104 protein-coding genes, 4 tRNA genes and 4 pseudogenes (2 of these 112 only partly in view) are annotated in these 113,376 nt (G+C 60.2%); 77 read left to right on the forward strand and 35 right to left on the reverse strand.

Annotated features, from left to right (window positions below; translation table 11 throughout):
• The 4 genes from J4E63_RS17485 to J4E63_RS17500 form a co-directional block, all read left to right on the forward strand.
• On the forward strand, window positions 1-226 hold the 3' portion of the coding sequence (locus J4E63_RS17485; RefSeq protein ID WP_207282779.1) for an SDR family oxidoreductase. Its footprint begins 548 nt before the window's first position; the window shows 226 of its 774 coding nt (coding positions 549-774); its start codon lies off the left edge, out of view; it ends in the stop codon at window positions 224-226.
• A 103-nt stretch (window positions 227-329) separates the two neighbouring features.
• A tRNA-Val gene (locus J4E63_RS17490) sits at window positions 330-405 on the forward strand.
• A 69-nt stretch (window positions 406-474) separates the two neighbouring features.
• Window positions 475-551: transfer RNA gene (locus tag J4E63_RS17495), tRNA-Asp, on the forward strand.
• A gap of 89 nt (window positions 552-640) precedes the next feature.
• Window positions 641-717 (forward strand) — tRNA-Asp (locus tag J4E63_RS17500).
• 206 nt (window positions 718-923) lie between these two features.
• Here the strand turns inward: J4E63_RS17500 and J4E63_RS17505 are convergent.
• Complete coding sequence (locus J4E63_RS17505) at window positions 924-2,207, reverse strand: FAD-binding oxidoreductase (protein ID WP_207282780.1); 1,284 nt, start codon at window positions 2,205-2,207, stop codon at window positions 924-926.
• A gap of 184 nt (window positions 2,208-2,391) precedes the next feature.
• Here J4E63_RS17505 and J4E63_RS17510 point away from each other — a divergent pair.
• The 4 genes from J4E63_RS17510 (at window position 2,392) to J4E63_RS17525 (ending at window position 4,651) form a co-directional block, all read left to right on the forward strand.
• Window positions 2,392-2,468 (forward strand) — tRNA-Val (locus J4E63_RS17510).
• 82 nt (window positions 2,469-2,550) lie between these two features.
• The gene (locus J4E63_RS17515; protein ID WP_207282781.1) at window positions 2,551-3,195 is read left to right on the forward strand and encodes a hypothetical protein; all 645 of its coding nucleotides are present in this window, start codon (window positions 2,551-2,553) and stop codon (window positions 3,193-3,195) included.
• 226 nt (window positions 3,196-3,421) lie between these two features.
• A complete protein-coding gene (locus J4E63_RS17520; RefSeq protein WP_207282782.1) occupies window positions 3,422-3,628 on the forward strand; it encodes a hypothetical protein in 207 nt (68 codons plus the stop codon).
• A 744-nt stretch (window positions 3,629-4,372) separates the two neighbouring features.
• Window positions 4,373-4,651 (forward strand): hypothetical protein, encoded by a 279-nt coding sequence (locus tag J4E63_RS17525; RefSeq protein WP_207282783.1) that lies wholly within the window; start codon window positions 4,373-4,375, stop codon window positions 4,649-4,651.
• Window positions 4,652-4,666: 15 nt separating this feature from the next.
• Here J4E63_RS17525 and J4E63_RS17530 read toward each other — a convergent pair whose 3' ends face one another.
• From J4E63_RS17530 to J4E63_RS17545, 4 genes and pseudogenes are all read right to left on the reverse strand, one after another.
• On the reverse strand, window positions 4,667-4,837 hold the full coding sequence (locus J4E63_RS17530; protein ID WP_207282784.1) for a hypothetical protein: 171 nt from the start codon (window positions 4,835-4,837) through the stop codon (window positions 4,667-4,669).
• A 391-nt stretch (window positions 4,838-5,228) separates the two neighbouring features.
• A complete protein-coding gene (locus tag J4E63_RS17535) occupies window positions 5,229-5,546 on the reverse strand; it encodes a type II toxin-antitoxin system RelE/ParE family toxin (RefSeq protein WP_060741452.1) in 318 nt (105 codons plus the stop codon).
• Window positions 5,536-5,823 carry a type II toxin-antitoxin system Phd/YefM family antitoxin gene (locus J4E63_RS17540; protein ID WP_207282785.1) on the reverse strand — a complete coding sequence of 96 codons (288 nt, stop codon included), beginning with the start codon at window positions 5,821-5,823 and terminating at the stop codon, window positions 5,536-5,538. Before J4E63_RS17540 ends, J4E63_RS17535 begins: the two co-directional genes overlap by 11 nt.
• Window positions 5,824-6,081: 258 nt before the next feature.
• Window positions 6,082-7,466, reverse strand: a pseudogene (locus tag J4E63_RS17545) (IS4 family transposase).
• Window positions 7,467-8,028: 562 nt separating this feature from the next.
• Between J4E63_RS17545 and J4E63_RS17550 the strand changes: the two are divergent.
• Window positions 8,029-8,258: pseudogene (locus J4E63_RS17550) on the forward strand (hypothetical protein).
• 236 nt (window positions 8,259-8,494) lie between these two features.
• Here J4E63_RS17550 and J4E63_RS17555 read toward each other — a convergent pair.
• Both J4E63_RS17555 and J4E63_RS17560 read right to left on the reverse strand, forming a co-directional pair.
• On the reverse strand, window positions 8,495-9,364 hold the full coding sequence (locus tag J4E63_RS17555; RefSeq protein WP_207282786.1) for a D-glucuronyl C5-epimerase family protein: 870 nt from the start codon (window positions 9,362-9,364) through the stop codon (window positions 8,495-8,497).
• Between the two features lie 129 nt (window positions 9,365-9,493).
• Window positions 9,494-9,631: a hypothetical protein gene (locus J4E63_RS17560; RefSeq protein WP_207282787.1), complete on the reverse strand. Its 138-nt coding sequence runs from the start codon at window positions 9,629-9,631 to the stop codon at window positions 9,494-9,496.
• A 441-nt stretch (window positions 9,632-10,072) separates the two neighbouring features.
• On the opposite strand from J4E63_RS17560, the gene J4E63_RS17565 reads away from it, so the two are divergent.
• Both J4E63_RS17565 and J4E63_RS17570 read left to right on the forward strand, forming a co-directional pair.
• Entirely contained in the window at window positions 10,073-10,597 is a 525-nt protein-coding gene (locus tag J4E63_RS17565) for a hypothetical protein (protein WP_207282788.1), read from the forward strand.
• Between the two features lie 917 nt (window positions 10,598-11,514).
• Window positions 11,515-12,348: a hypothetical protein gene (locus tag J4E63_RS17570; RefSeq protein ID WP_207282789.1), complete on the forward strand. Its 834-nt coding sequence runs from the start codon at window positions 11,515-11,517 to the stop codon at window positions 12,346-12,348.
• A gap of 506 nt (window positions 12,349-12,854) precedes the next feature.
• Here J4E63_RS17570 and J4E63_RS17575 read toward each other — a convergent pair.
• On the reverse strand, window positions 12,855-13,193 hold the full coding sequence (locus J4E63_RS17575) for a YceK/YidQ family lipoprotein (protein WP_207282790.1): 339 nt from the start codon (window positions 13,191-13,193) through the stop codon (window positions 12,855-12,857).
• A 52-nt stretch (window positions 13,194-13,245) separates the two neighbouring features.
• Here J4E63_RS17575 and J4E63_RS30915 point away from each other — a divergent pair.
• The 3 genes and pseudogenes from J4E63_RS30915 to J4E63_RS17585 all read left to right on the forward strand — a co-directional run.
• A pseudogene (locus J4E63_RS30915) lies at window positions 13,246-13,452 on the forward strand (hypothetical protein); the annotation flags it as partial.
• 175 nt (window positions 13,453-13,627) lie between these two features.
• Complete coding sequence (locus J4E63_RS17580) at window positions 13,628-13,828, forward strand: hypothetical protein (protein WP_207282791.1); 201 nt, start codon at window positions 13,628-13,630, stop codon at window positions 13,826-13,828.
• A 208-nt stretch (window positions 13,829-14,036) separates the two neighbouring features.
• Entirely contained in the window at window positions 14,037-14,249 is a 213-nt protein-coding gene (locus J4E63_RS17585) for a hypothetical protein (protein WP_207282792.1), read from the forward strand.
• A 230-nt stretch (window positions 14,250-14,479) separates the two neighbouring features.
• Here J4E63_RS17585 and J4E63_RS17590 read toward each other — a convergent pair whose 3' ends face one another.
• Both J4E63_RS17590 and J4E63_RS17595 read right to left on the reverse strand, forming a co-directional pair.
• Window positions 14,480-16,426, reverse strand: coding sequence for an acyltransferase family protein (locus J4E63_RS17590; RefSeq protein WP_207282793.1), 1,947 nt, complete (start codon window positions 16,424-16,426; stop codon window positions 14,480-14,482).
• 250 nt (window positions 16,427-16,676) lie between these two features.
• Window positions 16,677-17,561 (reverse strand): LysR substrate-binding domain-containing protein, encoded by an 885-nt coding sequence (locus J4E63_RS17595; protein WP_207282794.1) that lies wholly within the window; start codon window positions 17,559-17,561, stop codon window positions 16,677-16,679.
• 105 nt (window positions 17,562-17,666) lie between these two features.
• Between J4E63_RS17595 and J4E63_RS17600 the strand changes: the two genes are divergently transcribed.
• Entirely contained in the window at window positions 17,667-18,116 is a 450-nt protein-coding gene (locus J4E63_RS17600; protein ID WP_207282795.1) for a PACE efflux transporter, read from the forward strand.
• Window positions 18,117-18,486: 370 nt separating this feature from the next.
• Window positions 18,487-19,842 carry a D-glucuronyl C5-epimerase family protein gene (locus J4E63_RS17605; protein WP_207282796.1) on the forward strand — a complete coding sequence of 452 codons (1,356 nt, stop codon included), beginning with the start codon at window positions 18,487-18,489 and terminating at the stop codon, window positions 19,840-19,842.
• An 87-nt stretch (window positions 19,843-19,929) separates the two neighbouring features.
• Here the strand turns inward: J4E63_RS17605 and J4E63_RS17610 are convergent, their stop codons facing one another.
• Window positions 19,930-20,358, reverse strand: coding sequence for a DUF2628 domain-containing protein (locus J4E63_RS17610; protein ID WP_207282797.1), 429 nt, complete (start codon window positions 20,356-20,358; stop codon window positions 19,930-19,932).
• Window positions 20,359-20,701: 343 nt separating this feature from the next.
• Between J4E63_RS17610 and J4E63_RS17615 the strand changes: the two genes are divergently transcribed.
• Complete coding sequence (locus tag J4E63_RS17615) at window positions 20,702-21,412, forward strand: AzlC family ABC transporter permease (protein WP_207282798.1); 711 nt, start codon at window positions 20,702-20,704, stop codon at window positions 21,410-21,412.
• Window positions 21,409-21,717: an AzlD family protein gene (locus J4E63_RS17620; protein WP_207282799.1), complete on the forward strand. Its 309-nt coding sequence runs from the start codon at window positions 21,409-21,411 to the stop codon at window positions 21,715-21,717. The genes J4E63_RS17615 and J4E63_RS17620 overlap by 4 nt, the downstream gene beginning before the upstream one ends.
• Before the next feature lie 53 nt (window positions 21,718-21,770).
• Here the strand turns inward: J4E63_RS17620 and J4E63_RS17625 are convergent, their stop codons facing one another.
• Both J4E63_RS17625 and J4E63_RS17630 read right to left on the reverse strand, forming a co-directional pair.
• Window positions 21,771-21,977: a hypothetical protein gene (locus J4E63_RS17625; protein ID WP_192260888.1), complete on the reverse strand. Its 207-nt coding sequence runs from the start codon at window positions 21,975-21,977 to the stop codon at window positions 21,771-21,773.
• A 233-nt stretch (window positions 21,978-22,210) separates the two neighbouring features.
• Complete coding sequence (locus J4E63_RS17630; RefSeq protein WP_207282800.1) at window positions 22,211-23,422, reverse strand: MFS transporter; 1,212 nt, start codon at window positions 23,420-23,422, stop codon at window positions 22,211-22,213.
• 128 nt (window positions 23,423-23,550) lie between these two features.
• Between J4E63_RS17630 and J4E63_RS17635 the strand changes: the two genes are divergently transcribed.
• A complete protein-coding gene (locus J4E63_RS17635; protein WP_192260890.1) occupies window positions 23,551-24,057 on the forward strand; it encodes an anti-virulence regulator CigR family protein in 507 nt (168 codons plus the stop codon).
• A 193-nt stretch (window positions 24,058-24,250) separates the two neighbouring features.
• Here the strand turns inward: J4E63_RS17635 and J4E63_RS17640 are convergent, their stop codons facing one another.
• Window positions 24,251-26,095, reverse strand: coding sequence for a sigma-54-dependent Fis family transcriptional regulator (locus J4E63_RS17640; protein ID WP_207282801.1), 1,845 nt, complete (start codon window positions 26,093-26,095; stop codon window positions 24,251-24,253).
• 423 nt (window positions 26,096-26,518) lie between these two features.
• On the opposite strand from J4E63_RS17640, the gene J4E63_RS17645 reads away from it, so the two are divergent.
• Genes J4E63_RS17645 through J4E63_RS17670 form a run of 6 tightly spaced genes read left to right on the forward strand, consistent with a single transcriptional unit; the run spans window position 26,519 to window position 32,470 of the window.
• Complete coding sequence (locus tag J4E63_RS17645; RefSeq protein ID WP_060741471.1) at window positions 26,519-27,613, forward strand: ABC transporter ATP-binding protein; 1,095 nt, start codon at window positions 26,519-26,521, stop codon at window positions 27,611-27,613.
• Complete coding sequence (locus tag J4E63_RS17650; protein WP_192260892.1) at window positions 27,613-28,722, forward strand: ABC transporter ATP-binding protein; 1,110 nt, start codon at window positions 27,613-27,615, stop codon at window positions 28,720-28,722. Before J4E63_RS17645 ends, J4E63_RS17650 begins: the two co-directional genes overlap by 1 nt.
• Window positions 28,719-29,585 (forward strand): carbohydrate ABC transporter permease, encoded by an 867-nt coding sequence (locus J4E63_RS17655; protein WP_030142069.1) that lies wholly within the window; start codon window positions 28,719-28,721, stop codon window positions 29,583-29,585. Before J4E63_RS17650 ends, J4E63_RS17655 begins: the two co-directional genes overlap by 4 nt.
• Before the next feature lie 10 nt (window positions 29,586-29,595).
• Window positions 29,596-30,396: a carbohydrate ABC transporter permease gene (locus J4E63_RS17660; RefSeq protein ID WP_092203748.1), complete on the forward strand. Its 801-nt coding sequence runs from the start codon at window positions 29,596-29,598 to the stop codon at window positions 30,394-30,396.
• A 10-nt stretch (window positions 30,397-30,406) separates the two neighbouring features.
• Window positions 30,407-30,679, forward strand: coding sequence for a DUF2160 domain-containing protein (locus J4E63_RS17665; RefSeq protein ID WP_024776455.1), 273 nt, complete (start codon window positions 30,407-30,409; stop codon window positions 30,677-30,679).
• A gap of 48 nt (window positions 30,680-30,727) precedes the next feature.
• Window positions 30,728-32,470, forward strand: coding sequence for an ABC transporter substrate-binding protein (locus J4E63_RS17670; RefSeq protein ID WP_207282802.1), 1,743 nt, complete (start codon window positions 30,728-30,730; stop codon window positions 32,468-32,470).
• A gap of 368 nt (window positions 32,471-32,838) precedes the next feature.
• Here the strand turns inward: J4E63_RS17670 and J4E63_RS17675 are convergent, their stop codons facing one another.
• The 3 genes from J4E63_RS17675 to J4E63_RS17685 are packed head-to-tail and all read right to left on the reverse strand — an operon-like array spanning window position 32,839 to window position 35,431.
• Window positions 32,839-34,020 carry an acetyl-CoA C-acetyltransferase gene (locus J4E63_RS17675; RefSeq protein ID WP_060741475.1) on the reverse strand — a complete coding sequence of 394 codons (1,182 nt, stop codon included), beginning with the start codon at window positions 34,018-34,020 and terminating at the stop codon, window positions 32,839-32,841.
• 11 nt (window positions 34,021-34,031) lie between these two features.
• On the reverse strand, window positions 34,032-34,697 hold the full coding sequence (locus J4E63_RS17680) for a CoA transferase subunit B (RefSeq protein ID WP_003180355.1): 666 nt from the start codon (window positions 34,695-34,697) through the stop codon (window positions 34,032-34,034).
• A 35-nt stretch (window positions 34,698-34,732) separates the two neighbouring features.
• Window positions 34,733-35,431: a CoA transferase subunit A gene (locus tag J4E63_RS17685; RefSeq protein WP_060741476.1), complete on the reverse strand. Its 699-nt coding sequence runs from the start codon at window positions 35,429-35,431 to the stop codon at window positions 34,733-34,735.
• Window positions 35,432-35,561: 130 nt separating this feature from the next.
• Here J4E63_RS17685 and J4E63_RS17690 point away from each other — a divergent pair, with 130 nt between their 5' ends.
• Entirely contained in the window at window positions 35,562-36,467 is a 906-nt protein-coding gene (locus J4E63_RS17690) for a LysR family transcriptional regulator (protein WP_207282803.1), read from the forward strand.
• A gap of 126 nt (window positions 36,468-36,593) precedes the next feature.
• Here J4E63_RS17690 and J4E63_RS17695 read toward each other — a convergent pair whose 3' ends face one another.
• Window positions 36,594-37,433 (reverse strand): NAD-dependent protein deacetylase, encoded by an 840-nt coding sequence (locus tag J4E63_RS17695; protein ID WP_192260895.1) that lies wholly within the window; start codon window positions 37,431-37,433, stop codon window positions 36,594-36,596.
• A gap of 229 nt (window positions 37,434-37,662) precedes the next feature.
• Here J4E63_RS17695 and J4E63_RS17700 point away from each other — a divergent pair, with 229 nt between their 5' ends.
• From J4E63_RS17700 to J4E63_RS17715, 5 genes are all read left to right on the forward strand, one after another.
• Window positions 37,663-37,920, forward strand: a complete 258-nt coding sequence (locus tag J4E63_RS17700; RefSeq protein ID WP_060741479.1) for a hypothetical protein — start codon at window positions 37,663-37,665, stop codon at window positions 37,918-37,920.
• A 423-nt stretch (window positions 37,921-38,343) separates the two neighbouring features.
• A complete protein-coding gene (locus tag J4E63_RS17705; protein ID WP_060741480.1) occupies window positions 38,344-38,721 on the forward strand; it encodes a general stress protein in 378 nt (125 codons plus the stop codon).
• Window positions 38,722-38,892: 171 nt separating this feature from the next.
• The gene (locus tag J4E63_RS30920; protein ID WP_259334042.1) at window positions 38,893-39,018 is read left to right on the forward strand and encodes a hypothetical protein; all 126 of its coding nucleotides are present in this window, start codon (window positions 38,893-38,895) and stop codon (window positions 39,016-39,018) included.
• 133 nt (window positions 39,019-39,151) lie between these two features.
• Window positions 39,152-40,081 carry a ZIP family metal transporter gene (locus J4E63_RS17710; protein WP_207282804.1) on the forward strand — a complete coding sequence of 310 codons (930 nt, stop codon included), beginning with the start codon at window positions 39,152-39,154 and terminating at the stop codon, window positions 40,079-40,081.
• A 187-nt stretch (window positions 40,082-40,268) separates the two neighbouring features.
• Complete coding sequence (locus tag J4E63_RS17715; RefSeq protein WP_207282805.1) at window positions 40,269-41,288, forward strand: hypothetical protein; 1,020 nt, start codon at window positions 40,269-40,271, stop codon at window positions 41,286-41,288.
• 9 nt (window positions 41,289-41,297) lie between these two features.
• Here J4E63_RS17715 and J4E63_RS17720 read toward each other — a convergent pair whose 3' ends face one another.
• A complete protein-coding gene (locus J4E63_RS17720; protein ID WP_053123348.1) occupies window positions 41,298-41,492 on the reverse strand; it encodes a hypothetical protein in 195 nt (64 codons plus the stop codon).
• Window positions 41,493-41,824: 332 nt separating this feature from the next.
• Here J4E63_RS17720 and glsB point away from each other — a divergent pair, with 332 nt between their 5' ends.
• Window positions 41,825-42,733 (forward strand): glutaminase B, encoded by a 909-nt coding sequence (gene glsB, locus J4E63_RS17725; protein ID WP_060741483.1) that lies wholly within the window; start codon window positions 41,825-41,827, stop codon window positions 42,731-42,733.
• Between the two features lie 63 nt (window positions 42,734-42,796).
• Here the strand turns inward: glsB and J4E63_RS17730 are convergent, their stop codons facing one another.
• Both J4E63_RS17730 and J4E63_RS17735 read right to left on the reverse strand, forming a co-directional pair.
• Window positions 42,797-43,126 carry a hypothetical protein gene (locus J4E63_RS17730; protein WP_207282806.1) on the reverse strand — a complete coding sequence of 110 codons (330 nt, stop codon included), beginning with the start codon at window positions 43,124-43,126 and terminating at the stop codon, window positions 42,797-42,799.
• Window positions 43,127-43,740: 614 nt separating this feature from the next.
• The gene (locus J4E63_RS17735; RefSeq protein ID WP_207282807.1) at window positions 43,741-45,687 is read right to left on the reverse strand and encodes a DNA topoisomerase III; all 1,947 of its coding nucleotides are present in this window, start codon (window positions 45,685-45,687) and stop codon (window positions 43,741-43,743) included.
• A 241-nt stretch (window positions 45,688-45,928) separates the two neighbouring features.
• Between J4E63_RS17735 and J4E63_RS17740 the strand changes: the two genes are divergently transcribed.
• From J4E63_RS17740 to J4E63_RS17755, 4 genes are all read left to right on the forward strand, one after another.
• A complete protein-coding gene (locus J4E63_RS17740) occupies window positions 45,929-46,336 on the forward strand; it encodes a response regulator (protein WP_072406937.1) in 408 nt (135 codons plus the stop codon).
• A 102-nt stretch (window positions 46,337-46,438) separates the two neighbouring features.
• Window positions 46,439-46,960: a sigma-70 family RNA polymerase sigma factor gene (locus J4E63_RS17745; RefSeq protein WP_060741487.1), complete on the forward strand. Its 522-nt coding sequence runs from the start codon at window positions 46,439-46,441 to the stop codon at window positions 46,958-46,960.
• Window positions 46,957-47,916 carry a FecR domain-containing protein gene (locus J4E63_RS17750; protein ID WP_207282808.1) on the forward strand — a complete coding sequence of 320 codons (960 nt, stop codon included), beginning with the start codon at window positions 46,957-46,959 and terminating at the stop codon, window positions 47,914-47,916. The genes J4E63_RS17745 and J4E63_RS17750 overlap by 4 nt, the downstream gene beginning before the upstream one ends.
• Window positions 47,917-48,012: 96 nt before the next feature.
• Window positions 48,013-50,490 carry a TonB-dependent receptor gene (locus J4E63_RS17755; RefSeq protein ID WP_207282809.1) on the forward strand — a complete coding sequence of 826 codons (2,478 nt, stop codon included), beginning with the start codon at window positions 48,013-48,015 and terminating at the stop codon, window positions 50,488-50,490.
• A gap of 42 nt (window positions 50,491-50,532) precedes the next feature.
• On the opposite strand, the gene J4E63_RS17760 is transcribed toward J4E63_RS17755, so the two are convergent.
• Together J4E63_RS17760 and J4E63_RS17765 are read right to left on the reverse strand one after the other, a co-directional pair.
• Entirely contained in the window at window positions 50,533-52,155 is a 1,623-nt protein-coding gene (locus J4E63_RS17760) for an MFS transporter (protein ID WP_060741490.1), read from the reverse strand.
• A 204-nt stretch (window positions 52,156-52,359) separates the two neighbouring features.
• Window positions 52,360-54,003, reverse strand: coding sequence for a GMC family oxidoreductase (locus tag J4E63_RS17765; RefSeq protein ID WP_207282810.1), 1,644 nt, complete (start codon window positions 54,001-54,003; stop codon window positions 52,360-52,362).
• 130 nt (window positions 54,004-54,133) lie between these two features.
• Between J4E63_RS17765 and J4E63_RS17770 the strand changes: the two genes are divergently transcribed.
• The 3 genes from J4E63_RS17770 (at window position 54,134) to J4E63_RS17780 (ending at window position 57,100) form a co-directional block, all read left to right on the forward strand.
• A complete protein-coding gene (locus tag J4E63_RS17770) occupies window positions 54,134-55,018 on the forward strand; it encodes a LysR family transcriptional regulator (RefSeq protein ID WP_207282811.1) in 885 nt (294 codons plus the stop codon).
• Window positions 55,019-55,314: 296 nt separating this feature from the next.
• Entirely contained in the window at window positions 55,315-55,686 is a 372-nt protein-coding gene (locus J4E63_RS17775) for a cytochrome c5 family protein (protein WP_207282812.1), read from the forward strand.
• Window positions 55,687-55,801: 115 nt separating this feature from the next.
• Window positions 55,802-57,100: a D-arabinono-1,4-lactone oxidase gene (locus J4E63_RS17780; RefSeq protein WP_207283227.1), complete on the forward strand. Its 1,299-nt coding sequence runs from the start codon at window positions 55,802-55,804 to the stop codon at window positions 57,098-57,100.
• A gap of 182 nt (window positions 57,101-57,282) precedes the next feature.
• On the opposite strand, the gene J4E63_RS17785 is transcribed toward J4E63_RS17780, so the two are convergent.
• Window positions 57,283-58,227 (reverse strand): transporter, encoded by a 945-nt coding sequence (locus tag J4E63_RS17785; protein WP_060741494.1) that lies wholly within the window; start codon window positions 58,225-58,227, stop codon window positions 57,283-57,285.
• Window positions 58,228-58,433: 206 nt separating this feature from the next.
• Between J4E63_RS17785 and J4E63_RS17790 the strand changes: the two genes are divergently transcribed.
• From J4E63_RS17790 to J4E63_RS17860, 15 genes are all read left to right on the forward strand, one after another.
• Window positions 58,434-59,471 (forward strand): AraC family transcriptional regulator, encoded by a 1,038-nt coding sequence (locus J4E63_RS17790; protein ID WP_207282813.1) that lies wholly within the window; start codon window positions 58,434-58,436, stop codon window positions 59,469-59,471.
• Window positions 59,472-59,555: 84 nt separating this feature from the next.
• On the forward strand, window positions 59,556-60,314 hold the full coding sequence (locus J4E63_RS17795) for a GntR family transcriptional regulator (RefSeq protein ID WP_207282814.1): 759 nt from the start codon (window positions 59,556-59,558) through the stop codon (window positions 60,312-60,314).
• Window positions 60,307-62,037 (forward strand): fumarate reductase/succinate dehydrogenase flavoprotein subunit, encoded by a 1,731-nt coding sequence (locus J4E63_RS17800; protein ID WP_207282815.1) that lies wholly within the window; start codon window positions 60,307-60,309, stop codon window positions 62,035-62,037. The genes J4E63_RS17795 and J4E63_RS17800 overlap by 8 nt, the downstream gene beginning before the upstream one ends.
• A 24-nt stretch (window positions 62,038-62,061) precedes the next feature.
• A complete protein-coding gene (locus J4E63_RS17805; protein ID WP_003180418.1) occupies window positions 62,062-62,307 on the forward strand; it encodes a ferredoxin family protein in 246 nt (81 codons plus the stop codon).
• Window positions 62,308-62,541: 234 nt separating this feature from the next.
• Complete coding sequence (locus tag J4E63_RS17810) at window positions 62,542-63,948, forward strand: ABC transporter substrate-binding protein (protein WP_207282816.1); 1,407 nt, start codon at window positions 62,542-62,544, stop codon at window positions 63,946-63,948.
• A gap of 128 nt (window positions 63,949-64,076) precedes the next feature.
• On the forward strand, window positions 64,077-64,859 hold the full coding sequence (locus J4E63_RS17815) for an ABC transporter permease subunit (protein ID WP_207282817.1): 783 nt from the start codon (window positions 64,077-64,079) through the stop codon (window positions 64,857-64,859).
• Entirely contained in the window at window positions 64,859-65,707 is an 849-nt protein-coding gene (locus J4E63_RS17820; protein WP_207282818.1) for an ABC transporter ATP-binding protein, read from the forward strand. Before J4E63_RS17815 ends, J4E63_RS17820 begins: the two co-directional genes overlap by 1 nt.
• A complete protein-coding gene (locus tag J4E63_RS17825) occupies window positions 65,704-66,666 on the forward strand; it encodes a HEAT repeat domain-containing protein (protein ID WP_207282819.1) in 963 nt (320 codons plus the stop codon). The genes J4E63_RS17820 and J4E63_RS17825 overlap by 4 nt, the downstream gene beginning before the upstream one ends.
• Window positions 66,663-66,944, forward strand: coding sequence for a DUF971 domain-containing protein (locus J4E63_RS17830; RefSeq protein WP_207282820.1), 282 nt, complete (start codon window positions 66,663-66,665; stop codon window positions 66,942-66,944). The genes J4E63_RS17825 and J4E63_RS17830 overlap by 4 nt, the downstream gene beginning before the upstream one ends.
• Window positions 66,945-67,049: 105 nt before the next feature.
• On the forward strand, window positions 67,050-67,667 hold the full coding sequence (lexA, locus tag J4E63_RS17835) for a transcriptional repressor LexA (protein WP_207282821.1): 618 nt from the start codon (window positions 67,050-67,052) through the stop codon (window positions 67,665-67,667).
• Window positions 67,667-68,299, forward strand: coding sequence for a translesion DNA synthesis-associated protein ImuA (imuA, locus tag J4E63_RS17840; protein ID WP_207282822.1), 633 nt, complete (start codon window positions 67,667-67,669; stop codon window positions 68,297-68,299). The genes lexA and imuA overlap by 1 nt, the downstream gene beginning before the upstream one ends.
• A gap of 7 nt (window positions 68,300-68,306) precedes the next feature.
• The gene (locus J4E63_RS17845; RefSeq protein WP_207282823.1) at window positions 68,307-69,728 is read left to right on the forward strand and encodes a DNA polymerase Y family protein; all 1,422 of its coding nucleotides are present in this window, start codon (window positions 68,307-68,309) and stop codon (window positions 69,726-69,728) included.
• Window positions 69,704-72,802, forward strand: coding sequence for an error-prone DNA polymerase (locus J4E63_RS17850; protein ID WP_207282824.1), 3,099 nt, complete (start codon window positions 69,704-69,706; stop codon window positions 72,800-72,802). The genes J4E63_RS17845 and J4E63_RS17850 overlap by 25 nt, the downstream gene beginning before the upstream one ends.
• A 276-nt stretch (window positions 72,803-73,078) precedes the next feature.
• A complete protein-coding gene (locus J4E63_RS17855; protein ID WP_207282825.1) occupies window positions 73,079-75,190 on the forward strand; it encodes a PAS domain-containing sensor histidine kinase in 2,112 nt (703 codons plus the stop codon).
• A 96-nt stretch (window positions 75,191-75,286) separates the two neighbouring features.
• Window positions 75,287-75,568 carry a hypothetical protein gene (locus tag J4E63_RS17860; RefSeq protein ID WP_259333934.1) on the forward strand — a complete coding sequence of 94 codons (282 nt, stop codon included), beginning with the start codon at window positions 75,287-75,289 and terminating at the stop codon, window positions 75,566-75,568.
• 97 nt (window positions 75,569-75,665) lie between these two features.
• On the opposite strand, the gene J4E63_RS17865 is transcribed toward J4E63_RS17860, so the two are convergent.
• Together J4E63_RS17865 and J4E63_RS17870 are read right to left on the reverse strand one after the other, a co-directional pair.
• Window positions 75,666-76,049, reverse strand: coding sequence for a VOC family protein (locus J4E63_RS17865; protein ID WP_207282827.1), 384 nt, complete (start codon window positions 76,047-76,049; stop codon window positions 75,666-75,668).
• A 268-nt stretch (window positions 76,050-76,317) separates the two neighbouring features.
• Window positions 76,318-78,354, reverse strand: a complete 2,037-nt coding sequence (locus J4E63_RS17870; RefSeq protein ID WP_207282828.1) for an NADH:flavin oxidoreductase — start codon at window positions 78,352-78,354, stop codon at window positions 76,318-76,320.
• Between the two features lie 223 nt (window positions 78,355-78,577).
• Here J4E63_RS17870 and J4E63_RS17875 point away from each other — a divergent pair, with 223 nt between their 5' ends.
• The 12 genes from J4E63_RS17875 (at window position 78,578) to J4E63_RS17930 (ending at window position 90,003) form a co-directional block, all read left to right on the forward strand.
• Complete coding sequence (locus J4E63_RS17875) at window positions 78,578-79,327, forward strand: electron transfer flavoprotein subunit beta/FixA family protein (RefSeq protein ID WP_207282829.1); 750 nt, start codon at window positions 78,578-78,580, stop codon at window positions 79,325-79,327.
• Window positions 79,327-80,262, forward strand: a complete 936-nt coding sequence (locus tag J4E63_RS17880) for an electron transfer flavoprotein subunit alpha/FixB family protein (RefSeq protein WP_207282830.1) — start codon at window positions 79,327-79,329, stop codon at window positions 80,260-80,262. The genes J4E63_RS17875 and J4E63_RS17880 overlap by 1 nt, the downstream gene beginning before the upstream one ends.
• Window positions 80,263-80,463: 201 nt before the next feature.
• Window positions 80,464-81,363, forward strand: a complete 900-nt coding sequence (locus J4E63_RS17885; RefSeq protein ID WP_207282831.1) for a glycine betaine ABC transporter substrate-binding protein — start codon at window positions 80,464-80,466, stop codon at window positions 81,361-81,363.
• A gap of 172 nt (window positions 81,364-81,535) precedes the next feature.
• The gene (locus tag J4E63_RS17890; RefSeq protein WP_207282832.1) at window positions 81,536-82,195 is read left to right on the forward strand and encodes a dimethylsulfonioproprionate lyase family protein; all 660 of its coding nucleotides are present in this window, start codon (window positions 81,536-81,538) and stop codon (window positions 82,193-82,195) included.
• Window positions 82,196-82,209: 14 nt separating this feature from the next.
• Window positions 82,210-83,076, forward strand: a complete 867-nt coding sequence (locus J4E63_RS17895; protein WP_207283228.1) for a DMT family transporter — start codon at window positions 82,210-82,212, stop codon at window positions 83,074-83,076.
• A 473-nt stretch (window positions 83,077-83,549) separates the two neighbouring features.
• Window positions 83,550-84,494, forward strand: coding sequence for a fatty acid desaturase (locus J4E63_RS17900; RefSeq protein ID WP_207282833.1), 945 nt, complete (start codon window positions 83,550-83,552; stop codon window positions 84,492-84,494).
• 30 nt (window positions 84,495-84,524) lie between these two features.
• Window positions 84,525-85,556 (forward strand): ABC transporter ATP-binding protein, encoded by a 1,032-nt coding sequence (locus J4E63_RS17905; protein WP_063320446.1) that lies wholly within the window; start codon window positions 84,525-84,527, stop codon window positions 85,554-85,556.
• Entirely contained in the window at window positions 85,553-86,182 is a 630-nt protein-coding gene (locus J4E63_RS17910; RefSeq protein ID WP_063320447.1) for an ABC transporter permease, read from the forward strand. Before J4E63_RS17905 ends, J4E63_RS17910 begins: the two co-directional genes overlap by 4 nt.
• Window positions 86,182-86,865, forward strand: coding sequence for an ABC transporter permease (locus J4E63_RS17915; RefSeq protein WP_207282834.1), 684 nt, complete (start codon window positions 86,182-86,184; stop codon window positions 86,863-86,865). The genes J4E63_RS17910 and J4E63_RS17915 overlap by 1 nt, the downstream gene beginning before the upstream one ends.
• 16 nt (window positions 86,866-86,881) lie before the next feature.
• Entirely contained in the window at window positions 86,882-87,820 is a 939-nt protein-coding gene (locus J4E63_RS17920; RefSeq protein ID WP_310650715.1) for an ABC transporter substrate-binding protein, read from the forward strand.
• Window positions 87,821-87,856: 36 nt separating this feature from the next.
• Window positions 87,857-89,185: an LLM class flavin-dependent oxidoreductase gene (locus J4E63_RS17925; protein WP_207282835.1), complete on the forward strand. Its 1,329-nt coding sequence runs from the start codon at window positions 87,857-87,859 to the stop codon at window positions 89,183-89,185.
• Window positions 89,186-89,220: 35 nt separating this feature from the next.
• Window positions 89,221-90,003 (forward strand): phosphate/phosphite/phosphonate ABC transporter substrate-binding protein, encoded by a 783-nt coding sequence (locus J4E63_RS17930; protein WP_207282836.1) that lies wholly within the window; start codon window positions 89,221-89,223, stop codon window positions 90,001-90,003.
• A gap of 36 nt (window positions 90,004-90,039) precedes the next feature.
• On the opposite strand, the gene J4E63_RS31300 is transcribed toward J4E63_RS17930, so the two are convergent.
• Window positions 90,040-90,894: a methyl-accepting chemotaxis protein gene (locus J4E63_RS31300; RefSeq protein WP_404943340.1), complete on the reverse strand. Its 855-nt coding sequence runs from the start codon at window positions 90,892-90,894 to the stop codon at window positions 90,040-90,042.
• A gap of 6 nt (window positions 90,895-90,900) precedes the next feature.
• Window positions 90,901-91,983, reverse strand: a pseudogene (locus J4E63_RS31305) (cache domain-containing protein); the annotation flags it as partial.
• A 292-nt stretch (window positions 91,984-92,275) separates the two neighbouring features.
• On the opposite strand from J4E63_RS31305, the gene J4E63_RS17940 reads away from it, so the two are divergent.
• A complete protein-coding gene (locus J4E63_RS17940; RefSeq protein ID WP_207282838.1) occupies window positions 92,276-93,319 on the forward strand; it encodes a GlxA family transcriptional regulator in 1,044 nt (347 codons plus the stop codon).
• A 27-nt stretch (window positions 93,320-93,346) separates the two neighbouring features.
• On the opposite strand, the gene J4E63_RS17945 is transcribed toward J4E63_RS17940, so the two are convergent.
• Window positions 93,347-94,549: a YbfB/YjiJ family MFS transporter gene (locus J4E63_RS17945; RefSeq protein ID WP_207282839.1), complete on the reverse strand. Its 1,203-nt coding sequence runs from the start codon at window positions 94,547-94,549 to the stop codon at window positions 93,347-93,349.
• 110 nt (window positions 94,550-94,659) lie between these two features.
• Between J4E63_RS17945 and J4E63_RS17950 the strand changes: the two genes are divergently transcribed.
• The gene (locus J4E63_RS17950) at window positions 94,660-95,535 is read left to right on the forward strand and encodes a LysR family transcriptional regulator (protein ID WP_207282840.1); all 876 of its coding nucleotides are present in this window, start codon (window positions 94,660-94,662) and stop codon (window positions 95,533-95,535) included.
• Window positions 95,536-95,739: 204 nt separating this feature from the next.
• Here the strand turns inward: J4E63_RS17950 and J4E63_RS17955 are convergent, their stop codons facing one another.
• Window positions 95,740-96,462 (reverse strand): pirin family protein, encoded by a 723-nt coding sequence (locus J4E63_RS17955; RefSeq protein ID WP_207282841.1) that lies wholly within the window; start codon window positions 96,460-96,462, stop codon window positions 95,740-95,742.
• 310 nt (window positions 96,463-96,772) lie between these two features.
• Between J4E63_RS17955 and J4E63_RS17960 the strand changes: the two genes are divergently transcribed.
• Window positions 96,773-97,723, forward strand: a complete 951-nt coding sequence (locus tag J4E63_RS17960) for a GlxA family transcriptional regulator (RefSeq protein ID WP_207282842.1) — start codon at window positions 96,773-96,775, stop codon at window positions 97,721-97,723.
• A gap of 184 nt (window positions 97,724-97,907) precedes the next feature.
• Complete coding sequence (locus J4E63_RS17965) at window positions 97,908-99,398, forward strand: winged helix-turn-helix domain-containing protein (RefSeq protein WP_207282843.1); 1,491 nt, start codon at window positions 97,908-97,910, stop codon at window positions 99,396-99,398.
• Here J4E63_RS17965 and J4E63_RS17970 read toward each other — a convergent pair.
• Window positions 99,345-102,149 carry a winged helix-turn-helix domain-containing protein gene (locus J4E63_RS17970; protein ID WP_207282844.1) on the reverse strand — a complete coding sequence of 935 codons (2,805 nt, stop codon included), beginning with the start codon at window positions 102,147-102,149 and terminating at the stop codon, window positions 99,345-99,347. The two genes, J4E63_RS17965 and J4E63_RS17970, sit on opposite strands and share 54 nt — an antisense overlap.
• Window positions 102,150-102,507: 358 nt before the next feature.
• On the opposite strand from J4E63_RS17970, the gene J4E63_RS17975 reads away from it, so the two are divergent.
• From J4E63_RS17975 to J4E63_RS18005, 7 genes are all read left to right on the forward strand, one after another.
• Complete coding sequence (locus tag J4E63_RS17975; RefSeq protein ID WP_092197022.1) at window positions 102,508-103,329, forward strand: alpha/beta fold hydrolase; 822 nt, start codon at window positions 102,508-102,510, stop codon at window positions 103,327-103,329.
• Between the two features lie 146 nt (window positions 103,330-103,475).
• Window positions 103,476-104,423: a LysR substrate-binding domain-containing protein gene (locus tag J4E63_RS17980; RefSeq protein ID WP_207282845.1), complete on the forward strand. Its 948-nt coding sequence runs from the start codon at window positions 103,476-103,478 to the stop codon at window positions 104,421-104,423.
• Window positions 104,420-104,833 carry a DoxX family protein gene (locus J4E63_RS17985; protein WP_060741536.1) on the forward strand — a complete coding sequence of 138 codons (414 nt, stop codon included), beginning with the start codon at window positions 104,420-104,422 and terminating at the stop codon, window positions 104,831-104,833. The genes J4E63_RS17980 and J4E63_RS17985 overlap by 4 nt, the downstream gene beginning before the upstream one ends.
• Complete coding sequence (locus tag J4E63_RS17990) at window positions 104,826-105,461, forward strand: antibiotic biosynthesis monooxygenase (RefSeq protein ID WP_060741537.1); 636 nt, start codon at window positions 104,826-104,828, stop codon at window positions 105,459-105,461. Before J4E63_RS17985 ends, J4E63_RS17990 begins: the two co-directional genes overlap by 8 nt.
• Window positions 105,462-105,579: 118 nt before the next feature.
• Window positions 105,580-107,418 (forward strand): amidohydrolase, encoded by a 1,839-nt coding sequence (locus J4E63_RS17995; protein WP_024617381.1) that lies wholly within the window; start codon window positions 105,580-105,582, stop codon window positions 107,416-107,418.
• 154 nt (window positions 107,419-107,572) lie between these two features.
• A complete protein-coding gene (ycaC, locus tag J4E63_RS18000; RefSeq protein WP_014337664.1) occupies window positions 107,573-108,202 on the forward strand; it encodes an isochorismate family cysteine hydrolase YcaC in 630 nt (209 codons plus the stop codon).
• Between the two features lie 260 nt (window positions 108,203-108,462).
• Window positions 108,463-109,341: a LysR family transcriptional regulator gene (locus J4E63_RS18005; RefSeq protein WP_207282846.1), complete on the forward strand. Its 879-nt coding sequence runs from the start codon at window positions 108,463-108,465 to the stop codon at window positions 109,339-109,341.
• 52 nt (window positions 109,342-109,393) lie between these two features.
• On the opposite strand, the gene J4E63_RS18010 is transcribed toward J4E63_RS18005, so the two are convergent.
• The 4 genes from J4E63_RS18010 to nuoL all read right to left on the reverse strand — a co-directional run.
• Window positions 109,394-109,870, reverse strand: a complete 477-nt coding sequence (locus J4E63_RS18010; protein ID WP_207282847.1) for a hemerythrin domain-containing protein — start codon at window positions 109,868-109,870, stop codon at window positions 109,394-109,396.
• 281 nt (window positions 109,871-110,151) lie between these two features.
• Window positions 110,152-111,615, reverse strand: a complete 1,464-nt coding sequence (gene nuoN, locus J4E63_RS18015) for an NADH-quinone oxidoreductase subunit NuoN (RefSeq protein ID WP_207282848.1) — start codon at window positions 111,613-111,615, stop codon at window positions 110,152-110,154.
• A 7-nt stretch (window positions 111,616-111,622) separates the two neighbouring features.
• On the reverse strand, window positions 111,623-113,155 hold the full coding sequence (nuoM, locus tag J4E63_RS18020) for an NADH-quinone oxidoreductase subunit M (protein ID WP_060741543.1): 1,533 nt from the start codon (window positions 113,153-113,155) through the stop codon (window positions 111,623-111,625).
• Between the two features lie 39 nt (window positions 113,156-113,194).
• A protein-coding gene (gene nuoL / locus J4E63_RS18025) for an NADH-quinone oxidoreductase subunit L (protein ID WP_060741544.1) crosses the window boundary here: on the reverse strand, window positions 113,195-113,376 show its 3' end. The gene runs 1,672 nt beyond the window's last position; 182 of the gene's 1,854 nt are visible here — the last part of the coding sequence; its start codon lies off the right edge, out of view — the gene reads right to left on this strand; it ends in the stop codon at window positions 113,195-113,197.

Consider the following 113,376-nt stretch of genomic DNA (forward strand, 5'->3'; position numbering starts at 1 on the left):
GGTCAACGCCGTCAGCCCTGGCTGGATCGACGCGCGCGATCCCTCCCAGCGTCGCACACAGCCGCTGACCGACGCCGATCACGCCCAGCATCCCGCGGGCCGGGTCGGCACGGTAGAGGATGTGGCGGCGATGGTGGCGTGGCTGTTGTCGCGCAATGCCGGTTTTGTCACGGGGCAGGAGTTCGTAGTGGACGGTGGCATGACCAAGAAAATGATTTATGAGTGAGGGCGGTTGCAGGTGCCGTTTGAAACTGTTTTGAAAAAACTTCAACCCTGCTATTGACTTAGCTTCGGTACCTGCGTAAATTTCGCGGCCTCAACGAAGCAAAGGGTGATTAGCTCAGCTGGGAGAGCGTCTGCCTTACAAGCAGAATGTCGGCGGTTCGATCCCGTCATCACCCACCATGTTTTACGAGAGTTTTACGAGAGTTTTGCGAAAGCAAAACGGAAGCTGTCAAAAGCCTCCACCGACGCGCAGCGGTAGTTCAGTCGGTTAGAATACCGGCCTGTCACGCCGGGGGTCGCGGGTTCGAGTCCCGTCCGCTGCGCCATATTTTCCGAAGCAGGTTCGCCTGGTTCGAGATTGAAGCCCAAGGGTTTTGATCAGACGAGTTAACTGGACGCAAGTCCATAGCGATACGCAGCGGTAGTTCAGTCGGTTAGAATACCGGCCTGTCACGCCGGGGGTCGCGGGTTCGAGTCCCGTCCGCTGCGCCATATCTGCTTCGAGGCCCACTGAACGCCTTGAAGCTAAGAAGGAAGCTGCAAAGCTACTTCTAGTCGATAGCAAAGACCCTGGTCGAAAGACCGGGGTTTTTTGTTTTTGGCGAAATGATATTGGGCCAAGCCCGTGGCGAGGGAGCTTGCTGTGGCGAAGGATTTATCCCTGCAGGGCTGCGAAGCAGCCCTTATGGTTGGCAGCTTCAGAACCCCAATTTATCCCGTAACCCGTAATACCAGGCACCCATCGCCGCAAACGGCGTACGCAACAACTGGCCGCCGGGGAAGGGGTAGTGCGGCAGGTCGGCAAACGCATCAAAACGCTCAGCCTGACCACGCAACGCCTCGGCCAGGACCTTGCCCGCCAGGTGCGTGTACGTCACGCCATGGCCGCTGCAGCCCTGGGAATAATAAATGTTATCCCCCAGTCGCCCGACCTGCGGAAGACGCGACAGCGTCAGCAGGAAATTTCCGGTCCAGGCGTAATCAATTTTCACGTCCTTGAGCTGCGGGAATGCCTTGAGCATCTTCGGCCGAATGATCGCCTCAATGTTCGCCGGATCCCTCGCGCCATAGACCACGCCGCCCCCGAAGATCAGTCGCTTGTCGCCCGTCAGTCGGTAGTAATCGAGCAAGTAGTTGCAGTCTTCGACGCAATAATCCTGAGGCAGCAGGCTTTGAGCCAACTCGTCGCCCAGGGGCTCGGTGGCAATCACCTGGGTGCCGCAAGGCATGGACTTGGCCGCCAACTCCGGGACCAGATTGCCCAGGTAGGCATTGCCCGCCACGATAATGAACTTGGCCCTGACCTTGCCTTGTGGCGTATGCACAACCGGGCTGGCGCCACGCTCGATACGCACCGCTGGCGACTGCTCATAAATCAATCCGCCCAGCGATTCCACTGCTGCCGCTTCGCCCAGCGCCAGGTTGAGCGGATGAATATGCCCACCGCTCATGTCCAGCATACCGCCCACATACTCCTCGCAAGCCACCACCTCGCGAATACGCCGCTGATCCAGCAGCTCCAGCTGGGTATGACCGAAACGCTCCCATAAACGCTTCTGCGACTCCAGGTGGCTCATCTGTTTAGCGGTGAGGGCAGCGAACACACCGCCGTCCTTCAAATCACATTGAATCTGATACTTCGCCACCCGCTCACGAATGATCCGCCCACCCTCAAACGCCATATTGCCTAGCAACTGCGCCTGCTGAGGACCGACACTGCGCTCGATCACATCGATGTCGCGGCTATAACTGTTGACGATCTGTCCGCCGTTACGACCCGAAGCCCCAAAACCCACCTTCGCCGCCTCAAGGACCGTGACCTTGAAACCGTTCTCCAGCAAAAACAGTGCAGAGGACAGGCCGGTGTAACCAGCTCCGATCACGCAAACATCCGTCTCGACGTCATCCTGCAGGGCAGGGCGCGGAGGAACCGGGTTGGCCGACGCGGCGTAATAAGACTCTGGATACGGTGTGTTCGCCATTCTGGAACCTCTGTTTTATATTTTTTACGAATGCAGCGATCCTACCCGAGATAAAAATCGGCCGCCAGCCACCCCTTGAATCTTCGTCGTATTGGTGAAATTAAATATTTTGCATATTCATAGGGTTAGGTGAAAAAAAGGTGTTGACACCCCTTTGGAATTCCGTAGAATGCCGCCTCACAGCAGGCACGTAGCTCAGTTGGTTAGAGCACCACCTTGACATGGTGGGGGTCGTTGGTTCGAGTCCAATCGCGCCTACCAAACAAAATCCGCTCTGCTGGGCGGTCTAGAAGGGGTTCACCGAGAGGTGAGCCCCTTTTTGCTTTCACATAAGGACATGGTCATGCGGGTTGTCACTTCCGTAACTTTTCTTTCTATAGCACTTGCTGGTTGTGCTGGATTACCTTCAGTTCCATACGAAGAGCCTACTCAATCAGAGGGAATGGCGCGTGTTCGCGTTATTACGAACTCCGATGTGTATGGAGATAGCATCGTCGGCAGTTGTGCTCCTGCTACCCGGCATAAGATGGCTGAAGCCGGACGTTTCGGGCAGGACGGTACGGCGAGCATCAACTATCCGCAGTATCCCCTGAAGTCGGCGAGCATTGGCATACCGAAAAGAGTTTGGCCCAGTCTTATCCAGTACACCCCTGCAATTCGGATGGGGGAAGGGGCTTACAAAGAGGTCGTAACCGAGTATCGCGTCAGGACGGATCTGCCATTCCAAATTGCAACCCGGGGCGCGACTATCGCGGGCAGTGGCAGCTCTTACCGGTCCTGTGATGGTCATGCGCTCGTTTACAAGCTGGAACCAGGAAAAGACTACGAAGCTGTGGTAGGGGTGGATAGCAGGCCAAGCAAAGATGGCGAGCAAGCGCTTACTTGCATGTTGGCGGTTCTCGAAGTTACCACTTTGCCTGGTACTTCGATTGTGATTCCCCAAAAGTTGACGCCTGCTGCGCCTCCGCAGGTGGCCTGTAAAAACTAAGAAAACCGGGGCCGGCCATGATTGTGAGAGGCGAGTAAGTTATTTCAAATCGTGGTCTGTCCCCGATTTCCCTGCCATGCCGTTACCGGGGCGCTGTATTTTGTAATTAGGTTGAAGTGGCTTATAAAGTTAGCTGGTAAGCTTCCGCTTTCTATAAATCGAGGGAACGATCATGGGATACAAATCACGGCCACCTGGTTTTCGAATCGAGTTTCCGGAGCCAGAGATGTTCTGGGCAGTTCGAGATAAAGGAAATCCAAAACAGATCGAGGTCGACCGGCTTTCTGTCATGTCCGACCATGAGTCAGTCAGCGTGATGTATGGCGGAGACGCTGCTATTGTGGCCAAGAATCGAATTCAACTTCCGCTGGATACAGAATTTTTAAGAGAACTTGCAGGCAAATTTTTGAAGCTCGCAGATGAGCTAGATTGATTGACGTTTTTTCCAGAGTCCTCGGGCCCGCGTCGAGCGTCCGGCGACAGTCGATACTGGTATACCGCAATAGCGCAAATGCCCGGCGCTACCCATTCATTGCGCGCCGGGTGACCGCTGTACCCATGTCGCTCATCAAGCCCATTTTCATGATAGCGATCTGCAGGATCCCTCAGAGGATCCCTCAGGGACAGACCACGATATGAGAGGGGCTGATTACAGATGAATTCAAAATCGTGGTATGTCCCTCGGCTTCCTCACGTCTCTTCTCCATGGCTTAGAAAGGCTCAACCGTAGACCGCGATTGGCAGCGACGCAAATTCCTACACAAACCTCGGAAACCAGTGCATTGCAGCCTCTGGATGTGCCATTTATTGTCTCTCTGTCGCCCAGGTGGCGATTCGGGTTTGGCGACTCGATTGAATGAAGCGCAGAAGCTCCTGCTACACTGCGGGGCTTTTTTGCAGTTGCAGACTGCTTTATGGCAGCTGTGCGCGGGAGACTTTCGAGTCTGGCAGACTACGATTACGAGGCGGTCCGATTACAAGTGAGCTCAAATCGTGGTCTGTCCCATCCCCGTTGTCCCACCCCGTTTTCATCAATTTTGTCCGTCATTACATCGTCGATGATACTCACAGGTGCACTTGTCCTTGCCGCTATAGCAGTAGACCTTGAAGGGGGAGGGTTAAGGGGGGCGGAGGCAACCAGCTATGATTTATGTGAATCGATTACGCGGTGGTGCAGATGCTCAATGAGACCGATACGGTAGGACACACTTTTAAGCGGGCCTTTTTCCGCGTCGATGGCGTGACGATGTACTTTTTCTGGGCAATATGGGCGGTTTTTTTGATTTGGGCTCTGTTTGACCCGGCCAAACCAGGCGCTGAAGCGTTGGCCTTGTTCATGATTGGCATGCTGAACCCATTTCTTTACATTTTTCTGGGTGTGATGCGCTCACCCGGCCTTTTAACAGCGCTGGTTCTGATTTTCCTTAACGTTAGGTTCCTATGGGCCTTTATCTAATTGAAGGGGGAGTGATTACGGGTAGTTCTGGCTGATGCGCTTGGCAATGGCTTCGAGCTGTTCGTCTATGCCATACATGTCATTGTTGTCACGGCGGGACACCACGGCCGCGCGGTGGACGTTGCGACCGCTCAGAATCCAGGTGACCAGCAGGATCAGCCAGGCCTTGGCCTTACGGCGAATCAAATGTGTTGCGCCGCCGGGCAAGTCTAGGGACACACCACGATTATGCAGGCTCCACCGAGCTCGGTCCTTCAAGCAGCTGTGTCCTGTTCGCTCGTTGCCTTGACTCACGGCAAATTGACGCTACGTATTTTTTGCGAAGCTTAGAAAGGTTGCGCGGTAGATGCTCCGCAACCGTCTTTCTATTTCACATCGAAATCAATTTGCGGACACAAGGGGAAATGAATGCTAACCAACATCAAACCGGGACCTAAACCAGCGCGCGACGATGGTAAGGATGATAGAAGGCGCCACGTAAACCCAGAAAATAGGCCGAAACATCCAACCCTGCCGGTGCACAAACCTTCTAAATAGAGAAAACCGGGACCGGCCATGATTGTGAGAGCCAAGTAAGTTATTTCAAATCGTGGTCTGTCCCTGAGGAATCCCGATTCTTGGCCGAATCGTAGACGCTGCTTCGTTCCCGCTTGCCGACGGCCAGCACCAGGATGACAATCCGTTCATCCTCAACGCGGTACACAAGTCGGTAGCCGGCGCCGCGCAATTTGATCTTGTAGCAATCCTTCATGCCGTGAAGTGCATCGCCTGGCACTCGTGGCCCGGCCTGCCGTTCCTGGAGCTTTCGCAAGAACTGGAGACGGATGGTGCCGTCGAGCTTTCGCAGTTCTTTCAGCGCCTTCGGATCCCACTCGACTTCGTACTCAACGGCCATTGGCGATATCTGCCTCGGCCTCGCCAATGAGATCGTCGAGAGATACTCGAACAGGTGTCTCGTTGGCGTCGAGTCGTGACTTGACCAAATGAACCAGTTCCAGTTCATCTAAGCGCTCAACCATCGCCTCGTAGACGTTGGCAGGGACCATGTAACCCATGACTCGGTTGTGGTTCAGCACGGCCACGGGCAACCCGTTGGCGCTGCTCAAGACTGAAGACGGATTCTTCTTCAGTTCAGATACGCTGACAGCCACGTCAGCCAGAATATTTTGCATAAATAAGACTCCTATATAGGCCTTTATTTTGGTCTTTTTATTTTTGGGTGGCAAGCGCTCTGGATCTGGATTTCACGCTCAAGTCCGGTCAATGCACTGAAAGCTTGAGCCTGGTACCGGCCTGTTTCGTTTTAGGATGACGGCAGGGCCACGGCCAGTTCCTCGAAACCTGTTTCTTCCTTCCCCAGATGAAGGGCGCCTGAAGAAAAAAGAAAGAAAAAAGAAAGAAAGAAAAAAGGGGACAGATTTGAATGGCACTTACTTAACCTTCTTCGGGTGTCCATTCTTCCTGACCTCGCCCCTTGCTGATCGACGTGTTTTCATCAGCATGGGGTAAGGCTTGGGTCTTCGTTTTATGGCTCGCGGCTCAATTCTGCCTGGACGCCTACCGACGCGCTTCTGGGCAATCAGCTCAAGCAGATTGAGCATCTTGTCCTCTTGCTCTTGAGCCCCGTACTGCCTCAACGCAAGGCACAGCTGAAGGCTATGCTTGAAGCTCAGTTCGCGAGGCAGGCAGTCGACTAACAGAGCTGATTGCGTCATGAGCATCCGTATCAGGTTGTGCGCCAACAAGTAAATCCATAACTCTTTGACGGCCATATCCGGCGTCTTGCAGCTCAGTGCTTCAAGCCCCAGCGTAGTCTTGAGGTTGCGCAGATCCAACTCCACATGCCATCGATCCTTGAACAGGGATTTGAGGGACGCTTTGGGCACTTGCTGCGGGCAACTCAAAGTGGTGACCAGGATTTTCCCTCCGGCCTTCAACTCACGTACCGTCAGCGTTTCAGGTGCCCTTTCGTAATAGGCCTGACTCATCCAGGACGGCTTTGCCTTTGGTTTTTTCAGTTCAACCAAATGATCTTCCGACCCCAAGGACCTCCCCAACTGAAAGTCCGTGCTACGCCGTCGAGCGCCATATTGTTCGAACACCCCGTCCACGCCTCGATGCTGCAGTTCACACAGTAAAAAGTAGGTGGCGTAGTAGGCATCGCCCAGCACAATGTCACCTCGCTCCAAGGTATCAAGCATGGTTCTGAGTAACGTCTGTTCATCGCCTCCTTTACCGCGAAAACGTCCCAACGAGGCGTCCAAAACAGCACCGCTGGCGAGGCAAACAATCCCCACTAAACGGCAGATGGGAAAGCCAGTCCGGCCTTCTGCCCACGAGATTGCGGGTAGGCCTCTTGGTTGGCCGGCGTATCCGGCAGGGTCACCGTAGTGCCATCCACGAGACGAACGGGTCGCCCCATCCAACGCCACGATGACGGACCCCGGTTGCTCATTGATGACCCCGTGGAGCGCAACAAGGTTGAAACCATCTCCACCGGCAACCGCGCTCTGGCTTTACAGTAGGCACCGGTATGAACGCTGTTGGGTTTCAAACCCTCGCAGGAGCGTTTGATGGATAAATCATTCACGGCATTCTGGCAGGACCGATCGGCGCTCATTGCCTGGGACAAAAACATGGACAGCGTTTCGGTCGGGGGAAATAGCCGCTGGCGATGCTTGGGTATCGACGACTCGACACCCCGCAATAACTCAGGATCGGAGAGCAGCTTGAAGAAAGCATGAGCATTGCTGTTCGTGGCGTGCTGGCGCATACGGTGCTGTTGATGTCGGACGATTTGGCGTCTACGATTCACTCGGGCTGTGTCCTTGCTTGATCGGTGTGTGTTCGCAACTATCACCGTAGACCAAGGCCAGCCTTTTTTCATTTTTTCGCAGTCGTATCAGCTAGTTAGCTGTTAAGTAAGTGCCATTCGGGACAGATTTATTTCGCCGCGCTGAAAGTCTTTTTTTGGCTGGTAGGGAAAAAACTGTCCTCTTTTCCGTCTTCTTTCCCCTACGTCCCTTCGCTGCGGCTTATGACGACTCAAACTCGCGCCGCGAGGGGCATGGACGCAAATTCCTACACAAACCTCGGAAGCCAGCGCATTGCAGCATCAAGGTGCGCAGCTTATTGTCCCTCTGTCGCCCAGGTGGCGATTCGGGTTTGGCGACTCGATTGAATGAAGCGCAGAAGCTCCTGCTACACTGCGGGGCTTTTTTGCAGTTGCAGACTGCTTTATGGCAGCTGTGTGCGGGAGACTTTCGAGTCTGCCGGTTCGCTTTCATTCCCGGTTCGCCAACCCGAGCACAGCTGCCACCCTTTCGTTTGGCGACGTTTGAGTGGTAGTCCTTATCAATTGAATGAAGGTACTACTCATGACCCGATACATGCCCATCACCGGCATCGACTGCATCCCCGCGACCCTGCTCATCGACACCGAAGCGCCTCTGGACGTCCTTTTCGAAACCGCCGATTACCGTATCCGCACTGTGACCCAAGTCTTGGAAAATATCGCGTTCCGCTCGGATATCAGCTCAGGTTACGCGATGGTTGTGATGTCATGGATGTGATTGGAAGACGATTGCGGGCGCAGGCGGCGGAGTAATGAGGACGGGCAACTTATAAGCTGCCCGTTTCATAAGAGGAAAGCGGGGACAGACTACGTTTACGAGACGGTCCGATTACAAGTGAGCTCAAATCGTGGTCTGTCCCTGTTTTCACTGGCGGCACGTTGCTTTATTTGTGACAACGGCTGCCACTCACCCAGTCTGGCAGAGCTGAAAATGAAGGAATTCAGCGCTGCCATACACTGCGATGTGGTAACCGTCACCAACAGGGCGATCACTTCGACCATGTATTGAAGAGCTTCTGATATCGAGCAGCGATGGGGCATATCTCGTCGCGAAGTTTGCAGGAAGCAACAGCGAAGTTTACTGCACGCTGCTGACCGTAGTCCTTCATGTGTTTAAAACCATCAGCGTATGAGAAGTATCCGTCCTGAATGAACTTTGGCAACTCGTCACGCATAGTATCCAATCCTTGGGATATTGGCCTGTCGTACCGATTTGTTTTGCTCACGCTCTTCCATTCATACATGGCGGCTACCACGAAGAAGTGACCGTTGATCACGCTTGCATGGCCATCAGGGAGGTCATCAGATATGTATTCAGCAAACCATATATTCCCTTCAGGGGTCTTGTATGAATATTTCCTGACGATGGTGTCCAGGTATTCATTAATCAACCAATCGTTCGATGTGTCGCCTGTCAAGCTCCTGATGTGCATCAGACCTACCGCGACAGCCGCGTTCCCGAAAGCCGAGTACCAAGGTGCCGACATCGGGTACTTGTCGAAGACGTGTGGGAACCGATAGGTGACACGGTAGTTACCATCGCTATCAACAATCGAGTTTGCGTTCATCTCATCCATCAGGGACTTGATCGTCGCCTCAAGGCGAGGCTTGTCATTGGCGATGCTCTGAAGCGCCCCTGCGTTCGATGCCCAGAAATAGGGCGACCATTTGGCAGGGTTCTGCGATTTCTCGTACTGGGAGCCGGAACTTGCCCACGTAGGGTTGTTGTGAGCTTGCAAGGAAAGGGGCTTGAGCATCTCGCCTGGCGACAAAGTGTTGAAGTTATCCTGCTTGCTGCATGCAGCGCTTGCGATAATCGCAGCTATTGCAAAAAGCCTGATTATTTTATTCATACCCATGCTCTGATTCCATTCAGTGGCGCGAACTCTACGGTCCGTGCAAGATTTTACACAATACGTCACGGCCAGCTACTGGCCTGACGTTTTTCGGTGATTTTGTGTGAGGCAGGGGGCGTTGGTTAGAGTCAATCAACCAATCTCGATCATCTGTGCCAGCAGCGGGTCGTTCGCTTCCATGACTGCCACTTGCAGCTCCACAAGATACATCCCGCCCATTATCTTTTCGATCACTTCTCCTTCCTCAATCCATCTTATGAGCTGCTGCACGCTGGGTTTTCCGTCGGCGTAGTGTGGCCGACGAGAGGGATACAAAGGGCCAGGGCCATCCTTATGAATTCCTCGTTCTGATCGAGCATTGCCAGGGCGTCCCTGAGGTTTGCTGCGACCGCACAAAAGCTGTTTGACTCCCGGTGAGCCAACAAGCCATCATCTATTCATCCTGTCATTCTTGCGTACGTAGGAGTGCACACAAAGCCCGGCCATAGCGCCGGGTTTTTTTGGATTTATCGAGTACATAAGGACATGGTCATGCGGGGTGTCGCTTTCGTAACTTTTTTTTGCTGCAGCACTTACCAGTTGTTCTGGAATACCTTCGGTTCCATACGAAGAGCCTGACGACGAAACAGTCAGCAGACTCCCGCTATCCAACTCGCTCTTCAGGCTGGTGAGTGAATGGCTGCGTGCTCAGGCCGCGATAGAAGATTACGGATGACATCACTTGGCTCCAACGAGGTTTTCATCATCCGGCCGAAGATCGGCATCGGTCGTTTGCGCTTTGTCCCACTGCTTCGCCAGACACCCTGGGGCATCACGGCAGTCTTTTGTATCAGCTTATCGACCGGGCTGTCGTTACCTGGGAGGCAATGGCCGGGCATTATCCTCGCAAGCCTTGTTGTGATGTGGTGGGCATATCAACTGGGCAGAGATATCAGCGAGCGTGCTTCGCTGACTGTGCGATCGTCTGGTGTGGCTTTCCTCGGACGCTATCGGCTAACGAAGCGCACACCGCTGCGAATAGTGCTCAAGCCCGACGGCCACATGGCTGTTTTTCGCACGTCCTACAGCAATTATGTCGAGTATGAAAACGGGCGCTTGTTAATCGCTCGCCGTGTCGTCGGGAAAAAAGTCAATCAACAGAAACAGTTCGCCTGCGAGCTAGCCGCGTTTCTGGGCGTATTTGCATACGTCGATGATGGCTCTGGACGACTGAAGAGGTTAGCCGGCCAACGGTGAGGTTCCCAGCGCAACCTCAAGGCACGTACCTACGCATTGCGGGCCCAGCCTTATAAGTTAGCGCTCTGTGAGTGATAACCTGCGAACTCTTCTATAAGGATACAGTTATGAAAAGCTGTTTGAGGACGCTCGGAGCTAATCTCGCCAACAGTATAGTGATCCCCGCCGCTTGGGTATCGGGGCTTGCGACGATAGGACTCTTGTGGGGCGTGGTACGGTTTGGGCCCGATCGGCTTACAGTCGAAGGACGTCAGCTCTTCGTGGCTTCCTGTTCTATTTTTTTCCTCGCCATAGGGTACTTGATATGGCGCAAGAGACGAGCAAAAGCACTTGTAGCATCCATCAACCTAAAAGAAGGTCTGAACCTTGACGATACTCAGATGCTCGGCTATCCAAGCCCCCTATTTTTTGTCTTTGACCTTTCCAGCAAGAAACTCGCTCAATGCCAAAGCGCCACTGGCGACTATCAAGTTCGAGATTTCACGTGGGTGACAGGCTGGCAGTGTGAGTGGCAACAGATTGACAGCAGGGTGACGGGTGGCGTGCTTCAAATAGTCGATGGGGCAGGCATGAGCGTTCCAGCCGACGAGCTTCGGCGTAGATTCATAAATTTCTCACTGGTTTTGACGGTTACCGATACAAGTCATCCACCCTTCCGTTTTCCAATGAACCGAAGCGCAGCTGAAGGGTGGTGTACCCGGTGCAATGTGCTTTTCAAGTGCTAAACACGAAGCACCAGAAGTCAATTATCTTTAGAACTCGCAGCAGCGCGGATGCTAACGGAGTGAATGCAGGCGCCTATTGATACGCATAAGATTTGCGACAGATTCAAAAGCGCAAGGCATCTATCGCTTTCTCTGATAGCGTTGCGGGAAAGGGTCATGGATGGGGCAGCGAATGGGCAACTGGGAGCGCTAATGCCGTACAACTATGCGAACGGCCGCTACCTGGTCTTCAAAGGCAATGGCAGCGATGGGGCGCCCTTGGGCCGGATTCACCAGGACGGAAAAGTTCGAAATCTCCTGGGTGAGTCGCTGTACTACATAGACATGGACGAACATGCGTTCTGTTCGGTCGATTTTATCTTTCAGGGCAATATACAAAAATGTCGCGGCACGTTTTGTGTGCTCAGCGACAAAACGCTTTTCACATTTTCCGAGATGAAAGTTAAGCCACTGGGAAACGAGACCGAGGAGCAGGCGCTTCACAGGGAGTTCAAAAGGAGGGCGCTAAGTTTGGCAGGGCAGATCGTCCAGGCGAAAAATGAGATGGTGCAGGCACGCTTGGATATGGCCTGGTCTAATTTAAACCCTTTGCGCCGTTTCCGTGCCTTCTTCACTGGCCGAGCCCGTAGGGAGCGAGCATCACCAGGGGGGCGTTACAGTGGGTTGGAAAGTGAGCATGAGTTCAAGTCGAAGTCTTTCCCCATCTCCTCATCGTCACTCGCGACAATGGTCTTGTGGGTTGCGGATGGAAGGAAAACAGGGCCAGACCACGATTATGAGACGGTCCGATTGCACGTGAACTCAAATTGCGGTCTGTCACCAGCTTTCTGGTTACCGCCGATTGAGGTGGGTTGTATCGCGGCACTTGCAGCAAGTCCTCGTCGTGGCTCACGCTGGGAAAGCACCCAATCACTCTACACTCCGCGTTTTTTGCCCGGACACTCATTGGGCGCCTTCACGGACGATGGCTTCGAGCAGCACACTCACTCCAAAAAGACGAAAAGCGAATGGTCAGGTTCTAAATAGAGCCGTCACGAAGAGTCTGTTGCCAAATTTATTGAGATTTATATGAAAAAGGTAGTTTTGGCACTCTCGCTGGTCACACTGGTAGCCTGTATGCCTTATCAATCAGTGACCTCGCCAGATCCAAATTGGATGCGTCTGGGTGGAGATGAGCCTGAAGGTTATCCAAGGACGTTTGTTGAGAACCTGAGCGGCAATTGCGCTCTGGTTACCGAGTCATGGTCTGAGGGAAGAATCAACGGTCGTCTTTTGTGGACCAAGAAGCAGTCTCGAAAGGCCGTTACTTGTCCATAAGTGCCTGTATAAGGGCTGATTTCGTGAGGGGAAAGGGGGCAGATTTTTTCTGCGTTGGACACTTTTATGAAAAGCGGAGCCAGGTAAGCCCGGGACGATTAAGTGCTTACAAGAAACAGTCCTCTATTCAGGAGACGTCGGATGCCCCCTGACGTTGTTGCTGGCACTGTTCGGACCCGAATAGGCCGATGCTGTGCGATATTTGTCAAGGACAGCTATTCAACAATCGCCTTTTTGATATCCCCGTGCTTGTTTTGCAAGTAAATCGTGTAGGGCAAAACAAGCGTGTCAGCGAGCCCAGACAATCCCATATCCAGCGCAATTAGCGATGCAGAGGGCTGTCCGTCGAAGCCGGTGCTTTGACGAGGTGCAGCATCGAGCGTGCAGTAATCAAAAACGGCACCGCTATAGATTCTTGGTACCGAGTCGCAGTGCGAGTTCCAGCGGGCCAGCTTGTTGCTTGCGATGATGTCGTCGCGGAAGGTGGTATTGATGGTTCCACAGCCCGAAACTGATGCGGCTACGAGAAGCACCCAAGCGGTTCTGAGATTCATCGGATTGGCTCCTTGCCAAAAAATCGAAGATTAGCCGACGCCGCGACATTGTGCTTACCGGCATGTGCTCGGCAAGGCGGCTGATGGCAAGACTACCACGGCCTACGAGCGCACTCGCCCTATCGATCTACCGCCGGCCATCTGCGGTAGGCTCATGCGGCGCAGGCGGATCACTGCGAACCAGAGCAACGAATCGTTGGCCGGCTTCACCGAGATCATCGATGCAAAGCTTCCGTACCCGAACATGACGCTGCTCTACTCAGTGTGAGTCTGCGAAGCGCTAATTGGGTTCATGGTAGGGAAATCTGTGTCTTCGAACGAAGAGGTGATACATGGAAAATAGACAAGACCATGATCGTGGGAAGGGCCGATAGCTCAAAATCGTGGTCTACCCCTATTTCCATGCGGCAACGCCCGAACAAGAAGGTCAATCAATGCCAAAGAAACTTCAGGAAAGCAAAGCGGCGACTGCTGCTGACATTGAGCGTTCTATCCAGGCACTGAACAAAATGGCCGAGCGTCTCTGGGGCGATGGGCGGGAAGCCGAGGCGAAAGCCCTGATCGATGCCTTGGATGCTTTGAACAGGGCGCTCGATCGGATCAGGATTGGAGAGAGTCGCAGGGTTCTTCATTGAAGGAGAAAGCGGGGGGGGCACGGCTATGAGATGGGCCTGCAGAGGGGTTCAAAGTCGTGAACGGCCAGGGAGTGGCCCGGTTGAAGACTGGCTTCGAAATGAATTGACCGGCGGTCCGATCCTTGGAATTAATGCCGTGTGGGGAGACTCCACTGCCAGAGGAATATGTATTTCTCAATGGCGGTGAACACCGCCCGAGGCAAATTCAATGACGTCGTTTGAAGAATTCAGGGCTACATCCCATGAGCTTCTCAAAGAGCTGGATGCCGCGACGATAAAAATGATGATGCTGGTTTCTGCGAAAGAGATATCCGGTCCTTTTTGGGAGGATGCCGCCCAGCGGCATCATGACGCTGTAGATGCTTGGCATGCCTTTCTCAATATCCGAACAGAATGTGGAGCGGCCCCACCTCTTGTCTAAAGGCTAGACGAAGGCGCGTTCTGTTTCGACCGACTTTACCTTCCAGGGCAGTTTTCTAGAGTTTCACGGCACAACTTATTTGGTCGACGAGGCGAAACGCTCTTCACATTTTCCAATCGAGTACCAAGCAGTCGATGTACCTGCCCGTCGGAATGAAAAGCCCAGCGGGTAGGCTGGGCCTGACGGGTGATGATTTGTCCAATTTGCAGTATGGCCAGTGGTGTCCGTCGTTACCAGAGGCTTTTCGCGTTCGCCAAGATATCAAAGACTTTTGCGGAGCCGACGTATGAGAGGTGTCCCGAATCTCGGTATATGGGTACGCCATCCACAACGGTACGGCAAACTTTCTCATCGCATAATGCGTCGCTTAAGCGAATGACCTGTATCGCATATTTGTTTTCGATGGTATCGAGAAGCGTGAGAACCCCTGAATTGTAATCTTTATAATTTTTTAGCGATATCGTGCAATCTGCTTGTGTGGTTGAGTTGTCCGATAGCTGTCTCTGCATGCAGCTTATGTTCTCATTGCCGACCGAAGGAGGAGGTCCAATTACAATAATTTCTTTGTCGAGTAGTTTTAGCTCTTGTATGGTGTTTCCCAAGTCTGCTTGCACTTGCTCCAGGCTTGTAGGGACTATGTGGGTTTTACCTTCGTTGTCCCTTGTCAGCATTTTGTTGGTGGGGACGGTGTATTGCCAGAAAGAAGCTGCGAGTATGACGGTTTTAATATTCGGGTTGCTCTTTATGGCCGATAACACGCTGTCGTTGAATGATATGCAATATTTGGCCACCTGCTCCGCATCTTCTCGTGTTGGGTTATAAGGTGCGGTGTTCAAAAAAGGTGGGCAAGCACTATAAGTGGCCTGTGAAACTCCTCCTTTTCTGTGGTTCTTGATGCCTTCGATGGTGTGCATGGCGTAAGAATCCCCCCAGACTATGTCACGAGCTGAGTTCGATGTTCGGCATTTATCGTTATCCTTGAACATGTAGTTGTCGCAGGATTTATCCAGGCCATAATTGGGGCGCAAAATATTTGCGAAGTCTATTTTATTATTGTTGTATCTGGTTGCGGCATATTGAGTTGAAAGCAGCACTACCGCCCCGATACTGATCGTCCATGCAAGCCCGGATCGAGAAATTTTTGCCTGACGGCTAGGTCGCTCGACAAAAACATAAAGGACTGTCGCACACAGGAGCGATGCCAAGAGCAAGGATATCTGCATCTGCGTGGTAAATGTGTCGTGGACCACCGCATGTGCAAAAACGATGATTGGCCAATGAACCAGGTAGAGTGAGTAGGAGATGTCGCCAAGCCTGACAAGCGGGATCATTAAAGGTGAGGTGTTTGCCAGCGTGCTATTGGTCCAGAGAATTATCAGCGTTGAAAGACATACTATAATCGCAGCTGGGCCTGGATGCCCCAGTTTAAGTTCCAGAGTGGGCACTGCCAGAATTGCAATGATTGCCGCTGAAAAAAGTGGAGTGGGAATTTTTATAGTGTATTTTTGAGCGGCGAGATAGCCGGCTGAACCAATTAAAAGCTCCCAGGCGCGCGTGGGGAGGAGATAAAATGTCGCTGAGGGGTGGGTTTGGTTTAAGTACATGCACGCTATGAGGCTGATACTAAGTAAGGCAAGGACAATCTTTAACCAGTGTCGAGAAGCGGTGAGCATAAGTAGTAGCGGGAAGATCAGATAGTACTGCTCCTCCACAGCAAGAGACCATAAGTGCAGCAGTGGCTTTGTCGATGCGTCCGCATCGAAATATCCAGTTTGGCTCAATAGAACAAAGTTGGTTGTATAGGTAACGGCGCCGGCAACCTGATGAAGTAGGCCCCTTATTTCCATTGGGGTTAATAGATAATAAGCGCCTAGGCACGTTGCCAGAATTGTGATATAGGCTGCAGGGACTAGTCGCTTTGCACGTTTGTAATAAAATTCAGAGAGGCTGAAGTCCTTATGGAGCATCTTGCTGGCGATGATGCCGGTAATCAAATAGCCGGAAATAACAAAAAATATATCTACACCCAAAAATCCAGATTTCAATATTTCGAAACCTAAGTGGTCTATTACTACAAAAGCAACAGCAAGACCCCTGAGTGCCTGTATGTCGAATCGAAAATTCATACGTCCTCTGTATCCCCTAAGCTGCAATCCAGCAACTTTATTGTCATTCATCCTTTCAGCCGGTGATTCACTGTCACGGCTTGCTTACGGAAGAAAATGAAAATATCAATACGCGACACCCTGCGCAATGCCAGAGTCCATTCTGGCTAGCGTTCGGCACGCGTCATGGTTTGAATTCAGCACATTTATTTGAGGCCAACCATCTCCAGTCTACATTAATGACTTGGTTTCTCAGCATAGCAGTTCGAGGCAATGGGGCCAGTGGCGGAAAGTCTAAGTCCTGTGCTTGGCCCAGGCACGTTCAGCCATTACTCTGTTCCAGCAACCATTCACTAAACGCCCGAACCACCGTTTGCCGCTCCCGCCCCGGTACACACACCACGGTATATCGCGCGCCCACCAAGCGAACCTCAGGCCGATAGCTCACCAGTTTCCCACGCGAGACAGCCTCGGCCACCAGCACGTTGCTGGCAAGCACCAGCCCATGCCCGGCAATTGCCGCCTGCAGTGCATGCTGTTCCTCGTCATAACGCCTGAAGCGCGCCTTATCCAGCCAGCTCAAGGTACCCGCCTCGGCGCACCAGGCAGGCCAGTCAACCGCGACGCTCGCGCTGCTCAGCCACGGCACGTCGATCAACTCGATAGGCGAGGCTGCGGGGGGCGGTTGCCAGTCAGGACGGCAGTAAGCGCCAAAATACTCGTCCAGCAACGGCTGCTCGAACAGCTGTGGGTCGGGTGTGAAAAGGGCGCGGATCGCCAGGTCGATGCTGGCATCCCGTCGCAGATCCACCACCTCGTTACTGCTGTGCAGACTGATGTCGATCTCTGGGTGCAACCGATGAAAATCCCCGAGCCGCGGAATCAGCCATAGGCTGGCGAACGCCGGTGTTGTGCTCACTACCATGGACCACGCGGCAGACGACGGTGACAGCGCCTGCAGGTTCTGTTGGATATCCAACAGGGCGCGGTGCAGTGACGGATGGAGTCGCTCGCCGTCGACGCTCAGGCGCACGCTTTGGCTGGAGCGTTCGAACAAGCGCACGCCGAGGAAGGCTTCAAGGCTTTTGACCTGATGGGAAATCGCCGCCGGACTGACATTCAGTTCCTGGGCCGCTGCCTTGAAACTGCCCAGCCGTGCGGCAGACTCGAAGCCGCGCAAGGCGGTGAGGGGCAGTTTGGCAAACATGGGCGAGAGGGTTACTCGAGTTGAGCGTGGCTCAATTTAGCTCATTTGTCCGCCGACGCTCAACTTGCCAGGCTGTGGTCTCGCACCGTTACCAGGAGACCTCCTATGCAAGGTACACCCCGCAAAATCCTCCAGGCCGTGCTCTACGAAGCCGGCGGTGTGTTGTTCGTGGCCCCTACGCTGGCGCTGATCTACGACCAGGGCATGGGCTATTCAACCCTGTTGTCGCTGCTGATTTCCGCTGTCGCGCTGGCTTGGAACATGATTTTCAATGGCCTGTTCGAGTGGTGGGAGCGCCGCCAGTACAGTCGCCATCGCGACTGGCGGCGGCGACTGCTCCATTCCCTGGGGTTCGAAGGCGGCTTGACGCTGATACTGACTCCTGTGATTGGGGCATGGCTAGGCATCAGTCTGTGGCTGGCACTGATGACCAACCTGGGGCTCTTTGCCTTTTTCTTTTTTTACTCGCTGGTTTTTCAGTGGGTGTTCGATCGGGTGTTCGATGTTCCGCTTTCGGCTCAACCCAGTGAGGGGGCTGCCTGCGATGCTCGATGAATGCGCTTTCTCCGAGAAGTGGGACGAGCACGTTTATGCAGGTCATTGGCGAGAGTGTTTTGCTGTAGTGAAGTAATAGCGTCTTCGTTGTTGGTTTTCACATCAAACGCCTTGGCGGGGTCAGTTTTTAACGGAGGCGGAGGGCGGCTACTTGTAATCCCTGCATGTTACAAGCGCTTCAGCGAGGGTGGGAGTAGGAGGTCCCGCTACTGACAATGATGATCCGTTCCCTTGACGCCATAGGATAGTAATGGACGGCTGAACAGGTCGACGCTAACCTTCGCCTGCTTGTTGAGGGATTGTATGGTGCGCAGGACGGCGACTATCTCTTGGCTGATTTTGGCTTGATTGGGCACCTTGGTGCTTGGGCATGGAATTTCTCATAAGGCGCTACATTGTTATGTTTCTGAAGTCAAAAAAAGTACTACTGCTTCTTTGCTTCATGGCGATTTCTTGCACTACTGCGGGAGCGCCACAATCAAGTATGTTTAACTTTTACAGCGAAGGCTCCCCCAACTACCCTTGGGCGTTTGGAAGCAGTAAGGATTGTGATCCCGTGGTAGGGACGTCCAGCAGGACAAAAAACTTCAGGTCACCAAGCAAGGTGGCAGTGCGAGGGCTTGAAGCAGCGTTTTCCGGAGACCTCGCAAGCGCTGCGGTGTGTGAAAAAAAACTGAAGAATTTTGAAAAGATGAACGGCGGCGGACTCTTCTTTGCTTTTCAGGATGATTATATCGATGCATGGCCTTTCCAGCTCAGGGCACCATGGGTTTCTGCTTTTACCCAAGGTGTTGCCCTTGAGTTCTATGTGGAAATGGCGAAAAAAACCGGTGATGCTTATTACGCAAACAAGGCTGAGGAAATTTACCTGTCTTATCTTCTGCCATTTGATGAGGGGGGATTTACCAGGTTTGTTGGTGACGACGTGGTGTTTGAAGAGTACCCGGTGACTGAACGAATAGCCGTTCTGAACGGGAATCTGATTGCAACTATCGCATTGTACGATTATGCAGCGTTCTCTAAAAAAACAGAGCCTCTACAGTTGGCCAGACGCTCGGTTGCTTGGCTTGAGAAAAATATCCAAAGCTATGTGATCAATCGCCCTGATTACCCAGGTCCGATTTCTGCGTATTCTCTTGCGCCGGCAAGACTCGATCTGCTATTTCGCTTCTACCTGACCCAAAAGGATCTAGACATTTTTTCCATCAAGTTGGCGGGAAAGGATATCTTCAGGTCTATTCTTCTTGGCCAGGCGGGTGATCACGACATTACTCGTGAGGCAAGCCTTATCGTCTCTCCGGATATGAACTGGTCAGGGCCGTATGACGACTCGAAACAAAAAGCATCAAGTTTCAGGAAGGTTGTTCAAGCCTTGGGGGCGTTCAATCACGCACCTTTTAGGGTGGAAATAAAGTCTGTTGAAGAGTTGGGCGCTTTGAAGAAGGGGGCTTTGCTTGAGTTGACCTATAGGGCGCAAGGCAGTTCGGATGTGCAGATCTCTGACGGAAAAGTTTTTTATAAGATAGGCACGCTGTTACCTACCAATGGCGAAGTTGCAAACGTGACATTCGAACTTCCCGCAGCCGCCATTGCCAATCTCACATTTCCGGTCGATTTGAAATACAATGCTCTGTATCTTGGGCATAATCAGAAGCTGCTTGAGATTGTCTCCGAGCTTTCTGCATCTGAAGTTTTAAAAAGTTATGCGGTGCTGTTGAAACAATGAATTAAGACGTTTCAGCAGGTGGGATGCCGGCGTTACAACGAAGACGAAGCCCGTACGCTTATGCGGTACGGGCTTCCAGGTGTGAAATCAGAAACGCATGCCTTGGAACGGGTTCCAGCTTTGCTCGCCCTTCACCTCCTTAAGGTAGAACGAGTAGTTGACCATGAGCGCGTAGGTCATCGAGAACGCAACACTCAGGCCTGTGCTCAACGGTCTTGGGAAGTCCATGCCCAAGATCGCAAAAATCACACTGAGCGCGATGTTGAGCGCCAGCATGATGCCGAGCAGGGCCAGGTTTTTCTTCCATAGGCCCAGGACGAACAGGTAAATGGGGCCGAAGAAGAATGCAATGACGTTGGCGCTGACCAGTAGTTTCTTCTTGAAACCAGGGAGGGCCTTGACTGCCTCTTTGAATCGCGGGTCGCTCGGTGCGCCGTAGGTATCAAAGAAATTAAAACGTTCCTGCCACTTGGCGCTGTATTTACCAGTGGCTTGTACTTGTTCAGTGGTGCTCATTTGCAAGGCTCCTGTTTTCCATAAAATTTGTCTTTCTTCCAAGAAATCCTGTGCTCTGTTTCCAGGGCATTGATTGCTTTGATCGTTGGTGGGGATCACGTAGATCACCCAAGGTGGTTATCTTGCCGTTTTGTAAACGGTTGTGTCGGACATTCTGCACAGGCCGCTCAAGCGGGCGTCTGATCTGTGACACGCTTCACCTATTGGCTTCGGTGGATGCCTGTCATGAGCGGGGTCGGTATCGACGCTGCAAGCCCTTCCTGATTGGCCGGTGAGGTGGTCGCATGAACCCTGCATCGGACATACTGGCGCCTTTGTCGCGATTATTCCAAAGAGGCATGTCTTGTCGAACGTCGAACCCCACCTGCACGCGCTGACGCTCAACCACATATACGACGGTTTCAAACAGTTGCTCCCCATTTCCCTGTTCGTCGTCGTGTTCGGCGTTGCTTTCGGCCTGGCGGCTGCGCAAACGGGTTTGGGTGATACGTCAGCTGTGCTCATGAGTGCCCTGGTTTTTGCCGGCGCTTCTCAATTTGCCGCGTTGGATCTGTGGGGGCAGCAAGTGCCGGTCGTTCCGCTGATGATCACCGTCTTCGCCATCAACGCCCGGCACTTGTTGATGGGCGCGACGCTTTACCCGTGGTTGCGGGAGTTGCCCGTTGCCAAACGCTACGGTGTGATGCTGGTTGTCTCGGACGCCAACTGGGCCATGGCGATGCAGGCGTTCAGTCAGGGCAAGCCGGGGCTGGGGATTTTATTTGGCGGCGGCATTGCACTGTGGGTCACTTGGACCCTGGGGAGTTGGCTGGGGCTTCATTTTGGCAGTGCTATCGAGAACCCGGTCAGTTTCGGGCTCGATATGGTGATGGGCTGTTTCTTGTTGGCGATGGTCGTGGGCGGGAAAAAGAACCTGCGCATGCTCATCATCTGGACCGTGGCGGCCTGCTCATCGTTGTTGGCCTACTGGTATTTACCGGCTAACAGTCATGTCGTGGTGGGGGCTTTGGCGGGAGGCATTCTGGGAGCACTGTGGATGGAGAAAAAACAATGAACATTGAAACGGCGGGGTATGGCACCTTGTTGGTCATATTGATAATGGCCGCCGTGACATTGGCGACTCGGTGGGGCGGTGTCTTCGTGATGTCGTTCGTGCCGATCAACTATCGGGTGCAGCAGTTCATCACGGCCATGTCGGGCTCGGTGTTGGTGGCGGTGCTGGCTCCGCTGGCCGTTAAAGGGGATAACGGCGCGCGCTGGGCGCTACTGATCACGGCAATCGTCATGTTGATCCTGAAAAAACCGTTGCCGGCGATTGCGGCCGGCATACTTGCAGCGGCTTTAGCCAGGCAGTTCTGAACGGCTGAGTCGCCCGCGCACAAGCGGGCGACGGAGCCCCATCAACACTCTGGTCAAAAACTCAGCGCAGCCGCTTCTCCAAACGAGTGATCCTGTCCTCCCGTCATGAAATGCAGCGACATCTCCTGTGGCGCCTCGATGGGTGGAATTTCAAAACTCCCCACCACCTGTCCCTGAAGCGCACTCAGCCGCATCGACTCTTCTTCCTTTAACTTTGCCATTCTCGCGTGGTTCGCTGCGATTTCGTTGAGAGTTGACACGGTACATCTCCGTTTGCTGACCAAGCATTGATTAATTTGCCGCCGCGTCAGAATTACGTCGTTCTTGGCTGCTGAGACAGGCCAGTGCAAACCCTGAGCCAGACAGGCTCGCTTGTTGGCCCCGACATCTGACAGGTGACGAATGGTGGGGCAGACGTATCTCGACGCTGACAACGTTTCAACCATGCCTCAACAATAAGTCACTGATAATACAAACCGACGCTCCGGCAAGGTCAGTCGGTATCGGTGCGGTAGACGCTTGCTCCGTGTGTTGAATGCCTGTTCACCAGGACCACTGCGGCTCCGATCAGAGCGGTGACAACCGCCAGCAGCAGAATCACCTCCTGCGTACCGGCAGGCGCGGCCAGCACCGCGACGAGCAGGCCCGCGAGCGGTTGCGACAGGTTATTGAGCAGGGTGATGACGCCGACGGTCTTGCCGAAGTCCTGGGGTGGAATGACTTGCTGGCGCAGGGTGCGGAAGTAGACGTTGAACATTTTGTCGAAACCGACGATCAGCAAGAAGCCGACGACGTAGCCCCCCGTGTTCGGGCTGAAGGCGGTGACGAAGGCGCCGACGGTAATCAGTGTATAGGAGAGGGCACCCAGCAGTTTCAAGGGCAAGCTCACCCGGGCCAGGATAAACAGGATGACGATGGTGACCAGCGCACCGGCCGCCTGCAACCCGGCGTAATCATCCTTGCCAGCGCCGTAGTGGCCGATGACCATGGCCGCCGACGTGGCGAGGGTGACGCCGATGATCAGGTTGACGCCCACCGCCAGGCTGATGATTTTTTTCAGTTCCGCCAGGTTGCGAATGTGGCCGAAGGCGACGCGCAACGGGTTCAGCCAGAGGTCGCGAGGTTGCTCGAAGGTTTCCAGCGTGACCGAGTTGCTGCGCTGCCAGTACCCCATGGCGTGGTCCGCCAGCAGGAACAGCCCGGCAATCGCCAGCACCACCCAGTGCCATGCCCACACCTCAAGCAGCAGCGCAGCGATCAGCGGGCCCAGTACCAAGCCGGTCTGGTCGGCGATTTGCGAGTAGGACAGGGTCTTGGTGTAGGTGTAGTGCTTGAAGATGTACGGCATCACCACTTCGCGGGCCATGATGCCCTGGGTGGTCAACACGCCGCAGAGGGCCGAGAGCGCCACGATCCAATAGATGCCGCCGAAGATGCCATACAGCAGCACTGCCACGCCGCAGGCCACGGCGCGATAGACCTGGCTGATGTGCAGGATGCGAATCGGCGGAAACTTGTCGCACAGCGCGCCGCAGATCGGGAACGCCAGATAGCGTGGCAAGGACTCGACGAAGAAGGCCAGGCCTGCCCAGGCGACGCTGTTGGTGGTCTGGAAAACAATCAGCGGGACGATGAACAGCAAGATCTGGTCGGCTAACCGAGAGAGGAACATCGAGACGAAAAAAGCCAGGTAATCCTTGCGCATGAAACTCCTTGATCGCTGTATTCAGGTGTAACCCAGTCGGCAAGCGGCGCGCAGCGTGATATGGAACTAACATCATCGTTAGTCTCTATATCTTTACAGGGGACATCCCTTTTTTTGAGAGAACTGCCATGTTCAAATCGCGCTCGTTGATTGCCGCAGTGACCTGTTTCGCCCTGGCGGTGGGCCCTGGCATTGTTGTCGCGGACCCGGGCAACGGCAAGGGGAATGCTCAATTCGATCAAGGCCCCGGCCATGGGCAGGGAGGTAAAGGCGGGCAAGGCAACAAGGGCGGTCAAGGCAATCCCGGCAACAAGGGCAACCAGGGCGGCAAGGGAAACCAAGGCGGCGGCGATTGGCACAACGGCCCGAGCATTGACCGTGGCGGCATTCTGGGGGTGATTGGCGGCTATCGCGATTATTGGAGCCCCGGCCCGGCACTGCCGCCGGGCATCCAGAAAAACCTGGCCCGAGGCAAGCCGTTGCCCCCCGGCATCGCCAAGAAGCTTGATGGCCGGCTGCTGGGGCGGTTGCCGCACTATGACGGTTATGAATGGCAGCAGGTCGGCACGGACCTGATCCTGGTGGCGATCGCCAGCGGCATCATCTACGAAGTGCTCAATGGCGCGTTCGACTGACCCGGTGTTTCAACTGACTGGCACCTCTTTGCAGCGGTGCCATTCAGTGAAGCGAACCTCCTGTGGGAGCGAGCTTGCTCGCGATGGCGTCGTGTCAGTCACTTCATCATTGGCTGAATTGACGCTATCGCGAGCAAGCTCGCTCCCACAGTTTTGGCATTCACCACAAATCCCTTGTGGGACAGGTTTTGTATCAGCTTTCAAGTTGTCGCAGGCGTTTGTACAGGGTGTTGCGGCTGACGCCCAAGCGTCGCGCCAGGTGTGAAATGTTTCCGCCCACGGCCTGCAATTGGCGGTTCAAGTCTTCGGTATCGTTGAGGTCCACCGTCAGCGGCTCCGGTGTTTCCACCGGCTCCATTTCCAGGTCGACAAAAAAGTCGTCGGGCAGGTGTTCCGGGCGGATCGGCTGTTCCTCGGCCATCGCCAGGGCCACTTGCAGTACGCTGCTGACCTGTCGCAGGTTGCCCGGCCAGGGATGGCGTTCGAACAAGTCCAGGACCTCACGGCTCAGGCCGGCCCATTGGGTCGGTTCGCGGTGGTGTTCCCAGAGGCGTTTGAACAGCGCCTGCTTGTCGCTGCGTTCGCGCAGGGGCGGCAGTTCCAGGGTCAGGCCGCCAATGCGGTAGTACAAGTCTTCGCGGAACCGCCCCAGCTGCACCTGTTCGCGCAGCGAGCGGTTGGTGGCGGAGATGATACGGATGTCTACCGGGAACAGCTCGGCACTGCCCACCGGTTGCACGCAACGCTCCTGCAAGACCCGCAACAGTCGGGCCTGGGTCGGCAGGGGCATGTCGCCGATTTCGTCGAGGAACAACGTACCGCGGTCGGCCTTGCGGATCAGGCCGATGCTGCCTTTCTGGTTGGCGCCGGTGAACGCGCCTTTTTCATAACCGAACAGTTCCGATTCCACCAACTCGGCGGGGATCGCCGCGCAGTTGACGGCAATGAACGGCTGTTTGCAGCGCGAGCTGGCCTGGTGCAGGGCTTTGACGAACACTTCCTTGCCGACGCCGGTCTCGCCATGGATCAGCAGCGGAATGTCCTTCTCCAGCAAGCGCTCGGCCTGGCGCACGGCTTTTTCCACACGGTTGTCACCGAAGTGCAGGGTATTGAGGCTGATGGCGTTGCTGGCGGGGGCTGGCGCAGGCACCGCCTCGGTGAAGACCCGTGCCCTGATCGACACCTGGCTCGGGCGCCTGAGCAAACACTGGAATCGATTGCTGCCGGACGCTTGCAGGGCGAATGGCAGGCCGTCGGGTTGGTTCAGCAGTTCCAGCAGCGAAACCTTGAACAGGCTTTCAATGCTCACCCGTGACAGGCTCAGGCCCAACAGGTTGTCGGCCCGGCGGTTGGCGGAAAGCACCTGGCCGCTCTCATCGAAGATCAGCAGCCCGGCCCATTGGCTGTCGAGGTTGTTCAAGCCGGTGTTGAAGGTCAGCTGGAAGTGTTCACCGCGAAACAGATTGAGGATCAGCCGGTTCTCCACGGTCTGGCTCATCATCTTGACCATGCCCAGGGTGTGGGACGGCGGCAGGTAGCTGTCGCTGGAGACGTCCAGCACGGCGATGACCTTGCGCTCGGCATCGAAGATCGGCGCGGCGGAGCCGGTCATGAAACGGTTGGCCTTGAGGAAGTGTTCATCGTGCTCGATGTGCACTGCCTGTTCGCAGGCCAACGCGGTGCCGATGGCGTTGGTGCCGGTGCAGCGTTCCATCCAGCTCGCCCCGGCGCTGAAGCCATGGGCCAGTTTCGGCTCGATGAAGCGCTGGGTGCCCCAGGAGGTCAGCACTTGGCCCTGGTTGTCGGCCAGCATGATCAGGCAGTTGGAGTTGCTCAGGATGTTTTCGTAATACGGCAGGACTTCCTGATGGGTGGTCTGCACCAGGGAATGCTGGCTCTCCAGCAACTGGGCGATGCCTTGGGCGGGCAACTGATCGAAGGCCGGCACGCTCTGGTGATTCAGGCCAAAGGCGCGGCAACGGGACCAGGAGGCCTGGATGATGGCCTCGTGGGACAAGGCAGGAGCAGGTGCGGCCATGGGGCACTCTCGCAGGTGCTGTTTTTTATTGTTGTGGCAAGTCTCGCACAGACTCCTTGTGCTGGGGCAGGCCTGAATAGCACGTAATAACACAGACCATTGTGGGAGCGAGCTTGCTCGCGATAGCGGTGGATCAGCAGCATCGATGTGACTGACACACCGCTATCGCGAGCAAGCTTGCTCCCACAAAGGGCATGGCCAGGCTAACCGAAAACGTTCATTCAGTGTTGTTCAAAATTGTTCATTGTCAACCCGAAGATTGTTCAGTTGTTCAGTCGTGGCTGTTCACTTGTGTTCATCTGCGAACGTGTTTTTCTCAGGTTTTTTTACAAAAATAAGCCAGATCAAGGGCTTGTGATTTCTGGCACGGCTTTCGCTTTCAAGCATGGGTCGCTTGACTCCAAATAATAAAAAGGCCGAGCCATGTCATTAAAGCTTGAGCACATCTGTCGCACCGTCGAAGGCCAGACCTGGATCGACGATGCCAATCTGAGTTTCGAACCCGGATCCTTCAACGTCCTGTTGGGCCGCACGCTGTCCGGCAAGACCAGCCTCATGCGCTTGATGGCCGGTCTGGACAAGCCCGACAGCGGTCGCATCCTGATGAACGGCGTCGACGTCACCCACCGCCCGGTGCGGCTGCGCAACGTGTCGATGGTTTACCAGCAGTTCATCAACTACCCGACCATGACCGTTTTCGAAAACATCGCCTCGCCGTTGCGCCAGGCTGGTGTATCCGACGAAGTCATCCAGAGCAAGGTGCTGGAAACCGCCAGGATGCTGCGGATCGAGAAGTTCCTGCAGCGCCATCCGCTGGAATTGTCCGGCGGCCAGCAGCAGCGCACGGCCATGGCCCGGGCACTGGTCAAGGACGCCGAACTGATCCTGTTCGACGAGCCCCTGGTGAACCTGGACTACAAGCTGCGTGAAGAGCTGCGCCAGGAAATGCGCGAGCTGTTCCAGGCCCGCCACACCATCGCCGTCTACGCCACCACCGAGCCTAACGAAGCGCTGGCCCTGGGCGGCACCACCACGATCCTGCATGAGGGCCGGGTGATTCAGAGTGGCAAGTCGTCCTCTGTCTATCACCAGCCACAAACCGTGCTGGCCGCCGAGTTGTTTTCCGAACCACCGATCAACCTCATGCCGGGTCGTATCGCCGGCAACGAGGTCAGCTTCGCCAATTTCGTGCACTTCCCGCTGAACGTCGACCTGCGCCCGGTGGGCGAGGGCGAGTTCCGTTTCGGCGTGCGCCCCAGCCATATTTCCCTGGTGCCGAGCAACGACGACGACCTCGAACTGGCGGTGACCGTCGAAGTGGCCGAGATCAGCGGCTCGGAGACGTTCCTGCACGTGCGCAACGAACATTTCCTGCTGGTGCTGCACTTGCCAGGGGTGCATGAGTACGACGTGGATGCGCCGATTCGCATCTACATTCCGACCCATAAACTGTTTGTTTTCGACGCCCAGGGCAAGCTGGTCCAAGCCCCAGGGCAGCGTATCGCGAGGGTTGCCTGATGGCTGAAATTCGTTTGCAGAACCTCGCCCACAGCTACACCAGCACCCCGGCGGGCCCCGAGGATTACGCGATCCGCGAGATGAACCACATCTGGGAGCAGGGCGGCGCCTATGCGCTGCTCGGACCTTCGGGCTGCGGCAAGTCCACCTTGCTCAACATCATCTCCGGCTTGCTCAGCCCCTCCGAAGGGCAGGTGATGTTCGACAGTAAAGTCGTCAACGACCTGACCCCGGAACACCGCAACATCGCCCAAGTGTTCCAGTTCCCGGTGGTGTACGACACCATGACGGTGTTCGACAACCTGGCGTTCCCGCTGCGCAACCAGGGCATGGCCGAAGCGCGGATCCACACCAAGGTGCAGGAAATCGCCGAGGTCCTGGACCTGCAGAACCTGCTGGACAAAAAGGCCCGCAACCTCACCGCCGATGAGAAGCAGAAAGTCTCCATGGGCCGCGGGCTGGTGCGCGACGATGTGTCGGCGATCCTGTTCGACGAACCGCTCACGGTGATCGACCCGCACCTGAAATGGAAACTGCGGCGCAAGCTCAAGCAGATCCATGAGCAGTTCAACATCACCATGGTCTACGTCACCCACGACCAGTTGGAAGCCTCGACTTTCGCCGACAAGATCGCGGTGATGTATGGCGGCCAGATCGTGCAGTTCGGTACGCCCCGGGACTTGTTCGAGCGCCCGAGCCACACCTTTGTCGGCTACTTCATCGGCAGCCCGGGGATGAACCTGATCGAGGTCACGGCGCAGCCCGGCGGTGTCGGTTTCGCCTCGACCCACTTGCCGCTGTCGGAAACCTTGCAACGTCGTGTCGCCGAAGCCGAAGGCAAAAGCCTGAAGGTCGGTATCCGTCCCGAGTTCGTGCATGTCTGGGACGGCCCTTACGACGACGCGATGCAGGCTGACGTGGTGCATCTCGAAGACCTGGGCACCTACAAGATCCTGACCCTCAACCTCGATGGCGCACCGCTGAAGGTCCGCCTGGCCGAAGACAAGCCGGTGCCGGAAGGCACGGCGTACATCAGTTTTCCGGCCCAATGGCTGATGGTCTATGCCGATGAGTATTTGCTGGAGCCGTTGAGCGAGGTGCAGCCATGAACAAGGTGCAGAACAACAAGGCCTGGTGGCTGGTATTGCCGGTGTTCCTGCTGGTGGCCTTCAGCGCCGTGATTCCGATGATGACCGTGGTCAATTATTCGGTGCAGGACATCTTCGACCAATCCAGCCGCTACTTCGTCGGCGCCGACTGGTACAAGCAGGTGCTGCTTGATCCGCGGCTGCACGATTCGCTGCTGCGCCAGTTCATCTACTCGGCGTGCGTGCTGCTGATTGAAATTCCCCTCGGCATCGCCATCGCCCTGACCATGCCGACCAAGGGCAAATGGTCGTCCCTGGTGCTGATCATCCTGGCGATTCCGCTGCTGATCCCGTGGAACGTGGTGGGCACCATCTGGCAGATTTTCGGCCGCGCCGACATCGGTTTGCTGGGCTCGACCCTCAACGGCCTGGGCATCAACTACAACTATGCGGCCAACACCATGGACGCCTGGGTCACCGTGCTGGTGATGGATGTCTGGCACTGGACTTCGTTGGTGGCGCTGCTGTGCTATTCGGGGTTGCGAGCGATTCCCGACGTGTACTACCAGGCCGCGCGGATCGACCGGGCGTCGAACTGGGCAGTGTTCCGTCACATCCAGCTGCCGAAGATGAAGAGCGTGCTGCTGATCGCCGTGATGCTGCGTTTCATGGACAGCTTCATGATCTACACCGAGCCGTTCGTACTCACCGGCGGCGGGCCGGGCAACGCCACCACGTTCCTCAGTCAGACCCTGACGCAAATGGCCATCGGCCAATTCGACCTGGGCCCGGCGGCGGCGTTTTCCCTGGTGTATTTCCTGATCATTCTGTTGGTGTCCTGGCTGTTCTACACCGCCATGACGCACTCCGACGCCAACCGTTGAGGCCCGCACAATGAGCAAGAAAAAGCTGATTCCGCTGTTGATCTACATCCTGTTCCTGCTGGTGCCCATCTACTGGCTGCTGAACATGTCGTTCAAGAGCAACACTGAAATTCTCGGCAGCCTGACGCTGTGGCCGGCGGACTTTACCTTTCACAACTACAAGGTGATCTTCACGGACCCGAGCTGGTACACCGGTTACTTGAACTCGCTGTACTACGTGAGCCTGAACACGGTGATTTCCCTGGGCGTGGCGCTGCCGGCGGCCTATGCGTTTTCCCGCTATCGGTTCCTGGGGGACAAGCACCTGTTCTTCTGGCTGTTGACCAACCGCATGGCCCCGCCGGCGGTGTTCCTGTTGCCGTTCTTCCAGCTGTATTCGTCCATCGGGTTGTTCGACACCCATATCGCCGTGGCCCTGGCCCATTGCCTGTTCAACGTGCCGTTGGCGGTGTGGATCCTCGAAGGGTTCATGTCCGGGGTGCCGAAAGAAATTGACGAGACTGCCTACATTGACGGCTACAGTTTCCCCAAGTTCTTCGTCAAGATCTTCATTCCGTTGATCGGCTCCGGCATCGGTGTCACGGCATTTTTCTGCTTCATGTTTTCCTGGGTCGAACTGTTGCTGGCGCGCACGCTCACCTCGGTGAATGCCAAGCCGATCGCGGCGGTCATGACCCGTACGGTATCGGCGTCCGGTATCGACTGGGGGGTGCTGGCGGCGGCGGGGGTGTTGACCATCCTGCCGGGCATGCTGGTGATCTGGTTCGTTCGCAACCACGTGGCCAAGGGCTTCGCCCTGGGCCGGGTCTGAGGAGTCGATGATGGAATGGATGAACTGGACCGTCCCCACGGCGGTATTTTTCGGGGTTATCGCCTTGTTTCTGGTGGGCATGACTACCTGGGAATTGCGTTCGCCGAGCATCCCTCGGCGTGGTTTCCTGCCGATTGCCACCACCCGTGGCGATCGGTTGTTTATCGGTCTTCTCGGTAGCGCCTACCTGCACCTGCTGGTGATCGGCGCCACCGACTGGAGCATCTGGATAGCGTTCGCGTTGTCTTGGGTGTGGCTGTTGGCAGTGATGCGGTGGGGCTAGTCGCGAAGGTTCGCCGATCAGGCTCTTAAACCCAAACAGGAGGTCTCTATGTTCAATAAAAACAATAAGCTGCGACATAGCGTTTCATTGGCAGCCATGCTGGCACTCAGCGGGTTGAGTGCTGCGGCCTGGGCCGACGCCTATGAAGACGCCGCTAAAAAATGGATCGGCAGTGAATTCAAACCGTCGACCTTGACGGACGCCCAGCAGCTCGAAGAACTCAAATGGTTCATCAAGGCATCCGAGCCGTTTCGCGGTATGAAGATCAACGTGGTGTCGGAAACCCTCACCACTCATGAATACGAGTCCAAGGTACTGGCCAAGGCCTTCACCGAAATCACCGGGATCCAGTTGACCCACGACCTGCTGCAAGAAGGCGACGTGGTGGAGAAGATGCAGACGGTGATGCAGTCGGACAAGAACATCTATGATGGCTGGGTCAACGATTCGGACCTGATTGGTACGCACTTTCGCTACGGTAAGACCGAATCGATCACCGACCTGATGGCCAACGAAGGCAAGGCGTACACTTCGCCAACCCTGGACATCAAGGACTTCATCGGCATCTCCTTCACCACTGCGCCGGATGGCAAGATCTATCAACTGCCCGACCAGCAATTCGCCAACCTGTACTGGTTCCGCGCCGACTGGTTCGAGCGTGCGGACCTGAAGGCCAAGTTCAAGGAAAAGTACGGCTACGAGCTGGGTGTCCCGGTGAACTGGTCGGCCTATGAAGACATCGCCAAGTTCTTCTCCGAAGACGTCAAGGAAATCGACGGCAAGCGTATCTACGGTCACATGGACTACGGCAAGAAAGACCCCTCCCTGGGCTGGCGCTTCACCGATGCCTGGTTCTCCATGGCCGGTGGCGGCGACAAGGGCCTGCCCAATGGCTTGCCGGTGGACGAGTGGGGCATTCGCGTCGAAGACTGCCATCCGGTCGGTTCCAGCGTGACCCGGGGCGGCGACACCAACGGCCCCGCGGCCGTGTTCGCCACCACCAAGTACGTGGACTGGCTGAAGAAATATGCGCCGCCGGAAGCAGCGGGCATGACCTTCTCCGAATCCGGACCGGTGCCGTCCCAAGGCAACATCGCCCAGCAGATCTTCTGGTACACCGCCTTCACTGCCGACATGACCAAACCGGGCCTGCCGGTGGTGAACGCCGATGGCACGCCGAAATGGCGCATGGCACCTTCGCCGCGCGGACCTTACTGGGAAGAGGGCATGAAGCTGGGGTACCAGGACGTGGGTTCCTGGACGTTCATGAAGTCCACGCCTGAGAAACAGAAACTCGCGGCCTGGCTCTATGCGCAGTTCGTGACGTCCAAGACCGTGTCGCTGAAGAAGACCATCGTGGGCCTGACGCCGATTCGTGAATCGGACATCAACTCCCAGGCGATGACCGATCTGGCGCCGAAACTCGGTGGCCTGGTGGAGTTCTACCGCAGCCCGGCCCGTGTGCAATGGACCCCGACCGGGACCAACGTGCCGGACTATCCACGCCTGGCGCAATTGTGGTGGAGCCACATCGCCGAAGCTGCCAGCGGCGAGAAAACGCCGCAGCAGGCCCTCGACGGGTTGGCCAAGGACCAGGATGCGATCATGACCCGCCTGGAACGCTCCAAGGCCCAAGCCACCTGCGCACCTAAGATGAACCCTGAGCGCGACGCGCAATACTGGTTCGACCAACCGGGCGCACCGAAGCCGAAACTGGCGAACGAGAAGCCTAAGGGCGAAACCGTGAGCTACACCGAGCTGCTGAAATCATGGGAGGCGGCACGCAAGTAAAGCCCCGGATGTGAAAACGAACGGCACCGAAAGGTGCCGTTTTTTTTTCCTGGGCTCACCGCAGCAGTCAGACCCGCCGCCATCGCGAGCAAGCTCGGCTCCCACAGGGTTTGGTGGTGAACGTAGATATTGCGTACACCCAAAATCCATTGTGGGAGCTTGCTCCCACAGGATTCGGCGGTATCCATGAATGCTGCACACGCCACAGTTCCCCTGTGGGAGCGAGCTTGCTCGCGATGAGGCCGGCAAGCCATCCACATAAACCAGCAGGCAAAAAAAACCGGCGCAACCGAGGTCGCGCCGGTGATGGTGCCAGTGGCTGCACGGATATTCGTGGGTCCGTGCAGCCACCGTTGAACCCGTGTCGGTTATGCCCGTTCCAGCGCCAGGGCCACGCCTTGGCCACCGCCGATGCACAGGGTCGCGAGGCCTTTCTTGGCGTCGCGCTTGATCATTTCATGCAGCAGCGACACCAGGACCCGGCAACCCGACGCGCCGATGGGGTGGCCCAGGGCGATGGCGCCGCCATTGACATTGACCTTGTCCATGTCCCATTTCAGTTCCCGGGCCACGGCCAGCGACTGGGCAGCAAAGGCTTCGTTGGCTTCGATCAGGTCCAGCTGCTCCAGCGACCAGCCGGCCTTGTCCAGGCAGCGACGGGTGGCCGAGACCGGGCCAATGCCCATGATGGCCGGGTCGACGCCGGCATTGGCGTAGGCACTGATTTTCGCCAGTACTGGCAGGCCCAGGGCCTTGGCTTTTTCCGCGCTCATCAGGATCACGGCGGCGGCGCCATCGTTGAGCGAGGACGCATTGCCCGCGGTGACGCTGCCATCCTTCTTGAAGGCAGGCTTGAGCTTGCCCAGGGATTCGGCGGTGGTACCGGCGCGCGGTTGTTCATCCGTGGCGAACGCCACGGGATCGCCTTTGCGCTGGGGAATCAGGATCGGTGTGATCTCATCGGCAAACCGACCGCCCTCGATGGCGGCGACGGCTTTCTGCTGGGACGCGGCGGCGAAGGCGTCCTGCTCCTCGCGGCTGATGCCGTACTTGTCCACCAGGTTCTCGGCGGTGATGCCCATGTGGTAATCGTTGAAGGCATCCCACAAGCCGTCGGTGATCATGCTGTCGATCATCTTCGCATGGCCCATGCGCAGGCCGGTGCGGGCGGCCGGCAGGACGTAGGGAGCCAGGCTCATGTTTTCCATGCCGCCGGCGATGATGACCTCGGCGTCGCCACAGCGGATCGCCTGAGCGCCCAGGTGCAACGCCTTGAGGCCCGAACCGCAGACCTTGTTCAGGGTCAGCGCCGGCACCGCATGGGGCAGGCCGGCGAGAATCGACGCCTGGCGCGCCGGGTTTTGCCCGGAACCTGCGGTCAGTACCTGGCCGAGAATCACTTCATCGACCTGTTCGCCGGACAAACCGGTCTGTTCCAGCAGGCGACGAATCACCGCGGCACCGAGTTCCGGTGCGGGAATGGCAGCCAGCGAACCCTGGAAGCTGCCGATGGCGGTACGGGTAGCGGCGACAATCACGACTTCTTGCATCGAATCTCTCCTCACTGGGCAGCGAACTGCATTTCAGGCACGTGGTCCGGCACGATCAATTTGCCGGCGGTCTTGGCGACGATTTCCTCGACGCTGACGCCTGGGGCGCGTTCTTTCAGGATGAAGGCGCCGTCCTGGATTTCCAGGTAGGCCAGGTCGGTCAGCACGCGCTTGATGCAACCGGCGCCGGTCAGCGGCAAGCTGCAGCGCGGCAGCAGTTTCGACTCACCGTCCTTGGACGCATGGGTCATGGTGACGATGATGTTCTCGGCACCGGCCACCAGGTCCATCGCACCGCCCATGCCCTTGACCAGCTTGCCGGGGATCATCCACGAGGCAATGTTGCCTTCGACATCCACCTCGAACGCCCCAAGCACGGTCAGGTCGATGTGGCCGCCGCGGATCATGGCAAACGATTCGGCCGAGGAGAAGATCGATGCGCCGATGCGCGCGGTGACCGTCTGTTTACCGGCGTTGATCATGTCGGCATCGACTTCGGCTTCGGTGGGGAATGCGCCCATGCCGAGCAAGCCATTTTCCGATTGCAGCATGACTTCCATGCCTTCGGGAATGTAGTTGGCAACCAGGGTCGGAATGCCGATGCCCAGGTTCACGTAGTAGCCGTCCTGCATTTCGCGGGCGACGCGTTGAGCCATTTGTTCGCGGGAAAGTGCCATGTTCTTATTCCTTCATTCGGGCCGGGGGCAGGGGATCACTTACGCACGGTGCGCTGTTCGATGCGTTTTTCGAACGTGCCGCAAATGACCCGGTCGACGTAGATGCCAGGGGTGTGGATCTGCGTCGGGTCCAGCTCGCCGGGTTCGACGATTTCTTCGACTTCCACCACGGTGATCTTGCCCGCCGTGGCGGCCAGCGGGTTGAAGTTCTGGGCGGTGTGGCGATAGATCACGTTGCCGAAATGGTCGGCCTTCCAGCCTTTGACGATGGCGAAGTCGCCGGTGATGGACTCTTCCATCAGGTACTGGCGGCCATGGAATTCACGCACTTCCTTGCCTTCGGCCACGGGCGTGCCAACGCCGGTGGCGGTGAAGAAGGCCGGGATGCCGGCGCCACCGGCGCGCATTTTTTCGGCGAGGGTGCCTTGGGGGGTGAGCACGACTTCGATTTCGCCGCTCAGCAGTTGCTGCTCGAACAGGGCGTTCTCGCCCACGTAGGAGGCGATCACCTTGCGGATCTGCCGGTCTTCCAACAGCACGCCGAGGCCGAAACCGTCGACGCCGCAGTTGTTGGACACCACGGTGAGGTCGCGGATGCCCTTGCGCTTGATCTCGGCGATCAGGTTTTCCGGAATACCGCACAGGCCGAAGCCGCCGGCGATGACGGTCATGCCGTCCTTCAAGCCTTCCAGCGCTTGTTCATAAGAGCTCACGCGTTTGTCGAAACCTGCCATAGACACCTCTTTTATTCTTGATGGGGTCGCAATGAAATGCAGTGTTGCGCCAAGTCATATATTTGTTAAGTTGATTTTTAGATTGGATTGATTGATAAAATTCAATAATTGCCCTCGGAGCACAGCGACCATGACCCTCAAGCAAATCCGTGCCTTCCTCGCGGTGGCCCAGAGCCTGAGCTTCGCCGTGGCCTGCGAGCGGCTGCACCTGTCCCAATCGGCCTTGAGCCTGACCATCAAGGCCCTGGAAGAAGGCCTCGGCGGTCGTCTGTTCAGCCGTAATACCCGTAACGTGGCACTGACCCCCGAAGGTGAATCCTTGCTGCCACTGGCCCGCCGGCTGGTGGCCGACTGGGACAATGCCGAGGACGAAATGCGCCAGCGCTTCACCTTGCAGCGCGGTCGCGTGACGCTGGCGGCGATGCCTTCGTTTGCCGGCAACCTGTTGCCGCCGATCCTCAAGACCTTCCGCGCCCGCTATCCGAATGTCAACGTCACGGTCAACGATGTGATCAACGAACAAGTGCTGGAAATGGTCCGTGATCGTCATGTCGAACTGGGCGTGGCGTTCGAGCCGATGCAGGGTTCGTCCCTGGCGTTCACGCCCTTGTACCTCGATCGCTTCGTCGCAGTGGTGCCGTTGGATTCAGCCTTTGCCCAGCGCGACGAAATCCACTGGGAAACCCTGCTGGAGCAGCCGTTCATCACGCTGCAACGACCCTCCACCGTACGGGTGATGCTGGAAGAGCATCTGCAGGCCCGGGGCATGAAACTGCCGGTGGAGTTCGAGAGCCACCAGTTGGCGACCGTCGGACGGATGGTCGCCAGTGGGCTGGGGGTCAGTGCCGTGCCGGCGCTGTGCGTCGGGCAGATGCATGAGCTGGGTGCCCGTTGCATCACCTTGAGTGAGCCGGTGATCGAGCGAGCCATCGGGGTGCTGACCAAGCCGGGGCATGAACTGTCGGCGGCGGCGCAGGCGTTGTTCGATACGCTCAGGGATCAGGAATTGGGCACGTTGACCGCAGGCCGACACTGACCCTGTGGGAGCGATGATCCTGTGGGAGCGAGCTTGCTCGCGATGGCGTCGGATCAGCCAGTAATGATATTGACTGACTCACCGCCATCGCGAGCAAGCTCGCTCCCACAGGGGTGGGTGGTGCGGTTAGAACGGGTGTTGTGTCAGCAATGGCAGTAGTTGTTCACACGGCTCTTCAAGCTTGAGGTCCAGCAACTCATCGGCCCGGGTCTTGCCGCGGTTGATTGCCAGCAGCGGCTTGCCCTGGTCCTTGATGGCCCGGCACAGGCGAAACGCCGAATAGGCCATCAGCGACGACCCCACCACCAGCAGGCCGTCCGCTTGCTCGACGGCTTGCATGGCGCGGGTCGCGGTGAGGGGGGCGACGTTCTCGCCGAAAAACACCACGTCGGGTTTCAACCGCTCGCCGCCGCAATGGGGGCAATGGGGCACTTGGAAGCGCGCCTCGAACGCGGGGTCGAGCAGGGTGTCGCCATCGGGTGCCTGCACCGCATCGACACCCGCCAGGTAAGGGTTTGCGGTTTCCATCAGCCGTTGAATCTGCTGTCGCTCGCTGCGCTGGCCGCAATCCAGGCACAGCACGCGATGCAGGCTGCCGTGCAGTTCGATGACGTCCTGGCTGCCGGCCTGGTCATGCAGGGTGTCGACATTCTGGGTAATCAGGCCGGTGATGCGTTGCTGCGCCTGCAACTCGGCCAAGGCTTCGTGAGCCACGTTCGGCCTGGCCTGCCTGACCCGGGGCCAGCCCAGCATCGCTCTCGCCCAATAGCGCCGTCGTGCCTCGGGCTGGGCGAGGAACTCCTGGTACATCATCGGTTGTCGACCCCGACGGACCCCGTCGCTGTCGCGGTAATCGGGGATGCCCGAAGGGGTACTGATGCCGGCGCCGGTGAGCACCAGGAAGCGGCGCCCGACGGTGTACGCCAGTAACTGATCGATGGGTGCCTGGTGAAGGTCTTCGGGCATGGGAGGTGTCTGCGCTGGCCTTGGGCCGTTGAGGTTAGCACTTGGATCGAGCCGACGCCTTTCGTCGCCCTGGGGCTGGTTTGTTCAAACTTTCCCCCGTGCCGCGCTATCCACTTTTATGTGCGGTACTTCAGAACCCCCGCATACCGAAGCCAAGCGCTGAGCAGCCAAGAGCGGCCGGTCCCGGGGGGGGGGCGACCGCTCCTGGAACTGCCGAGAGAGGAAACGTATGAAGCGGACCAAGGGTGAAGTACGGGCCATCAATCGAGAGAGTTCAATGGTGGGTGTGTACGTGAAGCAAGAGGATCGCCATACGGTGCTGAAGCTGAGTTCAGCCAGTGACATCGATATTGGCGACATTCTGGCATGGGACAGCGGTACGGCCTTGGGTACCCAGTCATATCACAACCTGACCAAGGGCTGGACTGCCGATGTGTATGTGGCCAACCACGGTGTTGCGGCGGCGAACCTTGATGTCCAGTTGTGACGACGCCTTCAACCCGTGACCTTGGGAGAAAGAGCATGAGCAAATTAAAGTGCGGTTGCCCCGATTGCCAAGGCGAGGCCTTTGGCGGACAGCGTGGAAAGACACGCACTGTTTTTAATGTTGAAGCGGGGCAATTGTGGGAGCGAGCTTGCTCGCGATAGCGTCGGATCAGCCTGCCTTGACATGACCGACACACCGCCATCGCGAGCAAGCTCGCTCCCACAGGACTGTCACTGGATGAAGTTTCGGTCTCGGCCTGTTTAATAGCCTGTTGCACTAAAGACCACGGCGGCGGCGATATAAATCAAGCATTGACCACTCGTCGCCGTTTGCCGCGTTTCCTTCAAACCTTGGCGGCGTCATGTTTTCCGAATAAGACGAGTCAGCAAGGCTCGTGGAGATCAACTAAACGAGGTGAATGAAATGGCTAACACAGGTAATAACAACCCTGGCAATTTCGCTAACGATCGTGAGAAGGCATCGGAAGCCGGGAAAAAGGGTGGCCAGGCGTCGGGTGGCAACTTCGCCAATAATCCTGAGCGCGCCTCCGAGGCTGGACGCAAGGGTGGCCAGGCGTCGGGCGGCAATTTTGCCAACGACCCGAAACGCGCCGCTGAAGCCGGTCGCAAAGGCGGGCAAGCTTCGGGGGGGAACTTTGCCAACGACCCTGAGCGGGCTTCGGAAGCCGGCCGCAAAGGTGGCCAGGCGTCGGGCGGCAACGTTGCCAATGACCGGGAAAAAGCCTCCGGGGCCGGCAGGAAAGGGGCTGAAAAAAGCCATGGCGGCGGTCGTGAATCGTAATGTCCCGTGGTCTCGCAGGTCCCGTGCCGTTGGCATGGGACCTGGTCCGGCCGTGATATTAAAAGTCGGGTATTGATGCCCGGCTTTACTGGTGTATTGATTGTTTAAAAGATAAGCGAGTGAGCCAGGGTTTCAATTAACCACTCGTCTTCTGTCTTGAATAAAAACTAAATGTTCAACTTCTTCAGACTTTCATGCTGCTCGAGCCATCTGGAAGTGATCGGTTCGATCATCGTGATGTTGAACAAGGGCGCCAAGGGCAAGATGGCTGAAGGCGCGGACGATGTCCGACCCTGAAAACAACCCCACCACGGGTGCCGACTTGGGTTCGGGGATGCAAGGTGACAAACTGTAAACCGATGGCGAAGGAGGCGACTCCCACGCCCGGTATTCCAAGCCATACCACGGCCAAGCCCCCTAAGGACATTCGATGGACCAGCCCACCTCCCGGATTCGATCGCCCTGGCGCACCTGGTTGAACCCCGTGCAAGAGAACTGGCTGTTGGGGGTCACGTTCTGGCTCGGGCTTGCGTTGGTGGCCGCGTTGTTGCTCTACAGTGGCTACAACGCCCTGATTGGCGCCAATCGTCAAAACCTGGGCTACGCCGTGCTGGGCGGTACATCGGGTTTTGCCGCCACCGCCCTGGGGGCATTGATGGCGGTGGTGCTGCGGGATATCTCGTCGCGCACCCAGGACATCATGCTGGGTTTCGCCGCCGGCATGATGCTCGCCGCCAGCTCCTTCTCACTGATCCTGCCGGGCATCGAAGCCGCGCAGGTGATTTGTGGCAATCAGTTGCTGGCCGCCTTTGTCGTCGTGGTTGGCCTGGGCTTGGGTGTGGCCCTGATGATCGGCCTCGACCGTTTCGTGCCCCACGAACACGAGTTGAGTGGACGGCGCGGCCCTGAAGTCGAGCGCATTAACCGTGTGTGGCTGTTCGTGCTCGCCATCACCTTGCACAACCTGCCGGAAGGCATGGCCATCGGCGTCAGTTTTGCCGACGGCGACTTCAAGGTCGGCTTGCCCCTGACCACCGCCATCGCCATCCAGGACATCCCCGAAGGCCTGGCCATTGCCATGGCGCTGCGCGTCACCGGTATCAGCACCTTGCGTGCTGCGCTCATCGCGATCGGTTCGGGGCTGATGGAGCCCCTGGGGGCAGTGATCGGCCTGGGCATGTCGTCGGGCGTGGCCGTCGCGTACCCCATCAGCCTGGGGCTGGCGGCGGGTGCGATGATTTTCGTGGTCTCTCACGAGGTGATTCCCGAGACCCATCGCAATGGCCATGAAACCCCGGCCACCCTGGGGTTGATGATGGGGTTTGCGGTGATGATGTTTCTCGACACGGCGCTGGGTTGAAAGACTCACCGATACCCTGCGGCAACGTTTCGGCAAACGTCTGGAACATCCGGAATTTTCTCCGGGTCAGGGTTGATGACATGGCGCCACTCCCGGTCTGATCACCCTGTGTGCTCAAGGCCGGATGGGTTGAATTGGCGATGTATACTCAACCCCGTGGATGACATGAATCCGGGGTGGCGCGATCGTGCTGCGTTCGCTGATGTTGGCCGTTGTGCTCGTTCTGGCGGGGTGCGCCACGCCGCAGCGCGGTCAACAGGTCGCCCCGGTGGCGATTTCCCAGGACACTTGGCGACAGGTGGACCAGCAGCTCATCGCAGCCTCGAAAAGCGCCGTCGAGCAGGCGGCACTCTACGCCCGTGGGTCGATGGAGCATTGGCGCACCTTGGTCTATGAGCGCACCGAGGTTGAATTCATCCCCTGGTTCAGCAGCTATTGGACCCAGGAGTGGCTGGCGGTGAAGGTCAGCTGGTACGCCGCCAGCGCCGAGGGCGAGACGGATTCCTCGGCCAGGCGCCTGGCGGTTTACCTGCAAGAACAATATCGCGAGAAGGTGCTGGAACCGGTGGCGGTGGAAATCGATCCCGAGGCGATCAGGGCCAACGCCACAGGCTACTACCTGCGCCAGCTCAATCAGCAGGTCCAGGTCATCGCCCTGCGGCATCGCATCCCGAACGAACTGATGAACCGACGTCTGCACGGCGTCCCGGCCATCCGCCTCGGCCCGCCAGCGGCGCGTGACGCTTCGTTGTTCGAGATGGTCCACACCGAACCGTTGAACACCCTGCCGGCCTATGCGGCCCTGATCGATCACGTCAACAAGGCTGCAAGCACAGGTGCCGGACCCTCGGAGGCGGTGATTGCCACGGTGGCGCAACGCACCAGTGAAAAAATCGAGGCCCAGTTCGCCACGCGTGGGGCAACCGGTGCGGCGGCAGCCGTGGCCGGGAAGGCGGCGGGGGCGTTGATCTCGGTGGGCGTGGCGGGCATTCGCGCGATCATCCACGAGGGCGAACGGCCGGAAATGGAGGCGCAGATCCGCAAAAGCCTGAGCGCTGCGTTCGACGAGGCGTGGTTCAAGTCACTCAAGCATCCCCTCAGCGGGGTGATGGCACCGGTGTACTACCTGGACGAGGAAATAGAAGGCAACCTGGTGGAGGCGGACCTGGCCAATCGAGCGGTGGCATTGCCGGACATCAAGCCGTGACGGGGCGGTTCATTCTGATCCGAGGGTGACGCGACAACCCTTGCGATGGCGGATCTGCTCGTCCGATGGGCGTTCCTTGATGAACTCGAAGCGCGGCTCGCCTTCGCTGTAGATCACCAGCCATCCCCATTCCAGCTCGCTTTCATCCTGCCCGGGCTGGGGCGGCGAGGCCCACCAGGGTTCTTTTTGCATGATCTGACGCATCGTCTACTCCTGCCGATTGATCCTTTGAACTATAGACCGCTCGATTTCGCGATAAGCGCTGGTGAAAACCCATGAAACTTATGTGGCAGGTGGAGTCCTTGTGGCGAGGGGATTTATCCCCGCGGGGTTGCTCAGCGACCCCTCGAGGGCTGGTTGCGTTAAGTCTGTTAAACCCTTAGTGACAGCTCCAGGGGGCCGCTGCGCAGCCCAGCGGGGATAAATCCCCTCGCCACAGGACCTTGTTTGATGGGGCAGTGTGCTCTGATCCCGCTCACCAGCGTCTAGCGTCTGTATCCCCGCACTCGAACGGGGAATGACTGGACCCCGCGCATATGCAAGCACTGTTGAACGAGATCCTCGATGCGGTTCGCCCCCTGATCGGTCAGGGCAAGGTCGCCGATTACATTCCTGCCCTGGGCACTGTGGTGCCCAACCAGTTGGGTATTGCCGTGTATGGCAATGATGGCGAGTTGTATTGTGCCGGCGACGCCGAAACAGCGTTTTCGGTGCAGAGTATTTCCAAGGTGTTCAGCCTGGTGCAGGCCATCGGGCATTCCGGCGAAGCGATCTGGGAGCGTCTGGGCCATGAGCCATCCGGCCAGCCCTTCAACTCCCTGGTACAACTGGAGTTCGAGCGCGGCCGGCCGCGCAATCCGTTCATCAATGCCGGCGCTTTGGTGATTTGCGATATCAACCAGTCGCGTTTCGCCGCGCCGGCGCTGTCGATGCGCGATTTTGTGCGCCGCCTGTCGGGTAACCCCCAGGTGATGGTGGACGGCAAGGTTGCCGAGTCGGAATACCAGCACCGCGCCCGCAACGCAGCGATGGCGTACCTGATGCAGTCGTTCGGCAACTTCCATAACGACGTGGAAGCGGTGCTGCGCAGTTATTTCAGCCATTGTGCCTTGCGGATGAGTTGCATCGATCTGGCGCGGGCATTCTGCTTCCTGGCCAACGACGGGTTCTGCAAACACAGCGGCGAACAGATCCTCAGCGCCCGGCAGACCCAACAGGTCAATTCCATCATGGCCACCAGCGGCCTGTACGATGAGGCCGGCAACTTCGCTTATCGCGTCGGCCTGCCGGGCAAGAGTGGTGTCGGTGGTGGGATTGTCGCCGTGGTGCCGGGACGGTTTACCGTATGTGTCTGGTCGCCTGAACTCAACGCCGCGGGCAACTCCCTGGCCGGCATGGCGGCGCTGGAGTTGATGAGCCAGCGGATCGGCTGGTCGGTGTTCTAGTTTCCTGCCGCATAAAAAAAGGCCCGCTCCTGATTCAGGCGCGGGCCTTTTCGTTAGGGGATATCAGCAGAGGCGGTCGATGACCCGGACCTCGGAAGTGTTCTGCATCGACTGCCAGACCTGGGTCAGCGTTTGCAACACGCGGCCCATGAAGTCTTTGTCAGCCGCGGCCTTCTTGCCGACGTAGCCCTGGCCACGGCGGTACATCTTCAGCCGGGCACACAGTTCTTGCGTGTTCTTTTCGAACTCGTCTTCTTGGGTGTAGGGCGACAGGCAGTCCATATGGACCTGGCCAGTCTTGCTGATCCACAGGATATGGCTGTCGAGTGTGTCCTTGTGTGCGGCGAACATGCGAGCCAGTTCATCAATAGATGGTTGATTATTCAGATTCATGTGTAAGCCCCTTGACCATTTGGTTGATCTGTCTGGTGGTTCGCAAAAACTTCGCTACTCGGTAAGTGCCTGCCTGCTACCGAAACCAGGCCGTCAGCGTTCGTCCGTCGAACTTCGACGGGGTCGTGCATCGGTTGTGTAGTGTTATCGAAGGGCTGCTACGCAAATGCGCTACAACGAAGAGAAACAGCGAAGAATCATCAGGCAGTGTCAACTTTCGAGGGTCGACCACGCGCGTCATGAGGATCTTCGCCGACGTTTCTCGTCCTTGTTACCGGACGATCATGCCAGGTCAGCACCTTCAATCTGCCTTGTGGGCAGTCCCTGTATCCAAAAAACAGCTCGGCGGTCAGACGAGCTTGCTCAAACAGTTGCCTGTACTCCCGATCGGGGAGACGTCTGCATCATGCAAGGGCAAATCGGAGGCGTCAACGGTTTTGTAGTGATTATTTTTCTTCACTACATATTGTCGGACAAAATGGTTTGGGTATGAGGATTTCCGGTCAGACACACAATCAATGTGGGAGCGAGCTTGCTCGCGATGGCGGTGTGTCAGTCAATTATCTGATGGCTGATTCACCGTCATCGCGAGCAAGCTCGCTCCCACAGGGGAATCAGGTGGGCTGATTTTTGTTGGCCTTGCGCGGTGCGCCGCCGGTCTTGCGCTTGGCTGGCTTGCGTTTGTTTTTCCATGGCGTTGCGCCACGCCCGGCGGGGCTGGCCGGGCCGCTGATGGTCAGGCTCATGCCCTGGCAGCGGGCGACGTGCTTGCTCATCCAGGCGGCTTGCCGGGTCACGAATTCTTCCAGGCTCATTTCTCCGCTTTGCACCATGTCCAGGGCCTGCTCCCAGATGGCGGTGGTGCCCGGGTCGGCAATGGCCCGGGGCACGGCGTCGATGAGGCTGAAGGCCGCCGGTGTGGCGGACAGGGCCTTGCCGTTTTTCACCAGGTAACCGCGGTCCAGTAGCCCCTGGATGATCGAGGCTCGGGTCGCTTCGGTGCCGATGCCGGTGGTGTCCTTGAGCTTCTGTTTGAGCAGCGGGTCTTCCACCAGTTTGGCGACATTCTTCATCGCCTTGATCAGGTCGCCTTCAGTGAAGGGCTTGGGCGGCTGGGTCCATAGGTCTTTGGGTTTCACCTCGTCCACCGTGCAATCGCGACCTTCGGCCAGTGCCGGCAAGGTTTGCGGTACCGGTGCTTCACGGCCCTTTGCCGGCGCCAGTGCTTCGGGCAGGGCGCGTTTCCAGCCGGGTTCGACGATCTGCTTGCCCACGGCACGCAGCGCCTGGCCGGCACAGTCGAAGTCGGTCTGGGTCCGGTCGTATTCGTGGTTGGGCAGGAACTGCGCCAGGTAGCGCGCGCGAATCAACGTGTAGACCGCACGCTGCTTGCCGGCGAGTTTGTCGAGGTTCCTGGCGGCGGCGGTGGGAATGATGCCGTGGTGGGCACTGACCTTGGCGTCGTTCCAGGCCCGGGATTTGCGCTGCGCCTGCAAATGCTCGCGCAGCGGCGCAAGGCTCGGGTCGGCCTGGGCGAGGGCGGCCAGGATGGCCGGTGCTTCGCTGTGCTGGCTCAAGGGCAGGAAACCGCAATCGCTGCGGGGGTAGGTGATGAGCTTGTAGGTCTCGTAGAGCGACTGGGCAATGTCCAGGGTTTCCTGGGCGCCGAGGCCGAGTTTCTTCGAGCAGACTTCCTGCAGGGTACCCAGGTCGAAGGGCAACGGCGCCGCTTCGCGCAGGCGCTCGGTACGCACCTTCAGTATCCGGGCGGTGGCGGCGTTGCGCATGGCCTGGGCCGCGTCTCGGGCCAGGGCCTGGTTCAGGCAGCGTTCCTGGTCGTCGCAGGCATCCGGGTCGGCGCGCCACTGGGCGGTGAACGCCGTGCCTTCATGGCTGAGCTGCACGTCGATGGCCCAATAGGCGACCGGCACGAAGTTGGCGATGCTGCGGTCGCGGTCCACCACCAGTCGCAGCGTCGGTGTCTGCACGCGGCCTACCGGCAACACACCCTGGTAGCCGGACTGGCGCCCCAGCAAGGTGAACAGGCGACTCATGTTCATGCCGATCAGCCAGTCGGCCCGGGAGCGACCCAGGGCCGAGTGATACAGGTTGAAGGTTTCGACGCCCGGCTTGAGGGCGGCCAGGGCCTTGCGGATCGACGCTTCGTCCAGGGCTGACAGCCATAGCCGCCGGATCGGTCCGCGATACCGACAATGCTCCACCAGCTCCCGGGCGATCATTTCGCCTTCGCGGTCGGCGTCGGTGGCGATCACCAGTTCCTTCGCTTCCCCCAACAGGCGCTTGACCGCCTTGTACTGGCTGGCGGTTTTCGGTTTGACGGTCATTTTCCATTGCGCGGGCACAATGGGCAGGTCGGCCAGGACCCAGCGCTTGTAGCGCGCGTCGTAGGCGTCGGGTGGGGCGGTTTCCAGCAGATGGCCGATGCACCAGGTGACCGTGACGCCAGGACCCAGCCAGCAACCGTCGCCACGGCGCGTGGCACCGAGCACCGCGGCGATGTCCTTGGCCTGGGACGGCTTTTCACACAGGTACAGCTGCATAGCGCCCTTTTCCTGAGCAGATTTCATGGGGCTGTAGCATGGTCATGGATGCGCACAAGGGCAAGTTTTATCTGTATGGATATACAGATAAAAGCGTTGCGCTGCGTTGCCAAGGGGTGTCTGGCGTGACATTCGGCGTCCTGTCGGCATGCAGAATGAATTTCTCGCAGGGGTATGGCTCATAACTTCAAGGCGGTTGAAACCGCAAAGAAGGTTTATGAGGTCAAGGAGAGTCACTTTCATGAATTCGATGCCCAATGGCAACGGCCAGGCGACTACACGTTTGATTCTCGTGGTGGAAGATGATCCGACTATCCTGGAGTTTCTCTGTGAAATCCTCGAGGAAGAAGGATTTGTCGTAGAGCCTCAGAAAAACGCTGACGATGCTTTGGAGTTCCTCGAAAAGAGCGCCCATTTCGTCGATCTGTTGCTCACCGACATCACCATGCCCGGCAAGATCGACGGTGCCGACCTGGCCAACCTGACCGGAGACCGCTGGCCGCAGATCCCGCTGCTGATCATGTCCGGCTTCGAGACGCCGGAAAGCGCCGGGATCAAGCACCACGCGTCGTTCATCGCCAAGCCCTGGGCCCTGGGCCAGATGCTGGATCTGGTGGAGAGCACGGTGAAAAATCACGCCATGCACTGAGTGATCCCAGAGGGTGGCGGCGGCCGGGCACGTTTGGGTTGCAAGCGGCGATGGGCTCCATGATAATGCGAGTCATTATCAGTCGCGAATTATTCCATTGCCATGCCCGCCAACGATCTGTCCCTACGCAGTGCTGTCGACGTTCTGTACAGTGATCATCACAATTGGCTCCAGGGCTGGTTGCGCAAGCGCTTGGGCAACACGTTCGATGCCGCCGACCTGACCCAGGATACGTTTGTGCGAGTCATCAAGGCGCGCACCGCGCTGGATATCCGTGAGCCGCGACCGTACCTGTCGATGATCGCCAAAGGGCTATTGATCGACCTGTTTCGCCGGCGCTCGCTGGAACAATCCTACCTGGAAGCCTTGGCCGCCATGCCGCAAGAGCAGCACCCATCGCTGGAAGAGCAGGCGATCCTGCTCCAGGCCCTGATGGAGATCGACCGTCTGCTCCTGGGGTTGGGGCCGCGCGTCAGGCAGGCGTTCATCCTGTCGCAGTTCGATGGCCTGACGTACCCGCAAATCGCCGAGCGCCTGGGCGTCAGCGTCCGCACGGTCAACAACCACATGGCCAAAGCCATGGAACATTGCTGCCTGATGCAAATTCAATTGCAGCTTTCATGAACCTGCCCCCCGACGAGCTGCAAGCCATCCGCGTGGCGGCACGGTGGTATGCCCGGCTGCATTCCGGTATTGCGACCGACGCGGACCGGACCGATTGGCGCACCTGGCTGGCCGCCGATCCCTTGCACAGCCAGGCCTGGCAGCGCATGGCCGCGGTGGCCGAGCAGATGGCGAGTGTGCCGGGCGCCCTGGCGGCACCGACCTTGAGCGACGCCCACCAGCGATCCCGGCGCCAGGTGTTGCGCAGCGCCTTGCTGCTGACGTCCGCCGGCGGCCTGGGCTGGCTGGGCTGGCGCAGCCAGGCAACCCAGAACCTGTTTTGTGATTACCGCACCGCAGTGGGCGAACGTCGCGCGTTCCAGCTGGCCGATGGCAGCACGGTCCTGCTCAACACCGACACCTCGATCAATGTTCGTTTCGATGGACAGCAGCGGCGCCTGGAGCTGTTGCGGGGCGAGGTGCTCGTGACGACAGCGGTCGATCCCTTGCGACGTCCGTTCAAGGTGGTCACGGGGTCGGTCGAGGTGCTGGCGCTGGGCACGCGGTTTATCGTCCGCAGCCAAGCGCGGGGCGGCGAAGTGGCGGTGCTGGAGAAAGCGGTCGAGGTGAGCCTGTTGGCAAGTGGATCAAGGATGCGGGTCGAAGCCGGCCAGCGCCTGGATTTCAACGAGCGGTCATTGGGGGCGTTGCACGGCAACGATGTGTCGGTCGGTGCCTGGCAGAAGGGAAGCATCATCGCCATTGACCGTCCCCTGGCGGCGCTGCTGGAGGAACTGTCGCGCTATCGCCCCGGTGTGCTGCGTTGGGATCCGGCGATTGGCGACTTGAAGGTTTCCGGTGTGTTTCCCGTCGATAACACCGATCTCGCCCTGGCCGCGCTGGAAAGCGGCTTTTCGTTGCGAGTGACCCGTTATAGCCGATTCTGGGTCCAGGTCTCCGGTGGCCATCGGCGGTAATGCTACGCAATAAAAAAATCAGCCCCTGCACTTTTCGTCCCCATCGTTCGGCTCTTCCTCAGTGAGTTTTTATCGACCGTTTTGGGGAGGGGAAATATGACTTGGGTGAGCGCGCCAGGCCGTCTGGTGTTTGCAGTGAAAATCAGCTTGCTGGCGGTCACGACCGCCGGCGCCACGGTCGTGAACGCCAGCCCGGTTCCAGCGGCTGCGACGCAGCAGCGCGCGGTGCAGGCCTACGATATCGGCGCCGGTCGCCTGGTGGATGTGCTGACCCGTTTCTCCAGCGCCGCCGGTGTCGCCATTTCGTTTGAGGCCCGGCAACTCGGGGGCTTGCAATCCCCCGGCCTGAAGGGGACTTTCGGCGTGGGCGACGGCTTTGCCCGCATTCTTGGCGGCAGTGGCCTGCAAGCCGCCCTCCAGGCCAACGGCACGTACGTGCTGCGCCCCGCGCCGGTCAGCGGTTCGGCATTGGAATTGGACGCCACCACCATCGAGGCACAGCGGCTCGGGGCGACCACCGAGGACAGTCACTCCTACACGACGGGGGCGGTCACCATTGGCAAGGGTGAGCACTCCCTGCGCGAAACGCCGCAATCGGTGACGGTGATCACCCGCAAGATGCTCGATGACCAGAACCTCAATACCATCGATCAAGTCATGGAAAAGACCCCCGGCATCACCGTCTACGACTCGACCATGGGCGGCAAGTATTTCTATTCCCGCGGGTTCCGCATGTCTGGCCAGTATCAATACGACGGCGTTCCGCTGGACATGGGCAACAGTTATGTCCAGGCCGACAGTTTCAGCAGCGACATGGCCTATTACGACCGGGTCGAAGTGCTGCGCGGCGCCGCCGGGATGATGAAGGGGGCGGGCGGCACGTCCGGCGGCGTCAACTTCGTTCGTAAACGCGGCCAGGCCACGGCGCAGACCGAGCTCAGCCTGTCCGGGGGAACCTGGGACAATTACCGTGGGCAGGTCGATACCGGTGGCCCGTTGAATGACGCCGGCACCGTGCGGGGCAGGGCGGTGATCGCCGAGCAGAGCCGGCACTATTTCTACGATGATGCCCGGCGCAAGGACCAGATCTACTACGGCGCCCTGGACTTCGACCTGTCGCCCGATACGACGCTCGGCCTGGGCGTAGCCTACGAGGACGTCGATGCAAGCCCGTGCTGGGGCGGGCTTCCGCGCTACCGGGACGGCAGCGATCTGAAACTCGGTCGTTCCACTTGCCTGGACCCATCGTGGAACACCTGGCGCAGCCAGCGGACCACGGTGTTCGGCGATCTCAAGCATCAGCTCAACGACGACTGGGCCGTGAAGGTCGCCAGTGTCTATACGAAAAATACCCAGGACATCAAATACGCGTTTGCATCGGGCTCGGTGGCGCCAGGCACCTCGACCACCAACATGCTGGGCAGCATGTATGACTATGACCAGGTCGATTACGGCCTCGACGCCTACCTGGACGGCAAGTTCGACGCCCTGGGGCAGCAACATGAGTTGATCGTCGGTTTCAACGCCAGTCGTTCGGACAAGGATGATTTTTTCTCGGTGGCGCTGTTGCCACAGAAGCAGAATGTGTTCGATCCGGACCGACATATTCCCGAACCGGACGACAGTTACTTCATCGAAAACTCGACGCGCGGAGGTCCGGTCAAGACCGTGACCGAGCAGCAAGGCATGTATTCGACCCTGCGGCTGAAACTGGCAGACCCCTTGACGTTTGTCGTCGGCAGCCGGGTGAGCTGGTACAGCTCCAAGACCGACTCGGTGTTCCTCACAGGCGGTACGGAGCACGCCAAGAGCACGGAGACGGGGCAAGTCACGCCGTTTGCCGCCGTGTTGCTGGACCTCAATGAGCACCTGACGGCCTATGCCAGCTATTCGGATATCTTCACGCCCCAGGGCAACTACCGCTCCGAAAGCGGCTCGGCACTCAAGCCCCTGATGGGCGAGAGTTATGAGCTGGGGATCAAGGGCGAGTGGTTCGAGGGACGCCTGAACAGCGCCTTCAACCTGTTCCGCACACTGCAGAAAGACCAGGCCCAGACTGACTACAACTCCAGTTGCGCGTCCTCGGACGGTTACTGCTACGAGAACGCTGGCAAGGTGCGCGCCCAGGGTTTCGAAGCCGAGATCAGCGGTGAAGTCATCGAGCGCCTGCAACTGCTGGCCGGCTACACCTACACCCAGACCAAGACCCTCGACGACATTGACACCAGCCTCAACGGCGGCTCGTTCAACAGCTACGTGCCGCGCCATGTGCTGCGCCTGTGGAGCGATTATGCCCTCGGCGGGGCGTTCGAACGGTTCAGTGTCGGTGCCGGGGTCAATGCCCAGAGCGACAATTTCCGCGTATCGCCGGCGACGGGCGAGAAGATCACCCAGGCCGGTTATGCCGTGTGGAACGGCCGCGTTGGCTACCGCATCGATGACACCTGGTCGGTGGCCCTCAATGGCAACAACCTGTTCGACAAGCGCTACTACACCACCATCGGCACCGAGAGCTTCGGTAACTATTACGGTGAGCCGCGCAACTTCACGATGACCTTGAAGGGGCGCTTCTGAACCGGTGGCGAGGGCGCCAATGCCCTCGCCACGGTTTTGCCCTCAGTTGGTATCCAGGTCCACGTTGCGGGTTTCCCGCAGGCAGATCATGCCCACCACCAGGCTCACCCCGGTGATCACCACCGGGTACCACAGCCCGTAGAAAATATCCCCGGTATAGACCACCAGGGCAAACGACACGGTGGGCAGGAAACCGCCGAACCAGCCGTTGCCGATGTGGTAGGGCAGGGACATGGAGGTGTAGCGGATCCGGGTCGGGAACAGTTCGACCATCAACGCCGCCAGCGGTCCGTAGCACATCGCCGAGATGATGATCAGCGCGACGATCAAGGCCACGATCATCGGCCGGTTGATCTGCTGGGCATCGGCCTGCTGCGGGTAGCCGGCCAGGGTCACTGCGCCGCGCAGGGCGGCTTCGTCGTAACCTTCGAGTTTCACGTCACCGACGCTGACCTGCACCGCGCTGCCGGCCGGGGCCGCGACGCTGCTGTAGGGCAGGCCTTGCTTGACCAGGAAGGTCTTGACCTTGTCGCACGGGCTGTCGAAACGCGCCTTGCCCACCGGGTCGAACTGGAAGGTACAGGTGGCCGGGTCGGCGACCACGGTGATCGGCGCCTGGCGGCTGGCCTGGTCGATGGCCGGGTTGGCGTAGTGGGCCAGGGTCTTGAAGATCGGAAAGTACAGGGCAGTCGCCAGCAGCAGGCCGATCATCAGCACCGGTTTGCGCCCGACCTTGTCCGACAGCCAGCCGAAAAAGATGAAGAACGGCGCACCAATCACCACGCTGACAATCAGCAGGCTGTTGGCCAGGGCCGGGTCCATCTTCAGGAACTGGGTGAGGAAAAACAGCACGTAGAACTGCGCGGCGTAGAAGGTCACCGCTTGCCCGGCATTGATGCTGAACAGGGCGATCAGCACCACCTTCAGATTTTCCCATTTGCCGAAGGATTCGCGGATCGGCGCCTTGCAGCACTTGCCTTCTTCTTTCATTTTCAGGAAGGCCGGCGACTCGTGCAGGCTCAGGCGAATCCAGGTGGAGATGCCCAGCAGCAGGATCGACAGCAGGAACGGAATGCGCCAGCCCCAGACTTCGAACTGATCGCCAGTGAAGTAGCGGCAGCCCAGCACCACCAGCAGCGAGAGCAACAGCCCCAACGTGGCGGTGGACTGAATCCAACTGGTATGGAAACCGCGCTTGCCCATCGGCGCATGCTCGGCGACATAGGTCGCCGCGCCGCCGTACTCACCACCCAGGGCCAAACCCTGGAGCATGCGCAACACCACCAGGATGATCGGCGCGGCGATGCCGATGCTGGCGTAGTTGGGCAGCAGGCCGACGCAGAACGTCGCCAGGCCCATGAGGATGATGGTGGCCAGGAACGTGTACTTGCGCCCGATCATGTCCCCCAACCGACCGAACACCAGTGCCCCGAACGGCCGCACGATGAAACCGGCGGCGAAGGCCATCAGGGCGAAGATGAACGCGGTGGTGTCGTTGACCCCGGCGAAGAACTGCTTGCTGATCACCGCCGCTAGGGCGCCATAGAGGAAAAAGTCGTACCACTCGAACACCGTCCCCAGGGACGAGGCGAAGATGACTTTCTGGGTTTCCTGGCTGGTGCCGGCGCTGCGCGTGGCTTCCAGGGGCTGAACATGCTCGGACATAGCGGTATCCCTCACAGTGATTGTTTTTGTTGTTCCACTGCGACGCCGGGGTGGCGTCTCCTGATTTGACACACTTTCCTTGAATCGACTCACCCCCTTGTGGGAGCGAGCTTGCTCGCGATAGCTGCCTGTCTGTCACCCACAAGTTGAATGTGCCGCCGTCATCGCGAGCAAGCTCGCTCCCACAGGTGTTTCTGTTGTTCTTCAGACCGTAGCAGGTGTTTTTTCGACGTCGGTGCTCCTCGTCGCGGGGTTGAGCATCATTTGCGCCGCCTTCTCGGCAATCATCAGCGTCGGCGAGCAGGTGTTGCCCGAGGTGATGCGCGGCATGATCGAGGCATCGGCGATGCGCAGGCCCTTGATGCCGTGGACGCGCAGTTGCGCATCCACCACCGCGTCGCGATCCTGGCCCATGCGGCAAGTACCGACCGGGTGGAAAATCGTCGTGCCGATCCGGGCGGCGGCCTGGTGCAGTTGCTCTTCGGTTTGCAGGCTGGGGCCCGGCAGGTATTCCACCGGTTTGAACGCGCTCAGGGCCGGGGCCGCGACGATGCGGCGGGTCAGGCGGATGGCGTCGGCGGCGACCCGCAGGTCCTCGGGGTGGCTCAGGTAGTTGGGCTGGATCAGCGGCGCTTCGTGCGGGTCGGCCGAACGAATGTCCACCCGGCCACGGCTTTGCGGGCGCAGGTCGCAGACCGACGCGGTGAACGCCGGGAAGCTGTGCAGCGGTTCGCCGAAGCGTTCCAGGGACAGCGGCTGCACGTGGTATTCGAGGTTGGCCGAGGTTTGTTCCGGGCCCGAGCGGGCGAATGCGCCGAGTTGGCTGGGGGCCATGGACAGCGGGCCGCTGCGGTCGTACAGATAGCGCAGGCCCATGCCCATCTTGCCCCACAGGGTGCCGGCGATCTGGTTCAGGGTGCGGGCGTTTTCCAACTGGTAGATCAGCCGCAGTTGCAGGTGGTCCTGCAAGTTGCCGCCGACACCGGGCAGTTCATGGGTCACGCCGATGCCCAGGCGTTGCAGCAGGCTGCGCGGGCCGATCCCGGAACGTTGCAGGATCCCCGGCGACCCCACGGCCCCGGCGCACAGGACGATTTCCTTGCGGGCCTTGAAGGTCATGCCCTTGCCTTGCCAGCGCGCGCTGACGGCGTGGGCGCGCTCGTCACGCAGCAACACGCGGTCGACCTCGACGTCGGTCAACACCGTGAGGTTGGCGCGCTGGCGAACCGGCTTGAGAAACGCCTTGGCCGCGTTCCAGCGCACCCCGGCTTTCTGGTTGACCTGGAAGTAGCCACAGCCTTCATTGTCGCCGCCGTTGAAGTCGTCGACGTTGGGGATGCCGCTCTGCTCGGCGGCACTGCGGAAGGCATCGAGAATCGGCCAGGACAGGCGCTGGCGTTCGACCCGCCATTCGCCGCCGGCGCCGTGAAATTCGGAGGCGCCGGCAAAGTGGTTTTCGCTCTGGCGGAACAGCGGCAGCACGTCTTCCCAGGCCCAGCCGGGATTGCCCTCGGCAGCCCAGCCATCGTAGTCCGTGGCCTGGCCGCGCATGTAGATCATGCCGTTGATGGAGGAGCAACCGCCCAGGACCTTGCCGCGCGGGTAGCTCAGGGCCCGCCCTTGCAGGCCCGGTTGTGCTTCGGTCTTGAAGCACCAGTCGGTGCGTGGGTTGCCGATGCAGAACAGATAGCCGACCGGGATGTGAATCCACGGATAGTTGTCGCGCCCGCCGGCTTCGAGCAGCAGCACCCGGTGTTGCGGGTTGGCCGAAAGCCGATTGGCCAGCAAGCACCCGGCAGGGCCGGCGCCCACGATCACGTAATCGTATTCATCGACGACAGGTTGCATTCGCGACCTCATTCTTGTTGTTGTGGGACTCATCCTAGTTGTTAGTTTTCGTCAAAAGAATGTTAGTTTTTGCGCAGTGGCTGTGCGTTTATAAACAGTCATGCCTTCAGGCGTGCTCAAGGATCGCTTCATGTTCGACTGGAATGACCTGCGCTATTTCCTGGAACTGCAACGCAGCGGGCGCTTGTTGACGGCTGCACGGCGCCTGAACACCACCCACGCTACGGTGGCCCGGCATATCGAGGCCATCGAGAAAAGCCTGGGCACCGCATTGTTCGTCCAGCATGCCCAGGGCTATGAACTGACCCCGGCGGGCGAGACGTTGCTCAAGCACGCCGAAGCCATGGAAAACGTGGCGTTGCTGGCCCAGGAGGACATCACCCAGTCCAGTGCGCCCCTGGGCAAGATCCGCCTGGGGGTGACCGAAGGGCTGGGCATCATGTTCCTCGCCAGTCGCATGGATGGGTTGTTCCAGCGCTATCCGGGGCTGGAGGTGGAACTGGTGGCGGTGCCGCGCTTTGTCAGCATCCTCAACCGTGAGGCGGAAATCAGCATCCACCTCGAGCGCCCGGCGGCCGACCTGCTGGTGACCCGCAAACTCACCGACTACAGCCTGGCGCTGTACGCCAGCCAGGCCTACCTGGACCGCTCGCCAGCGTTGCGCAGCCGCGAGGACCTGGCTCGCCACGCCTGGATCGGTTATGTCGATGACCTTTTGTTCAGCCAGGAACTGATGTTCCTCAACAGCTTTTGCCGCAACCCCCGGGTGGTGTTCCACAGTACCAGCGTCATCGCCCAGCAACAGGCCGCGCGCTCGGGCCTGGGGATCGCCGTGTTGCCGTGCTACATGGCCAGCGGTGACCCGACGCTGGTGCCGTTGCTGCCGGACGAAACCATCCGCCGCAGCTATTGGATCAGCACCCGTCGCGAACTGCACAAGTCCGTACGCCTGCGGGTGTTGTGGGATTACGTGGTGCAGTTGTGCGAGCGCGAGCAGGCCCTGCTGTTGCCCTGACTCCAAATCCGGCGACATCACCGTGGCGAGGGAGCTTGCTCCCGTTGGGCTGCGCAGCAGCCCCAAAACCCCAGTTCGCAATGTCCCTGACCCACCGCAATGAATGGGTCAGGGCTGCTTCGCACCCCAGCGGGAGCAAGCTCCCTCGCCACAGTGGGCTGTGCAAGTGCTGGCCGCCCAAGCCCCCTTTTATGGCCCCCAATGACCTCAAGCCGATGCGGTGGCGTGCCTTAGTGTGGGAACTGCCAGACCCACCACAAGAAAGGCGCAACCATTGCGCCGCCAAGAGGGGCCTTATGTCGGCAATCACGCCTTCCTTCCTGCTTCGAACCGCTGCCGTCGTGTCGTTCGGCGCGTTGCTTGCCGCGTGTGGCGAAGAGGCCAAGCCGCCCGCGCCCACGGTATTCACGACCATGCCCAGCGATGCGGCACTGGCCCAGGTCTACGACAGCAGCTGCAAGCTCTGCCACGCCAACCCCGGTGCCGGGGCACCGTTGACCGGCGATACGAACGCCTGGGCCCCGCGGGTTGCCCAGGGCGCCGACACCCTGCTGGACCACGCGATCAACGGCTACAACGGCATGCCGCCGATGGGCCTGTGCATGCACTGTTCCGAAGAGCAGTTCCTGGCCCTGATTGCCTTCATGTCCGGTCAACACTTCCAATAATGAACACGGGTACTACGGCATGACGATGGATTACTCACGGCGTCGGTTGCTGCAACAGGCCGGCGTTGTCGCCGCCTTTACGGCACTGGGCAGCCAGGGCGCCCTGGCCGAGCTGATGCGTGCGCCGCGGTTGATCCCGTGGCGCAACTGGTCCGGTGCGCAGAGTTGCCTGCCGGCGGCGCGCCTGGCCCCCAAGGACCTCGATGAGCTGGTGCAGGTGGTGCGCCGCGCCGAAGGACGGATTCGTCCGGTGGGTTCCGGTCATTCCTTCAGCGCTCTGGTGCCCACCGATGGCACCTTGTTGTCGCTGAGTTTTTTCAGTGGCCTGCTGGATCACGACGAGGCCAGCCTGCAAGCTGCGTTCGGCGGCGGCACGCCCATGTCGCGCATGGGCCCGGCGCTCAAGGCCATCGGCCAGGCACTGCCGAACATGGCCGACGTGGATTACCAGACCCTGGCCGGTGCCATCGCCACCTCGACCCACGGCACCGGCAAGGCCTTTGGCTCGTACGCGTCCCAGGTCGTCGGCCTGCAACTGGTCACGGCCAGCGGCGAGGTCCTCGATTGCGATGCCCAACGCCATACCGAAGTGTTCAAGGCTGGCCGGGTGTCCCTTGGCGCGCTGGGGCTGGTGACCCGCGTGCGCCTGCAGAACCGCGCTGCCTATCGCTTGCGCGAGCGCCAGTGGGTGGCGAAAACCGAGGAGTTGCTCGAGGACGTGGACGCCAACACCCGGGACAACCAGCACTGGGAAATGCAAGTCGTTACCCATTCCGACTATGCGCTGTCGATCACCCTGAACGAGACCACGGATCCGGCCACGCCGCCGATCAGCCCCGAGGAGGAGGGCGGCAATGAGTTCGTTTCCCTGATCGAAAACCTCGACAAGTACGGGAGCGATTTTCCGGCGATCCGGCGAGCGTTGCTCAACAGCCTGCGGCTGGTGGCCGATTTCGATGACCGCGTCGGTGATTCCCATGACATCTACGCCAATGCCCGCACCGTGCGCTTCAACGAGATGGAGTACTCAGTGCCGGCCGAACACGGCCCGGCGTGCCTGCGGGAGATCCTTGCACTGATCCGCGACAAGGACCTGCGCACCTGGTTTCCCATCGAATACCGCTACGTGAAAGCCGACGACATTGCCTTGAGCATGTTCGAAGGCCGGGACAGTTGCTCGATCTCCGTGCACCAGCATTACCAGATGGACCATCACAATTTCTTCGCCGCCATCGAGCCGATCTTCTGGAAGTACCAGGGCCGTCCCCACTGGGGGAAATTGCACTCCCTGAACGCCAAGGCCCTCCAGGCGCTGTACCCGCGCTGGACTGAATTCACCCAGGTGCGCCAGGCATTGGACCCTGGCGGCAAGTTCCTCAATGGGCATCTTTCATCGATTCTGGGTTTGAGCTGAAGCAAGAACCTGTGGGAGCGAGCTTGCTCGCGATGGCGGTGCATCAGTCGACATTCATGCAAACTGATTCATTGCTATCGCGAGCAAGCTCGCTCCCACAATTGTTTTGGGGGGGCATAAGGATCAGTATTTCCCTGCACATCTCCTGTGGGAGCGAGCCTGCTCGCGAAGCAGCGACTCGGTCAAAACGCAAACGGAATACTGATCTTGGCCCAGAGCATTTCCCCTTCCGGACGATTCTCCACGTCGAATTCCTTGGCCCAACGGATCTCGGCGCTGGCGTATTTGAGGAAGGTCAGGTGCAACGCCGGGCCAATGGCAAAGACCTGGCCGCGTACGCCATCGTCCACGTCTTGCCCGGCGAATTGCACGGTGCGGCCATACTGTTTGTCGTCAGTGGTCTGCTTGAGGTAGTAGCCGTTGAGCCCCAGCCTCAAGTTGTCGGTCACGCGGTAGCTGACGGAGTAATCGAAGTGGAAAATCTGCCCCGAACGGTAGTCGGTGTCCTTGTTCTTGCGGTTGAAGCTATAGGTGCTTTTCATCGACACCTCGGTGTCTTCCGTGGGCAACCAGGTGAAGGAAAACAGCGGCTTGTAGGTGTAGAAATTGTTGCTGGTGTTGGCCAGTCGATCGGTGCTGTATTCGCCGGTCGGTACGGTGATTTCCACCGCCGCGGCCAGGGTCAGGTTTTTGCCCATGTCCCAGAGCACGATGGGCGAAATGGTCGTGTCGCCCATGCCCTCGCGGGTGTCATGCAGGCCGAACACCGAAACTTCCTGCTTGATCCAGGGCTGGGCGATGTAGATCCCCGCGCGCCCACCGGCCACCCGCAACGGGCTCAGGTAATCGATGCGCGGGACCACTGCCGTGGATTCGATTTCGACATCCGGCAGTTCGCCGCCCAATGAACTGATGTTGAATTTCCGGGCCTTGTAATGGTTGTAGTAGAGGTTGAACGCGACCATGTGGTCCGGAAGGCTGTCGACCTCCAGCGGCAACACAAAAAAACCGTCGGTGCCAGGGCCGATGTTGTCCACCCCCGATTCGGTCGCCAGGGCGGGCAGGGCACCGCCGCAGGCCAGGCCGAGGGTCAGTTGCAAGGCGAATGTCGTGCGGGTCGGGTTCATGAGGGGGCTCATTATTATTGTTGGAAATGCACCGGAGGTCCGAGTCATACAAATAAGCCCTTCGCCGCCGACAGGGCAGGGTATTGGCGGCCATACAGGGGACTTGGGCGGCCAGATTTTCAGGCCCCTCTATCCAGCGGCTCATGCTAACTTTATGAAATAACCGGTTACAAAAACGCCACCTAACGTGCTCCGGAATCCGCCCCATGCAGATGAAAGTCATTGATCCCACCTATGAATTGGCGCTGGTATCGCCATTTCTGCTGCAAACCCTGGCCGAGGTGGTGGCGGACAAGGGCTTCGATGCCGCCAGCCTGTGTCGCGGCCTGGGGTTCGACCTCGATGATCTGCAAGATCCGGCCCAGCGCATTTCCTACCGCCAGGCCGTGATCATGATTCAACGTTCGCTCAAGCTGTTGCCCGACCAGGGCCTGGGGCTGTGGGTGGGTGATCGCAACGTGCTTGGCACCCTCGGCCTGCTGGGTCACGTCTTGTCGTTGTGCGAAACCCTGCGCGATGCCTTCGCCTTGGGGGTTCGTTACCAGCACACCACCGGCGGCATCGCGGTAACCCGTGTCGAAGAAGCCACTGACCGAATCAGGGTCGAGGTCACTTGCCGCCTACCTTTCGCCGAGATCCAGGTGTTTGCCGTGGAAGAGTTCTTCGCCAGCCTGATGGTCTATGGTCGGGCGCTGGCCGGTCCCGATTTCAAGCCCCTGGCCGTGGAGTTCATGCACGCCGCGCCGTCCTATGCCCAGGAATATCAGCGGATATTGGGACCGGATGTGCGCTTCGGTTGCCGGCACAATCGTATGTTGATCGATGTGCGCTGGCTGGATATGCGCCTGCCCAATCATCACCCGCTGGCCCTGCGCCAGGCATTGGCCTTGCTGGAGCAGGAGGCCTGCGAGGTCCACCAGAAAATCGACCTGATCCAGACCGTGGAACGAGCCATTGCCCGGGATCTGAGTCGTGGCAGTCACATCGAGAAAATCGCCAGCGATCTCAACATGAGCAGCCGCACCTTGCGTCGGCGCTTGACCGAACACAGCCTGACCTTCGAGACCTTGCTCGAACAAGTGCGCCGCAGCCGCACCCTGAACCTGCTGGCCAACCCCGAATTGTCCATCGAGCGCATCACCGAAGAAGTCGGCTACAGCGATGTGCGCAGTTTCCGTCGGGCGTTCCGGCGCTGGACCGGCATGAGCCCCAGTGCCTTTCGCAGCGAAGGCGCCCAGCTCTAAGGTTATGTCCAAACGGTATTTCTCAAGTCTTGGCGGGTTTCCCTAAGATCACGTCATAACTCGTTATGACAAGTGATAGAGGCCATGTCCGACAACGTTCTTTCCCTCAACAGCGTACCGCTGCACACGCAACTGCGAGATGTGCTGCGTGCGCGGATTCTCGACGGTGAATACCCCCAGGGCGGGCAGATGCCCTCGGAAAGCGAGCTCGGCGCGTTGTTTCGCGTCAGCCGCATCACCGTGCGCCAGGCCTTGGGCGATCTGCAAAAGGAAGGCCTGATTTTCAAGATCCACGGCAAAGGCACGTTCGTGGCCAAGCCCAAGACCTTCCAGAACGTCAGCACTCTCCAGGGCCTGGCCGAGTCCATGACCGGGCGCGGTTTCGAGGTGATCAACCGCTTGCTCAGTTTCAAGTTCATCGCGGCCGACAAACAGGTGGCCGAGCGCCTGAAGTTGACGGAAGGGGACACGGTGGTGCAGATCAAGCGGGTGCGCTTGATCAACCGCGAGCCGGTTTCCCTGGAGATCACCTACCTGCCCAAGGCCCTGGGTGAACGGTTGGAAAAGGCCGACCTGGTCACCCGCGACATTTTCCTGATCCTGGAAAACGACTGCGCCTTGACCTTGGGCCATGCCGACCTGGCCATCGATGCGGTGCTGGCCGACAGCGACCTGACCCAGGCGCTGGAGGTCGAACCAGGCTCGCCCATCATGCGCATCGAGCGCCTGACCCATGACGCCAGCGGCCAGCCCCTGGACTTCGAACACCTCTATTACCGTGGCGATGCCTTCCAGTACCGCTTGCGGATCGACCGGCACAAAGGGACGCAGCTCCATGACTAGAAGCACCCTGGAACAGGAATACGACATTGTCGTCATCGGCGGTGGCACGGCCGGGCCCATGGCGGCGATCAAGGCCAAGGAACGCAACCGTGACTTGCGCGTGTTGCTGGTGGACAAGGCCAACGTCAAGCGCAGCGGTGCCATCAGCATGGGCATGGACGGCTTGAACAACGCCATCATCCCCGGTCATTCCACGCCCGAGCAGTACACCAAGGAAATCACCATCGCCAACGACGGCATCGTCAACCAGGCGGCGGTGTACGCCTATGCCACCCACAGTTTCGAAACGATCGAGCAACTGGATCGCTGGGGCGTGAAGTTCGAGAAGGATGAAACCGGCGACTATGCGGTGAAAAAGGTCCATCACATGGGCGCCTATGTGTTGCCGATGCCGGAAGGGCACGACATCAAGAAGGTGCTTTATCGCCAACTGAAACGGGCGCGAGTGAGCATCACCAATCGGCTGGTCTGCACCCGCTTACTGACCGATGACGCGGGCGCGGTGAACGGTGTGATGGGCTTCGATTGCCGCACCGCCGACTTCCATGTGATCAAGGCCAAGGCCGTGATTCTCTGCTGCGGCGCGGCGGGGCGCCTGGGCTTGCCGGCTTCCGGCTACCTGATGGGCACGTATGAAAACCCGACCAATGCCGGCGACGGCTATGCCATGGCCTATCACGCCGGTGCCGAATTGGCGAACCTGGAGTGCTTCCAGATCAACCCGTTGATCAAGGACTACAACGGCCCGGCGTGCGCCTATGTCACCGGGCCCCTGGGCGGCTACACCGCCAACAACAAGGGCGAGCGCTTCATCGAGTGCGACTACTGGAGCGGGCAGATGATGTGGGAGTTCCATCAGGAACTCGAAGGTGGCAATGGCCCGGTGTTCCTCAAGCTCGATCATCTGGCCGAGGAAACCATCCAGAACATCGAAGAGATCCTGCACAGCAACGAACGGCCGAGTCGCGGTCAGTTCCATGCCAACCGCGGCACCGACTACCGCACGCAGATGGTGGAGATGCACATTTCCGAAATCGGTTTTTGCAGCGGCCATTCGGCGTCGGGCGTGTGGGTCAACGAGCGGGCCGAGACCTCGGTCAAGGGCCTGTACTCGGCCGGCGACATGGCGGCAGTGCCGCACAACTACATGCTCGGTGCGTTCACCTACGGCTGGTTTGCCGGCAACAACGCCGCGGATTTCGTCGCCGGGAAGGATTTCTCGGCGCTGGATGCCGGGCAGATCGAACGGGAGAGGGCACGTGTCTACGCGCCGCTGGACCGCGAGCACGGCCTGCCGCCGGCCCAGGTGGAATACAAGCTGCGCCGCTTCGTCAACGATTACCTGCAACCGCCGAAAGTCACCAAGAAAATGCAGATCGGCCTGCAACGCTTCAGCGATATCCAGCGCGACCTGGACCAGCTCAAGGCCCACAACCCTCATGAGCTGATGCGCGCCATGGAAGTCAGCGTGATCCGCGACTGCGCCGAAATGGCCGCCCGAGCCTCGCTGTTTCGCGCCGAAAGCCGTTGGGGCCTGTACCACTATCGGGTCGATCATCCACAACGCAACGACAGCGACTGGTTCTGCCATTGCCATTTGAAGAAGGGCGATGACGGCGCGATGACTTCATTCAAGAAAGCCGTCGAACCCTACGTCATCGCCCTCGATGCCGACGAACTGCAGGCCTACGACCGGCTGCGGGTCGGTGCCGACGCGGCGTGAACCGTCCACCCAGAGAGAACGCCCATGGCCTATCAACCCCAGGAAATCTTTTTCCGCTCCAATGCCCCCGTCACCGTGGACGAGGACAAATGCATCGCTCACAAGGGCTGCACGGTTTGCGTCGATGTCTGCCCCATGGACCTGCTGGCAATCAACCCGGCGACCCAGAAGGCCTACATGGCGTTCGACGAATGCTGGTACTGCATGCCGTGTGAAAAGGACTGCCCGACGGGGGCGGTGAAGGTGGAAATTCCGTATCTGTTGCGCTGACTGACAGGACGTCATCGCGAGCAAGCTCGCTCCCACAGTGGATCGAAGCCAGTCGCAGATCTTATGCACACCGATAAACCTGTGGGAGCGAGCTTGCTCGCGATGAGGCCCACCCAAACACCACAAAAGCCATCCGGCCACCCCGGACGCACATTCAGAACACCCCTCGTTTCCCACCGCGCCCTGATCGCGGCGGAGACGAACATCCAATAAATGATTCGAGGGGACACACCCATGCTATTGCGTGCAGCACTCGCCAGTCTGGTACTGGCTTCATTGACCCTGCCTGCCCAGGCAGAAACCATCCGTATCGCCATCGGCACCCAGGACACCACCATCAACTGCGCCGCCGGCGGGTTGTTGATCCGGGAGCTGGGCCTGCTGGATAAATACCTGCCCCATGACGGCGCCTACAAGGACGCCCAATACGATATCCAGTGGAAGAACTTCACCAGCGGCGCGCCGCTGACCAACGAGATGGTCGCCGGCAAACTCGACTTCGGCGCCATGGCCGATTTCCCCGGTGCGTTCAACGGCGTGGCGTTCGAAACCGCCGGTAAGCACAGCCTGTTTATCAGCGTGCTGTCGGGCAGCACCCAGGGCAGCGGCAACGGCATCGTGGTGCCCAGTGCGTCGGGCGTGCAGTCCCTGGCCGAGCTCAAGGGCAAGACCATTTCCGTGCCGTTCGCCTCCACCGCCCACGGCATGTTGTTGCGCGCCGTGGCGGCCCAGGGCTGGGATCCGCTCAAGGATGTGAACATCATTGCCCAGCCGCCGGAAGTCGCCGGCTCGGCGCTGCAAGCCGGCAAGATCGACGCCCACGCCGACTTCGTGCCGTTCGCCGAACTGTTCCCCAGCCGGGGTTTCGCCCGCAAGATCTACGACGGCGCCCAGGCCAACACACCGACGTTCCACGGCGCGCTGGTGGACCAGGCCTATGCCAAGCAGTACCCGGAAATCGTCGTCGCCTACCTGCGCGCCACCATCGAGGCCAATCAACTGCTGGCCGCCGAGCCGGAGAAGTACAGCGAGCTGATCGCCAAGGTCACCGGGGTGGATGCCGAGGTCAATTACCTGTTTCACGGGCCACTGGGGGTGCAGACCCGCGACCTGACCTGGAAACCGGAATACCGCCAGGCCGTCGGCACCGCCATCGACACCCTCAAGCTGCTGAAAAAGGCTGATCGCGGCCTGGACCTCAATACCTTCATCGATGACCAGTACATCCGCGCCGCCTTCAAGGCGTCGAACCTGGACTACACCGCGCAACTGGCTAACTACGCCCAGACCCCGCTGGGCAGCAGCGATGCGTCGACCGGCCAGGCAATCGCCGACGCCCGCCACGTGGCCGAGATCTGGGTGCGCGGCGAGCCGAAAGTGCGCCATTACGCCTCGGCCCAATCGGCCTTCGCCGCGCTGGCGAGCCTCAAGCAGGAAGGCAAGGGCATCCGCGCCGTCTATGCCCAGGCCAGCGACAGCGGAATCAAGCTGCTGGCCGAACAGGCGTGGTTCGCCAGTGATGCCAAGGGCCAGCTCAGTGCGTTCCTGCTCAAGGGCCAGGCCCAGCAATTTGCCACGGCCCAGGGCGGAAAAGTCTTCGACTTCAGCGAGGCCACCACCCAGGCCGTTGCCGCCCGCTGATTTCGGCCAATGACCTGTGGGAGCGAGCTTGCTCGCGATAGCGTCAGACCAGTTGAATGGATGTGACTGACACGCCGCTATCGCGAGCAAGCTCGCTCCCACAGGGGTACACATCAGAGGATAAATTCGTGTCCCCATTATCCAAACGCTGGCTCCTGCGAGCCGCTTCACTGCTGCTCTGCCTGTTGTTCTGGCAACTCGCTGCAACCGGCCACTGGAACCTCGGCCTGGTGACCTTCGCCAACGTCCCGACGCCACTGGCAGTTATCCAGGCGGCGCTGGGCCTGGGAGAGTCGGGCAACCTCGGCCGGCACCTGGGCAGCAGTCTGGGCCGGGTCTTTGCCGGTTATGGCGCGGCGCTGTTGATTGGCGTGGCGCTGGGCCTGGCCATCGGTCGTTCGAAATGGGCCGAAGACCTGTTGCTGCCGCCCCTGGAAGTGCTGCGGCCGATCCCGGCGGTGGCCTGGATTCCCCTGGCGATCCTGATGTTTCCCTCGTCGGAACTGTCGATGGTGTTCATCACCTTCACCGGCGCGCTGTTCCCGATCCTGCTCAACACCGTACACGGCGTCGAAGGCGTGGACCGGCGTTTGATCGCCTCGGCGAAAAGCCTCGGGGCCGGACGCCGGGCGATCCTGTTGGAGGTGATTCTGCCGGGCGCCGCGCCGAGCATCATCACCGGCCTGGCTATCGGCATGGGCACGTCCTGGTTCTGCCTGGTGACGGCGGAAATGATCGCCGGCCAGTACGGCATCGGCTACTACACCTGGGCCTCCTACACCGTGCAGAACTACGCCGACATCGTCGTCGGCATGTTGCTGATCGGTGTGTTGGGCATGGGCAGCAGCCTGTTGATCAAACGCCTGGGCGGGCTGTTCACGCCTTGGCATCGGCCACGAGGAAAAGCCTGATGAGCGTGATGCAAACACCCGAAGGACGGATCGATATCCGTCAGTTGTCCATTGTCCTTGGCCAGGGGCCCCAGGCCTTCGAAGCGGTCCAGGGGCTCGATTGCCAGATCGAGGCGGGCCAGTTCGTCTGTGTCCTCGGGCCGTCCGGCTGCGGCAAGTCCACCTTGCTCGGGGCCTTGGCCGGGCATCTGCAACCGCGCTCCGGCAGCTTGAATGTCGACGGCTTGAACGTTTCCGGCCCGTCGCCCCAACGCGGCATGGTGTTCCAGCAACACACGCTGTTTCCCTGGCGCAGCGTGCGCGACAACGTCGCCTTCGGCCTGAAGATGCGTGGCCTGGGCAAGGCCGAACGGCACCGGGCCGCTGATGAAATCCTTGCGCTGGTGGGCCTGGAAGGCTTCGCCGGGCACTGGCCGGATCAGCTTTCTGGGGGCATGCAGCAACGGGTGGAGATCGCCCGGGTGCTGGTCAACCGTCCACGGCTGCTGCTGATGGACGAACCCTTCGGCGCGCTCGATGCCCTGACCCGGTTGAATATGCAGGAGCTGCTGCTGGACATCTGGACCCGCATTCGCACCACCGTGGTGTTCGTCACCCACGACATCGATGAGGCGCTGTTCCTGGCCGATCGCTTGCTGGTGATGAGCCCGCGTCCGGGGCGGATCATCGAGGACCTGCGCCTGGACTTCCCACGGCCACGCACGACCGAACTGGTCACCCGCCCTGAATTCTCCCGCTTGAAGCGCCACTGCCTCGACCTGCTGCGCCATGAAGACGGTCGGCAGTTGCCGCGCCTCAACCCCCTCGGGCTTCCCCCTGAAACCTCCTTGCCGCGATTTGCCCTATGACCTCTCTATTCGAAAACACCGACAACGACGACATCCTTGCCCTGCAACCACGCCTGACTGACGAGGATCCGGGCGTGCGTCGCATCGCCCTGATCGAACTGGCCGACCTTGAGGAGCCTGAAGGCCTGCTGTGGCTGGTGGACCGTCTGGCTGAAGATCCCAGTGCCGACGTGCGAGCCGAAGCCGCGCGATTGCTTGAAGCCTGGGAGGACGCGCCGGTGGTGACGGCCTTGTGCGAGGCCCTGACCGATCCGTCGCCAAGTGTGCAGGCCGCTGCTGCCCAGAGCCTGAGCCTGCTCAAGAGCGAGGCGGCGGGAAGGGTGATCTTGCCCTGGACGGCCCATGCCGAGGCCGGTGTGCGCGTCGCGGCGTTCAGGGCCTTGCGCGAGTTGCGTCTGCTCGAGGCGGCACCGGCGGCCATCGTTGCCCTGGCTGACGGCGACGCCAGCGTGCGCCGCGAGGCGGTTGGCGTGCTGGGCTGGCTCAAGCACCTCGACGCCTTGCCGGCCTTGGCCCGGTTGGCCAGTGATGATCCGGATACGGAGGTGCGCCGCGCGGCCACCGGCGCCCTTGGCCTGGCTTCGGACGCGCAAGTCTTGCCGGCGCTGCGCCAGGCCCTCCGGGATCCGGCCTGGGCGGTGCGCGAAGAAGCCGCCACCACCTTGGGCAAGGTCGGTCACGCCGATGCCGGTCCGGCCCTGGTCGAGGCCTTGGGCGACGATTATTGGCAAGTGCGCTTGCGGGCCACTCGCAGCCTCGGTCGCTTGCGTTACGCCCCGGCGTTGGCGGCTTTGATCGAAACCCTGGGCCATCGCATCAGCAACTTGCGCAAGGAAGCGGCCCTGGCCTTGGGAGAGTTGAACGAACCAGGTGCAATCCCGGCGTTGCAGGCGGCCCAGGACGATGGCGACCCCGAAGTGCGCAAGGCCGTACGCATTGCCTTGGGTCAACTGCAATGAGCCCGCTGGCGCTGGGCAACTCCCAAGGCAAAGGTCAATTGCGCCTGGACTGGCCCGACGGTCGGGAACAACGCCTGGACCATGCCACCCTGCGCCAGCACTGCCCATGCTCGCGGTGCCGGGCGCTGCGCCTGCAAGGGCTGACCGTCCAGGTCGATCCGCGGATCCGGGTGGTGGCAGTCAACCCACAGGGCTACGGGGTGCAACTGGTCTTCAGTGATGGACATGAGCGGGGTATTTACCCGTGGGCCTACCTGGCGGGGCTTGAGGCTACCTGATCACCTCGGCCCCCTGTGGGAGCGAGCTTGCTCGCGATGAAGGCGGTACAGACAAGCTGTGAACTGACTGGCGGCGCTTGTCAGAAAAATCCCGAAAGAGTACAAATGTACTCCATGAAGACTCTCACTCCTCGCCGCACCGCCATCCTGACGTTCATCCGCGAACGCATCGCCGCTCAGGGTCAGCCTCCCAGCCTCGCTGAAATCAGCGAGGCGTTCGGTTTCGCCTCCCGTAGCGTGGCGCGCAAGCATGTGCTGGCGTTGACCGAGGCCGGTTTCATCGAAGTCAATCCGCACCAGGCCCGGGGCATCCGGCTGTTGAACCAGCCGCCACGGCCTGAACTGCTGGACGTGCCGGTGCTGGGGCGGGTGGCGGCTGGCGTGCCGATCGGCGCCGATGCCGAGGTTCACAGCCGCCTGATGCTGGACCCGGCGATTTTCACCAAGGCACCGGATTACCTGCTGCGGGTCCAGGGCGATTCGATGATCGAGGACGGCATTCTCGACGGTGACCTGGTGGGTGTGCAGCGCACCCCCCAGGCTTCCAACGGCCAGATCGTCGTGGCGCGCCTGGACGGTGAAGTCACTATCAAGCGCTTCGAGCGCATCGGCGAGCGGGTGCGTTTGCTGCCGCGCAACCCGGCCTACCAGCCGATCATCGTCGAGGCCGACCAGGACCTGGCGATAGAAGGGGTGTTCTGTGGCTTGGTGAGGCAAGGTTGATGGGCGCTGTCGTTGCGCTGGACACGCTGTTCAACGGCGGCCAGGTCTGGAAGGGCCGGCCTGCGCCGCCGGCCGCCAGTCCGCAACCCACTGGCCATGCAGCACTGGATGCGGCGTTGCCCAGTGGCGGCTGGCCGGAGGCGGCATTGACGGAGCTGCTCATCGCCGCGCCGGGCGTGGGTGAGTTGCAATTGGTGTGGCCGACCCTGGCGCGGCTGTCGGCAGCGGGGCAGCGGATCGTGCTGGTGGCGCCGCCATTCGTGCCTTATCCCCAGGCCTGGCAGAACGCCGGCATCGACCTGCGCCAGTTGTCGGTGATTCGCGCCGATGAGCGCGATGCCCTGTGGGCCACCGAACAATGCCTGCGTTCGGGCAGTTGTGGCGCGGTGCTGTGTTGGCCCCGCCAGGCGGACGACCGGGCCTTGCGGCGCTTGCAAGTGGCGGCGGAAACCGGGCAGGCCCTGGCGTTCGCCTGGCGCTCGATCCAGGAAGCCATCAACCCGTCGCCGGCGGCGCTGCGCATTGCCATCGATACCCGGCCTGCGCAGTTGCGCGTGCTCAAGTGCCGGGGCGGGCTGGCCCGTTCGGCACCGATTGCCTTTGCCACGCTCGCCCCACAAACCGGGCATTGAGGTTGCGATGCGCTGGGTCTGTATTCTCTTCCCGCAATTGGCGCTGGACGCCGCGCTGCGTCAGCGCCCCGATCCCGACCAGCCCCTGGCATTGCTGACTGGCCCGGCCCAGCGTCGAGTGCTGCAAGCGGTGAACGCGCCAGCACGGGCCCTGGGCTTGCGGCCCGGCCAGACCATGACCGCCGCCCAGGCCTTGAGCAAAGGCTTTGCCACCGCGGAATACGACGCGGCGCAGATCGAACATTGGCAGCAGTTCCTGGCAGCCTGGGCCTACCGTTTCAGCGCCCAGGTCAGCGTGCATTATCCGCGTACGCTGCTGTTCGAGATCGAGTCGAGCCTGGGCCTGTTCGGACCCTGGCCGGTGTTCGAGACGCGCTTGCGAGCCGAGCTGACCGAGCTGGGCTTTCGTCATCGCATCGTCGCCGCTCCGAACCCAGTGGCGGCACGGGTGTTGGCCAATGCCTATGACGCCTTGGTGGTGCCCGATACCGAGACCTTGCAACAGTACCTGGGACACATGCCCGTGGAGCGAATCGGCCTGGAACCCGACGTCGCCACGGCGCTGTCGCGCATGGGCCTGCGTCGCCTGAGCCAGGTCCAGGCCTTGCCCCGGCAGACCCTGGCACGGCGCTTCGAGGCCCAGGTGCTCAAGCACCTCGACGCGTTGACGGGCCATCGCACCCTGGCGCTGTCGTTCTACCTGCCACCGGACCGTTTCGATGTGCGCATCGAGCTCAACTATGACGTGCAATCCCATCAGGCGCTGTTGTTCCCGTTGCGCCGCCTGACCGGTGACCTGTCGGCCTTCCTCTGCGGACGCGACAGCGGCGTGCAGCGCTTCGACTTGCATCTGGAGCACGCCGGGTTGCCGGATACCGTGATCAAGGTCGGCCTGCTCAGTGCCGAACGGGCCCCGGCGATGCTCTTCGAACTGGCCCGCGGTCGCTTGGAGCAGGTGCAGGTCGAGGCTCCGGTGCGGGGCTTTCGCTTGTGTGCCGAAGACTTGCCGAGTTTCGTGCCCCAGCGCCTGGAGCTGTTCGACGAACGCCCCCAACAATCATTGCCCTGGGAGCAACTGCGCGAACGCTTGCGCGCCCGGCTGGGGGATGACGCTGTGCAGGGCCTGGGGTTTCGCGACGACCATCGGCCTGAGTGCGCCTGGCAGATGACGTCCCAACCCCGATCCCAGGCTTGTCCGGTGCGCGACGGCGTGCAGCGTCCTGGCTGGCTGCTGGAGGAGCCCCAGGCATTGCCGCAAGGTCAGGCGCACATCCTCATGGGCCCCGAGCGCATCGAGACCGGTTGGTGGGATGGCGCGGATGTGCGCCGCGACTATTACCTGATCGAAACCCGCAGCGGACAACGTGGCTGGGCCTATCGACCGGTGGGCGAGGGCGGGCCGCTGTGGCTGCAGGGCTGGTTCGCATGAGCGTTGAGTATGCCGAGCTGCATTGCCTGTCGAACTTCAGCTTCCAGCGCGGCGCCTCCAGTGCCCTGGAGTTGTGCCGTCGCGCCAAACAGCAGGGCTACCAGGCCCTGGCGATCACCGACGAATGCAGCCTGGCCGGGATCGTCCGGGCCTGGCAGGCGGCCAGGGAGTTGGCGCTGCCACTGATCGTCGGCAGCGAGATCCAGGTCGAGAACGGTCCGAAACTGGTGTTGCTGGTGGAAAACCTGGACGGTTATCAAACCTTGTGCCGGTTGATCACCCGCGCCCGGCGTCGCAGCGAGAAGGGCCACTACCGCATCGTGCGAGAGGACTTCGACCAACCCTTGCCGGGGCTGCTGGCGTTGTGGATAGCCGAGGGCAAAGACGCCGAGGAACATGGGCGTTGGCTCCAGCCGATCTTTGCCGGGAGCCTGTGGCTGACGGTCCAGTTGCATTGCGGGCAGGACGACCGGCGTCGGCTGGCGGATGTGCTGGCGTTGGCGGAGCGCTTGAACCTTCCTGCCGTGGCCAGCGGCGATGTGCACATGCACGCGCGCGGCCGTCGCGCCTTGCAGGACACCATGACCGCCATCCGTCACCACGTCACGGTGGCCGAGGCCGGCCAGCGCTTGCACCCCAACGGCGAGCGCCACCTGCGCAGCCGCGAGGATCTGGCCGATCTCTACCCGCAGGCCTTGCTCGATGAAACCCTGAACATCGCCCGACGCTGCACCTTCGACCTCGGCCAACTGCGCTATCAATACCCCCGCGAGCTGGTGCCCGAGGGGCATGATCCGGCGTCCTGGCTGCGGGAACTGACCGAGCGCGGCATGCGCGAGCGGTGGAAGGACGGCGTGACAGACAAGGTACGGGTGCAGATCGACAAGGAGCTGAGCCTGATCGCCGAGTTGAGCTATGACAGCTATTTCCTCACCGTGCAGGACATCGTCAGCTTTGCCCGCAGCCGTCATATCCTTTGCCAGGGGCGCGGTTCGGCGGCCAACTCGGCGGTGTGCTACGCCTTGGGCATCACCGAAATCGACCCCAGCCTCACCAGCCTGTTGTTCGAACGTTTCCTGTCCCGGGAGCGCAACGAGCCGCCGGACATCGACGTCGACTTCGAACACGACCGTCGCGAGGAAGTGCTGCAATACGTGTTCCAGCGCTACGGTCGGCATCGTGCGGCCTTGACGGCAGTGGTCAGCAGTTACCACGGCGCCGGGGCGGTACGCGATGTGGCCAAGGCCTTGGGTTTGCCGCCGGATCAGGTCAACGCCCTGGCCGATTGCTGTGGGCGCTGGAGCGACGAGGCGCCGCCGTTGGAGCGCTTGCGTGAAGGCGGCTTCGATCCGGACAGCCCGGTGTTGCGTCGGGTCCTGAGCCTGACCCGGCAATTGATCGGTTTTCCCCGGCACTTATCCCAGCACCCCGGCGGTTTCGTGATTTCCGAACAGCCCCTGGACACCCTGGTGCCGGTGGAAAACGCCGCCATGGCCGAGCGCACCATCATCCAGTGGGACAAGGACGACCTGGACGCGGTCGGGCTGCTCAAGGTGGACATCCTGGCCTTGGGCATGCTCAGCGCGATCCGGCGCTGTTTCGACTTGATCGAGCAGTACCGGGGGCAGCGTTATGCTCTGGCGTCGCTGCCCCAGGACGATCGGGCTACCTATGAAATGATCAGTCGCGCCGACACCATCGGTGTCTTCCAGATCGAGTCCCGGGCGCAGATGTCAATGTTGCCTCGGCTGAGACCCAAGACGTTCTACGACTTGGTCATCGAAGTGGCGATCGTGCGGCCCGGGCCGATCCAGGGTGGGATGGTGCACCCGTACCTGCGGCGCAGAAACAACGAAGAGGCGGTGACTTATCCCTCTGACGCGTTGAAAGGAGTGCTCAACCGCACCCTGGGTGTTCCCTTGTTTCAGGAACAGGTCATGCAGATCGCCATCGTCGCGGCCGATTACACCCCGGGAGAAGCCGACCAGTTGCGGCGTTCCATGGCTGCCTGGAAACGTCACGGCGGGTTGGAGCCCCATCGGGAACGCCTGGCGCAAGGGATGAAGAAAAACGGCTACACCGCTGAATTCGCCGCGCAAATCTTTGAACAGATCAAAGGCTTCGGCAATTACGGTTTCCCCGAGTCCCACGCCGCCAGTTTCGCCTTGCTGACCTACGCCAGCAGTTGGCTCAAATGCCACGAACCGGCGGCGTTCGCCTGTGCCCTGATCAACAGCTGGCCGATGGGCTTCTACAGCCCGGACCAGATCCTCCAGGATGCCCGCCGGCATCAACTGTCGATCCACCCGGTGGACGCGCGCGCCAGCGATTGGGATTGCAGCCTCGAGCCCATGGACGGCCGGCAACCGGCGATCCGCCTGGGGCTGCGCCTGGTCAAGGGCTTTCGCGAAGAGGATGCCCTGCGTGTCGAAGCGGCGCGCCGGCATCGGCCTTTCAGCGACGTGGCCGACTTGGGCGAGCGCGCGCAACTCGATGCCCGGGCCCTGGCGCAACTGGCCGACGCGGGGGCCTTGCAGGGCTTGGCCGGGGATCGCCATCGGGCCCGCTGGGAAGTGGCCGGAGTGCAGAAGCAACTGGGCTTGTTCGCCGGTTTGCCCAGCCAGGAAGAACCGCCCGTGGCGCTGCCCGCACCCACACTGGGGGAAAACCTGTTTGCCGATTACGCCACGCTGGGCACGACACTGGGCCCTCATCCGCTGGCCTTGTTGCGTCCCGAACTGCGCGCCCGGCGCTGCCGCAGCTCCCGGGAATTGCAGGACGTGGAGCATGGCCGCAATGTCAGCGTCGCCGGGCTGGTCACCGGCCGCCAACGCCCGGGCACGGCCAGCGGCGTGACCTTCGTCACCCTGGAAGATGAGTTCGGCAACCTCAACGTGGTGGTCTGGCGCGACCTGGCCGAGCGCCAACGCAAGACCCTGGTGGGCTCGCAATTGCTCAGGGTCGACGGCCGCTGGGAAAGCGTCGGCGAGGTCCGCCACTTGATCGCCGGGCGCTTGAGCGACCTGACTGAATTGCTGGCGGGTATCCAAGTGCAGAGCCGCGATTTCCGCTGAGCCCCAGCAACACCGCCGTTTTTGTGGCGAGGGAGCTTGCTCCCGCTGGGCTGCGTAGCAGCCCCACCAAAAAATGGTTTACGCAATCCATCAGGCACACCGCGTCAGCCGGTTTACGACGGCTGCGCCGCCGAGCGGGAGCAAGCTCCCTCGCCACAGGATTGTGCGCAAACCGATCACCATGAAACCAAACGCCAACCTGGCGCTCGAAGCTCTGATCGCAAGGGATTTGTGTCTGTTGATTCCCTGCAGGCATTTTGAGGTTCAGAGTCGACCATGGAGTTTCTATCCCAGAATCACGGCTGCCCTGGGTGGGGTGGTGAGATGGCCGGGCGTATCCAGGCGTTCGATTGGAGCCGAACCGAGTTGGGCGCCATCGAGCACTGGTCCGCCAGCTTGCGCAGCGCTGTCCAATTGTTGCTGGCTTCGCCCCTGCCGATGGTGATGTTGTGGGGCCGCCAGGGCTTCATGATTTACAACGATGCCTATGCCGAGTTCGCCGGCGGCCGGCATCCCTACTTGCTGGGGTGCGCGGTGGAGTTGGGGTGGCCGGAGGTTGCCGAATTCAATCGCCATGTGCTGGACGTCTGTCTGGCCGGCGGTACCTTGTCCTACCGCAGCAAAGAGCTGGTCCTGCTGCGCGATGGCAAGCCTGAAGACGTGTGGATGGACCTCTACTACAGCCCGGTGCCCGATGATGACCAGTCCCCGGGGGGCGTGCTGGCGATTGTGGTGGAAACCACGGAGCACGTATTGACCGAGCGCGCCCGGCAAGAGGCCGAACGCAGTTACCGCGCGGTCAATGAACGCATCCAGCTGGCGCTCTCGGCCGGGCCCTTGCTGGGGTCGTTCGTCTGGGACATCCAGGCCGACACGCTGTCGGGCGATGAGCGTTTTGCCCGTACCTTCAACTACCCACCCGACTGTCCGCTGGACGCACTGCCCATCGAGATTGCCCGCCAGGGCATCCACCCGGACGACCTTGAAGAGGTCAACCAGCGGGTCGAACTGACCGTGCGCACAGGCACGCCCTACAGCGCCGAGTATCGGGTCCGCCGCCTGGGCGGTGACTACCGGTGGGTACTGGCCAGCGGTCGCTGCGAGTTCGACAGGACAGGCCGGCCCCTGCGGTTTCCGGGAGTGCTGATTGATATCGACGAGCGCAAGACGGCCGAAGCTTCGCTGCTCAAATTCACCCGCGACCTGGAGCAGCGTGTCGCCAACGAGGTGCAGGCGCGGCTGGCAGCGGAAGAGCAGTTGCGCCAGTCGCAGAAGCTCGAGGCCATTGGCGGCCTCACCGGTGGCGTGGCCCATGACTTCAACAACTTGCTGCAAGTGATCGCCGGCAACCTGCACTTGCTGGCCCGCCACGAACGGGACAACGCCAATGTGCAACGGCGGGTCAGTGCCTCCATCGAAGCCGTGGAGCGGGGCGCAAAGTTGTCATCGCAACTGCTGGCTTTTGCCCGGCGCCAGCCATTGTCACCGGCGGTCTACAACCCTCGGCGCATCTACGAGGGCATGGGTGAACTGCTGCAACGGGCCTTGGGCGAAACCATCCTGATTGAAGTGAGCCTGCCCCAGGAACCCTGGCGCATCCATGTCGATCGCAATCAGCTGGAAAATGCCCTGTTGAACCTGGCGATCAATGCGCGTGATGCCATGCGGGGCGAGGGCACCATCCATCTGATCGGCGAGAACATCGTGCTCGATGAGGCGTTTTGCGCCGGCAAGGGGATTGCGGCCGGCGACTATGTCCGGCTGTCGGTGATCGATTGCGGTGCCGGCATGCCGCCCGACGTCCTGAAGCAGGTGTTCGAACCGTTTTTCACCACCAAGACCGATGGCCAGGGCACCGGGCTTGGATTGAGCATGGTGTTCGGGTTCGTCAAGCAGAGTGGCGGCCATATCGAGATCGCCAGTGACCTGGGCGAAGGCACGCGGGTGCGGATGTATTTCCCTCGAAGCCTCGCGCCCGAAGCAGGGGAAACCGAGCAACATGATGCGCTTCATTCCGGCCGGCAAGAGACGATCCTGGTGGTGGAGGACAACGCCCAGGTGCGCAGCGCGTCGGTGGAACTGCTGGAACAGTCCGGCTACAAGACCCTCACGGCCGCCAACGGCGATGAGGCGATGAAGCTGCTGCTGGATGGCACCCCGGTGGACCTGATCTTCACTGACGTAGTCATGCCCGGCCTGATCAAGAGTTCCGACCTGGCCGCCTGGGCCAAGGTGCAGACCCCGCCGGTCCCCGTGCTGTTCACCTCGGGGCACACCCGGGACATCATCTCCCGCAACCATCAATTGAGCCCCGATACCCATTTGTTGAGCAAACCCTACGGTCCGGACGCACTGGCCCGGATGGTGAGGAGCGTGCTGGGCGGTTGATCGCGGCGTTTTAAACAAATGGAACCGAAGCCGTCGCGTCACCTTCGAATGTTCAAGACCGGTCATCCATCCGGCCCTGTCATGAACGAGGTGCCCATGAACGACGATCCCGCAAACACTCAGCAACAAGGCCAGGCACAGACGCCATCCCCGCGTAACGATCCGGCCATCGATCCCCAGGTCCCGAGCAAGCCTTCGAGTGCCGAGCCCGTCAGTCCTGCCGGGGCGGACCAGGCTGACAGCGCCGCCACTGAGGTCGACCAGAAGCAGCATCATCAGGACAACGACAACACCTTCAGCCCCGGCTTCAAGCCTGACCCGGACCGGCCGAAATCCGGTGACGACACGGATGCTGACATCGACACCGATGGTGGCTAGACACATCACCGCATCATGGTGGTGAATGCAAAACGCATGAACACCCACAATCTCCTGTGGGAGCGAGCTTGCTCGCGATAGCGCTGGGTCAGCCGCTTTATTCAGCCTTGAAGCAATACACAGCCAACTTGTTGCCATCCAGGTCCCTGGCATAAGCGGCAAAGGCATTGTCCGCCCAACTGCGGGGGCCTGGCAGGCCTTCGCAGACGCCGCCGTTTGCCAAGGCGGCCATATGGAACGCCTGGACCGCAGCGCGGTTCGGCGCTTCGAAGCTCACCGTGACACCATTGCCGATGGACGCCGGATTGCCATTGGCCGGGTTGAGGACAAAGAACGACGGCTTGTCGACGCCCCAGATGGAGCCGGCATCCGCGAGATCAGCAACACGCTTGAGGCCGATCTCTTTCAAGGTGGCGTCATAAAACGCACGTGCTTTTGCCAGGTTGTTGGTGCCGACGGTGACATGGGTAAAAACGGACATCTTGGTTTCCTTGCTATGGGGGGAATTGGTTTTTCGAGCGGATCTCAGAAATGAATGACGGTACGAATGCTTTGCCCGGTGGGCATCAACTCGAAGGCGTCGTTGGTCTTGTCCAGGGGCATGTGCAACGCTGCCCACTTGAGAAAAACGATGAACCTGTGGCGAGGGAGCTTGCTCCCGCTTGAGCGCGAAGCGCTCACGAAATGGGTCTGCTGCGCAGCCCAGCGGGAGCAAGCTCCCTCGCCACAGGTTTACCGAGCGCCTTACCTCAAATGTCCTTGACCAGCCGCAGCGCATCGTAGATAGCCGCATGGGTATTACGCGCCGACACCGCGTCGCCAATTCGGAATAGCTGGAAACGGCCCTCCGGGTTGGTCACGATATTCTGGGTTTTCCCGGCGATCAGATTGTGCTGCTCCACCGCGCCGTTATTGCTCGAGTGCGGGCGCAGTTCGAAGTACAAATCGTCCAGGGGCAGGGTGCCGTGGTTGACCACCACCTGATCGACCACGCGCTGCTTGTGCACCTGACCATAATCGCTGCCGAAGTTGGCCACCAATTGACCGTCGCGCTTCTCCACGGAGTCGACCCGATAGGTGACCGTGAAGGTAACGTTCAGGTCTTGCAGGCTGCGCATGTAAGGCACCAGGTTCATCGCCATCACCTCCGGCGCAAACGACCGGTCCGGCGTGACGATCTCCAGTTTCGCACCGCTGTTGGCGATGACCTCGGCTGCTTGTAGCGCCGCGTGGTCGCCGGCATCGTCGAAGATCAGCACGTTCTGGCCGGGCTTGACGTCGCCGGAAATGATGTCCCAGGTCGACACCACCAGCTCATTGCCGTGCTTGAGCACTTCGGTATGGGGCAAGCCGCCCGTGGCGACGATCACCACGTCCGGTGCCTCGGCCATGACGGTCTCGGCTTCGGCCCAGGTGTTGAATTGGAACTTCACCCCCAGCCGTTCGCATTGCGCCATGCGCCAATCGATGATGCTGATCATCTCGCGCCGCCGCTCGCTCTGCGCAGTCAAGCGGATCTGCCCACCGGGCTGATCCGCCACTTCGAACACCGAGACGTCGTGGCCGCGCTCGCCGGCCACCCGTGCCGCCTCCAGGCCCGCCGGGCCGGTGCCGATCACCACCACCTTGCGCTTGACCGACGCCTTGGGGATTTCGTGGGGCATGGTGGTTTCGCGGCCGGTGGCGGCGTTGTGGATGCAGTACGCGGCGCCGCCCTGATAGATGCGGTCCAGGCAATAGTTGGCACCGACGCAGGGACGGATCTCTTCTTCACGTTTCTCGATGATCTTGCGCACGATGTGCGGGTCGGTCATGTGCGCCCGGGTCATGCCGATCATGTCCACCTTGCCGGAGGCGATGGCGTGACGCGCCGTGGCGACGTCCGGAATCTTGGCCGCATGGAACGTCGGGAAGCCGGTGGCCGAACGGATCTCGCCGGCAAAATCCAGGTGCGGCGAGTTGCGCATGCCCTGGATGGGGATCACGTCGGTGAGGCCTGCATCGGTATCGATGTGCCCGCGCACGACGTTGAGGAAATCCACCAGCCCACTGTCCTTGAGCATGTGGGAGATCTGGAGACCGTCGCTGGCACCGAAGCCGCCGGGCAGGTCTTCATCGCCGGTGTAGCGCACCCCGAGCAGGAAGTCCTCGCCACAGCGCTGGCGAATGCCGCGTAACACATCAAAAGTGAAGCGCATCCGGTTTTCCAGCGAACCACCGTAGGGCCCGTCGAGATCGTTGGTCAACGGCGACCAGAACTGATCCATGAGGTGCCCGTAGGCCTGCAGTTCCAGGCCGTCAAGACCAGCCGCCTTCATGCGTTCGGCGGCATCGACGTAGTCCTTGATGATGCGATCGATGTCCCATTCTTCCATCTTTTTCGGAAACGACCGGTGAGACGCTTCGCGGCGATGGGAAGGCGATACCACCGGCAACCAGTCAGCCTTGTCCCAGCGCGTGCGCCGGCCCAGGTGGGTCAGTTGAATCATCACCGCCGCGCCGTGTTCGTGGCACTCGTCGGTGATGTCCTTCATCCATTTGACCACTTCGTCCTTGTACGCCAGCACGTTGTTGAACACCGGTGGGCTGTCGCGGGAAACGGCGGCGGAGCCCGCCGTCATGGTCAGCGCCACGCCGGCCTTGGCGCGTTCGACGTGATAGGCGCGGTACAGATCCTTCGGCATGCCGTCGACAGGATAAGCGGGCTCGTGGGAGGTGGTCATGATCCGGTTTTTGAGGGTCAGGTGCTTGATCTTATAGGGCTGCAGCAGAGGATCGCTGGACATGGTGTTGCGCTCCGGGAACAGAACATCAGGCTTGGTTTGACATAACGGTATGTCGAATGTTCATGAGTGTCAACGGTTGGGACACAGGTGTACATTTTTCTTGCGTGACGTAAAAACCAGGATTACCATCCAGTCGAAACAGGGGTGGTCCGGCTCGTGCGGCCGGCCATCGCGCATCGATCCAAAGTGCAAGGGGGCTGTGCGAAGCGCTATGCCAGGAACCATGAAAGTACTCGTTGCGGTAAAACGCGCCATCGACCCGAATGTGAAAGTCCGGGTGAAAGCCGATGGTTCAGACGTCGAGCTCAATGGCGTGAAGATGGCCTTGAATCCGTTCTGCGAAATCGCGGTGGAAGAAGCGATTCGCCTCAAGGAAAAGGGGCTGGCATCCGAAGTGGTGGTGGTCTCGGTGGGCACGTCGGCGGCGCAGGAACAACTGCGCACGGCATTGGCGCTCGGCGCGGACCGGGCAGTGCTGGTCGAGACGAATGCGCTACTCGAGCCGCTCAACGTCGCCAAGTACCTGAGCAAAGTGATCGATCAGGAAAAGCCGCAACTGATCCTGTTCGGCAAACAGGCGATCGACCAGGAGAACAATCAGGTCGGGCAAATGGTCGCGCAGTTGATCGGTAGCGGTCAGGCCACTTACGCCTCGGCAATCAATCACGTCGACTGGCAATGGGTCGTCGAACGTGAAGTCGACGGTGGCAGCCAGGTGGTCGCCCTCGCCATGCCGGCCGTGGTGACCTGTGACTTGCGCCTGAACCAACCGCGCTACGCCTCGTTGCCGAACATCATGAAAGCCAAGAAAAAACCGCTGGAAATCATTGCCGCAGACACCTTGGGCGCGAGCGTGAAGGAACACGCTCGGTTATTAGGGGTGGTCCCGCCTGCGGTGCGCAAAGCGGGGATCAACGTCGGTTCGGTGGCCGAGCTGGTGGATAAATTGAAGAACGTTGCGGGGGTGATTTGATGCGCACATTGGTGATCGCCGAGCACAGTGCCGGTCAACTGACGGCTGGTACATGGAGTGCCGTGACCGCCGCCATGGCCCTGGGGGCCGAGACGGATTTGCTGGTGATGGGCGGGACGGCCGCATTGGCAGTGGCGCAACAGGCGGCGCTCACCCAGGGTCTGGATCGGGTGCTGCTCGCACAAGGGGCGATGTTCGAAAATGCCCTGGCTGAAAATGTCCAACCGCTGGTCACTTCACTGGTGGTCGAGGGGTATACGCACGTCGTTGCCGACGCCAGCAGCATGGGCCGCAATGTACTGCCACGGATCGCGGCGAGCCTGGATGTCGGCATGCTGTCCGACGTCACCCAGATCGTCTCGACGGACACGTTCCAACGACCCATTTATGCCGGCAATGCCATCGCCACGGTGCAGTCCCTCGATCCGATCAAGTTGCTCACCGTCCGTGCCTCGGCGTTCGCCCAGGCCCTGTCCCACGAGCATCGCTGCGAAGTGGTGGTAGTGGAGGGCGGGCAAAGCGCAAGCAATGTGCGCTTCGTGAGCGAACAACTGACGGCCAGCGAAAGGCCCGACCTGTCGAGCGCCCGCGTCGTCGTGTCCGGTGGCCGCGGGATGCAGGGCAAAGAGCATTTCGCCCTGATCGAGCGGGTGGCGGACAAGCTTGGCGGTGCCGTAGGGGCCTCGCGTGCCGCGGTGGATTCGGGGTTTGCCCCCAACGATCTGCAGGTCGGGCAGACCGGGAAAATCGTCGCGCCAGAGCTTTACATCGCGGCGGGTATCAGTGGCGCCATTCAACATTTGGCGGGCATGAGTGGTTCAAAGGTCATCGTTGCGATCAACCAGGACGCTGAAGCGCCGATTGCCCAGGTGGCGGATTACATGTGGGTGGCGGATCTGTTCGAGGCCTTGCCGGCGCTCGAAAAAGCATTGTGAGTGCTTACATTCATAAGTTCCGCCAGAGGGCGGAGGAGGGCCGGACGACCTGAATACATGAAGGGTTTCGCATAACCAGAACTTATCCATGCATAACATTAAATCCCTTGAGGAGTGTAATGGCACTCTGCTTTGATGAGGGAACGTGAATTCTTCTGCTGCCCTGCCAATAACTATTAATACAGTACGCGGAGATGCACCATGATGACGTTTTCCAGTAAAACTCGTATTGGCTGGCTTGCAGGCCTGGCGATGGCCGCCGGCAGCCTGATGGCCCACGCCGAGGAACCCACGCCCATTCGTATCGGTTGGGTGAATTGGTCGGATACGGAAATCGCTGTAAAGCTGGCGGATACCGCATTGCGCGACCACTTGAAGCAACCGGTCAAGTTGGTGCTCGCCGATATTGGTATCCAGTTCCAGGCCTTGGCCAACGGCAATATCGACCTGATCCCGATGGTCTGGCTGCCGAACACTCACAAGGCATTCTATGACAAGTACCAGGACAAGCTCGAAGACCTTGGCGTGCTGTATGAAGGTCGGATCGGCATGGCCGTGCCAACGTCCATTCCCACCAGCGAACTCGCCACTGTCGAGGACCTCAACAAGCCTGAAGTGCGGCAAAAGCTCGACGGCAAGATCCTGACCTCGGAAGTGGGCAACGGCCAATACAAACTCACGGAAAAGGCCATCAAGGAATACAAGCTCGAAGGCTACAAGATGGTCGCCTCTTCAGAGTCTGGCATGTTGAGCGAGTTGGATCGCAACCTCAAACGTGACAAATGGGCCTTGATCAACGCCTGGAGCCCGCACTGGATGTTCGCCAAGTGGCCGCTGCGCTACCTGGATGATCCGAAGCAGGTTTTCGGCGGCGCCGAGCAGATTCACGCGATTGCCCGCAAAGGCTTTAGCGCCGAACATCCCGATGTCGCCCGGTTCTTCGCCAACTTCAAGATTCCCAAGGCCGACCTTGAGAAGCTGATGGCGACCGCCCGTGACAGTTCGGCAGACAAGGTCGTTGCCGAGTACTACGCCGCTAACAAGCCTCGTTTCGAGGCCATGTTTGGCAGTCAGACCGCCTCGGCGACCGTCAGCCAATAATCGCCGCCGTTGCTTGATAGGTGTTTGCAGTTCGGTGCCCTTGACGCAAAGTGAAGGGCGTCGGCTGTCATCGATACCGTTCGGGCTACCCTTGGAACATGTAGGGACCTGCTTCCAGTACCGCTGGGATACGTTGAGCAGCCTGTGATCTTCTTCTGCGTCTGACTCAGGAATGGGGTTGAAAACGATGGTCACCCGTCACGAGCCTTTGTCGTTGGATCCGGCCGTCACCTGCAGCGCGCAGTGGCTTCGGCGATCGCTGCATGAAATCCTCTCGAACCACCTGGCGGACGGTACATCCGGGGCGACACAGGCCTATGCCGCCGCCCTGGGCCTGACCGAGTGGACCCTCAAGAAGCCGCCAGCAACGCCCCGCGCGTTACCGGCAGTCCTGGCGCCCTATTTGGCCCAGGCATTCGACGCTGCGCCAAGAGCCCCCGAACACCTGGCAGGGGTATTGGAGGCGTTGAACGCGCTGGTGCCCCATGTTCCCTGGATCAATCGTCAGGCCCAGGCAGGCCAGGACGATCGGTTCGTGGAGCGGCATCGCCATGGCATGGTCACCGGTCCAGGGGGATTGTTCGACTGTCCCGGCATGACCCTGGGGTTGGCCCTCATGGCGCCCGAAACCTGTTATCCGTTCCACCAGCATCCTCCGGCTGAGTTCTATCTGGTGTTGTCCCCAGGCGACTGGTATCGCGAGGACGTAGGCTGGTGGACGCCCGGGGCAGGGGGCATTGTCATAAACCCACCGTCCTGCACCCATGCGATGAGATCAACGCAAGCGCCACTCCTGGCACTGTGGGGATTGCTCCATGAGCCCTGCGCTTGAGCCGACCACGGGGGATGCACACCGTGGGTGATGCCCCACGGCCTCAACTTGGAATCCTCTTGTGCCTGCTTTCCATGCTGCTCTTTGCAAGCCAGGACGGGATCACCAAAGTGCTGGTCAAGGACCTTCCCGTCGCCCAGCTCGTCATGGTGCGTTACTGGGTATTCCTGGCATTCGCTGTCGGCTATAGCCTTTATCGTGGCCACCTGGGAGCGGCGTGTCGAAGCCATCATCCTGTTCTGCAAGTTATCCGTGCCTTGCTGGGGGTGGGCGAAAGCGCGTTGTTCGGATTGGGGCTGCGCTACCTCGGAATGGCGGAGATGCATGCCCTGTATGCAGTGTTTCCGCTGATGACCCTGGCCTTGGCAGGTGCGTTCCTGGGTGAGTTCATCGGCGTCCGTCGCTGGGTGGCCGCGGCCATAGGGTTCATGGGGACCCTGGTGATCCTCCGTCCGGGAACCGGCGTCTTCGAGTTGGCGGCGCTGATTCCGCTGTTGTCGGCCCTGGGGTTCGCAGTCTTCAGTGTGCTGACACGTCGGATCAGCCGGGATGATTCATTCGCGACGAACATGCTCTACATGGGCTTTTTCGGCGCCCTGGCCATCACGTTCTCTGGCTTGCCAGGGTGGGTTTCGCCGAACCCGACACAGTGGGGCCTGATCGCCGTGCTGTCGACGATCGGCATGGTGGCGCAGTTGCTACTCCTCCAGGCGCTCAAGTACGCAACGGCAGGTACGCTTCAACCGTTCAACTACACGCTGTTAGTGTTCGCCACATTCATCGGCCTGTTCATATTCGGCGAACTACCTGACCCATGGACCGTCGTGGGGGCGTGCATGGTGATTGCCGCAGGCCTGTATGCAATCAAGGCGAAAGGGTAGGGAGCCCGTTTTATGTTATTCGATCCAGGAATAAGCATAATATAATATATTCCTTGATCGAATTAGTTGGCATGTTAAGTTGACGCTACCGGACCGCCGGATATGTTCAACCCTACCCTATGGTACGACTATGTCCGGCGCCCGAATCTTCCAAATCAGCCTTGAGGCTCTGTCGCATGACGGGGCCCATGCAGTGATTTCTCAGTCCGGCACTCTCCGCATCAGTTCTTGTGCCGCCATTGCCGTTCCATTCGTGACCGGCAAACCTCTCCCTTGCCAGGCCAACAGTGAGGCCTGCAGTGCAATCAGCGAAGGCTTGGCGTTTCTGCTCTACGCCATGTGACGCACCGCTGTCGGCACTTCCATACCGTAACGTCAGTCAGTCATCTTGAGGTAATACCCGGTCCCGGGTGGTCGCTTGAAGTGTGAGTGAGTGGGCGTCTGTTCAGCGCAGCCTATCGCGACTTACCACCATGCCAAATTATTTGGATGAAGCTCATCGAGCCGAAATCGTCAAGCTCAGCAGGACCTTGACCAGCCAGACTGAATGGCCCACCTGGCTTTTACTGGTCGGCTTTTATCTGGCTTGGGCTCTTATTGTTTTTCATGGGCAGGCACTTGGCCAACTCATCAGCATTGTCCTGTTGGTTCCACTGGTCGTGCTCTGGATGTCGATCCAGCATGAGCTTATTCACGGTCACCCAACGCGTTGGCCTGCCATAAACAAAGCCCTGGGGTTTCTGCCGTTTGCCGTTTGGTATCCCTACGACATTTATAGGGACACGCATCTGGCGCATCACAACGACGAGGTGCTGACGGTGCCTGGTCAAGATCCAGAAAGTCGCTATGTCACAAGTGCCTACTGGTTGCAGTCACCTCGTTATGTGAAAGCGTTGCTTTGGGTAAACAAGACCTTGGGTGGTCGCTTGCTCATGGGAGCACCATTGGCAGTGATATCCCTGCTGGGTAGCGAGATCAGAGGCTTGTTTCTCGCGGGAGGAAGTACTGGACGAGTGTGGATAGCTCACGTGCTAAGTGTCGTCGTGGTGCTGACCTTGGTTGAACAATACAGCGCCATCAGTGCTGTGCAGTACGTATTTTTAGTTTCGCTGCCGGCCTTGTCCATTGCAATGATCAGGTCGTTTTACGAGCATCGGCCGTCAACGCTGCCAGAACACCGTACGGTGATCAATGAGTCCTCAGGGCTTTTGAGTTGGCTCTTTCTTAACCTCAATCTTCACTTGGTTCATCACGATCTTCCCGGTTTGCCCTGGTTTTATTTGCCCCGGGTGTATAGAGCCAGGCGTGAACAATGGATCGCGCGAAACAATGGCTATGTCATTCATGGCTACTTCCAGTTATTGCAGAGGCATCTGATCAATCCCGTGGATTGTCCTCGCCATCCTGCCAGGCACTAAAAATACTCAAGCTAATCTGGGCGTCGGAAAATGATACGTTTTGAAGCCATCAAGAAAACTCATAAAGGCAGCCCGCGAATGGCCGTGAGCGATTTAACGCTTCATGTCCGGGAGGGGGAGATCTGCGTATTTGTCGGGCCAAGTGGGTGTGGCAAAACGACCATTTTGCGAATGATCAATAGACTGGACACCCAGGACAGTGGCCGTATCAGTGTCAATGGGGTGGCGACCGATGAGCTTGACGTCGTGACGCTTCGCCGTGGCATCGGTTTCATGATGCAAAGCTCAGCCTTATTTCCTCATCAAACCGTTGCAGAAAATATTGGCGCGGTTCCGCGGCTCTTGGGTTGGAGCAAGCATAAGATCCGCCAGCGCGTGAGCGAGCTCATTTCCCTGGTCGGGCTTCAGCCGGAATTTCTGGACAGGTACCCTAATCAACTGTCGGGCGGGCAGCAAAGTCGTGTTGCCTTGGCGAGGGCATTGGCCTCGGACCCACCGGTTGTATTGATGGACGAACCCTTTGCCGCGCTTGATCCGGTGATCCGCGAGCGACTGCAGGACGAACTGGTTGCGCTGCAGAGGCGTTTGCATAAAACCATTATCCTGGTGACCCATGACATGGAAGAGGCCATCAAGATTGGTGACCGGATCGCCATCTTCGAGGGCGAAGGAAAGCTTGCTCAGTTCGATACACCTCACAATATCCTTGCCCATCCTGCCAGCGAGTTTGTGAAGAACTTCATCGGCAAGGATCCGCTGTTGAAAAGACTGTCGCTGATGAAGGTTTCTGATCTTCCTGTGGATGAAGTCAATTGCGAATTCAAACTTCTGCTGGACGATAAGTCCAATCCGCTGAAGTGGGTCAGTGAATCCGACTTGCCTGTCCCTGAACTTACCACGGTGTCGAATAATGATTCGTTGCATCACGCACTGGTTAAAATTCTAACGGCTCCGCTCGGTGTGGTTGTTCGAGTGGACGAGGCGGGTGGTTACGAAGGTTGCCTGTCGATTGCCAGCTTTCACAGCGCACTCAATGAGCGCCGCTTTGGAAGTGCGCAATGATTGACTGGTCCTGGATCGTTGAAAACTGGCAGCAGATAGGCCAGCTGTTATTTGATCATATTCAGCTGGTGACCTTCGGCCTGTTTATAGGAATGTTGTTAGCGGGCGCAATGGTGCTCTTGACGTTATGGAAGCCAGGGTTGGCGCAGCCCATGATTTATATCAGCGGAATACTTTTTACCATTCCGTCCCTGGCGCTGTTCATTCTGATAATGCCCTTTACCGGTTTGTCCAAGACGACGGCGGTGATTGGTTTGAGCCTGTATGCCTTGCTCATTGTGTTACAGAACACTTTGGCGGGCCTTGCGAGCAACCCTCCGGACGTGCTGGAAGAAGCCCGTGCGCTAGGGTACACGCGCATGCAGAGATTCCTGGGGGTTGAACTTCCCCTGGCGCTGCCTTCGTTATTGGCAGGGCTGCGAACGACCGCAGTGACATTGGTAGGGCTGGTGACGGTTACTGCGTTAATTGGTCAAGGTGGATTGGGGCAGCTGTTCATTACCGGGTTGGCTCAAAGTTTCACTACGCCTGTGGCGGTCAGTTTGGTTCTTACGGTGATGTTGGCGTTATGTTTTGATTTTCTGTTTTATTCAATCAATAAATGGCTGGTCCCTTGGGTGCGCTAATGAATAGGATCGCAGATGTCTACCTCTGGTTTTCTCTTCCTGAAAACTGGTTGGGCGAAGACGGGATACTGACTCGGCTGGCGGAGCATATTTATTATGTGTCTTTGAGCCTGGCGATTGCTTGTGCGATAGCGTTGCCGCTCGGCGTACTCTTGGCTAACTACCGCAAAGGCGCGCAGGTGGCGATCGGGCTGTTCAATATTGGGCGAGCATTGCCTTCCCTGGGTATTGTGATACTTGCAATCATGGTCATTGGCTATGAAACCAGCACGGTGATTATCGCCTTGGTCACCATGAGCATCCCGCCGATATTGACCAATACCTATGTTGGCATCGATCAGGTGGATTCGTCTCTGAAGCATGCTGCCAAATCGATGGGGATGCGCAGATGGCAGATGTTTATCCAGCTGGAATTACCGTTGGCTTTTCCGTTGATCTTTTCTGGATTCCGCTCAGCCCTGGTGCAACTTATTGCCACGGCCACCATTGCCGCCTATGCAGGGTTCGGCGGGCTGGGCAGGTTTCTCATTGACGGGCTGGGTCGAAATGACATCCCTCAAATCATTGGCGGCGCACTGGTGGTGTCGGCACTTGCGATTGTCAGCGAGTGGGTTTGTTCAATGATCGAAACACTCATGGTTCGAAAATGGCGAGCGGGGGATGTTGAACTGAGCGCTACATGATCAGGGGCATTTGAAAGTGCGTATTAATTCTGCAGAGGTGCAAATCCAAATGAAAAACAAACAACGTTCGAAGGCTCGTTCAGCGCACTCGGTTTCATTGTTGCTGGGGTTAGGCTTGCTGGTGGGCAGCGCATTTGCCAGTGCCCAGTCCATCACCATAGGCGGGGCCAATTTTTCCGAGCAGACGATTCTCGCAAATATCTATGCGTCAGCTTTGAAAAAGGAAGGGATTGAGGTCAAGACCCGGCTCAACCTGGGGAACCGCCAGATCATCGCCAAGGCGCTGGAAAACGGGGATATCGACGTTGTACCCGAGTACATAGGATCACTGTTGAGTTTCTATGACGACAAGAGCGCCCTGACCAGCCAAAAGGAGATCGTCAGCGCCTTGCAACAGAAGTTGCCGGCGGGCCTCCAGTTGCTTGAACCTTCGGCCGCGGGCTCTATTACCGCTTGGGCCGTCACCCAGAAAACCGCAGAAAAGTACAACCTGCAGACCTTGTCCGACCTGGCGCCCGTCTCCGGTGAACTTACGCTGGGTGGGCCTCCCGAAGTCACCACTGCCGCCTTGGGCCTGCCAGGGTTGAAGACGGTCTACGGCATCAACTTCAAGAGCGTCAAATCGCTGGACATGGGCGGCCCCTTGTCGCGGCTGGCGCTGAACTCAGGCGCTATCGACGTCGCCACGGTGGTCTCCACGCAAGGCATCCTGGCAAAAGAACCTTGGGTTGTGCTCGAGGACGACAAGCACCAGCAGCCCCTGCAAAACATTACGCCACTGGGGCGCAAGGCGTTGCTAACCCCAGAAGTCACCAAAGTGCTCAACGAGGTCTCTGCAAAACTGACCGATGACGACCTCAAGCAACTCAATCGCCTGGTGGATATCGATCACAAGGATCCCGCAAAAGTCGCGGCGCAGTGGGTCGCTGAAAATACCGTCAAGGCGGCCAACTGAACATGAATGCGATGTGGGTAAGGTCGCGGAGGCGTTATGTCCAATAAAAGTATGATTTTGAATTTGTTCTTTTTTAATCCCCAAGGGGATCACCGTTTTTCCTGGCGCCACCCGCTGTCGCCGACCAAGGAAATATTGACGCTGGGCTACTACGTGAAACTGGTGCAGGCAGCCGAAGCAGCGAAGTTCGATGCGGTTTTTGTCGCGGATCACGTCGCGGTCTGGGACTCCGTCGCCAGTGGGTTGAGGCACTATGCCAACGCCCGCCTTGAACCGATTACGCTCTTGTCCGCATTGGCGGCTGTCACCGAACACATCGGGCTGATGGGCACCGCTTCAACGTCCTACAACGAGCCCTTCAACATTGCGCGATATTTTGCTTCGCTGGACTACCTCAGCACAGGGCGAGCCAGCTGGAATATCGTGACCTCCTGGTTGGAAGAGGAGGCTTCGAATTTCGGATTGTCAGGCGTGACGAAACACGGCGATCGTTATCGGCGGGCCGAGGAGTTCATTCATGTCGTCAAGCAGCTTTGGGACTCCTGGGAGGAGGGGGCTCTTGAGTTTGACAAGGACAGCGGCGATTTTGCCGACCCGTCTAAAATTCACCCGATCCATCACAAAGGAACTCATTTCAATGTGCGTGGGCCGCTTAACGTGCCGCGTCCCCCGCAAGGACATCCAGTCCTTGCCCAGGCGGGGTCTTCTGAAGCGGGCAAGGATCTGGCAGCCGCCCATGCGGACGTGCATTTCTGTTTCATCAATACGGTCGAAGAGGGACTGGCGTATAGGGCCGATTTGAATCGCCGGCTCGAGTTGAAGGGCCGGCATTCCAGTGATCTGAAAATCATTACCGGTGTGCTTCCGGTGGTTCTGGAGGATGAGACTGAGGAGGAGCGACGTCGGCAACTGGAGGACAGCCTCATTATCGATGCCGTGGCGATTGATCTGGTCTCCAGCTACACCCGTCTTGATCTGACAGGCCTGTCGCCGGACAGCCCGCTACCCGCGTTGCCGGATGAGTCTGAGTTCGATGGCATTCGAACCGAGCTGGCCCTGCTCAAGAAGTACGACACGACCTTGTCCATCCGTGAAATAGGGCGCCGGTTGGTCAAGAGTTCCAGTACCTGGCTGCTGATCGGAACGGCGGAGCATATTGCCGATAAGCTTTCAGCGCTATACGAGTCGAATGCCGTCGATGGCTACAACCTCATGTTTCCGTTTTTGCCGACTGACTTCGAAACATTCACCCGTGGCGTGGTGCCTTTGCTGCAAGCCAGAGGGGTTTTCCGCAAGGAATATGAACCCGGGACCCTGAGGGATCGCTTGGGTTTGAAGACGCCTGCCAACCGCTTCCTGCTGTGATCGGCGTCAATCACAATCCTCTGAATGGCTTTCATATGACCAGCGATCTATCCATGTACCTCGCTCCCGCCAGGGTTTTACAGTCCCAGGACGCCTGGCTCCAGCGCACCCTGGAGATTCTGGGTGAGCGCCGTGAGCAAAGGCAGATCGTTGATCCCGTGTCCCATTGGCTTTCCCCTGATCTGTTGTTATCCCAGACCTGCGGCTATCCATTCGTCACGTCACTGCGGGGAAAGGTGAGGCTGATAGGGCGTCCGAGCTATGAGCTTGCTCATAGCTCGGGGGGTGACCATTGCAGTTTGCTGCTGTGTAGAGCTGATTCGGCCGTCACCGATCTGGCGGGTTTGCAGGGCAGCCATGGCCTGATCAACGCCCGGGATTCCAACTCCGGAATGAATTTATTGCGCCACACGTTGGCAGGAATCAGCGACCGTGGTTTTTTCTCGAAACTGACCTTCACCGGATCCCACAGGGAGAGCATTCGAAGGTTGAAGAATCACGACGGTGATTTGGCTTCTATCGACAGCGTCACCTACGACTATCTGGCGAGAGATAACAGTGACGAGATCGAAGGCCTCAGGATCCTGGTGCGAAGTGTGCGCAGTCCCTGCCTGCCTTACATAACGTCGATTCGTCGAACGGCGACGCAAGCAGAGTCTATCCGGCACGCAATGAACGAAGCCTTGAGCCAGCTTCCCGAGATTTCCCGTGACCTGGCGATCAGGGAAGTGCTGCCGGCCAGCGAGGCTGACTATGAGTGTCTTCTGGAGTATGAGCGCAGTGCGGCCAATCGCGGCTTTTCGTTTGTATCATCCTGAGCGGCGAGCCGTCCCTGGCTCGCCACCTCGAACACGCTAGAACTTGAAGCGCCCAACCAAGCCCTTGAGCTGCCCGGAAATATCCGTCAAACGCCCCGAGCCGGTCTGTGCCGAGTGAGCGAATTCCTCGACCAACTGGGCATCGGCATGAATCTGCGCGATGTGCCGGTTGATGTCTTCGGCCACCTGGTGCTGTTCCTCTGCCGCCGTGGCGATCTGGGTGTTCTGGTCGCGAATCGAGTCCACCGAATTGCGGATCTTGTCGAAGCTGTCACGGGCCTGCTGAATGCGCTCGACGCTGGTGTGCGACACCTGCAGGCTGCTTTGCATCTGCTGGGTGACTTCCAGGGTGCGCCGTGCGAGGTTGCCCAGCAGGCTGTCGATCTCGCCGGTGGAGTCGGCGGTGCGCCGTGCCAGGGCCCGCACCTCGTCGGCCACCACGGCGAACCCACGACCTTGATCGCCGGCCCGTGCGGCTTCGATCGCGGCGTTGAGGGCCAACAGGTTGGTCTGTTCGGCAATCGAGCGAATGGTGTCGAGGATGGTGTTGATGTTCTTGCTGTCCTGCTCCAACGCCTGCATGGTCTGGGTCGATTTTTGCAGGTCTTCGCTCAGTTTCAGCACGCTGCCGGTGGCTTCGCCGATGTGATGCTGGCCGTCGTGCACATCGCGGTAGCCTTCGTCCGCACTGGAGGCGGCCTGGCTGCAAGAACGGGCCACTTCGTTGGCGGTGGCAACCATTTCGTTGAACGCGGTGCTCACCAGTTCCACGGCCTGGCGCTGGCGTCCGGCGGCATCGTTCATGTTCTGGGCGACGTGGCTGGTATCGGCCGCGGCGGTTTGCAGGTCGGAAGAGGCGCTGCCGATGCGTTGCATCAGTTGCGCGATCATGCCCAGGAACTGGTTGAACCAGCCCGCGAGGGTGGCCGTTTCGTCCTTGCCTTGCACGATGAGTTTGCGGGTGAGGTCGCCTTCACCTTCGGCGATTTCCTGCAGGCCATTGGCAACGCCGCGAATCGGCCGCACGATCACGCTGGCGAAACTGGCGCCCACCACGGCGAAGACCACGGCCAGCGCGGCGGCGATGGCGGCGATCAGCCAAGTCAGGCTCGAGGCCTCGGCCATCACTTCATCGCGCTTGATCAGGCCGATGAAGCGCCAGCCCAACCCTTTGGAGCTGACCACGTTGGCCATGTAGGGCACGCCGTCGATCTCGATCTGAGTCACGCCATCGCTGCTTTTGGCCAGCTCGGCATAGTTGGGGCCAAGGTCGGCCAGCGGCTTGAAGTTGTGCTTGGCATCGGCGGCGTCCACCAGGACGTTGCCGTTGGCTTCCACCAGCATCAGGTAGCCGCTGTCGCCCAGCTTGATGTTCTTGACCAGTTCGGTGAGCTGCTTGAGCGACACGTCCAGGCCGACCACGCCCACGACGTTGCCGCTGGCGTCGGCGACCGTGTGTACGGTGCCGATCAGCGACACATCGTCCGGCGCCCAGTAATAGGCGTCCGTGCGCACGGTAGTACCCGGTGCGGCGATGGCAGCCTTGTACCAGGGGCGCACGCGCGGGTCATAGTTGGTCATCTTCGGATCGTCAGGCCAGCTGGCGTAGCCACCGTCGCTCAGCCCCACGGACAGATAGGCGGTGGTCGGATGGCTCTTGGCGAATCGGTCGAATATTTCCAGGAGCTGTTGGTTGATCTCGGGGAGCGGTGTTTGTGCGGCATCGGCCAGGGAGTAGTTTTTCAACCCCTTGGCAGCGATGATCCGTGGATCCTTGGCGATGTATTCGACGTTCTGGCTGATGCCATCGAAGAACTGCTTCATGCCGTTGTCGATCTGGCGGATTTCACGGCCGCTGCTGTCCAGGAAGTTGGCCTTTGCGGCGTCGCGCAGGTTCATTACGACAAGCACCGCTACCAGGATAACCGGGAGGCAGGCGATGGCCGCGAACGCCCATGTCAGCTTCTGTTTGATATTCATGACTTCTCCCGCGGAATATTTTAAGTGTTGGAACGGCGGAAACAGCAGTGTTTGGCCTTGCGAGTCTCTGGAAGGGAAAAGCGCCTATGCCTACTGCCAGTGTATCGACCAAAGTCGTAGGCACTTGAGGCTTGCCATTTTGGCGCGGGACGATCGGTAGAGGGCGTAGGCGCGATTGCAGGCGGCTTGACTAGTCTGGAAGATAGCGTGGTTTGCCCTGCGCCTTCGCCCTGCGGCTCGGGCACCCACGTGCAGCCAATCCTCATCGTCTTTAATGTATTAACGAGGCCCTATGCCAAGCGCATTCGAGAGCGTACTCAAGAACAAGAACATGGCTTATCGACCGCTCGGAGCGGCGCCCGCCAGCGAGGCGCCGATCCGCGTCGCGTTTGTATTGATGGACAACTTCTCGATGATGTCCTTCACCGGTGCGGTGGACGCCCTGGTGACCGCCAACCTGATGAGCGACATGCCCCTCTACGAGGTGCTGACGGTGGGGGTTTCAGGCGGGCAGGTGACGAGCGACCTGGGCATTGTCATCTCGACGGACATCGAACTGGCGCAGATGGCGGAAAACCAGGACGTGCTGATTGTCGCCGGGGGCTTTCGCGTGAAGTTGCAAGGTCATCCCTTGCTGCGCCGCAAGCTGCGCGCCAATGCGGCGTCCGGGGCGATCCTGGGCGGGTTGTGGAACGGTGTCTTCTTCGTTGCCGATGCCAATCTGTTGGATGGTTTCGAATGCGCTGTCCACCCGGAAAGCCGCGCCATGATGGTGGAGGTGTTCCCCCATGTGAAGGTGTCCAACCGGGCCTATGTGGTGGATCGGGAGCGGGTCAGTTGCGCGGGCGCCAACAGTTCGCTGCGCATGATGCTCCAATTGATTCGCCAGACGGGCGGAGCGGCGCTGGTGGGGGCCATCGAGGAAATTCTGCGTTGTGATGAGTCGGGCGACGATGCGACGGACTTGCCACCGGTTTTCGTCGAGACCGACCCGACGCTGCCGGAAAGTCTCAAGTTGGCGTTGGAGCTGATGTGGCAGAACGTAGAGGAGCCCTTGACCATCGATGAGCTGGCGGCGTGCGTGAAGATTTCCAAGCGCCAGTTGGAGCGACGGTTCTGCAGTTTTCTCGGCGCGACCCCAACGCGCTATTACCTGGAGCTGCGCCTGACGCGTGCTCGTCAACTCATCCAGCAAACCAATCGGTCCGTGACCGAAATCGCCGTGGCGACAGGCTTCGTCAGTTCCCCGCACTTCCAGCGTCGTTTCCGGGATTTCTTTGGTGTGCCGCCTGGCAGTTACCGTTCGAAATCGGAGCGCAAGCAAGCCTTGCGCTGACGTTTTTCGTCTGAGCTGCGTCGGTAATCACGGTTTCACGACTTTCGAGCTTTTTTCTGCCCCGAAAGGGAAGTCGAGCATCAACGCAAAAAGAATCGCACCGGCGGAGATCAGGAAAAGCAATCCGTGGTGTCCGCCACTGGCATTGAACAGGGCCGAGTAGGCAAACCCGGCCAGCGCCTGGAAGGTGGCGAACGAAACAGTGGCCCGGCTCCAGGCCAGTTGTTGGCGATGATGGTCAGGAACCAGTTCATGCACTCGGGCCAGGGCCAAGGGCACGATGCCCGGCGGAAATGAACCGATGATCACGGCGAGCAGCGCCAATACCATGAAGGTGTGTGAAACCGCCAGCAAGCCGAGAGCAATCGCTTGCACGGCCAGGACCAGTCGGATGCTCTTGCGCGCGCCAAGGTGATCGGCGAGAAAACCATAGCTCACCGGTCCGACAATCGCCCCGAGGCCATACATTACCCAGACCATTGCCCCGACATGTGCCCCGGCCCCGAGGCCGCGCGCCACGTAGTCGACCAAAAAGACCATCGCAGGCACGAGCCCCGCGGCCATGAACGCATACTGGGCGAACAACTGGAAAACCGCAGGGGGCATGGGCTCGTCGAGCGCAGCGCTGGCTGTTACCCGCACCGTGTCCCGGGGCCAGCCAAACCAGCTCAACCCGGTCAATGCCAGCGACAGGGCGCCAAGCCCCAGCCAGGTGACCGGCAGGCCCAGGCTCAACAGCGGCGGCACAATCGTGCCTGAACCGGCGATGCCAAGGCCGATGCCAAGGAAAATCGCGCCACTGGCCAAGCCTTTGCGTGCCGCCGGTACATGGGGCAATACAGTCGCCGCCACCAGTACCATGATCGCGCCGCCGGCGATCCCCGACAGTAGTCGCCAGGCGAAATACCAGGTCACCGACACCGGGAAGGCACAGGCGAAAAATGCGCCGGTCACGACGAGCATCATCAGCCGCAACGCGTTCCGGTTGGTCAGTCGGTGGGCCATGGGACGGCCGAGCAGGGCGCCGATCAGGTAACCGACCAGGTTCGCCGCCCCCAGGTAGACCACGTCGTTGGCAGAAAACCAACGGGCCTCGATCAATGCCGGGATCAGTGGCGTATAGGCGAAACGCGCCAGGCCGATGCTGACGAGGCTGGCGCAGAGGCCGGCGAAAATGGGCAGCCAGATGTTTGTAGGAGGTGATTCGAGCGCAGCGGATGAGGAGGGCATGACAGCGATCCTGTGAAAGGTTTATAGCGTCCAGCATATCGGCTATCGTTGCTGCGTTTGTGCAGCGATTTAGCGTCAGAGTGATGCAAATATGCATCGGAGGAGGGCGAATGAATTGGGATGATGCACGGGTGTTTCTGGCCGTCTGCCGAGCGTCGACCTTGCGCGGTGCCGCGCGGGTGTTGGGGGTGGATCAGGCGACTGTGGGGCGGCGCGTTACGGCGTTGGAGAAGTCCTTGGATGCCGCGTTGTTCCTGCGTACCTCAGACGGTTACGCACTGACGGCCGTCGGCGAGGCGGCGCTCAAGGCGGTGGAGAAGATGGAGCATTCGGCGCTTGAATTGGAGCGCCGGATACAGGGCCTGGATGAACGCCTGATCGGCAATGTCCGGGTCGCCACCACCGACTCATTGGCCATCGACTTCTTGATTCCGGCCATTGCCAGCCTGCATGAGCGCCATCCCGATGTGCGCGTGCAACTGGATGCGTCCACGCAGATCCTCAGCCTGGTCAAGCGCGAAGCGGATATCGCCGTGCGTAACACCCGGCCCGACAACCCTGACCTGATCGCTCGGCGAATCGCCCGTTGGCCGGTAGGATTGTTTGCGTCCCAAGCCTATGTCGATGCCCGTGGCGTACCGTCGCCCGGCAGCGAGTTCGAGGGGCATGACTTGGTGGTTTATCAGCCGTACTGGCAGGGCAGCAAGGATTTCACCCTGGTCTCGGAGCCGATCAATCGCGGACGGATCGTGGCCAGCCTGAGTTCGAGCCTGTTGGTGCGTCGGTCGATTGCCGCGGGCATCGGTGTCGGGGAGATTCCGCTGTACATGGGGGCGCGTGACGGGTTGCAGAGGATCTGGCCGGAGCGCACGCGTGCACTGCCTTACGAGGTCTGGCTGGTCACCCACGCGGACCTGCGCCATACGGCACGGGTGCGGGCGGTGATCGATGAGATTGTCGAGGTGTTTGCGCTGGAGAATGAGTGAGGCGTCGGGGGCGGCCGGCCATTCAATGTGGAGGCTCCATTGTGAAACCCCCTGTAGACCCTGTGGGAGCGAGCTTGCTCGCGATGGCGTCAGGTCAGCCGATACTCATGTAGCTGACACTCCGCCATCGCGAGCAAGCTCGCTCCCACAATGGATGCTTCATAGCCTCTGTGACAATTTCTCCCACAGGGCCTAAAGGGCATTTCATGGCATCTGTGGCAGTTCCTGCGGCCGCAGATCGAACACGAGCACCTCGGCATCCTGGCCGTGACTCAAGGTCAGGACCTGCTCCTCGCGCACCCGCACACCATCACCTTCCTGTAACCGCACGCCGTTGAGCTCGACAGCGCCTCGGGCCACGTGCACGTAGGCATAGCGATCCGCGGCCAGGGTCAAGGTGGCGCTTTGCTCACCATCGAACAGCCCGGCGTAGACCCGTGCATCCTGGCGCACCTGGAGCGAGCCGTCGGCGCCGTCCGGGGAGATGATCAATTGCAGGCGACCGCGTTTCTGCTCGCTGCTGAAATGCTCCTGTTGATAGCGTGGCGTGGCGCCACTGACGTTGGGCACGATCCAGATCTGCAGGAAGTGCACCGGCTCGTCCGCACTGTGGTTGAACTCGCTGTGGGCCACGCCGCTGCCGGCGCTCATCAACTGCACGTCACCGGGGCGAATGACCGAGCCCGTGCCCAGGGTGTCCTTGTGTTCCAGCGCCCCTTCAAGCACGTAGGAAAAGATCTCCATGTCCCGGTGGGGATGCTGGCCGAAACCCTTGGCCGCGGCGACCCGGTCGTCGTTGATGACCAGCAGGTCGGAGAAGCCCTGTTCGTTGAGATTGCGGTAGCTGGCGAACGAGAAGGTGTGGAACGAGGTCAGCCAGCCGTGGCGGGCAATGCCGCGGTCCGAAGCTTTACGAAGGGTCAGCATGATGATTCTCCTGATGTCTATGGGCGGCGGCTGGGCCGTTCGCCGGGTTCAGAAGAAGGTTAATGGTTATCCTGAAGTTCAATAAGCAGGTGGAAAACGAAAGACTGTCTGCTTGGAGTGGACAATCGAGAATGCCTACCGGTGGATGCCTGGCTTCGCCATAATGCTGACGATAAACCCTGTGGGAGCGAGCTTGCTCGCGATAGCGGTGTATCAGTTACATCGATTCCAACTGATCTGACGCTATCGCGAGCAAGCTCGCTCCCACAGGGGGCATTTATAGTTTCTGGATTTTTTTGGCGTCTTTTTAATGAAAACCGTTGCAATGGTGCTGTTCCCGGATTTCTTGCTGCTCGACATGGCCGGGCCTCTGGAAGTGTTTTCCATCGCCAATCGTTACCTCGAAGGGGACCTGCGTTATCAACTGCTGACCCTGGGTACCGAGCGCGGGCCGTTGCGAGCGTCCAACGGCGTGGCGGTGCAGGCCGATATCCATATCGACCAGGCATGGGCAGCCTATGACGTGTTGCTGGTGCCGGGTGGGCCGGGGGCCTATAACGACCGGCATCCGGGGCTGCACACCTGGCTGCGGGCCGCGGCGCAACGGGCTACGCGCTACGGCTCCATCTGCACCGGTGCCTTCGTGCTCGGTGAGGCGGGCTTGCTCGACGGTTATCGCGTCACTACCCACTGGCATTACACCGAACGCCTGATACAACGTTTCCCCAAGGCCCTGGTGGAAACCGACAAGATCTTCCTGCAGGACCGCCGCCTGATCACCTCGGGCGGTGTCACCGCCGGGATCGACCTGGCCCTGTCCATCGTGGCCCAGGACCACGGCCGCAAAGTCGCGTTGGACGTGGCCAAGGTGTTGCTGGTGGTGATGAAGCGCCAGGGCGGCCAGGCCCAGTTCAGCCCCTCGGTGGCGGCGGTGTCGACGCAGGAATCGGCCATTACCCGGGTGCAGAATCATGTGATGGAGCACCTGGAAGAACCCTTCACCATTGAGCGCATGGCCGCCTTGGCTTCCATGAGCGCGCGGCATTTCGCCCGGGTCTTTGCCCGTGAAGTGAAGATGACGCCCATGGAGTTCCTGCAGGGCGCGCGCATCGACCGGGCGCGTCATCTGCTGGAAACCACTGACCTGCCGCTCAAGACCGTGGCGTTTCGCAGCGGCTTCGGCAGTGTGCGGCACATGCGCTTTTTGTTCGGTGAAAAGCTCGGCCTGACCCCGGTGCAATATCGTCAGCAGTTCAGTTGAGGCGTCGGTGTCCGTCCAGGGCACCGTGATGTCCGTGACGCTCCCAGTGCCAGCATTGTCCTGAGGCCTGCGCCTGCCAAGATAACGGCGAACCCTTTGGAAAGGATGCGCAGGCGCCCGGGGCAGACGTGTTCGGTGATCCGCACGCTGACGCCCGCCCCGGTTATCCGGCGCTGGATCGCCCATGAACAGTTTCGTCAAACCCGATAGCGAGCCGGCGGTAGGCTTCGGTCCGTTCGCCTTCTACCGGCAGCAACGGCTGGTCACCCGTGACGGCCAGCCCCTCGCGCTGGGTGGCCGGGCCCTGGATGTTCTGCAGGTACTGGTGGAGCACGCCGGCCACTACGTCAGCAAGCAAACCCTCATCGCCCACGTCTGGCCTGACAGCGTCGTGGAAGCCATCAACCTGCGGGTGCACATCGCGGCGCTGCGGCGAGCCTTCGGCGATGGGCGGGATGGCGCTCGCTATATCCTCAACCATCCGCGACAAGGCTATTGCCTGGCGATGCCCCTGGTGGTGCAAGAAGGCGTTGAGTCGCCTTTGAGTCCCAGGGCCGAGCGGCACAACCTGCCCACGCGCTTGAGCCCGGTGATCGGCCGCGACAGAGTCCTGGGACGGCTGCTGGCGCAAGTGCCCCGTCAAGCCCTGACCACCGTGAGCGGCCCGGGTGGGGTCGGCAAGACCACCGTGGTGTTGCGGGTGGCGGAGCTGCTGCTTGAGCACTTTGACGACGGGGCCTGGTTCGTTGACCTGGCGGACGTCAGCGACTCTTCACAAGTGATGGCGCGGGTGGCCGGCACGCTGGGCCTGGCCCCCGGTTCTTTGGGCCGGCGTCTTGAGTCCTGTCGCATGTTGCTGGTGCTCGACGGTTGCGAGCACGTGCTCGATGCCTGTCGGGAATTGGCCCAGGCATTGGCTACGGCAGCGCCCGGGGTGTCGCTGTTGTGCAGCAGTCGCGAGCCCCTGGCCCTGCCGGGCGAAAAGATCGTGCCGCTGCCGGGCCTGGCCGTGGCATCGCCCCTGGAACCCGAGCACCAGATCGTGGCGTGCCCGGCGGTGCAGTTGCTGATCGAACGGGTGGGCGCCCGGCAACAGGGTTTCCAGCCCGTTGGCCGCGACGGGGTGATCCTGGCCCAGATCTGCCAGCGCCTGGACGGCTTGCCGCTGGCGCTGGAACTGGCGGCGGCCCAGGTCGACGCCTTGGGGCTGGCGGGGGTCCTCGAACAATTGGATTACGGCTTGTCAGTCTTGAGCCACGGGCGACGTACGGCGGTGGCCCGGCATCGAAGCCTGGAGGCCGTGCTGGATTCGAGTGTCGAGCGTTTGAGTGCTGACGAACAAACCGTGTTCCAGCGCCTGGCGGTGTTCGAGGGGCCGTTTACGCTCAGGGCGGCGCTGGCAGTGATCACTTGCGCTGAACTGAGTGTCGGGCAATTACCCTCATTGCTATTGCGGCTGGCGAGTGTGTCATTGCTGATGGTCGAGCCGCTGGCCGACGGAGTACGTTTTCGACTGCTGCACACCACTCGCGGCTATGCCCTGGACAAATTGCGGCGCAGTGGTCAGTGGCCCGTGTTTCATCGGCGTTATGTGCTGCAAGGCGCTTGGGGCGCGGGCCATTCAAGGCCCCAACCGGCGAGTCAGCCCCTGGAGCAGCGCGCCGGCTTCCAATAGGTCGGGGGTGTTGAACCCCTCGCTGAAGCGTCGGTAAACCGGCTCGAGCAGTTCCTGCGCGGTTTGGACTTGCCCGCGGCGCTGCCACAAGCGGGCCAGGGACGTGGCGCTGCGCAGTTCCCAGGCCAGGGCATGATGACGACGGGCGACGGCCAGGGCGGCCAGCAGTTGCGTTTCGGCGGGGCCTTCCAAGGAGGGCTCGTTCCGCGCCAGCCAGGTTTCGGCGCCGGCCCGCAGGAGCTCCGCCGAACACCAGCCCGCGGCGCCACTGCGGGCCCGTTCCAGTTGCGCCGGGCTGACAACGCCCGGGCGCAGGGTGACGGCGATGTCCTGGATCAGCCCGTTTGTCGGGCTCGTCTCCAGGGGCTGGTCATTGAATACGCTGTCGTAATGACAGGCCCAGTCGTGGAACAGCATCACCGAATGTTTCTTGGCCTGCTGTTTCAACAGCTCGAGCCTTTCCCGGGCAGTCTGATGATCGCCGGTGTAGTGGGCGATCACGCAACCGGTCAGCGCCAAGGTGTAGCAGATCGAAATGCCGTGGTTGATCTGCAAGGCGATCTGCAGCGCCAGGTTGGCGGTACGCCGGGCTTTCTCGGCAAAACCTTGCAGCCAGAGGATGCGCGCCAGAATCGTCAGCGCGGCCACGCTCTGGTCGTATTGCACGCCGAAGCCGTGGCTGAAGCGGCTGAGGTGGCCGCTCTGGGCCAGGCGCTGGATCACCTGTTCGGCCTCACGTCGCGCCGCGCCCTGGTCGCCGGTGAAGTGCAGCGCCAGCACCCGCAGGCGTTGGGTGCTCAAGGACAGGATCGGGTCGCCCTGCAAACCGAGTCGGTCGAAATCCAGGCTGTGGGCCAGGGCCTGTTGGTAGTTGCCGCAGCTGAGGTCCACGGTCATTTGCCCGGACACGGCCCGCAGTTCGCTGGCCAGGTCCTGGCATTGCCGGGCCAGTTGCCGGGCGGTGGCGAAGGCGCGGACCGTGGCCGGCGTGCCGCCCTCGGTGTGGTAGTTGAAACTGGCGTGGGCCAGCTCCAGGGCCAGGGTCAAGCGTGGGCATGGTGTGGGGCTGGCCCGCAACAATTGCAGCGCCTTGTTGACGTAGAGGCCGTGCTCCTTGAGCAGCGACAGCTCTTGCCAGAGGGGCAGGGTGCGGGCAGTCAGGCGGATCGCCACGGCGTGTGAACCCTGCGGGCCCAAGCCGCGGTCGAGCGCCGCGCGGATGTCGTCGCGATAGTCGGCGTAACGGGCGATCCACAATCGGGTGGGGGTGTTCTCCCAATCGTTTTCCGCTTGCCCCATGAGCGCCAGGCAGCGTTCGGCGTGGCGTTCCTGGCTGGCCGCCAGTTCCCCGGCTTCGGTCAGTTTTTCCAAGGCATAACGGCGGGTGGTGTCCAGCAGGCGATAGCGCACCTCTTCATCGCCGATCTCGACGTTGAGCAACGATTTGGCGACCAACTGGCTGACCGACACCAGCACCTGGTCGGGTGCGACATGCTGGCCGACGATCACCGCCGCGGCCGAGGCCAGGTTGAAACTGCCCATGAACACCGCCAGCCGTCGCAGGCAGGTCTGCTCGCAGGTCGTGAGCAGCGCGAAGCTCCAGTCCAGTGTGGCGCGCAGGGTTTGCTGGCGCGGAGCGGCGCCGGTGTCGTTGTGGAGCAGGGCGACGTTGTCTTGCAGTTGCCGGTGCAGTGCTTCGAGGCTGAAGCGGCCGATTTGTCCGGCGGCCAGCTCGATGGCCAGGGGAATCCCGTCCAGCCGCTGGCAGATGTCGACCACCAACGGCACCTCGCGGTCGGACAGTTCGAAGTCGTCACGGCTGGCCATCGCACGCTCGGCAAACAGTTGCAGCGCCGGGTACTCCAGGGCGGGGTAACCCTCGATGGGCATTTCCCGGGGGGGGAATGCCAGGGCATCCAGGCGCTGCACGTATTCGCCTTCGGCGCGCAGGCCTTCGCGGCTGGTGGCCAGGATGTGCAGGTGAGGGGCGCCGCGCAGCAAGGTTTCGCTGAGCTGGGCGATGGCGTCGATCAGGTGCTCGCAGTTGTCGATCACCAGCAGCAGATGCCGCTCTTTGAGCGGTCGGGCGACGGTGTCCAGCGGATCACCGTCCTGCAGCGGCAGGTCGAGCAATGCGCACAGGTTGGGGACGATCATGGCCGCATCGTTGAGCGATGCCAGGTCCAGCAGATGGGTGCCGTCACGGTAGTGGCCGATCAGCCGTTCAGCGACCCGCAGGGCGACGGTGGTCTTGCCGATGCCGCCGGTGCCGACCAGGGTAATGAAACGCTTTCGGGGCAACTGGGTCACCAGGTTTTCCACCAGGGCCTGGCGTCCGATCAGGCGTGTGCGCTGCAGCGGCAGATTGCGCGCCAGGGACGGATGAGGAATGCGCGCCAATGGGTCGAGGGATCCGAATGACACCGGCGCGACAAAGCTGTAGCCGCGCTGCGCCACGGTGACGATGTAGCGCTGCCCGGCCTGGCCGTCCCCGAGGGCCTTGCGCAGTGCCGCGACGTGTACGCGCAGGTTGGTGTCTTCCACCACGCTCCTGGGCCAGACCCGGGCGATCAGTTGCTGCTTGCTCACCACCTCGCCTGCGTGTTCGAGCAACACCAGCAGAATCTCCACGGCCCGCCGTCCCAGGCGCAACGGTTGCTCGCCCTCCAGCACCAGGCGCTGGCGCGGATGGACCCGGTAAGGGCCGAAATGCACCGTCTGTTCGACGGGCAGGCTGAGGTAATGGCTCATGGTGCTCTCGATGTCCTGGGCCCGATGCCTGGGCTTTACCCGAGCATATTCCTCAGGTTTGGCTTCAAGCGCAACGGCGCAGGCTCTGCTCCGAGCCTTCCAGCCGCCGGACCCTGTGGCGAGGGAGCTTGCTCCCGCTGGGTCGCGCAGCGGCCCCAAAAGGCCCCATCTACCATCAATCTGGCACACCGAGGTGACAGTCCTGGGGCAGCTGCGCAGCCCAGCGGGAGCAAGCTCCCTCGCCACAAAAGCAGGTTTTTAACACTTCAGTCCCGAAAAAATTAACAACGTTTAACTCACGCCCATGCCCCCTCTGACCAGACCATAAAGCGATCCACCCACCTCAAGGAGTCATGTCATGAGCACCTTCATCACCCGCGACGGCACCGAGATCTACTACAAGGATTGGGGCAGTGGTCAACCGGTGGTCTTCAGCCACGGCTGGCCGTTGAACTCGGACAGTTGGGAGGCGCAGATGATGTTCCTGGCGTCCAACGGCTATCGGGTGATTGCCCATGACCGCCGTGGGCACGGGCGTTCCAGCCAGCCCTGGGACGGCAACGACATGGACACCTACGCCGATGACCTGGCCGAGCTGATCGAACGCTTGGACTTGAAGGATGCGGTGCTGCTCGGCTTCTCCACCGGCGGTGGCGAAGTGGCGCGCTACATCGGTCGCCATGGCGCCGCCCGGGTCGCCAAGCTCGGCCTGATCTCGGCGGTGACGCCGCTGATGGTCAGGACCGCGGCCAATCCTGGCGGCTTGCCCATCGAAGTCTTCGACGGTTTCCGCCAGGCCTCCCTGGCCGACCGTTCTCAGCTATACAAAGATGTGGCCAGCGCGTTTTTCGGTGCCAACCGTCCGGGTGCCAAAGTCTCCCAAGGCATGATCGACTGGTTCTGGATGCAGGGCATGCTCGCCGGCCACAAGAACGCCTACGACTGCATCAAGGCGTTCTCGGAGACCGATCTTTCCGAAGACCTGCGCAACATCGACGTGCCGACCCTGGTGGTCCATGGCGATGACGACCAGGTGGTCCCTATCGAAACCGCCGGCATCGCCGCCGCCAAATTGCTGAAGAACTCGCAGTTGCTGGTGTACCCGGGCGCGCCCCATGGCCTGACCGATACCCACAAGGACCGGCTGAACGCGGACCTGCTGGCGTTCATCCGGGGCTGATCAAGCCACAAACCTGTAGGCGCGAGCTTGCTCCGGGCGGCGTTCCGACGATGGCGGCGCAACAGTCAACATCGCCGCCGACTGACACCCCGCTATCGCGAGCAAGCTCGCTCCCACAGGATCGGCATCCAACAGGACCCAAACCGATGAACCGCAACGATTTACGCCGTCTCGACATGAACCTGCTGGTGATCTTCGAGGCGCTGATGTTCGAGAAAAACCTGACCCGCGTCGCCGAAAAGCTGTTCATGGGCCAGCCGGCGGTGAGCGCGGCGCTGGGGCGGCTGCGGGATCTGTTCGATGACCCGTTGCTGATCCGTCACGGTCGTGGCATGGAACCGACTCCACGAGCCCTGGCGATCCTGCGAGAGTTGCAACCGGCCATGGACACCATCTCCGGCGCGGTCAGCCGGGCCAAGGCGTTCGATCCATCCACCAGTTGCGATGTGTTTCGCATCGGGCTGTCCGACGATGCCGAATTCGGCCTGTTTCCGCCATTGCTGAGCCAACTGCGCGAAGAGGCGCCGGGGATCATCGTGGTGGTGCGCCGGGCCAATTTCCTGCTGATGTCGTCGCTGCTGGCCAGCGGTGAAATCAGCGTCGGCGTGAGCTACACCACCGATCTGCCGGCCAATGCCAAGCGTAAGAAGCTGCGGGACATTCCTTGCAAGGTCTTGCGTGGCGACAAGCGCCCGGGGTCGCTGACCCTGGACGAGTACTGCTCGCGGCCCCACGCCATGGTTTCGTTTTCGGGCGACTTGAGCGGCAACATCGACCTGGATCTGGCCCGCATTGGCCGGACCCGCAAAGTGGTGCTGGCGGTGCCGCAATTCAGCGGGCTGCGAGCCTTGCTGGCTGGCACCGAGCTGATCGCCACCGTGCCCGACTATGCCGCCTGCGCGTTGGTGGAAGGCTGCGCGCTGCGTGCCGAGGACCCGCCGTTCGAGATCAATGCGGCCGAACTGTCGATGGTCTGGAGCGGCGTGCATGACAACGACCCGGCCGAGCGCTGGCTGCGCTCGCGCATTGCCAGCCACATGTCCCAACCCTTGCCGGCCGCTGCCTCGGCCGCCCCGGACGGAGCCCACCGATGAGCATGACCGATGAACGCCCGTGGCAGGACCTGGGTTTGCTGTTCCTGCGCCTGAGCGGCGGGTTGTTCCTGCTGTGGGTCCATGGGCTGCCGAAGCTGTTGCACTACAGCGTCGAGCTGACCCGGATCGAAGACCCCTTTCACCTGGGGGCGGCGCCAACCCTGATCCTGGCGATTTTCGCCGAGGTGCTGTGTCCGCTGCTGATCATGGCCGGTGTGCTGGTACGCCTGGCGTGCCTGCCGATCCTGTTTCTGCTGGCGGTGGCGCTGCTGGTGGTGCATCCGCAATGGAGCCTGGAAGAAGGGCAGTTCGGTTGGTTGCTGTTGATCATATTTACCAGCGTATTGATCGCCGGGCCCGGGCGCCTGGCGATGAACACGCGTTTTGTTGGAGTGCTTCGCCATGTCTGAATCTCAAACCATCGACTCTCCTGGGAGCCCGGCCAAACCCGGCCTGGATGAAATCGTGACCCTGGTGGTCAAGCACCGGATCAAGGCCGGCCAGGACGATGCCTATGAAGCCTGGTTGCGGCGCATCGTCAGCGTGGCTGGCCAGTGGCCGGGGCACCTGGGGGTGGATGTGGTGCGGGGCAAGCAGGGCGGTTTGTCGCTGTTCACCTGTGTGCTGCGGTTCTGCTCCACCGAGGCCATGCAACGCTGGCTGGATTCGCCCGAGCGCCGCGAACTGGTGGAAGAGGCCGCGCCGCTGCTGGCCGATGGCGACCAGACCGAGGTCGCCTCCCACAAGGAATTCTGGTTCGCCCCGCTGGCCGATGCCGCCACACCACCGCCGCGCTGGAAGCAATCGGTGGTGACGCTGTTGGTCATCCTGCCGCACACCTTGCTGGTGCCGTTGCTCTGGGGCCCGCTGCTGCAGCTCAACGCGTTTCTGTCCAACTACGTGGTCGCCACGTTCCTGATCACGCTGACCATCGTGCTCTCGGTGGTCTACGTGTGCATGCCTTTGGCGACACGCCTGTTCGCGCCTTGGCTGGAACCCAAGACCCATGAGCACCTGGAGCCCGGCCATGGCCAATAAGGACGATCCGACCGACCCGTTGCGCCGCCAACTGCTGGCCGCCGGGTCCCTGCTCAGCGCAGCGGCGGCTTTTTGGCCTCGTCTGTCCCTTGCCTCTACTCATCCAGAAGGAAATCCGATGAACGCCGATCTGATTCTATTCAACGGTCAATTCCATACCGTCGACCGCGAGAAGCCTCGGGCCAGCGCAGTCGCCATCAGCCAGGGCCGCTTCGTCGCGGTGGGCACCGACGCCGAGGCCATGGCCCTGCGGGGCAGCGGCACCCAGGTCATCGACCTCAAGGGGCGTACCGTTATCCCCGGCCTCAACGACTCGCACTTGCACCTGATTCGTGGTGGCCTGAACTACAACCTGGAGCTGCGCTGGGAAGGCGTGCCGTCTCTGGCCGATGCCTTGCGCATGCTCAAGGACCAGGCCGACCGCACGCCGACGCCGCAGTGGGTGCGCGTGGTGGGGGGCTGGAACGAATTCCAGTTCGCCGAAAAGCGCATGCCGACCCTGGAAGAACTCAACCAGGCGGCCCCCGATACGCCAGTATTCGTATTGCACCTGTATGACCGCGCCTTGCTCAACCGCGCCGCGCTGCGGGTCGCCGGCTACACTCGCGACACACCGAACCCGCCGGGTGGCGAGATCGTGCGGGACAGCAAAGGCGAGCCCACCGGCATGCTGGTGGCGCGGCCCAACGCGATGATCCTTTACTCGACGCTGGCGAAAGGGCCGAAGCTGCCGCTGGAATACCAGGTCAACTCCACCCGCCAGTTCATGCGGGAACTCAATCGCCTGGGCCTGACCAGCGCCATCGATGCCGGCGGCGGTTTCCAGAACTACCCGGACGACTACGCGGTGATCGAGCAGTTGGCCCGCGAGCAGCAGTTGACGGTGCGCATCGCCTACAACCTGTTCACCCAGAAGCCCAAGGAAGAACTCAGCGACTTCAAGAACTGGACCGGCAGCGTCAAGCTGCACCAGGGCGACGATTTCCTGCGGCACAACGGCGCCGGGGAAATGCTGGTGTTCTCGGCGGCGGATTTCGAGGACTTCCTGGAGCCGCGTCCAGACCTGCCGCCCGGCATGGAGCAGGACCTGGAACCGGTGGTCCGGCACCTGGTGGAGCAACGCTGGCCATTCCGCTTGCACGCCACGTATGACGAATCCATCAGCCGCATGCTCGACGTGTTCGAGAAGGTCAACCGCGATATTCCGTTCAACGGCCTGCCGTGGTTCTTCGACCACGCCGAGACCATCACGCCGAAGAACATCGAACGTGTGCGGGCGCTGGGCGGTGGCATTGCGATCCAGGACCGCATGGCCTTCCAGGGCGAATACTTCGTCGACCGCTACGGTGCCAAGGCCGCCGAAGCCACGCCGCCGATCAAGCGCATGTTGGCCGAAGGCGTACCGGTGGGCGCCGGCACCGATGCCACCCGCGTCTCCAGCTACAACCCCTGGACCTCGTTGTACTGGATGGTCAGCGGCCGCACGGTTGGTGGTCTTTCGTTGCACGAAGAGGGCCTGCCGCGCCTGACTGCGTTGGAACTGTTTACCCATGGCAGCGCCTGGTTCTCGTCGGAGCAGGGCAAGAAGGGCCAGATCAAGGTCGGCCAACTGGCGGACCTGGCGGCCCTGAGCGCGGACTTCTTCAGCGTCGAGGAAGAAGCCATCAAGTGGATCGAGTCGGTGCTGACCGTTGTGGACGGCAAGGTGGTGTACGCCGCCGGTGACTTCGAAAAACTCGGCCCGGCCAGCGTCCCGGTGCTGCCCGACTGGTCGCCGGTGGTCAAGGTCCCGGGCCACTGGCGCCCGACTTCGCCGTTGCAGGCTCAGGTCCACCAGTGCAGCGGCCCGTGCACGGTGCATGCCCACAGCCATGAACGGGCACGACTGTCGAACGTTCCGGTCAGTGATTTCCAAGGTTTCTGGGGCGCGTTTGGCTGTTCCTGCTTTGCCTTTTAACTAACACACAACCCCCTCTGTGGGAGCGAGCTTGCTCGCGATAGCGGTTGAACATTCAGCACTGCCGTCGCCTGACACTCCGCCATCGTCGGAACGCCGCCCGGAGCAAGCTCGCTCCCACAGGTTTTACTATCCATCCCAAAGGAGTCATCCCATGAGCAACGTTCCCGCCTACAACCGTCTGAACAAAGACGACGCGGTCGTCCTGCTGGTCGATCACCAGACCGGCCTGATTTCCCTGGTCCAGGACTTCTCGCCCAACGAGTTCAAGAACAACGTGCTGGCCTTGGCCGACCTGGCGAAGTTCTTCGAACTGCCGACCATCCTGACCACCAGCTTCGAACAAGGCCCCAACGGCCCGATCGTGCCGGAGCTCAAGGAAATGTTCCCGGACGCGCCATACATCCCGCGCCCAGGCCAGATCAATGCCTGGGACAACGAAGATTTCGTCAAGGCGATCAAGGCCACCGGCCGCAAGCAATTGATCATCGCGGGCGTGGTCACCGATGTCTGCGTAGCGTTCCCGACCCTGTCGGCGCTGGCTGAAGGTTTCGACGTGTTCGTCGTGACCGATGCCTCGGGCACCTTCAACGAAACCGTGCAACAGGCGGCCTGGGTCCGCATGACCGCCGCCGGCGCGCAGATGATGAACTGGTTCTCGGTGGCCTGTGAGCTGCACCGCGACTGGCGCAACGACATCGAAGGCCTGGGCAACCTGCTGTCCCAGCGCATTCCGAACTACCGCAACCTGATGAACAGCTACTCGGCGCTGACGGCCAAGTAAGCGATTCATGCTCAATGACGCCCGCCTTGTGCGGGCGTTTTTGTACCCGGTATCAGGTTCTTGCAAGCTGATCCGCCGCTATCGCGAGCAAGCTCGCTCCCACAGGGTTTGAGGTGTATTCAGGTTCTGTAATCACTGGGAACCCATGTGGGAGCGAGCTTGCTCGCGATAGCGTCAGCCCACTCAACACCTTTCCAACCTGCCTTGCTCCACCCACAATGCCCAACTCATCCCCCTGACTGTCCACCCCAGGAATGACAATGAACCCCTTCGAAGAAATGCGCATCTTTGCCCAGGTCATGGAGTCAGGCAGCTTCACCGCCGCGGCGGACAAGCTGGGGCTGTCCAAGCAGTTCGTCAGCCGCAAGCTCATGGCGTTGGAACAGCGCCTGGGCGTACGCCTGCTCAATCGCTCGACCCGCCGGCTGGACGTCACCCCGTTGGGCCAGCGTTATTACGAAGCGTCGCTGCGCCTGCTCAATGACGTCGAACAGGTGGAGCAGGGGATCAGCGGCCAGACCAGTGAGCCCCGTGGCACGATTCGGCTCAGCGCACCGCTGTCCTTCGCCATGGCGCATCTGGGCAGCCTGTTGCCGCAGTTCCTGCAGCGTTATCCGGGCGTCAGCGTCGAAGTGGACCTGAGCGACCGCTCGGTGGACCTGCTGGGGGAGGGCTATGACTTGGCGCTGCGCATCGGCGTGCTGGAGGACTCGACGCTGATTGCCCGGCGCATCGCGACCATCGAGCGGGTGTACTGCGCCAGTCCGGCTTACCTGGCGCTAAAAGGCACACCCGTGCGACCGGAAGACCTGCGCCATCATGACTGCCTGCCCTATGGGCACAGCCGCCAGGTGCAGTGGCGTTTCGCGGGGGCCGGCAAACCGTTGACCCTGGAGGTCACGGGACGCATGCGCGCCAATAACGGCGATGTGCTCAGGGACGCGGCCATCGCCGCAATGGGGGTCACCTACCTGCCCACCTTCATCCTCGGCGATGCCTTGAAGGATGGTCGGTTGATCAAGGTGTTGGAGGGGTTCGAAACCGAGCCCCTGGCGCTGTCGGCGGTCTACCCGCAACATCGCCAAGGCTCACGCCCGGTGCAGGCATTGGTGGAGTTCTTGCGCGAACACATGCAATAACGCCTCGGGCGTGCAGCCGTCGGGCGACGGCTGACGCATCCGCGGCGTACGATCAGGCGGCGAGGCTGGCGCTGCTCAGTTCTTTTTTGTACTGCGCTTTCATGGTTTCCATTTCCGCACCCAAGGCGTCCAGTTGTGCCTTGCCCAGCAGTTTTTTCGCGTGGGGGAACATTTCTTTTTCTTCCTCTTCGATGTGGTGCTCAAGCAGCTCCTTGACCACTTTTGCCCGGCCGGAAAATTCCGCTGTGGACGGGTCGGTCGCCTTCAGGTCAGGCAGCACCAGCGAGTCGACGGTGCGGTGCTCTTCCTTGGCTTCGTAGTACATCTGCGCCTCCTCCTTGCCACCTGCCTGCTTGAAAGCCGGATAAAGGATTTCTTCTTCCAGGCGGGTATGGATGGAAATTTCCATTTCCAGTTTCGCCAACAGGTCGGTACGTTTTTTCACGGCGCGTTCGGTCGACTCGCTCAGTTGAGTCAGGATGGCTTTGACGCGCTCATGGTCGGCTTTCAACAGATCGATGGCATTCATAGGTAGCTCCTCGGCAATTCACGGATGCGGGCAGGCTTCAAGCGCCGACGCCGCGTAAAAGCTGAATTGCATCAGCTGTGCCAGCCGAGCGGGGTTTTAAAGCCATTTAAAAACAATGGGTTGAGAGACTCATTATTTTCAGCGTCGTGCAAGCTGCATGAGCCGGGCAAGATACGCGTTGCACTTTGCGCTGATGGCCTGCCACTCCTCGTGATTCCGAGCCAAAAAAATGCCCGTATCTCGCGATACGGGCATTTTCAGTGGTTACGACGCTTGGGCGATCAGCCCACCAAGCCTGCCTGCTGAACCAGGGTCAGCAACGGCTGCGGGTACACGCCAAGGAAGAACGCCAACACGGCGATGGCCAGCAGCATCACGCCGCCTGCCTTCTGTTCCCAGTGCAACTCGGCATCGTGACGACGCAGGTTCGGTTCCATCAGGTACAGGGTGACCATCACGCGCAGGTAGTAGAACACGCCGATGGCACTGCCCAGCACCAGGGAGCCGACCAGCCACCATTGGTGAGCCTCGACGCCGGTGGCGATGATGTAGAACTTGCCGATGAAGCCGGCGGTCAGCGGGATGCCGGCCAGGGACAGCATCATCACGGTCAGCACGGCGGTCAGGTACGGACGGCGCCAGAACAGGCCGCGGTATTCGTACAGGGCGTCGGCGTCGCGGCCGTTGTACGGCGAGGACATCAGGGTGATCACGCCGAAGGCGCCGAGGCTGGTGATCACGTAGGTGACCAGGTACACGCCGATGGCTTCCACGGCCAGGCCCTTGCTGGCGATCAGGGCGATCAGCAGGTAGCCGAAGTGGGCGATGGACGAGTAACCCAGCAGACGCTTGAGGTTGCTCTGGGTCAGTGCCAGCAGGTTACCGAACAGGATCGACGCGATGGCGATGATGGTCAGCACGTTGCTCAGTACACCGCTGCTGGCCACGGGCGAGATCTGGAACAGCCGCACCATGACCGCGAACACCGCCACTTTCGACGCGGTGGCCAGGAACGCCGCCACCGGTGCCGGGGCGCCTTCGTAGACGTCCGGGGTCCAGAGGTGGAACGGTACCAGCGACAGCTTGAACGCTAGGCCGATCAGCATCATGCCCAGGCCCAGTTGCGCGATCGGGCTAGGCAGGCCGGTGGCCGCCAGGGCCTGGCCGATGCCGACGAAGCTCAGGGTGCCAGCTTCGGCATAGAGCAGGGCCATGCCGAACAACAGGAACGCGGAACCGGCCGCCGACAGCACCATGTACTTGATGCCGGCTTCCAGGGAACGCTTGTTGAAGAAGGCGTAGGCCACCAGGCCGTAGACCGGTACCGACAGCAGTTCCAGGCCGATGAACAGGCTGGCCAGGTGCTGCGAGCTGACCAGCACCAGGCCGCCGGCGGCGGCCATCAGGATCAGCAGGTACAGTTCTTCGCGGTTGCCCGGGTAACCCGAGCCGCCATCGCCGAGGTAGGCGTGGGCGAGGGTGACGCAGGCCAGGGTGGCGATCAGGATCAGCGCCATGTAGAGGCAGGCGAAGCTGTCGATCTGCATCAGTGGCGTGACCGCCAGTGGCGCGACTTTCAGGGCCGGCAAAATCGACAGCAGGGCCAGGTTCAGCCCCGCCACCGACAGCAGGAAGGTCTGCGAGTGATTGCGCCGCCAGGCGATCGCCAGCATCACCACGATGATCGTGGCGCTGGTGATCAACAGCGGCGCAAGCGCGATAAAGTGTTGAATCGTGAATTCCATAGCGCTCTTACCGGGCCGAAGCGAGTTGAGAGAAGGCGGTGCCGAGCCACTGCTGCACGCCATGCATCGTGGCGGCAGAGGTGTCGAGGAACGGTTGCGGGTACACGCCGAGGTAAACCAGCAGCACCGCAAGGCCGAGCACCATGATCAGTTCGCGACCGTCCATGCCACGCAACACTTCATCCGACTTGGCCGGACCGAAGTAGGCGCGGTGGATCATGATCAGCGAGTAGACCGAACCGAACACCAGGCCAGAGGTGGCAATCGCCGTGATCCACGGCGCACTGACGAACGAGCCGATCAGGATCAGGAACTCGCCGACGAAGTTGCCCGTGCCCGGCAGGCCCAGGGACGCGGCCGCGAAGAACAGGCTGATGGCCGGCAGGTAGGCGATGCGCGACCAGATGCCGCCCATTTCACGCATGTCCCGGGTGTGCAGGCGCTCGTACAGCTGACCGCTGAGGATAAACAGCGCCGCCGCCGACAGGCCGTGGGCCAGCATCTGGATCACCGCGCCTTGCAGGGCCAGCTGGCTGCCGGAGTAGATCCCGATCAGCACGAAGCCCATGTGCGAAACGCTGGAGAACGCGATCAGGCGCTTGATGTCGGTCTGGGCGAACGCCAGGAACGCACCGTAGAAAATCCCGATCAGGCCCAGGGTCATGGCAATCGGCGCGAACTCCGCCGAGGCATTGGGGAACAGCGGCAAGGCAAAGCGCAGCAGGCCGTAGGCCGCGGTCTTCAGCAAGATACCCGCCAGGTCCACGGAACCGGCGGTCGGCGCCTGGGCGTGGGCGTCCGGCAGCCAGGAGTGGAACGGCACCACCGGCAGCTTCACCGCGAACGCGATGAAGAAGCCCAGCATCAGCACGTACTCGGTGGTGCGCGACATCTGCACTTTCAACAGGTCGGCGTAGTTGAAGGTAATCACACCGGTGTTGTTGAAGTTGACCAGCACCAGGCCAAGGATCGCCACCAACATGATCAGGCCGGAAGCCTGGGTGAAGATGAAGAACTTGGTCGCCGCGTAGATCCGGGTTTTCTTGCCGTCCGAAGAACTGTGACCCCAGAGCGCGATGAGGAAGTACATCGGCACCAGCATCATTTCCCAGAAGAAGAAGAACATGAACAGGTCCAGCGCCAGGAACACGCCGACGACACCGCCCAGGATCCACATCAGGTTCAGGTGGAAGAAACCGACGTGACGCTGGATCTCTTTCCAGGAGCAGAGGACCGAGAGAATACCCAGCAGGCCGGTCAGCAGGATCATCAGCAACGACAGGCCGTCGAGGGCCAGGTGCACGCTGATGCCGAAGCGCGCGATCCAGGCGTGCTTGAACTCAAGTGCCCAGGTCGGATCGGCGCCAGGGGCCGGAGCGAATGAATAGTCGCCGGTCGCCCACAGCCAGAGGCCGAGCGCGAGTTCCAGGGACATGGTCAGCAGCGCAATCCAGCGCGGGAGCGTGGAGCTGGAGCGCTCCGCGATCCAGCACAGCAGGCCGCCGATGAAGGGGATCAGGATTAGCCAGGGCAGAATCATGACGGGCTCGTTTCCTTTCGCAAGTTCGCAAGGTTCATATCAGACCGCTACCAGCACGATGGCGCCGATAACCAGCACGGCGCCAGCCGCCATGGAAGCCGCATACCAACGCAGTTGACCGGTCTCGGTACGGCTCAAGGCGGTGTGACCGCCCTTGGCCATGCGCGGGATCAGGCCAATGGTCTGGTCGAGCGGGTCTTTGCGCAGAATGTGGCTGATCG

It is taken from the genome of Pseudomonas sp. FW300-N2F2, from assembly GCF_017351655.1.
GTDB lineage: Bacteria > Pseudomonadota > Gammaproteobacteria > Pseudomonadales > Pseudomonadaceae > Aquipseudomonas > Aquipseudomonas fluorescens_AA.

Coding starts and splice junctions, on each gene's coding strand:
- J4E63_RS17770 (WP_207282811.1), top strand. CDS start 54,134: ATGTTCGACTGGAATGACCTGCGCTATTTCCTGGAACTGCAACGCAGC.
- J4E63_RS17950 (WP_207282840.1), top strand. CDS start 94,660: ATGAATTGGGATGATGCACGGGTGTTTCTGGCCGTCTGCCGAGCGTCG.
- J4E63_RS17705 (WP_060741480.1), top strand. CDS start 38,344: ATGGCTAACACAGGTAATAACAACCCTGGCAATTTCGCTAACGATCGT.
- J4E63_RS17960 (WP_207282842.1), top strand. CDS start 96,773: ATGAAAACCGTTGCAATGGTGCTGTTCCCGGATTTCTTGCTGCTCGAC.
- J4E63_RS17745 (WP_060741487.1), top strand. CDS start 46,439: ATGCCCGCCAACGATCTGTCCCTACGCAGTGCTGTCGACGTTCTGTAC.
- J4E63_RS17765 (WP_207282810.1), bottom strand. CDS start 54,003: ATGCAACCTGTCGTCGATGAATACGATTACGTGATCGTGGGCGCCGGC.
- J4E63_RS17605 (WP_207282796.1), top strand. CDS start 18,487: ATGGAATTTCTCATAAGGCGCTACATTGTTATGTTTCTGAAGTCAAAA.
- J4E63_RS17810 (WP_207282816.1), top strand. CDS start 62,542: ATGCTATTGCGTGCAGCACTCGCCAGTCTGGTACTGGCTTCATTGACC.
- nuoN (WP_207282848.1), bottom strand. CDS start 111,615: ATGGAATTCACGATTCAACACTTTATCGCGCTTGCGCCGCTGTTGATC.
- J4E63_RS17535 (WP_060741452.1), bottom strand. CDS start 5,546: ATGGCCGTTGAGTACGAAGTCGAGTGGGATCCGAAGGCGCTGAAAGAA.
- J4E63_RS17645 (WP_060741471.1), top strand. CDS start 26,519: ATGTCATTAAAGCTTGAGCACATCTGTCGCACCGTCGAAGGCCAGACC.
- J4E63_RS17915 (WP_207282834.1), top strand. CDS start 86,182: ATGAATAGGATCGCAGATGTCTACCTCTGGTTTTCTCTTCCTGAAAAC.
- J4E63_RS17940 (WP_207282838.1), top strand. CDS start 92,276: ATGCCAAGCGCATTCGAGAGCGTACTCAAGAACAAGAACATGGCTTAT.
- J4E63_RS17515 (WP_207282781.1), top strand. CDS start 2,551: ATGCGGGTTGTCACTTCCGTAACTTTTCTTTCTATAGCACTTGCTGGT.
- J4E63_RS17520 (WP_207282782.1), top strand. CDS start 3,422: ATGTTCTGGGCAGTTCGAGATAAAGGAAATCCAAAACAGATCGAGGTC.
- J4E63_RS17890 (WP_207282832.1), top strand. CDS start 81,536: ATGGGGTTGAAAACGATGGTCACCCGTCACGAGCCTTTGTCGTTGGAT.
- J4E63_RS17895 (WP_207283228.1), top strand. CDS start 82,210: ATGCACACCGTGGGTGATGCCCCACGGCCTCAACTTGGAATCCTCTTG.
- J4E63_RS17595 (WP_207282794.1), bottom strand. CDS start 17,561: ATGTTTGCCAAACTGCCCCTCACCGCCTTGCGCGGCTTCGAGTCTGCC.
- J4E63_RS17965 (WP_207282843.1), top strand. CDS start 97,908: ATGAACAGTTTCGTCAAACCCGATAGCGAGCCGGCGGTAGGCTTCGGT.
- imuA (WP_207282822.1), top strand. CDS start 67,667: ATGGGCGCTGTCGTTGCGCTGGACACGCTGTTCAACGGCGGCCAGGTC.
- J4E63_RS17570 (WP_207282789.1), top strand. CDS start 11,515: ATGCCGTACAACTATGCGAACGGCCGCTACCTGGTCTTCAAAGGCAAT.
- J4E63_RS17880 (WP_207282830.1), top strand. CDS start 79,327: ATGCGCACATTGGTGATCGCCGAGCACAGTGCCGGTCAACTGACGGCT.
- J4E63_RS17930 (WP_207282836.1), top strand. CDS start 89,221: ATGACCAGCGATCTATCCATGTACCTCGCTCCCGCCAGGGTTTTACAG.
- J4E63_RS17805 (WP_003180418.1), top strand. CDS start 62,062: ATGGCCTATCAACCCCAGGAAATCTTTTTCCGCTCCAATGCCCCCGTC.
- J4E63_RS18005 (WP_207282846.1), top strand. CDS start 108,463: ATGAACCCCTTCGAAGAAATGCGCATCTTTGCCCAGGTCATGGAGTCA.
- J4E63_RS17780 (WP_207283227.1), top strand. CDS start 55,802: ATGCGTGCGCCGCGGTTGATCCCGTGGCGCAACTGGTCCGGTGCGCAG.
- J4E63_RS17665 (WP_024776455.1), top strand. CDS start 30,407: ATGGAATGGATGAACTGGACCGTCCCCACGGCGGTATTTTTCGGGGTT.
- J4E63_RS17720 (WP_053123348.1), bottom strand. CDS start 41,492: ATGCGTCAGATCATGCAAAAAGAACCCTGGTGGGCCTCGCCGCCCCAG.
- J4E63_RS17900 (WP_207282833.1), top strand. CDS start 83,550: ATGCCAAATTATTTGGATGAAGCTCATCGAGCCGAAATCGTCAAGCTC.
- J4E63_RS17790 (WP_207282813.1), top strand. CDS start 58,434: ATGCAGATGAAAGTCATTGATCCCACCTATGAATTGGCGCTGGTATCG.
- J4E63_RS17655 (WP_030142069.1), top strand. CDS start 28,719: ATGAACAAGGTGCAGAACAACAAGGCCTGGTGGCTGGTATTGCCGGTG.
- J4E63_RS17985 (WP_060741536.1), top strand. CDS start 104,420: ATGAGCATGACCGATGAACGCCCGTGGCAGGACCTGGGTTTGCTGTTC.
- J4E63_RS17860 (WP_259333934.1), top strand. CDS start 75,287: ATGAACGACGATCCCGCAAACACTCAGCAACAAGGCCAGGCACAGACG.
- J4E63_RS17870 (WP_207282828.1), bottom strand. CDS start 78,354: ATGTCCAGCGATCCTCTGCTGCAGCCCTATAAGATCAAGCACCTGACC.
- J4E63_RS17845 (WP_207282823.1), top strand. CDS start 68,307: ATGCGCTGGGTCTGTATTCTCTTCCCGCAATTGGCGCTGGACGCCGCG.
- ycaC (WP_014337664.1), top strand. CDS start 107,573: ATGAGCAACGTTCCCGCCTACAACCGTCTGAACAAAGACGACGCGGTC.
- J4E63_RS17695 (WP_192260895.1), bottom strand. CDS start 37,433: ATGCCCGAAGACCTTCACCAGGCACCCATCGATCAGTTACTGGCGTAC.
- J4E63_RS17650 (WP_192260892.1), top strand. CDS start 27,613: ATGGCTGAAATTCGTTTGCAGAACCTCGCCCACAGCTACACCAGCACC.
- J4E63_RS17980 (WP_207282845.1), top strand. CDS start 103,476: ATGAACCGCAACGATTTACGCCGTCTCGACATGAACCTGCTGGTGATC.
- J4E63_RS17760 (WP_060741490.1), bottom strand. CDS start 52,155: ATGTCCGAGCATGTTCAGCCCCTGGAAGCCACGCGCAGCGCCGGCACC.
- J4E63_RS17585 (WP_207282792.1), top strand. CDS start 14,037: ATGACGTCGTTTGAAGAATTCAGGGCTACATCCCATGAGCTTCTCAAA.
- J4E63_RS17830 (WP_207282820.1), top strand. CDS start 66,663: ATGAGCCCGCTGGCGCTGGGCAACTCCCAAGGCAAAGGTCAATTGCGC.
- J4E63_RS17680 (WP_003180355.1), bottom strand. CDS start 34,697: ATGGCACTTTCCCGCGAACAAATGGCTCAACGCGTCGCCCGCGAAATG.
- J4E63_RS17825 (WP_207282819.1), top strand. CDS start 65,704: ATGACCTCTCTATTCGAAAACACCGACAACGACGACATCCTTGCCCTG.
- J4E63_RS17905 (WP_063320446.1), top strand. CDS start 84,525: ATGATACGTTTTGAAGCCATCAAGAAAACTCATAAAGGCAGCCCGCGA.
- J4E63_RS17970 (WP_207282844.1), bottom strand. CDS start 102,149: ATGAGCCATTACCTCAGCCTGCCCGTCGAACAGACGGTGCATTTCGGC.
- J4E63_RS17580 (WP_207282791.1), top strand. CDS start 13,628: ATGCCAAAGAAACTTCAGGAAAGCAAAGCGGCGACTGCTGCTGACATT.
- J4E63_RS17685 (WP_060741476.1), bottom strand. CDS start 35,431: ATGGCAGGTTTCGACAAACGCGTGAGCTCTTATGAACAAGCGCTGGAA.
- J4E63_RS31300 (WP_404943340.1), bottom strand. CDS start 90,894: ATGATCGCGCAACTGATGCAACGCATCGGCAGCGCCTCTTCCGACCTG.
- J4E63_RS17795 (WP_207282814.1), top strand. CDS start 59,556: ATGTCCGACAACGTTCTTTCCCTCAACAGCGTACCGCTGCACACGCAA.
- J4E63_RS17640 (WP_207282801.1), bottom strand. CDS start 26,095: ATGGCCGCACCTGCTCCTGCCTTGTCCCACGAGGCCATCATCCAGGCC.
- J4E63_RS17740 (WP_072406937.1), top strand. CDS start 45,929: ATGAATTCGATGCCCAATGGCAACGGCCAGGCGACTACACGTTTGATT.
- J4E63_RS17575 (WP_207282790.1), bottom strand. CDS start 13,193: ATGAATCTCAGAACCGCTTGGGTGCTTCTCGTAGCCGCATCAGTTTCG.
- J4E63_RS17660 (WP_092203748.1), top strand. CDS start 29,596: ATGAGCAAGAAAAAGCTGATTCCGCTGTTGATCTACATCCTGTTCCTG.
- J4E63_RS17505 (WP_207282780.1), bottom strand. CDS start 2,207: ATGGCGAACACACCGTATCCAGAGTCTTATTACGCCGCGTCGGCCAAC.
- J4E63_RS17700 (WP_060741479.1), top strand. CDS start 37,663: ATGAAGCGGACCAAGGGTGAAGTACGGGCCATCAATCGAGAGAGTTCA.
- J4E63_RS18010 (WP_207282847.1), bottom strand. CDS start 109,870: ATGAATGCCATCGATCTGTTGAAAGCCGACCATGAGCGCGTCAAAGCC.
- J4E63_RS17590 (WP_207282793.1), bottom strand. CDS start 16,426: ATGAATGACAATAAAGTTGCTGGATTGCAGCTTAGGGGATACAGAGGA.
- J4E63_RS17975 (WP_092197022.1), top strand. CDS start 102,508: ATGAGCACCTTCATCACCCGCGACGGCACCGAGATCTACTACAAGGAT.
- J4E63_RS17670 (WP_207282802.1), top strand. CDS start 30,728: ATGTTCAATAAAAACAATAAGCTGCGACATAGCGTTTCATTGGCAGCC.
- J4E63_RS17630 (WP_207282800.1), bottom strand. CDS start 23,422: ATGCGCAAGGATTACCTGGCTTTTTTCGTCTCGATGTTCCTCTCTCGG.
- nuoM (WP_060741543.1), bottom strand. CDS start 113,155: ATGATTCTGCCCTGGCTAATCCTGATCCCCTTCATCGGCGGCCTGCTG.
- J4E63_RS17865 (WP_207282827.1), bottom strand. CDS start 76,049: ATGTCCGTTTTTACCCATGTCACCGTCGGCACCAACAACCTGGCAAAA.
- J4E63_RS17540 (WP_207282785.1), bottom strand. CDS start 5,823: ATGCAAAATATTCTGGCTGACGTGGCTGTCAGCGTATCTGAACTGAAG.
- J4E63_RS17885 (WP_207282831.1), top strand. CDS start 80,464: ATGATGACGTTTTCCAGTAAAACTCGTATTGGCTGGCTTGCAGGCCTG.
- J4E63_RS17820 (WP_207282818.1), top strand. CDS start 64,859: ATGAGCGTGATGCAAACACCCGAAGGACGGATCGATATCCGTCAGTTG.
- J4E63_RS17730 (WP_207282806.1), bottom strand. CDS start 43,126: ATGAATCTGAATAATCAACCATCTATTGATGAACTGGCTCGCATGTTC.
- J4E63_RS17565 (WP_207282788.1), top strand. CDS start 10,073: ATGACATCACTTGGCTCCAACGAGGTTTTCATCATCCGGCCGAAGATC.
- J4E63_RS17955 (WP_207282841.1), bottom strand. CDS start 96,462: ATGCTGACCCTTCGTAAAGCTTCGGACCGCGGCATTGCCCGCCACGGC.
- J4E63_RS30920 (WP_259334042.1), top strand. CDS start 38,893: ATGTTCAACTTCTTCAGACTTTCATGCTGCTCGAGCCATCTGGAAGTG.
- J4E63_RS17995 (WP_024617381.1), top strand. CDS start 105,580: ATGAACGCCGATCTGATTCTATTCAACGGTCAATTCCATACCGTCGAC.
- J4E63_RS17750 (WP_207282808.1), top strand. CDS start 46,957: ATGAACCTGCCCCCCGACGAGCTGCAAGCCATCCGCGTGGCGGCACGG.
- J4E63_RS17855 (WP_207282825.1), top strand. CDS start 73,079: ATGGAGTTTCTATCCCAGAATCACGGCTGCCCTGGGTGGGGTGGTGAG.
- J4E63_RS17525 (WP_207282783.1), top strand. CDS start 4,373: ATGCTCAATGAGACCGATACGGTAGGACACACTTTTAAGCGGGCCTTT.
- J4E63_RS17755 (WP_207282809.1), top strand. CDS start 48,013: ATGACTTGGGTGAGCGCGCCAGGCCGTCTGGTGTTTGCAGTGAAAATC.
- J4E63_RS17910 (WP_063320447.1), top strand. CDS start 85,553: ATGATTGACTGGTCCTGGATCGTTGAAAACTGGCAGCAGATAGGCCAG.
- J4E63_RS17800 (WP_207282815.1), top strand. CDS start 60,307: ATGACTAGAAGCACCCTGGAACAGGAATACGACATTGTCGTCATCGGC.
- J4E63_RS17775 (WP_207282812.1), top strand. CDS start 55,315: ATGTCGGCAATCACGCCTTCCTTCCTGCTTCGAACCGCTGCCGTCGTG.
- J4E63_RS17735 (WP_207282807.1), bottom strand. CDS start 45,687: ATGCAGCTGTACCTGTGTGAAAAGCCGTCCCAGGCCAAGGACATCGCC.
- J4E63_RS17610 (WP_207282797.1), bottom strand. CDS start 20,358: ATGAGCACCACTGAACAAGTACAAGCCACTGGTAAATACAGCGCCAAG.
- J4E63_RS17945 (WP_207282839.1), bottom strand. CDS start 94,549: ATGCCCTCCTCATCCGCTGCGCTCGAATCACCTCCTACAAACATCTGG.
- J4E63_RS17635 (WP_192260890.1), top strand. CDS start 23,551: ATGTTCAAATCGCGCTCGTTGATTGCCGCAGTGACCTGTTTCGCCCTG.
- J4E63_RS17785 (WP_060741494.1), bottom strand. CDS start 58,227: ATGAACCCGACCCGCACGACATTCGCCTTGCAACTGACCCTCGGCCTG.
- J4E63_RS17710 (WP_207282804.1), top strand. CDS start 39,152: ATGGACCAGCCCACCTCCCGGATTCGATCGCCCTGGCGCACCTGGTTG.
- J4E63_RS17600 (WP_207282795.1), top strand. CDS start 17,667: ATGCAAGGTACACCCCGCAAAATCCTCCAGGCCGTGCTCTACGAAGCC.
- J4E63_RS17555 (WP_207282786.1), bottom strand. CDS start 9,364: ATGGGTATGAATAAAATAATCAGGCTTTTTGCAATAGCTGCGATTATC.
- J4E63_RS17990 (WP_060741537.1), top strand. CDS start 104,826: ATGTCTGAATCTCAAACCATCGACTCTCCTGGGAGCCCGGCCAAACCC.
- glsB (WP_060741483.1), top strand. CDS start 41,825: ATGCAAGCACTGTTGAACGAGATCCTCGATGCGGTTCGCCCCCTGATC.
- J4E63_RS17925 (WP_207282835.1), top strand. CDS start 87,857: ATGTCCAATAAAAGTATGATTTTGAATTTGTTCTTTTTTAATCCCCAA.
- J4E63_RS17875 (WP_207282829.1), top strand. CDS start 78,578: ATGAAAGTACTCGTTGCGGTAAAACGCGCCATCGACCCGAATGTGAAA.
- J4E63_RS17675 (WP_060741475.1), bottom strand. CDS start 34,020: ATGCAAGAAGTCGTGATTGTCGCCGCTACCCGTACCGCCATCGGCAGC.
- J4E63_RS17690 (WP_207282803.1), top strand. CDS start 35,562: ATGACCCTCAAGCAAATCCGTGCCTTCCTCGCGGTGGCCCAGAGCCTG.
- lexA (WP_207282821.1), top strand. CDS start 67,050: ATGTACTCCATGAAGACTCTCACTCCTCGCCGCACCGCCATCCTGACG.
- J4E63_RS17620 (WP_207282799.1), top strand. CDS start 21,409: ATGAACATTGAAACGGCGGGGTATGGCACCTTGTTGGTCATATTGATA.